This is a genomic window from Serratia sp. NCCP-200 (assembly GCF_059697885.1).
Map to the genome: position 1 here is coordinate 1 of NZ_BAAKUJ010000007.1, position 115343 is coordinate 115343.

The 115343-nt window shown below is 54.2% G+C and carries 93 protein-coding genes, 2 tRNA genes, 1 rRNA gene and 1 riboswitch (1 of these 97 running past the window's edge); of the genes, 51 read left to right on the forward strand and 45 right to left on the reverse strand.

The window, feature by feature from the left end; all coding sequences use genetic code 11:
* The 7 genes from rrf to yjfF form a co-directional block, all read left to right on the forward strand.
* Window positions 1-93, forward strand: a 5S ribosomal RNA gene (rrf, locus tag AC6HVW_RS20280); the annotation flags it as partial.
* A 94-nt stretch (window positions 94-187) separates the two neighbouring features.
* Window positions 188-264 (forward strand) — tRNA-Asp (locus tag AC6HVW_RS20285).
* Between the two features lie 53 nt (window positions 265-317).
* Window positions 318-393, forward strand: a tRNA-Trp gene (locus AC6HVW_RS20290).
* Window positions 394-690: 297 nt separating this feature from the next.
* A complete protein-coding gene (gene ytfQ, locus AC6HVW_RS20295; protein ID WP_071682890.1) occupies window positions 691-1647 on the forward strand; it encodes a galactofuranose ABC transporter, galactofuranose-binding protein YtfQ in 957 nt (318 codons plus the stop codon).
* Between the two features lie 22 nt (window positions 1648-1669).
* Window positions 1670-3184, forward strand: a complete 1515-nt coding sequence (ytfR, locus tag AC6HVW_RS20300; protein ID WP_071682889.1) for a galactofuranose ABC transporter, ATP-binding protein YtfR — start codon at window positions 1670-1672, stop codon at window positions 3182-3184.
* The gene (gene ytfT / locus AC6HVW_RS20305; protein ID WP_137751098.1) at window positions 3181-4203 is read left to right on the forward strand and encodes a galactofuranose ABC transporter, ATP-binding protein YtfT; all 1023 of its coding nucleotides are present in this window, start codon (window positions 3181-3183) and stop codon (window positions 4201-4203) included. Before ytfR ends, ytfT begins: the two co-directional genes overlap by 4 nt.
* Window positions 4200-5192 (forward strand): galactofuranose ABC transporter, permease protein YjfF, encoded by a 993-nt coding sequence (gene yjfF / locus AC6HVW_RS20310; protein WP_186486528.1) that lies wholly within the window; start codon window positions 4200-4202, stop codon window positions 5190-5192. Before ytfT ends, yjfF begins: the two co-directional genes overlap by 4 nt.
* A 4-nt stretch (window positions 5193-5196) precedes the next feature.
* On the opposite strand, the gene hdfR is transcribed toward yjfF, so the two are convergent.
* Window positions 5197-6024, reverse strand: coding sequence for an HTH-type transcriptional regulator HdfR (gene hdfR / locus AC6HVW_RS20315; RefSeq protein WP_059199403.1), 828 nt, complete (start codon window positions 6022-6024; stop codon window positions 5197-5199).
* A gap of 119 nt (window positions 6025-6143) precedes the next feature.
* On the opposite strand from hdfR, the gene AC6HVW_RS20320 reads away from it, so the two are divergent.
* On the forward strand, window positions 6144-6482 hold the full coding sequence (locus tag AC6HVW_RS20320) for a MaoP family protein (RefSeq protein WP_021181829.1): 339 nt from the start codon (window positions 6144-6146) through the stop codon (window positions 6480-6482).
* A 28-nt stretch (window positions 6483-6510) separates the two neighbouring features.
* Here AC6HVW_RS20320 and AC6HVW_RS20325 read toward each other — a convergent pair whose 3' ends face one another.
* Window positions 6511-8034: a YifB family Mg chelatase-like AAA ATPase gene (locus AC6HVW_RS20325; protein ID WP_186486527.1), complete on the reverse strand. Its 1524-nt coding sequence runs from the start codon at window positions 8032-8034 to the stop codon at window positions 6511-6513.
* A 343-nt stretch (window positions 8035-8377) separates the two neighbouring features.
* Between AC6HVW_RS20325 and AC6HVW_RS20330 the strand changes: the two genes are divergently transcribed.
* The 8 genes from AC6HVW_RS20330 to AC6HVW_RS20365 all read left to right on the forward strand — a co-directional run bounded on the left by AC6HVW_RS20330 (window position 8378) and on the right by AC6HVW_RS20365 (window position 17023).
* The gene (locus tag AC6HVW_RS20330) at window positions 8378-9610 is read left to right on the forward strand and encodes an MFS transporter (protein WP_071681480.1); all 1233 of its coding nucleotides are present in this window, start codon (window positions 8378-8380) and stop codon (window positions 9608-9610) included.
* 133 nt (window positions 9611-9743) lie between these two features.
* The gene (ilvL, locus tag AC6HVW_RS20335; protein ID WP_071681478.1) at window positions 9744-9842 is read left to right on the forward strand and encodes an ilv operon leader peptide; all 99 of its coding nucleotides are present in this window, start codon (window positions 9744-9746) and stop codon (window positions 9840-9842) included.
* 141 nt (window positions 9843-9983) lie between these two features.
* Entirely contained in the window at window positions 9984-11630 is a 1647-nt protein-coding gene (ilvG, locus tag AC6HVW_RS20340) for an acetolactate synthase 2 catalytic subunit (protein ID WP_071681476.1), read from the forward strand.
* Window positions 11627-11884, forward strand: a complete 258-nt coding sequence (gene ilvM / locus AC6HVW_RS20345) for an acetolactate synthase 2 small subunit (RefSeq protein WP_021181824.1) — start codon at window positions 11627-11629, stop codon at window positions 11882-11884. Before ilvG ends, ilvM begins: the two co-directional genes overlap by 4 nt.
* Window positions 11885-11905: 21 nt before the next feature.
* Entirely contained in the window at window positions 11906-12832 is a 927-nt protein-coding gene (gene ilvE / locus AC6HVW_RS20350; protein ID WP_021181823.1) for a branched-chain-amino-acid transaminase, read from the forward strand.
* 67 nt (window positions 12833-12899) lie between these two features.
* Window positions 12900-14750: a dihydroxy-acid dehydratase gene (gene ilvD / locus AC6HVW_RS20355; protein WP_021181822.1), complete on the forward strand. Its 1851-nt coding sequence runs from the start codon at window positions 12900-12902 to the stop codon at window positions 14748-14750.
* Between the two features lie 5 nt (window positions 14751-14755).
* Window positions 14756-16300 carry a threonine ammonia-lyase, biosynthetic gene (gene ilvA, locus AC6HVW_RS20360; protein ID WP_021181821.1) on the forward strand — a complete coding sequence of 515 codons (1545 nt, stop codon included), beginning with the start codon at window positions 14756-14758 and terminating at the stop codon, window positions 16298-16300.
* Between the two features lie 21 nt (window positions 16301-16321).
* Complete coding sequence (locus AC6HVW_RS20365) at window positions 16322-17023, forward strand: DUF2461 domain-containing protein (RefSeq protein ID WP_071681472.1); 702 nt, start codon at window positions 16322-16324, stop codon at window positions 17021-17023.
* Here AC6HVW_RS20365 and ilvY read toward each other — a convergent pair.
* On the reverse strand, window positions 17018-17902 hold the full coding sequence (ilvY, locus tag AC6HVW_RS20370; protein WP_059201933.1) for an HTH-type transcriptional activator IlvY: 885 nt from the start codon (window positions 17900-17902) through the stop codon (window positions 17018-17020). The genes AC6HVW_RS20365 and ilvY overlap by 6 nt on opposite strands.
* Window positions 17903-18070: 168 nt before the next feature.
* On the opposite strand from ilvY, the gene ilvC reads away from it, so the two are divergent.
* Entirely contained in the window at window positions 18071-19546 is a 1476-nt protein-coding gene (ilvC, locus tag AC6HVW_RS20375) for a ketol-acid reductoisomerase (protein WP_071681470.1), read from the forward strand.
* A gap of 87 nt (window positions 19547-19633) precedes the next feature.
* On the opposite strand, the gene kdgK is transcribed toward ilvC, so the two are convergent.
* On the reverse strand, window positions 19634-20566 hold the full coding sequence (kdgK, locus tag AC6HVW_RS20380; RefSeq protein WP_071681468.1) for a 2-dehydro-3-deoxygluconokinase: 933 nt from the start codon (window positions 20564-20566) through the stop codon (window positions 19634-19636).
* Window positions 20567-20719: 153 nt separating this feature from the next.
* Window positions 20720-20923, reverse strand: coding sequence for a 2-hydroxymuconate tautomerase family protein (locus AC6HVW_RS20385; RefSeq protein WP_021181815.1), 204 nt, complete (start codon window positions 20921-20923; stop codon window positions 20720-20722).
* A gap of 268 nt (window positions 20924-21191) precedes the next feature.
* Between AC6HVW_RS20385 and pdeH the strand changes: the two genes are divergently transcribed.
* Both pdeH and AC6HVW_RS20395 read left to right on the forward strand, forming a co-directional pair.
* Entirely contained in the window at window positions 21192-21992 is an 801-nt protein-coding gene (gene pdeH / locus AC6HVW_RS20390; RefSeq protein WP_071681466.1) for a cyclic-guanylate-specific phosphodiesterase, read from the forward strand.
* 103 nt (window positions 21993-22095) lie between these two features.
* The gene (locus AC6HVW_RS20395; protein WP_186486524.1) at window positions 22096-24141 is read left to right on the forward strand and encodes an AsmA family protein; all 2046 of its coding nucleotides are present in this window, start codon (window positions 22096-22098) and stop codon (window positions 24139-24141) included.
* 183 nt (window positions 24142-24324) lie between these two features.
* Here AC6HVW_RS20395 and AC6HVW_RS20400 read toward each other — a convergent pair whose 3' ends face one another.
* The 3 genes from AC6HVW_RS20400 to yhjD form a co-directional block, all read right to left on the reverse strand.
* On the reverse strand, window positions 24325-25077 hold the full coding sequence (locus AC6HVW_RS20400) for a CDP-diacylglycerol diphosphatase (RefSeq protein WP_186486523.1): 753 nt from the start codon (window positions 25075-25077) through the stop codon (window positions 24325-24327).
* A 92-nt stretch (window positions 25078-25169) separates the two neighbouring features.
* The gene (locus AC6HVW_RS20405; protein ID WP_021807376.1) at window positions 25170-26492 is read right to left on the reverse strand and encodes an MFS transporter; all 1323 of its coding nucleotides are present in this window, start codon (window positions 26490-26492) and stop codon (window positions 25170-25172) included.
* Between the two features lie 341 nt (window positions 26493-26833).
* Entirely contained in the window at window positions 26834-27829 is a 996-nt protein-coding gene (gene yhjD, locus AC6HVW_RS20410; protein WP_024527658.1) for an inner membrane protein YhjD, read from the reverse strand.
* Between the two features lie 320 nt (window positions 27830-28149).
* On the opposite strand from yhjD, the gene AC6HVW_RS20415 reads away from it, so the two are divergent.
* The gene (locus AC6HVW_RS20415; RefSeq protein ID WP_071681458.1) at window positions 28150-29016 is read left to right on the forward strand and encodes a crotonase/enoyl-CoA hydratase family protein; all 867 of its coding nucleotides are present in this window, start codon (window positions 28150-28152) and stop codon (window positions 29014-29016) included.
* Window positions 29017-29035: 19 nt separating this feature from the next.
* Here AC6HVW_RS20415 and pdeR read toward each other — a convergent pair whose 3' ends face one another.
* Window positions 29036-31027, reverse strand: coding sequence for a cyclic di-GMP phosphodiesterase (pdeR, locus tag AC6HVW_RS20420; protein WP_071681456.1), 1992 nt, complete (start codon window positions 31025-31027; stop codon window positions 29036-29038).
* A 411-nt stretch (window positions 31028-31438) separates the two neighbouring features.
* Between pdeR and spy the strand changes: the two genes are divergently transcribed.
* The gene (gene spy / locus AC6HVW_RS20425) at window positions 31439-31942 is read left to right on the forward strand and encodes an ATP-independent periplasmic protein-refolding chaperone Spy (RefSeq protein WP_071681454.1); all 504 of its coding nucleotides are present in this window, start codon (window positions 31439-31441) and stop codon (window positions 31940-31942) included.
* A 286-nt stretch (window positions 31943-32228) separates the two neighbouring features.
* Here the strand turns inward: spy and AC6HVW_RS20430 are convergent, their stop codons facing one another.
* Together AC6HVW_RS20430 and AC6HVW_RS20435 are read right to left on the reverse strand one after the other, a co-directional pair.
* Complete coding sequence (locus AC6HVW_RS20430; RefSeq protein ID WP_071681453.1) at window positions 32229-33587, reverse strand: Fic family protein; 1359 nt, start codon at window positions 33585-33587, stop codon at window positions 32229-32231.
* 180 nt (window positions 33588-33767) lie between these two features.
* Entirely contained in the window at window positions 33768-34988 is a 1221-nt protein-coding gene (locus AC6HVW_RS20435; protein ID WP_071681451.1) for a Tm-1-like ATP-binding domain-containing protein, read from the reverse strand.
* Between the two features lie 385 nt (window positions 34989-35373).
* Between AC6HVW_RS20435 and AC6HVW_RS20440 the strand changes: the two genes are divergently transcribed.
* Window positions 35374-35910: a TetR/AcrR family transcriptional regulator gene (locus AC6HVW_RS20440; protein WP_223499731.1), complete on the forward strand. Its 537-nt coding sequence runs from the start codon at window positions 35374-35376 to the stop codon at window positions 35908-35910.
* Between the two features lie 397 nt (window positions 35911-36307).
* The gene (locus AC6HVW_RS20445; RefSeq protein WP_071681449.1) at window positions 36308-37159 is read left to right on the forward strand and encodes a helix-turn-helix domain-containing protein; all 852 of its coding nucleotides are present in this window, start codon (window positions 36308-36310) and stop codon (window positions 37157-37159) included.
* Here AC6HVW_RS20445 and AC6HVW_RS20450 read toward each other — a convergent pair.
* From AC6HVW_RS20450 to AC6HVW_RS20460, 3 genes are read right to left on the reverse strand one after another with little or no spacing between them, the layout of a single operon-like run.
* On the reverse strand, window positions 37149-38936 hold the full coding sequence (locus tag AC6HVW_RS20450) for an ATP-binding response regulator (RefSeq protein WP_021807382.1): 1788 nt from the start codon (window positions 38934-38936) through the stop codon (window positions 37149-37151). The two genes, AC6HVW_RS20445 and AC6HVW_RS20450, sit on opposite strands and share 11 nt — an antisense overlap.
* The gene (locus AC6HVW_RS20455) at window positions 38933-39427 is read right to left on the reverse strand and encodes a putative pterin-binding protein (RefSeq protein WP_024527650.1); all 495 of its coding nucleotides are present in this window, start codon (window positions 39425-39427) and stop codon (window positions 38933-38935) included. The genes AC6HVW_RS20450 and AC6HVW_RS20455 overlap by 4 nt, the downstream gene beginning before the upstream one ends.
* Before the next feature lie 22 nt (window positions 39428-39449).
* Complete coding sequence (locus tag AC6HVW_RS20460) at window positions 39450-40484, reverse strand: glycosyltransferase family 9 protein (RefSeq protein WP_071681447.1); 1035 nt, start codon at window positions 40482-40484, stop codon at window positions 39450-39452.
* A 303-nt stretch (window positions 40485-40787) separates the two neighbouring features.
* Between AC6HVW_RS20460 and AC6HVW_RS20465 the strand changes: the two genes are divergently transcribed.
* From AC6HVW_RS20465 to AC6HVW_RS20475, 3 genes are read left to right on the forward strand one after another with little or no spacing between them, the layout of a single operon-like run.
* Window positions 40788-42353, forward strand: coding sequence for a PTS transporter subunit EIIC (locus AC6HVW_RS20465; RefSeq protein ID WP_059199412.1), 1566 nt, complete (start codon window positions 40788-40790; stop codon window positions 42351-42353).
* A gap of 12 nt (window positions 42354-42365) precedes the next feature.
* Entirely contained in the window at window positions 42366-43718 is a 1353-nt protein-coding gene (locus tag AC6HVW_RS20470) for a class-II fumarase/aspartase family protein (protein WP_071681445.1), read from the forward strand.
* Window positions 43711-44928: an N-acetylglucosamine-6-phosphate deacetylase gene (locus AC6HVW_RS20475; protein WP_071681443.1), complete on the forward strand. Its 1218-nt coding sequence runs from the start codon at window positions 43711-43713 to the stop codon at window positions 44926-44928. Before AC6HVW_RS20470 ends, AC6HVW_RS20475 begins: the two co-directional genes overlap by 8 nt.
* A 43-nt stretch (window positions 44929-44971) precedes the next feature.
* On the opposite strand, the gene AC6HVW_RS20480 is transcribed toward AC6HVW_RS20475, so the two are convergent.
* The 13 genes from AC6HVW_RS20480 to AC6HVW_RS20540 all read right to left on the reverse strand — a co-directional run bounded on the left by AC6HVW_RS20480 (window position 44972) and on the right by AC6HVW_RS20540 (window position 58639).
* Window positions 44972-46519: a BglG family transcription antiterminator gene (locus tag AC6HVW_RS20480; protein WP_186486522.1), complete on the reverse strand. Its 1548-nt coding sequence runs from the start codon at window positions 46517-46519 to the stop codon at window positions 44972-44974.
* Between the two features lie 297 nt (window positions 46520-46816).
* Window positions 46817-48181: a cation-efflux pump gene (locus AC6HVW_RS20485; protein ID WP_071681439.1), complete on the reverse strand. Its 1365-nt coding sequence runs from the start codon at window positions 48179-48181 to the stop codon at window positions 46817-46819.
* Between the two features lie 149 nt (window positions 48182-48330).
* The gene (locus AC6HVW_RS20490; protein ID WP_175415642.1) at window positions 48331-48498 is read right to left on the reverse strand and encodes a hypothetical protein; all 168 of its coding nucleotides are present in this window, start codon (window positions 48496-48498) and stop codon (window positions 48331-48333) included.
* The gene (gene mgtS / locus AC6HVW_RS20495) at window positions 48498-48590 is read right to left on the reverse strand and encodes a protein MgtS (protein WP_137751220.1); all 93 of its coding nucleotides are present in this window, start codon (window positions 48588-48590) and stop codon (window positions 48498-48500) included. The genes AC6HVW_RS20490 and mgtS overlap by 1 nt, the downstream gene beginning before the upstream one ends.
* Window positions 48591-48854: 264 nt before the next feature.
* Window positions 48855-49041, reverse strand: a riboswitch (M-box (ykoK) riboswitch).
* Window positions 49042-49280: 239 nt separating this feature from the next.
* Entirely contained in the window at window positions 49281-50633 is a 1353-nt protein-coding gene (gene gorA, locus AC6HVW_RS20500) for a glutathione-disulfide reductase (protein WP_021181790.1), read from the reverse strand.
* A gap of 123 nt (window positions 50634-50756) precedes the next feature.
* Window positions 50757-51545 (reverse strand): DeoR/GlpR family DNA-binding transcription regulator, encoded by a 789-nt coding sequence (locus AC6HVW_RS20505; protein ID WP_059199417.1) that lies wholly within the window; start codon window positions 51543-51545, stop codon window positions 50757-50759.
* A gap of 128 nt (window positions 51546-51673) precedes the next feature.
* Window positions 51674-52723, reverse strand: a complete 1050-nt coding sequence (gene gatD, locus AC6HVW_RS20510) for a galactitol-1-phosphate 5-dehydrogenase (RefSeq protein ID WP_071681438.1) — start codon at window positions 52721-52723, stop codon at window positions 51674-51676.
* A gap of 51 nt (window positions 52724-52774) precedes the next feature.
* Window positions 52775-54157 (reverse strand): galactitol-specific PTS transporter subunit IIC, encoded by a 1383-nt coding sequence (locus AC6HVW_RS20515; protein WP_071681436.1) that lies wholly within the window; start codon window positions 54155-54157, stop codon window positions 52775-52777.
* A 3-nt stretch (window positions 54158-54160) separates the two neighbouring features.
* Window positions 54161-54445, reverse strand: a complete 285-nt coding sequence (gene gatB / locus AC6HVW_RS20520; protein ID WP_021181786.1) for a PTS galactitol transporter subunit IIB — start codon at window positions 54443-54445, stop codon at window positions 54161-54163.
* A complete protein-coding gene (gene gatA / locus AC6HVW_RS20525; RefSeq protein ID WP_021807402.1) occupies window positions 54442-54939 on the reverse strand; it encodes a PTS galactitol transporter subunit IIA in 498 nt (165 codons plus the stop codon). Before gatA ends, gatB begins: the two co-directional genes overlap by 4 nt.
* The gene (gatZ, locus tag AC6HVW_RS20530; RefSeq protein WP_186486521.1) at window positions 54932-56233 is read right to left on the reverse strand and encodes a tagatose-bisphosphate aldolase subunit GatZ; all 1302 of its coding nucleotides are present in this window, start codon (window positions 56231-56233) and stop codon (window positions 54932-54934) included. Before gatZ ends, gatA begins: the two co-directional genes overlap by 8 nt.
* Window positions 56234-56731: 498 nt before the next feature.
* On the reverse strand, window positions 56732-57604 hold the full coding sequence (locus AC6HVW_RS20535) for a tagatose bisphosphate family class II aldolase (RefSeq protein ID WP_071681433.1): 873 nt from the start codon (window positions 57602-57604) through the stop codon (window positions 56732-56734).
* A gap of 192 nt (window positions 57605-57796) precedes the next feature.
* Complete coding sequence (locus tag AC6HVW_RS20540; RefSeq protein ID WP_071681431.1) at window positions 57797-58639, reverse strand: 23S rRNA (adenine(2030)-N(6))-methyltransferase RlmJ; 843 nt, start codon at window positions 58637-58639, stop codon at window positions 57797-57799.
* A gap of 302 nt (window positions 58640-58941) precedes the next feature.
* On the opposite strand from AC6HVW_RS20540, the gene AC6HVW_RS20545 reads away from it, so the two are divergent.
* From AC6HVW_RS20545 to AC6HVW_RS20555, 3 genes are read left to right on the forward strand one after another with little or no spacing between them, the layout of a single operon-like run.
* The gene (locus AC6HVW_RS20545) at window positions 58942-59817 is read left to right on the forward strand and encodes a hypothetical protein (RefSeq protein WP_081367014.1); all 876 of its coding nucleotides are present in this window, start codon (window positions 58942-58944) and stop codon (window positions 59815-59817) included.
* Window positions 59814-60299, forward strand: a complete 486-nt coding sequence (locus AC6HVW_RS20550; RefSeq protein ID WP_037376508.1) for a DUF1240 domain-containing protein — start codon at window positions 59814-59816, stop codon at window positions 60297-60299. Before AC6HVW_RS20545 ends, AC6HVW_RS20550 begins: the two co-directional genes overlap by 4 nt.
* A 30-nt stretch (window positions 60300-60329) precedes the next feature.
* The gene (locus AC6HVW_RS20555; protein WP_071681429.1) at window positions 60330-60701 is read left to right on the forward strand and encodes a hypothetical protein; all 372 of its coding nucleotides are present in this window, start codon (window positions 60330-60332) and stop codon (window positions 60699-60701) included.
* Window positions 60702-60837: 136 nt separating this feature from the next.
* Here AC6HVW_RS20555 and AC6HVW_RS20560 read toward each other — a convergent pair whose 3' ends face one another.
* On the reverse strand, window positions 60838-61317 hold the full coding sequence (locus tag AC6HVW_RS20560) for an Hcp family type VI secretion system effector (RefSeq protein WP_186486520.1): 480 nt from the start codon (window positions 61315-61317) through the stop codon (window positions 60838-60840).
* Between the two features lie 439 nt (window positions 61318-61756).
* Here AC6HVW_RS20560 and prlC point away from each other — a divergent pair, with 439 nt between their 5' ends.
* The 3 genes from prlC (at window position 61757) to AC6HVW_RS20575 (ending at window position 66578) form a co-directional block, all read left to right on the forward strand.
* Window positions 61757-63799 (forward strand): oligopeptidase A, encoded by a 2043-nt coding sequence (gene prlC / locus AC6HVW_RS20565; protein WP_186486519.1) that lies wholly within the window; start codon window positions 61757-61759, stop codon window positions 63797-63799.
* A gap of 8 nt (window positions 63800-63807) precedes the next feature.
* Complete coding sequence (gene rsmJ, locus AC6HVW_RS20570; RefSeq protein ID WP_071681425.1) at window positions 63808-64554, forward strand: 16S rRNA (guanine(1516)-N(2))-methyltransferase RsmJ; 747 nt, start codon at window positions 63808-63810, stop codon at window positions 64552-64554.
* A 131-nt stretch (window positions 64555-64685) separates the two neighbouring features.
* Entirely contained in the window at window positions 64686-66578 is a 1893-nt protein-coding gene (locus AC6HVW_RS20575) for a bifunctional metallophosphatase/5'-nucleotidase (RefSeq protein WP_071681486.1), read from the forward strand.
* A 68-nt stretch (window positions 66579-66646) separates the two neighbouring features.
* On the opposite strand, the gene gdhA is transcribed toward AC6HVW_RS20575, so the two are convergent.
* Entirely contained in the window at window positions 66647-67990 is a 1344-nt protein-coding gene (gene gdhA / locus AC6HVW_RS20580) for an NADP-specific glutamate dehydrogenase (protein WP_071681423.1), read from the reverse strand.
* Between the two features lie 182 nt (window positions 67991-68172).
* A complete protein-coding gene (gene uspA, locus AC6HVW_RS20585; RefSeq protein WP_021181773.1) occupies window positions 68173-68607 on the reverse strand; it encodes a universal stress protein UspA in 435 nt (144 codons plus the stop codon).
* 553 nt (window positions 68608-69160) lie between these two features.
* On the opposite strand from uspA, the gene uspB reads away from it, so the two are divergent.
* Window positions 69161-69496 (forward strand): universal stress protein UspB, encoded by a 336-nt coding sequence (uspB, locus tag AC6HVW_RS20590; protein ID WP_021181771.1) that lies wholly within the window; start codon window positions 69161-69163, stop codon window positions 69494-69496.
* A 64-nt stretch (window positions 69497-69560) separates the two neighbouring features.
* Here uspB and pitA read toward each other — a convergent pair whose 3' ends face one another.
* Window positions 69561-71066 (reverse strand): inorganic phosphate transporter PitA, encoded by a 1506-nt coding sequence (pitA, locus tag AC6HVW_RS20595; protein WP_071681422.1) that lies wholly within the window; start codon window positions 71064-71066, stop codon window positions 69561-69563.
* A gap of 304 nt (window positions 71067-71370) precedes the next feature.
* Between pitA and AC6HVW_RS20600 the strand changes: the two genes are divergently transcribed.
* From AC6HVW_RS20600 to AC6HVW_RS20610, 3 genes are all read left to right on the forward strand, one after another.
* Window positions 71371-72570: a BaiN/RdsA family NAD(P)/FAD-dependent oxidoreductase gene (locus tag AC6HVW_RS20600; protein WP_071681420.1), complete on the forward strand. Its 1200-nt coding sequence runs from the start codon at window positions 71371-71373 to the stop codon at window positions 72568-72570.
* Window positions 72571-72761: 191 nt separating this feature from the next.
* Window positions 72762-73502 carry a pseudouridine synthase family protein gene (locus AC6HVW_RS20605; RefSeq protein ID WP_071681418.1) on the forward strand — a complete coding sequence of 247 codons (741 nt, stop codon included), beginning with the start codon at window positions 72762-72764 and terminating at the stop codon, window positions 73500-73502.
* Between the two features lie 620 nt (window positions 73503-74122).
* Window positions 74123-74425: a hypothetical protein gene (locus AC6HVW_RS20610; RefSeq protein WP_071681416.1), complete on the forward strand. Its 303-nt coding sequence runs from the start codon at window positions 74123-74125 to the stop codon at window positions 74423-74425.
* A 257-nt stretch (window positions 74426-74682) separates the two neighbouring features.
* Here the strand turns inward: AC6HVW_RS20610 and AC6HVW_RS20615 are convergent, their stop codons facing one another.
* On the reverse strand, window positions 74683-75519 hold the full coding sequence (locus AC6HVW_RS20615) for a TIM barrel protein (protein ID WP_186486518.1): 837 nt from the start codon (window positions 75517-75519) through the stop codon (window positions 74683-74685).
* 27 nt (window positions 75520-75546) lie between these two features.
* Window positions 75547-76983, reverse strand: coding sequence for a sugar porter family MFS transporter (locus tag AC6HVW_RS20620; RefSeq protein ID WP_186486517.1), 1437 nt, complete (start codon window positions 76981-76983; stop codon window positions 75547-75549).
* Window positions 76984-77543: 560 nt separating this feature from the next.
* Between AC6HVW_RS20620 and AC6HVW_RS20625 the strand changes: the two genes are divergently transcribed.
* Both AC6HVW_RS20625 and iolB read left to right on the forward strand, forming a co-directional pair.
* Window positions 77544-79049: a CoA-acylating methylmalonate-semialdehyde dehydrogenase gene (locus AC6HVW_RS20625; RefSeq protein WP_186486516.1), complete on the forward strand. Its 1506-nt coding sequence runs from the start codon at window positions 77544-77546 to the stop codon at window positions 79047-79049.
* Between the two features lie 110 nt (window positions 79050-79159).
* Window positions 79160-79969 carry a 5-deoxy-glucuronate isomerase gene (gene iolB / locus AC6HVW_RS20630; RefSeq protein WP_071681405.1) on the forward strand — a complete coding sequence of 270 codons (810 nt, stop codon included), beginning with the start codon at window positions 79160-79162 and terminating at the stop codon, window positions 79967-79969.
* A gap of 47 nt (window positions 79970-80016) precedes the next feature.
* On the opposite strand, the gene AC6HVW_RS20635 is transcribed toward iolB, so the two are convergent.
* On the reverse strand, window positions 80017-80853 hold the full coding sequence (locus AC6HVW_RS20635; RefSeq protein WP_021807418.1) for a MurR/RpiR family transcriptional regulator: 837 nt from the start codon (window positions 80851-80853) through the stop codon (window positions 80017-80019).
* A 207-nt stretch (window positions 80854-81060) separates the two neighbouring features.
* Entirely contained in the window at window positions 81061-83001 is a 1941-nt protein-coding gene (locus tag AC6HVW_RS20640; protein WP_071681403.1) for a bifunctional 5-dehydro-2-deoxygluconokinase/5-dehydro-2-deoxyphosphogluconate aldolase, read from the reverse strand.
* 592 nt (window positions 83002-83593) lie between these two features.
* Here AC6HVW_RS20640 and iolD point away from each other — a divergent pair.
* The 3 genes from iolD to iolE all read left to right on the forward strand — a co-directional run bounded on the left by iolD (window position 83594) and on the right by iolE (window position 87615).
* Complete coding sequence (iolD, locus tag AC6HVW_RS20645) at window positions 83594-85534, forward strand: 3D-(3,5/4)-trihydroxycyclohexane-1,2-dione acylhydrolase (decyclizing) (protein WP_071681401.1); 1941 nt, start codon at window positions 83594-83596, stop codon at window positions 85532-85534.
* Between the two features lie 109 nt (window positions 85535-85643).
* Window positions 85644-86657, forward strand: coding sequence for a bifunctional inositol 2-dehydrogenase/D-chiro-inositol 1-dehydrogenase (gene iolG, locus AC6HVW_RS20650; RefSeq protein ID WP_059199437.1), 1014 nt, complete (start codon window positions 85644-85646; stop codon window positions 86655-86657).
* Between the two features lie 61 nt (window positions 86658-86718).
* On the forward strand, window positions 86719-87615 hold the full coding sequence (gene iolE, locus AC6HVW_RS20655; RefSeq protein ID WP_024482780.1) for a myo-inosose-2 dehydratase: 897 nt from the start codon (window positions 86719-86721) through the stop codon (window positions 87613-87615).
* 73 nt (window positions 87616-87688) lie between these two features.
* Here the strand turns inward: iolE and AC6HVW_RS20660 are convergent, their stop codons facing one another.
* The gene (locus AC6HVW_RS20660; RefSeq protein WP_071681399.1) at window positions 87689-88186 is read right to left on the reverse strand and encodes a GNAT family N-acetyltransferase; all 498 of its coding nucleotides are present in this window, start codon (window positions 88184-88186) and stop codon (window positions 87689-87691) included.
* Between the two features lie 387 nt (window positions 88187-88573).
* On the opposite strand from AC6HVW_RS20660, the gene AC6HVW_RS20665 reads away from it, so the two are divergent.
* Together AC6HVW_RS20665 and gntR are read left to right on the forward strand one after the other, a co-directional pair.
* Entirely contained in the window at window positions 88574-89269 is a 696-nt protein-coding gene (locus tag AC6HVW_RS20665; protein WP_021807425.1) for a pirin family protein, read from the forward strand.
* Between the two features lie 135 nt (window positions 89270-89404).
* Window positions 89405-90400: a gluconate operon transcriptional repressor GntR gene (gene gntR / locus AC6HVW_RS20670; protein WP_071681484.1), complete on the forward strand. Its 996-nt coding sequence runs from the start codon at window positions 89405-89407 to the stop codon at window positions 90398-90400.
* Window positions 90401-90436: 36 nt separating this feature from the next.
* Here gntR and AC6HVW_RS20675 read toward each other — a convergent pair whose 3' ends face one another.
* Window positions 90437-90943 carry a gluconokinase gene (locus AC6HVW_RS20675; RefSeq protein ID WP_021807427.1) on the reverse strand — a complete coding sequence of 169 codons (507 nt, stop codon included), beginning with the start codon at window positions 90941-90943 and terminating at the stop codon, window positions 90437-90439.
* A 305-nt stretch (window positions 90944-91248) separates the two neighbouring features.
* Here AC6HVW_RS20675 and gntT point away from each other — a divergent pair, with 305 nt between their 5' ends.
* Window positions 91249-92565, forward strand: a complete 1317-nt coding sequence (gene gntT / locus AC6HVW_RS20680) for a gluconate transporter (protein ID WP_021807428.1) — start codon at window positions 91249-91251, stop codon at window positions 92563-92565.
* Window positions 92566-92608: 43 nt separating this feature from the next.
* On the opposite strand, the gene AC6HVW_RS20685 is transcribed toward gntT, so the two are convergent.
* On the reverse strand, window positions 92609-93202 hold the full coding sequence (locus tag AC6HVW_RS20685; protein ID WP_059199441.1) for a YhgN family NAAT transporter: 594 nt from the start codon (window positions 93200-93202) through the stop codon (window positions 92609-92611).
* Window positions 93203-93404: 202 nt separating this feature from the next.
* Here AC6HVW_RS20685 and asd point away from each other — a divergent pair, with 202 nt between their 5' ends.
* On the forward strand, window positions 93405-94511 hold the full coding sequence (asd, locus tag AC6HVW_RS20690; RefSeq protein ID WP_021181748.1) for an aspartate-semialdehyde dehydrogenase: 1107 nt from the start codon (window positions 93405-93407) through the stop codon (window positions 94509-94511).
* Window positions 94512-94715: 204 nt separating this feature from the next.
* On the opposite strand, the gene AC6HVW_RS20695 is transcribed toward asd, so the two are convergent.
* A complete protein-coding gene (locus AC6HVW_RS20695; RefSeq protein ID WP_071681397.1) occupies window positions 94716-95201 on the reverse strand; it encodes a GlcG/HbpS family heme-binding protein in 486 nt (161 codons plus the stop codon).
* Window positions 95202-95827: 626 nt separating this feature from the next.
* Between AC6HVW_RS20695 and glgB the strand changes: the two genes are divergently transcribed.
* The 5 genes from glgB (at window position 95828) to glgP (ending at window position 105274) form a co-directional block, all read left to right on the forward strand.
* Window positions 95828-98011: a 1,4-alpha-glucan branching protein GlgB gene (gene glgB, locus AC6HVW_RS20700; RefSeq protein ID WP_186486514.1), complete on the forward strand. Its 2184-nt coding sequence runs from the start codon at window positions 95828-95830 to the stop codon at window positions 98009-98011.
* Window positions 98011-99996 (forward strand): glycogen debranching protein GlgX, encoded by a 1986-nt coding sequence (gene glgX, locus AC6HVW_RS20705; protein ID WP_186486513.1) that lies wholly within the window; start codon window positions 98011-98013, stop codon window positions 99994-99996. Before glgB ends, glgX begins: the two co-directional genes overlap by 1 nt.
* 12 nt (window positions 99997-100008) lie before the next feature.
* Window positions 100009-101286 carry a glucose-1-phosphate adenylyltransferase gene (glgC, locus tag AC6HVW_RS20710; RefSeq protein WP_021181744.1) on the forward strand — a complete coding sequence of 426 codons (1278 nt, stop codon included), beginning with the start codon at window positions 100009-100011 and terminating at the stop codon, window positions 101284-101286.
* Between the two features lie 82 nt (window positions 101287-101368).
* Window positions 101369-102802, forward strand: a complete 1434-nt coding sequence (gene glgA / locus AC6HVW_RS20715; protein ID WP_071681391.1) for a glycogen synthase GlgA — start codon at window positions 101369-101371, stop codon at window positions 102800-102802.
* A 24-nt stretch (window positions 102803-102826) separates the two neighbouring features.
* Window positions 102827-105274, forward strand: a complete 2448-nt coding sequence (gene glgP / locus AC6HVW_RS20720) for a glycogen phosphorylase (protein WP_071681389.1) — start codon at window positions 102827-102829, stop codon at window positions 105272-105274.
* Between the two features lie 96 nt (window positions 105275-105370).
* On the opposite strand, the gene glpD is transcribed toward glgP, so the two are convergent.
* From glpD to malT, 6 genes are all read right to left on the reverse strand, one after another.
* Window positions 105371-106879 carry a glycerol-3-phosphate dehydrogenase gene (glpD, locus tag AC6HVW_RS20725; protein ID WP_071681387.1) on the reverse strand — a complete coding sequence of 503 codons (1509 nt, stop codon included), beginning with the start codon at window positions 106877-106879 and terminating at the stop codon, window positions 105371-105373.
* Window positions 106880-107242: 363 nt separating this feature from the next.
* Window positions 107243-108001: a DeoR/GlpR family transcriptional regulator gene (locus AC6HVW_RS20730; RefSeq protein WP_021181740.1), complete on the reverse strand. Its 759-nt coding sequence runs from the start codon at window positions 107999-108001 to the stop codon at window positions 107243-107245.
* 33 nt (window positions 108002-108034) lie between these two features.
* Window positions 108035-108871 (reverse strand): rhomboid family intramembrane serine protease GlpG, encoded by an 837-nt coding sequence (glpG, locus tag AC6HVW_RS20735; RefSeq protein ID WP_071681385.1) that lies wholly within the window; start codon window positions 108869-108871, stop codon window positions 108035-108037.
* A 158-nt stretch (window positions 108872-109029) separates the two neighbouring features.
* A complete protein-coding gene (gene glpE, locus AC6HVW_RS20740; RefSeq protein ID WP_021807441.1) occupies window positions 109030-109356 on the reverse strand; it encodes a thiosulfate sulfurtransferase GlpE in 327 nt (108 codons plus the stop codon).
* A 113-nt stretch (window positions 109357-109469) separates the two neighbouring features.
* The gene (locus AC6HVW_RS20745; RefSeq protein WP_071681383.1) at window positions 109470-110459 is read right to left on the reverse strand and encodes an autotransporter family protein; all 990 of its coding nucleotides are present in this window, start codon (window positions 110457-110459) and stop codon (window positions 109470-109472) included.
* A gap of 257 nt (window positions 110460-110716) precedes the next feature.
* Entirely contained in the window at window positions 110717-113431 is a 2715-nt protein-coding gene (gene malT / locus AC6HVW_RS20750; protein ID WP_186486512.1) for an HTH-type transcriptional regulator MalT, read from the reverse strand.
* A 593-nt stretch (window positions 113432-114024) separates the two neighbouring features.
* On the opposite strand from malT, the gene malP reads away from it, so the two are divergent.
* Window positions 114025-115343, forward strand: the 5' portion of a protein-coding gene (gene malP, locus AC6HVW_RS20755) for a maltodextrin phosphorylase (protein ID WP_071681379.1). 1087 nt of this gene lie beyond the right edge of the window; the window shows 1319 of its 2406 coding nt (coding positions 1-1319); the start codon lies at window positions 114025-114027; its stop codon lies off the right edge, out of view.

The window sequence follows — 115343 nt, forward strand, 5'->3', positions numbered from 1 at the left end:
CCCACCTGACCCCATGCCGAACTCAGAAGTGAAACGCCGTAGCGCCGATGGTAGTGTGGGGTCTCCCCATGCGAGAGTAGGACACTGCCAGGCATCAAATAGACGTTATCAGTATGACACCTGGTAATGCGCGAAATCACTCAGGTGGTTTTGCCAGCATCGAAAGATGCGACGTAGAAGAATCGGTGGAGCGGTAGTTCAGTTGGTTAGAATACCTGCCTGTCACGCAGGGGGTCGCGGGTTCGAGCCCCGTCCGTTCCGCCACTTATTTAAATTATGCCTGCTAACTTTAGCAGGCATAATGTTAAGCGTAATTTAGGGGCGTAGCTCAGTTGGTAGAGCACCGGTCTCCAAAACCGGGTGTCGCGAGTTCGAGTCTCTCCGCCCCTGCCATATTAGAAACCCTTTGCGAAAGCGAAGGGTTTTTTTTGCTTTCTACTCGCCTAAAATTGCCACTCCTGCCGCTAACGCGTACAAAATTCCCGCCGAAATCGTTCCCAATTTAGACATTTCTAGCTGTATCTATGTACAAAATGGTTGTAATCCCGCGCTGTGATATCGCTCATCATTCCTGTCTGTATTTCAACTACACCTTATAAGCCCCACGAGTTTTTTGGGCACACTCGATGAAAGCGAATATACCCACAGCCATCTCTGTCTGACCGATTCAGGCAGAGCGAGGAGAAAAACATGGTTAAGCGTTTACTGTTAGCGGCCGCCGTAAGCGGCGTGTTGATGGGAGCGGCGCAGGCTGCCCCCTTGGTTGTCGGCTTTTCTCAGATTGGTTCTGAATCAGGATGGCGTTCGGCAGAAACCAAAGTGGCGAAACAGGAGGCGGAAAAACGGGGTATTACGCTGAAAATCGCCGACGCACAGCAAAAGCAGGAAAACCAGATCAAGGCGGTGAGATCCTTTATTGCTCAGGGCGTTGACGCCATCTTCATTGCGCCGGTGGTGGCCACCGGTTGGACTCCGGTATTGCAGGAAGCGAAAGAGGCCAAAATCCCGGTCTTCCTGTTGGATCGCATGATCGAAGTGAACGATCCCTCGCTGTATACCGCAGCCGTCGCCTCTGACAGCGTCCATGAAGGGAAAGTCGCAGGCGAATGGCTAGTGAAAGCCGTTGCGGGCAAGCCCTGTAACGTGGTGGAACTGCAAGGCACCGTTGGGGCCAGCGTGGCCATTAACCGCAAGAAAGGCTTTGCGGATGGTATTGTTTCTGCCGACAACGTCAAAATCATCCGTTCGCAGTCCGGTGACTTTACTCGCAGCAAGGGTAAAGAAGTGATGGAAAGCTTTATCAAGGCTGAACAGAACGGCAAGAACATCTGCGCCGTCTATGCACATAACGACGATATGGCCATTGGTGCCATCCAGGCGATCAAAGAAGCCGGCCTCAAACCGGGCTCACAGATCAAGGTTGTTTCCATCGACGGCGTGCCGGATATCTTCAAAGCGATGATGGAAGGGGAAGCCAACGCCACGGTTGAACTGACGCCAAATATGGCAGGCCCTGCGTTTGATGCCTTGATTGCATTGAAAAAAGACGGCACACAGCCACAGAAATTTATCCAGACCGAGTCGAAACTGCTGCAGCCTGAAACGGCCAGACAGGAATACGATATGAAGAAAAGCATGGGATATTGATCGTTAACAGGCGGAGCAGATAATGGCTACACCTCAGGCAGCATTATTGGCAATAAGCGGGTTATCCGTGGAGTTTCCAGGTGTAAAAGCGCTGGAGCAGGTTGATTTCACACTACAACGCGGTGAGGTGGTGGCGCTTCTTGGGGAAAACGGCGCGGGCAAGTCCACGCTGATTAAGGCATTGACCGGTGTTTACCAACGCTCCGCCGGTGAGATCTGGCTAGAAGGCACCGCGATTGCGCCACAGAATACGGCCCAGGCGCAATCGTTGGGGATTGGCACCGTCTATCAGGAAGTTAACCTGCTGCCTAATATCTCGGTGGCCGCCAATCTGTTTATCGGCCGCGAACCTACCCGCTTTGGCCTGATCGATCAAAAAACCCTGTTGCGTAATGCTCGTAAGCTGCTGGAAGGGTATGGATTACCGTTGGATGTCAGCCAGCCGCTGGGCAACTACTCTATCGCCATTCAGCAAATTGTCGCGATTGCTCGCGCCGTCGATCTCTCCGCCAAGGTGCTTATCCTGGATGAACCCACCGCCAGCCTGGATGCCAAGGAAGTCACCATGCTGCTGGATATTCTTAGCCAGCTGCGATCTCAGGGAATGGGGATGATCTTCGTCACCCATTTTCTCGAACAGGTTTACCGCATCAGCGATCGTATTACGGTGTTGCGTAACGGCAAGCTGGTCGGGACCCGTGTCACCGCCGAGCTGCCACGGCTCGAGTTGGTGCAGATGATGCTTGGCCATAGTTTTGATGAGACGTTGCTCAAACGCAGCGAACATCAGGCCGTGCAGGCTCCGCCGTTAGTGGAGTTTAGCGGTTATGGCCGACGCGGCATGATTGAGCCCTTTGATCTGGCGATCCGGCCTGGAGAAATAGTTGGTCTGGCTGGTTTATTGGGATCGGGGCGAACTGAGACGGCACAATTGATCTTCGGCATTAAGGCTCGGGATAAAGGTATAGCGAAGGTTGAGGGCAAAACGGTGGCGATCCCTACCCCCCGTAAAGCGGCCAGCCTGGGATTTGGCTATTGCCCAGAAGATCGTAAGACCGACGGTATTGTCGGTGCGGCCACGGTAAGGGAAAACATCATTCTGGCATTGCAGGCGCAGCGTGGCTGGTTACGGCCTATCCCGTTGCGTGAGCAAATCCGAATTGCGGAGGATTTCATCAAACTGCTGGGGATCCGCACGCCGGGGCCGGAGCAGCAAATCCAGTACCTTTCCGGCGGCAACCAGCAGAAGGTACTGCTTTCCCGCTGGCTGGCGACTAAACCCCGTTTCCTGATCCTGGATGAGCCAACCCGTGGTATTGACGTAGGAGCCCATGCGGAAATTATCCGCCTGATTGAACGGCTCTGTGATGAAGGGTTGGCGCTGCTGGTGATCTCCTCCGAACTGGAGGAGCTGGCGGGCTATGCCGATCGCATCGTGGTATTACGCGATAGAAAACATGTGGCGCAGCTTGAGCATGATGCCATTACGGTTCCCGCCATTATGCAGGCCATTGCCGTGCAACAGGGGGCAGCATGAACCACAGGAGTTTTTCCATGACCGGTGAGCCGCGCAAAGTAAGGTGGGTAATGCCCGCCGGAGCGACGCAACTGGGGGCGCTGGCGGTGATTTTGCTTATCGATAGCCTGGTCGCCCCCCATTTCTTTTCAATTCATATCCAGGATGGCCGCCTGTTCGGCAGCGTGATTGATATTTTTAATCGCGGTGCCCCCGTTGCGCTGCTTGCCTTGGGTATGACGCTAGTGATCGCTACCGGTGGGATCGATCTCTCCGTCGGTGCGGTGATGGCGATTGCCGGGGCGACCGCTGCCACCATGACTAGCGCTGGCTACCCATTAGCTTACATCCTGGGGGCCGCATTAGCGGTTGGGGCACTGTGTGGCCTGTGGAACGGTTTCCTGGTGGCGGTGCTGCAAATCCAGCCGATCGTCGCCACCTTGATGCTGATGGTGGCCGGGCGCGGTATCGCGCAGTTGATTACCGAAGGGCAAATCGTCACCTTTGAGAGTGAAGGATTAGCCAAGCTCGGCAGTGGTTCGCTGATGTATCTGCCGATGCCGGTGATCATTGCTGCCATCATGCTGCTGCTGATTTGGTTACTGACACGCAAAACCGCTTTGGGGCTGTTTATTGAGGCGGTCGGTATCAATTTGCGCTCGGCACGTAATGCTGGCGTCAGTACTCGCTGGGTGATTATTGCGGTGTATATCATTTGCGGCCTGTGCGCGGCGGTGGCAGGGGTTATCGTCACGGCGGATATCCGTGGTGCGGATGCCAACAATGCGGGCCTGTGGCTCGAATTGGATGCGATCCTGGCCGTGGTGATTGGTGGCGGGTCACTGCTGGGCGGGCGTTTTAATCTGTTGCTCTCGGTGGTGGGGGCGCTAATCATTCAGGGTATGAATACTGGAATTCTGCTTTCGGGCTATAAACCGGAGTTTAATCTGGTGTTGAAAGCGGTGGTGGTATTAGCCGTGTTGCTGGTGCAATCCCCCAGTGTGTCATTACAGCGGCTGTGGCGGAGACGGAAATCATGATGAAACGTAACCTTCCCCTATTGATCACTATCGCGGTTTTCCTGTTGGGCTATGCCTTTTGCCTTAGCCAATTCCCCAGCTTCGCTTCCACCCGCGTCTGGTGCGATCTGCTGACCGACAACGCCTTTCTCGGCATTGTGGCCGTGGGCATGACCTTTGTGATCCTTTCAGGGGGTATCGATCTTTCGGTGGGCTCGGTGATCGCCTTTACCGGCGTACTGCTGGCCAAACTGATTGGCACTTATGGTATTGCTCCAGGTTATGCATTTGTCATTGCCTTGCTGATGGGGGCCTCATTTGGTGCGCTGATGGGTTGGATCATTGACGTGCTGAAATTACCTGCATTTATCATCACGCTCGCGGGGATGTTCTTCGTGCGCGGCATGAGTTTTATCGTGTCAGAAGAGTCTTTGCCGATCGATCACCCGCTGTATGCCATGCTGGCAAACTATGCCTGGAAAGTCCCCGGTGGTGGCCGATTTACCTTACTGGCGTTGGTGATGCTGCTGGTTGTGGCGATTGGCATGATCCTGGCGCATCGTACCCGTTTTGGCCATAACGTCTATGCCATCGGGGGGAATCCGGTCTCTGCTGGGCTGATGGGGGTGCCGGTACGGCGTACCACCATCCAGATTTACATGCTTTCCAGTACGCTGGCAGCCCTCTCTGGCATAATTTTCTCGCTATACACTTCCGCCGGTTACGCTCTAGCTGCCAGCGGTGTCGAACTGGATGCCATTGCGGCGGTCGTCATTGGGGGAACGTTGCTGACCGGTGGTGTCGGCACCATCTTGGGTACCCTGTTTGGCGTACTGATCCAGGGCCTAATCCAGAGTTACATCACTTTTGATGGCTCGCTCAGCTCCTGGTGGACCAAAATCGTCATCGGCATCCTGCTGTTCTGCTTTATCGGCCTCCAGAAGGCGATGAGCGCCTTTTGGCAGACCAGACGGGCAAAACCCCGCCATCCACGCCTGAAGCCGTCATAGCGGCTCAGGTTGCGGTATTTAAAGGTATTTTCAGCAGTTGGCGGATTAACGGCTGCTGGTCGCTGTTTTGCAGCCAGACGGCATAAAGCGGGCGGATGATCGGCTGGACGTCTGCAACGGCGATCAACTGAGGGTACTCTTTTTCCCACTGGCTGGGGAGAAATGCACAGCCACCGGTTGTTTCCAGCAATTGACGCGTCAGATGTGCCGAAGTGGTGGTCAACACAGGCATGTTGTCGCCCTCAAGCATGCGGGCTTCCTGTTGGTGAAAATCGGCACCCCATTCCAGTTTGATGTAAGGCATGGGGGCGGATTTATCGCGTAGCGATGAGGAAAACAGGCGTAGCGAGAAGTTACCCAACAGCTGGCTGGCCAGCTCATCCATCTTTGGCGGTTCGGTGGTGATTAGCAAATCGAGCTGTCTTTCATGTAGCTGTTTCACCAAAGAATGGCGCAGAGCCACCCTGGCTTCGAGCTGCAAGGCCTCCCGCTGCTGGTAGAGAGATTGCAGCCAGGGCGTGAGGTAAGCTTCCCATAGCGACGCGGTGGCACCGATCGAAAGTTCGCTGTGCTGTAGCGATCGTACTACCTCTTTCTTTGCTAACTGCCAAGTGTTCATCAGGCTCTCGGCATAGGGCAACAGCCGCTCTCCTGCAGGTGTCAGGCGGATGTTGTTGCGGTGGCGGGTGAATAAATTCGCCCCTAATTGAGTTTCAAGCTGACGGATACGGAAACTCACCGCAGACTGCGTTAAGTACAGGGATTCCGCTGCGCGGCCAAAGTGTCGCGTTCTACTGACCTCCAAAAAGGTTTTCAGTAATTCGGTGTCCACACCAATCTCCAAAGTTTTTTATCGTTAAGATTTAAATGTTTTGTTTTACACGATGTCAAGCCTATCTAATACTCCGCGCCATAAACAGCACGGCCATGAGAGAATTAGGAGCGTGTCAGATGGCGGATAGCTTCACCACCAACAGTCGTTTTTTTGATAATAAAAACTATCCTCGCGGGTTCTCCCGTCACGGCGATTTCACCATTAAAGAAGCGCAATTGCTAGAGCGTTTCGGGTATGCGTTCAACGAGTTGGATGCCGGCAAACGCCAGCCAGCCACTGAAGAAGAGCAGTTGTTCGTTGCAGTGTGTCGCGGTGAGCGTGAACCGGTAACCGAGCAAGAAAAAGTATGGTCTAAATATCTGGCGCGCACCCGCCGCCCGAAAAAATTCCATACGTTGTCAGGTGGCAAGCCGCAGGCTGATGCGGTAGAAGACTACACTGAAAGCGACGATTGATCATCATGGGGCCATTCGGCCCCATTTTTTATTCCAGGCTGCGGTGTAGCTGCAGCAGCAGGCGATCCATACTGCGATAGCTGAGCGCTTCGCTGAGATGGCGTTTATCAATCTGTTGTTCCCCCGTCAAATCGGCCAGTGTGCGTGCCACTTTCAGGATGCGATGCCAGGCTCGAACCGATAATCCCAGTTGGCTCAGCGTTCTTTCTAAAAACTCCGCTTCCGCTGCAGGTAAATGGCAATCCCGATCCACCTCGCGGTTACTCAACAGCGCATTCACTTTACCTGCACGTGCCAGCTGCCGCTCGCGCGCCACCAGCACCCGTTGACGTACCTGTTGGCTGTTTTCCCCCGCATGGTGCTGCTTGGCCAGTACGCCCGGTGGCAGCAGTGGCACCTCAATCGATAAATCAAATCGATCGAGGAAGGGGCCAGAGAGCCTGCCGAGGTAGCGCAAAATCTGCTGCGGTGGCGTGCGGTTGTGTATGCCCTGATAGTGCCCGGTTGGGCTGGGGTTCATCGCCGCAATCAGCTGCACCCTCGCTGGGAAGCGTACCTTGGCGCTGGCGCGTGAGATGACGATTTCACCGGATTCCAGTGGCTCACGCAACGCATCTAACACTCTCCGTTCAAATTCGGGTAACTCATCCAGAAACAGCACACCGTTGTGCGCCATGGAGATTTCCCCTGGCCGTGGCAAGGAACCGCCTCCAACCAGGGCAGCCATCGAAGCGCTGTGATGCGGGGCACGAAACGGCCGCTGTCGCCAGGGCAGGGTTTCATCAGGGTGATGCAATAAGCTGGCAACGGCGACGCTTTCCAGCGCCTCCCGATCGCTTAACGGCGGCAGCAAACCGTTGAGGCGGCTGGCCAGCATGGTTTTGCCGGTGCCCGGGGGGCCAAGCAGCAATAGGTTGTGGCCCCCGGCCGCAGCAATTTCCAACGCTCGTTTTGCCTGCTCCTGGCCAATGACTTCCTGCAGGTCGGCAGTTTCCGTTGACGTGGCGGCCGCAGGGGGCGCTACGGCGATTGGCAGATCCCCCTTCCCTTGCAAAAAAGCGCAAACCTCCAGTAAATGTTCTGCGACTCGGGTCGTGCTGTTGGGAAGCAACCCTGCCTCTTTGCCGTTGGCCGTCGCCAGTATCAGCTCACGTTTGGCCTCGGCAGCTGCTATTGCCGCCGGAATGGCGCCGTGCACCGCCCTCAATGCGCCAGAAAGCGCCAATTCACCCAGGAACTCATAGTGCGCCAACTTATCTGCTGGCAACTGCTCTGAGGCCGCCAGAATGGCCAGCGCAATGGGTAAATCATAACGCCCCCCTTCCTTAGGCAGATCGGCCGGGGCCAGATTGACGGTGATGCGTTTGGCCGGAAAGGTGAAGCCGTTGTTGATCAGTGCGCTGCGCACCCGGTCACGGGCTTCTTTCACCGTGGTTTCCGGCAGGCCGACCAGCGTGAGGCCGGGTAATCCGTTGCTGATATGGACTTCAACCATGACCGATGGCGCCTGCACGCCGATCGTGGCACGGGTATAGATGACCGCCAGTGACATATTGCTCTCCTCGCTGAAGGCAACATGATGCGGGAACGGACCGATAGCTGCGCTCTATTCATCATCAACTTGCGTAGTGCTACAAAATTAAAAGTAATTTATTTCATCAGGTTAGTTCTATTTTTCGAGCTGGCACGCATTTCGCTGTAATACCCCTTAACAATTACCACAAGGTTGCAACAAATTAGCATGCTAACTAACTTGCAACAGCAGGGCTAATGGGTGTATTTAACAATTTGTTAAAATAAAAAATCACTTCATTAACAAAGCCCCGACCGCTACCGCACCCGCTGTGGCCGCCGCTAAACCTGATAACTTCATACTCTACGGTAGGGATAACACTATGTTTGGTTGGACTCCGCTGCAGCGCAATGCGGCAATTGCCAGCTTTTCAAGCTGGACGCTCGACGCTTTTGATTTCTTTGTGCTGGTCTTCCTGCTCAGCGATATTGCTCAGGCTTTTCAGGTAGGGATGGAAGAAGTCACCCTGGCGATCCTGCTGACGTTGGCGGTGCGCCCGATTGGCGCTCTGATCTTTGGCCGTGCGGCGGAAAAGTACGGCCGTAAACCGATCCTGATGTTGAATATCGTGTTTTTCTCGGTATTTGAGCTGTTTTCGGCGGCTGCTCCTTCTTTGACCGTCTTCCTGTTGCTGCGTGTGCTTTACGGCGTGGCGATGGGGGGCATCTGGGGCGTGGCCTCTTCGCTGGCGATGGAAAGCATCCCAGATCGTTCGCGCGGCCTGATGTCCGGTATCTTCCAGGCGGGCTATCCGTTTGGCTATCTGTTGGCGGCGGTGGCCTACGGCCTGCTGTTTGAAGTGGTCGGCTGGCGTGGCATGTTCGTGATCGGGGCCGCGCCAATCCTGTTGCTGCCGTTTATCTACTTCTGCGTGGAAGAGTCGCCGGTGTGGCTGGCGGCACGGGCACGTAAAGAAAGCACCGCTTTGCTGCCAGTCCTGAAGAGCCATTGGAAGCTGTGTCTCTATCTGGTGCTGCTGATGGCGGCGTTTAATTTCTTCTCTCACGGCACCCAGGATATGTATCCGGCCTTCCTGAAAATTCAGCACGGTTTCGATCCTAAAACCGTCAGTATCATCGCCATTAGCTACAATATCGCGTCCATTATCGGCGGTATTTTCTTTGGAGCCCTGTCGGAAAGAATCGGCCGTAAGAAAGCCATTATTATTGCTGCCCTATTGGCGTTACCCGTGATCCCGCTGTGGGCCTTTGCCAGCGGTTCGCTGATGCTGGGGCTGGGGGCGTTCATGATGCAATTCATGGTGCAGGGCGCGTGGGGGGTGATCCCAACCTACCTCAACGAACTGGTGCCAGCGAATACCCGTGCGGTGTTGCCGGGGTTTGTCTATCAGCTGGGTAATCTTATCGCCTCAGTGAATGCGACCTTGCAGGCCGCGATTGCGGAACATCATGGGCAAAACTACGGCCTGGCGATGGCGATGATTGCCGGGACGGTGGCGATCGTGATCGCGGTGCTGGTGTATTTTGGCAAGGATACGCGCGGCAAAGCGATTGCGGTGGAAAGTAAAGCGCCTGGTGCTGGTGTTAGCGTTTGAATTTCATGCGCTTTGTTGCAGCTTTGACCCGGCAGCGCCGAATAATAACGCAAAAAAAGTGTTGTCAGGTTACCGGCTGCTATGGTAACTCTGTAGGCATTAGTTCGAAACGAGCACAGTGAACAACCCAATTATGAAAGCCCTAGCCCAAGTGATTAGCCTAGTCGTGATTAGCGTGGTGGTGATTATTATCCCACCGTGCGGGGCTGCACTTGGACGAAGAAAGGCTTAAAAAACAAGCCGGAATCGCAAGATAACCCCCGCACCCAAAAGGTCCGGGGGTTTTTTTATGCCAAGAAAATGTGAACAAGGAGCAGAGAATGACCAACAGAATAAAATCCTGCACTTCCCGCAAAAAGGCGGGGAAATAACCATGAATGGTGCTCAGTGGGTAGTTCAAGCGTTGCGTGCGCAGGGAGTAGACAAGGTATTCGGCTATCCCGGTGGTGCGATCATGCCGGTCTACGATGCGTTGTATGACGGCGGAGTTGAACATCTGCTGTGTCGTCATGAGCAGGGTGCGGCGATTGCGGCCATTGGCTATGCTCGTTCCAGCGGCAAAGTTGGCGTCTGTATCGCCACCTCTGGCCCCGGCGCGACCAACCTGATCACCGGGTTGGCGGATGCGCTGCTGGACTCGGTGCCAGTGGTTGCGATCACCGGTCAGGTAGGCTCTGCGCTTATCGGTACCGATGCTTTTCAGGAGATCGATGTTCTTGGCCTGTCTCTGGCCTGTACCAAACACAGTTTCCTGGTGGAGTCGCTGGAAGCGCTGCCAGGGATCATGGCAGAGGCTTTTGCCATCGCCACCAGCGGCCGCCCAGGCCCGGTACTGATCGACATCCCGAAAGACATCCAACTGGCGCAGGGCGATTTGCCTCCTCATCTGATGCCGGTAGAAGACCAGTTTGAACATCCTACGGCGGAGCTGGCTATTGCCACGCAGCTGCTGGCACAGGCGCAGAAGCCGATGCTGTACGTGGGCGGTGGCGTAGGGATGGCGCAGGCAGTCCCGGCATTACGGGAATTTGTCGAGCTGACGCAAATCCCAACCGTGGCGACCTTGAAAGGCTTGGGCGCACCGGATGCCAACCATCCGTATTATCTCGGCATGTTGGGTATGCATGGCACCAAAGCTGCCAACTTCGCCGTGCAGGAGTGTGATTTATTGATAGCCGTAGGCGCGCGTTTTGACGATCGGGTGACCGGCAAGCTGAACGCCTTTGCGCCGCAGGCCAAGGTGATCCACATGGATATCGACCCGGCGGAAATGAGCAAGCTGCGTCAGGCGCATGTGGCCCTGCAAGGGGATCTGAGAACCCTGCTGCCAGCGCTGCAACAGCCGATGCAGATCGCCCCTTGGCTGCAACGGGTGGCCGAACTGAAAGAAACTCACCCTTGGCGTTACGACCACCCGGGCCAACCGATCTATGCTCCGTTGCTGCTAAAGCAACTGTCTGAACGCAAACCGGCCAATACTGTGGTGACCACCGACGTGGGCCAGCACCAGATGTGGACCGCGCAGCACATGAGCTTTGAACGCCCAGAGAACTTCATCACCTCCAGCGGGTTGGGGACGATGGGCTTCGGTATCCCCGCAGCGGTAGGTGCGCAGATGGCACGCCCGGAGGATATGGTGATCTGCGTGTCCGGGGATGGTTCCTTCATGATGAACGTGCAGGAGCTGGGCACCATCAAACGCAAACAGTTACCGCTGAAAATCGTGTTACTGGATAACCAGCGTTTAGGGATGGTTCGTCAGTGGCAGCAACTGTTCTTTGATGGCCGTTACAGCGAAACCAACCTCTCCGATAACCCCGATTTCCTGATATTGGCCAGCGCCTTCGGCATTCCCGGCCAACGTATTACCCGCAAAGACCAGGTCGCAGACGCGCTCGATACCTTGCTTAACAGCGAAGGGCCTTATCTGCTGCAGGTTTCCATTGATGAACTCGAGAACGTCTGGCCGCTGGTGCCGCCGGGCGCAGGCAACGAAACCATGTTGGAGAAAGTATCATGATGCAGCATCAACTCTCGATCCAGGCCCGCTTCCGCCCTGAAATGTTAGAGCGCGTATTGCGCGTTGTTCGTCACCGTGGCTTCCAGGTCTGTGCTATGAATATGGCTTCGGGCAGCAATAGCGACGATATAAATATTGAATTGACCGTTGCCAGCCAGCGCCCTGTGGATTTACTGTCATCTCAGTTGAGCAAACTGATGGATGTCTCCAGCGTTGAGATCCAGCAACAATCATCACAACAAATACGCGCCTGATTGCGCAAAAGGAACAGAACAATGACGAAGAAAGCCGATTATATTTGGTTCAATGGTGAGATGGTTCCTTGGGCCGATGCCAAGGTTCACGTAATGTCGCATGCGCTGCACTACGGAACGTCGGTATTTGAAGGGGTTCGCTGCTACGACTCCCATAAAGGCCCGGTGGTATTCCGCCACCGTGAACATATGCAGCGTCTGCATGACTCGGCCAAAATTTACCGTATGCCGGTAACGCAAAGCGTCGATGAACTGATGGAAGCCTGCCGTGCTACGCTGCGTAAAAACAATCTGGTCAGCGCGTATATTCGTCCTTTGGTGTTTGTTGGTGATGTTGGCATGGGCGTTAACCCACCGGCAGGCTATAAAACCGACGTGATTATCGCGGCGTTTCCTTGGGGCGCGTATCTGGGTGAAGAAGCGCTGGATCAAGGTATCGATGCGATGGTCTCTTCCTGGCACCGTGTGGCACCAAACACCATTCCTACCGCGGCGAAAGCCGGGGGCAACTACCTTTCCTCACTGCTGGTGGGCAGCGAAGCACGCCGCCACGGCTATCAGGAAGGTATCGCGCTGGACGTTCACGGCTATATCTCTGAGGGCGCAGGCGAGAACCTGTTTGAAGTGAAAGACGGCGTGCTGTTTACTCCACCGTTCACCTCCTCCGCTCTGCCGGGTATCACGCGTGACGCGATCATCAAGCTGGCAAAAGACATGGGCTTCGAAGTGCGCGAGCAAGTGCTTTCCCGTGAGTCTCTGTATCTGGCGGACGAAGTGTTTATGTCCGGCACTGCGGCGGAAATCACGCCGGTGCGCAGCGTGGATGGCATTCAGGTAGGGATCGGCAAGTGCGGCCCAATTACCAAGCAGATCCAGCAGGCGTTCTTTGGCCTGTTCAGCGGCAAAACCGAAGACAAGTACGGCTGGTTGGATCCGGTAAACCAATAACGACAGACAACACTAAACGGATGGTTCGTTCGCCATCCGTAAAATGACTATTTTTGGAGTGAAGAGCATGCCTAAGTACCGTTCCGCCACCACCACCCACGGCCGCAACATGGCGGGTGCCCGCGCATTATGGCGCGCGACCGGGATGACCGACGACGATTTCGGCAAACCGATTATTGCGGTGGTCAACTCCTTCACCCAGTTTGTGCCGGGCCATGTGCACCTGCGCGATCTGGGCAAGCTGGTTGCAGAACAGATCGAAGCCTCTGGCGGCGTTGCCAAAGAGTTCAACACCATTGCGGTGGATGATGGGATCGCCATGGGCCACGGCGGCATGCTCTATTCTCTGCCGTCGCGCGAGCTGATCGCCGACTCGGTGGAGTATATGGTGAATGCCCACTGCGCCGATGCGATGGTATGTATCTCCAACTGCGACAAGATCACCCCAGGGATGCTGATGGCGTCACTGCGCCTGAATATTCCGGTGATCTTCGTTTCCGGAGGCCCGATGGAAGCCGGTAAAACCAAGCTTTCCGACAAAATCATCAAGCTGGACCTGATCGATGCGATGATCCAGGGGGCCAACCCGAACGTCAGCGACGCAGACAGCGCGCAGATCGAGCGTTCCGCTTGCCCAACCTGCGGCTCTTGCTCCGGGATGTTTACCGCCAACTCCATGAACTGCCTCACCGAAGCGTTGGGCCTGTCCCAGCCGGGCAACGGTTCGTTGTTGGCGACCCACGCCGATCGTAAGGATCTGTTCCTGAACGCCGGTAAGCGCATCGTCGAACTGACTAAGCGTTACTACGAGCAGGACGATGAGAGTGCACTGCCACGCAGCATCGCCAACAAGGCCGCGTTCGAAAATGCGATGACTCTGGACATTGCGATGGGGGGGTCCACCAATACCGTGCTGCACCTGTTGGCGGCAGCGCAGGAAGGCGAGATAGACTTCGCCATGGCGGATATCGATCGCCTGTCCCGCAAAGTGCCACATCTGTGCAAGGTGGCGCCAAGCACTCAGAAATACCACATGGAAGACGTACATCGTGCCGGTGGCGTACTGGCCATTCTTGGCGAGCTGGATCGCGCCGGGCTGATGAACCGCGATGTGGACAATATCCTGGGGATGAAGCTGCCAGAGACCCTGGAAAAATACGACATCATGCTGACCCAGGATGAGGCCGTGAAGAAAATGTTCCGTGCAGGTCCAGCGGGCATCCGCACCACTCAGGCATTCTCTCAAGACTGCCGTTGGGACACGCTGGACAACGATCGTGCCGATGGCTGTATCCGCTCTTTGGAAAACGCCTTCAGTCTGGAAGGTGGCCTGGCGGTGCTGTATGGCAACATGGCCGAAGACGGCAGCATCGTTAAAACCGCTGGCGTGGATAAAGACAACCTGACTTTCCGTGGGCCAGCCAAAGTTTATGAGAGCCAGGATACGGCCGTTGAGGCGATTCTTGGCGGTAAAGTGGTGGCAGGCGACGTAGTGGTGATCCGTTATGAAGGGCCAAAAGGTGGGCCAGGCATGCAGGAAATGCTCTACCCAACCACCTATCTGAAATCGATGGGGCTGGGCAAGGCCTGTGCGCTGATCACCGATGGTCGCTTCTCCGGCGGCACCTCCGGTTTATCCATTGGTCACGTTTCGCCGGAAGCGGCCAGCGGCGGCCTGATTGCGCTGGTGGAAGAAGGGGACATGATCGATATCGATATCCCGAAACGCAGCATGGTGCTGGATGTGCCGGAGAGCGTACTGGCTGCACGCCGTGAGGCGGAACTGGCACGCGGTGATGCGGCCTGGACACCGAAAGCGCGTGAGCGCCAGGTATCTTATGCATTACGTGCTTACGCTACGCTGGCTACCAGTGCTGATAAAGGCGCAGTGCGGGACAAGAGCAAGCTGGGAGGCTAACCACCATGGCGGTATCACAACCCCTACCCGACGCCCCCTGTGGCGCCGAATATTTGCGAGCGGTACTCCGCTCGCCAGTTTACGAGGTGGCTCAGGTCACCCCGTTACAGACAATGGGCAAGATCTCTGCGCGCCTCGGCAATACCATTCTGGTGAAGCGCGAAGATCGCCAGCCGGTGCACAGCTTTAAGCTGCGCGGGGCTTACGCGATGATCGCCAGTCTGGATGAAGAGCAGAGGGCGCGTGGCGTGGTCACGGCCTCTGCGGGCAACCATGCGCAGGGCGTCGCTTTTTCCGGCAACCGTTTGGGGATCAAAACCCTGATCGTGATGCCGGTGTCGACGGCGGATATCAAGGTTGATGCGGTGCGCGGTTTCGGCGGTGAAGTGTTGCTGCACGGCGCCAACTTCGACGAAGCCAAGGTCAAGGCGATTGAGCTTTCGCAGCAACAGGGCATGACCTTCGTACCCCCGTTCGATCACCCGGCAGTCATTGCCGGGCAGGGCACTTTGGCGATGGAGCTATTGCAGCAGGACGCGCACCTGGACCGGGTGTTTGTGCCGGTTGGCGGTGGCGGCCTGGCGGCCGGTGTCGCGGTGCTGATCAAGCAGTTGATGCCACAAATCAAAGTGATTGGCGTGGAAGCCGAGGATTCGGCCTGTCTGCGTGCGGCGCTGGATGCCGGGCAGCCGGTCGATTTGGCGCGCGTCGGGTTGTTTGCTGAAGGCGTGGCAGTAAAGCGCATCGGTGATGAAACCTTCCGTCTGTGCCGTGAATACCTTGATGATGTGATCACCGTCGATAGCGATGCGATCTGCGCAGCGGTGAAAGACCTGTTCGAAGACGTGCGGGCCATCGCCGAACCTTCTGGCGCGCTGGCGTTGGCAGGGCTGAAAAAATACGTGCAGCAGCACAATATTCAGGGCGAGCGGCTGGCCCATGTGCTTTCCGGTGCCAACGTGAATTTCCACGGACTGCGCTACGTTTCCGAACGTTGCGAACTGGGCGAACAACGCGAAGCGCTGCTGGCGGTGACCATTCCAGAACAGAAGGGCAGCTTCCTAAAGTTCTGCCAGCTGTTGGGTGGCCGTGCGGTTACCGAGTTCAACTACCGCTATGCCGATGCTGATAATGCCTGCATCTTCGTCGGTGTCCGCCTGACCAGAGGCCATACCGAGCGGCTGGAAATCATTGATGAGCTGAACCGTGATGGCTATCAGGTAGTGGATCTGTCCGACGATGAAATGGCGAAACTGCACGTGCGTTACATGGTGGGCGGACGGCCTTCGAAACCGCTGCGTGAGCGTCTGTACAGCTTTGAGTTCCCAGAGTCACCGGGCGCTCTGCTCAAGTTCCTGCAAACGCTGGGCACGCACTGGAATATTTCGCTGTTCCACTACCGCAGCCACGGCACCGATTTTGGTCGCGTGTTGGCAGGGTTTGAGCTTTCGCAGACCGAACCAGAGTTTGAGCAACACCTGCAGGCGTTGGGTTACGACTGCCATGATGAGACCGACAACCCGGCTTTCCGATTCTTCCTGCAGGGCTAACATCGGCGACAAGGATAGCGTATGAGTAATGAGTTCACCGGGTTCAGCCAACAAGGGCTGGACTTCCTGCAACAGGTGCGGATCGAGAACGACAAGGAGTGGTTTGACGCCAATCGGGGCGTGTATGACCGTGAGTTGTTAACGCCGTTCCGTTTGCTGGTGGATGCGCTGAGTCCGGCGATGCTGATGATTGACCCGCAGTTTGAAACCCGTCCGGCCATTGGCAAAACGCTGTCGCGCATTCATCGCGACACGCGTTTTTCCCATGATAAATCACGCTACCGTAGCCGTATGTGGCTGACCTTCAAGCGGCCAAGCAAAGACTGGAAGCTGGCACCGGTGTACTTCTTTGAACTGGGGCCGGACATGTTGCGTTATGGCCTGGGTTATTACAGCGCCGACAAAGCCACCATGGATCTGTTTCGCCACACCTTGCTGCGCAGACCACAGCCGTTTTTGGAGGTGGCCGAGTGCTGCCGCGCGCCGTTCGAGCTGGTGGGGGAAAGCTATAAGCGCCCGTTAGTGAAGGATCAGGCACCGGAGATTGCTACTTGGTACAACCGCAAATCCTTCGCGGTGATGGCCACGGATAATCAGGTGGAAAAGCTGTTCAGCGCCGATCTGGTCGCTACCCTTACGCAGAGTTTCCAGCAGTTGGAGCCGCTGTACCAGTGGCTGATGCAGGTGGAAGCGATGAAGCAGATCGACCCTGCGGATTTATGAGAGCAAACGCCAGAACGCCTCAATAAGCGGTTCATTGAGGCGTTTTTTCGGCACGCAGACCCCCAGTTCGAACGGTTCGACCATCGAGATATTTTCCAACTGAGAGATGCGGTTGCGAACGGGCTCCGGGCTATTATCTACCACCACGCTGGGGATCAGCGCGATACCGCAGCCTAATGCCACCATCGAAACAATCGCCTCATGCCCGCCGACGGTGGCGTAAATCAGCGGATTGGTGATGTGCTGGCGGCGGAACCACAGCTCGATGCGTTTTCGTGACGGGCCATGCTCCGGCAGGATAAACGGCATATTGGCCCAGTCCGGCTGCTCTGCAAAAGCCTGCGTTCGAACCGCACACGGCAGAGCGGGAGCAATCAGCACCAGCGGGATCTCACCGATTTGGGTGAAGGCGACGCTAGTGGGGAGTGTTTCAGGCCGCCCGGCGATACCAAGGTCGGCCTCGTTGGACTGCACTTTGTCCACCGCATCGGCGGCATCACCGGTAGTCAATTTGATTTCAACCAGGGGATGCTGGGCACGGAAGCGGTCGAGGATCGGCGGCAGATGACTGTAAGCGGCAGTGACCGAGCAGAACAAGCGTAGCTCGCCACTCAGAGAAGGGCCGTGCTGGCCAAGCGAATGTTTCAACTGCTGATACTGCAGCAGCGTTTGTTGAGCAAACACTTTCAACTGTTCGCCAGCATCGGTCAGCTCTACGGTACGGTTATCACGCAGAAACAGCGACTGTCCAAGCGTTTCTTCCAGCCGCTGGATTTGGCGGGAAAGCGTGGAGGGGCTGACGTGCATCGCCTTGGCCGTGCGGCCAAAGTGATGGCTTTCAGCCAGGTGCAGGAACAGCTTGAGATCACGTAAGTCCATAATCAGTACGCTCGCAGCGGGGTGTTGCAGAAATTGCAACGTCACGTTCGTAATATATCAATTTAAGCAACGCAATTCCTGTTATACATTGGTTTCAACGGATCCCGCATAGACAGGGCGGGAATGAGAATAATATTGCACGACACAACATCTAACTGGAGCATCACCATGGCTAACTATTTCAACACATTGAACCTGCGTCAGCAGTTGGCGCAATTGGGTAAGTGCCGTTTCATGGCGCGTGACGAATTTGCGGATGAAGCCGGTTACCTGAAAGGGAAAAAAGTGGTGATCGTCGGCTGTGGTGCTCAGGGTCTGAATCAGGGTCTGAACATGCGTGATTCCGGCCTGGACGTGGCTTATGCGCTGCGTAAAGAAGCGATTGCCGAGAAGCGTGCCTCATGGCGCAAAGCCACCGAGAACGGCTTCAAGGTTGGCACCTACGAAGATCTGATCCCGCAGGCCGATCTGGTCGTTAACCTGACGCCAGACAAGCAGCACACCTCCGTAGTTCGTGCCGTACAGCCGCTGATGAAAGACGGTGCTGCACTGGGCTACTCCCACGGCTTCAACATCGTTGAAGTTGGTGAGCAGGTTCGTAAAGACATCACCGTAGTGATGGTTGCACCTAAGTGCCCAGGTACCGAAGTGCGTGAAGAATACAAACGTGGTTTCGGTGTACCAACGCTGATCGCGGTTCACCCGGAAAACGATCCAAAAGGCGAAGGCATGGCGATTGCCAAGGCATGGGCGGCAGCCACTGGCGGCCATCGTGCAGGCGTGCTGGAATCTTCCTTCGTTGCAGAAGTGAAATCTGACCTGATGGGCGAGCAGACCATCCTGTGCGGTATGCTGCAAGCGGGTTCTCTGCTGTGCTTCGACAAGCTGGTATCTGAAGGTACCGACCCGGCGTACGCAGAAAAACTGATCCAGTTCGGTTGGGAAACCATCACCGAAGCGCTGAAGCAGGGTGGTATCACCCTGATGATGGATCGTCTGTCCAACCCGGCGAAACTGCGTGCCTATGCGCTGTCTGAGCAGTTGAAAGGCATCATGGCTCCGCTGTTCCAGAAACACATGGATGACATCATCTCTGGCGAGTTCTCCAGTGGCATGATGGCAGACTGGGCCGCAGACGATGTGAAACTGCTGACTTGGCGTGAAGAGACTGGCAAAACTGCCTTTGAAAACGCGCCGCAGTTTGAAGGCAAAATCAGCGAGCAGGAATACTTCGACAACGGCGTACTGATGGTAGCAATGGTGAAAGCGGGCGTTGAGCTGGCCTTCGAAACCATGGTGGATTCAGGCATCATCGAAGAGTCTGCTTACTACGAATCACTGCACGAGTTGCCGCTGATTGCCAACACCATCGCGCGTAAGCGTCTGTATGAAATGAACGTGGTGATCTCCGATACCGCAGAATACGGTAACTACCTGTTCTCTTATGCGGCGGTACCGTTGCTGAAAGAGTTCATGACCACTCTGCAGGCGGGCGATCTGGGTAAATCTGTTGCTGGTACCACCGTTGACAACGCGCAACTGCGTGACGTGAACGAGGCGGTGCGCAACCACCCGATCGAATCCGTTGGCCGCAAACTGCGTGGTTATATGACCGATATGAAACGTATCGCAGTAGCCGGTTAAGCACCAAGATTGTAGAGGCCCGATTTATCGGGCCAACTAAAAAGGCCAGCATCGTTGCTGGCCTTGTGCATTTCTGGCGTTCGGGAATTATTGTGGCATCGCCTCGCGTGGGATGATGGCCCCGCGATACTGGATCACCGTGCTGGCGGTCAGGTGACCACGTTTGGCCGCGCTAACCGCATCACCGCCGGTCAGGCGTACAGCCAGATAACCCGCGCTGAAGGAATCCCCGGCTGCGGTGGTATCAATCACTTTCTCTTTTGGCAGTTTGACCGCCGGTACGTCGTGGGCTCCCCCATCGGCGCTGAACACCAGGCAGGAATCTGCGCCACGCTTAATCACAATCTCACTCACGCCAAAGTCGCGGGTACGGCTCACCACCTGCTCAACCGGCTGCTTGCCCCACAGTAAATCTTCATCATCCAGCGTCAGGAAGGCGATGTCGGTACAGGCCAGGATCTCGCGATAGGCCTGCTGAGTTTCTTGCTGGCTTTGCCACAGCCGCGGCCGATAGTTGTTATCGAAGATCACTTTGCCGCCGTTGGCCCGGCATTGGCGCAGCAGGGTCAGCAGTTTTTCCCGGCTGGCAGGGTTGAGGATCGCCACGCTGATACCGCTCAGATACAGGTAATCAAACTGCGCCAGCTGTGCACACAGGCTCTCTGCCTGCGGGCCATCCAGCCAGTAGCGTGCGGCCGCATCGTTGCGCCAGTAATAGAAGGTGCGCTCGCCGGTATCGTCGGTTTCGATCACGTACAGCCCCGGCAGCTTGTTGTCCAACTGCTGGATCAGATCGGTTTTTACCTGCTCCTGCTGCCAGGTTTGCAGCATTTCCCGGCTGAAGCTGTCGGTGCCTAGCGCGGTGACGTAATGCACATTTAGCGCCTGTTGCGGCACCTGACGGGCGATATAGACGGCAGTGTTGAGGGTGTCGCCGCCGAATCCACGGCTGAGATCGGCGCCTTTCTGCGACAGTTCGATCATGCATTCGCCGATCACGGCGAGGTTTTTGCTGTTCATGATAATCCCTGGCTTGATAATGAGTCTGGTTGCTGCGAATACGTCCAGTCTCAACGCAAGGGCGAAGCGAGTCAATAGGAATAAAACAGCGTTTTAATTAGTTTATGATCGCGATCGGGAAACGAGAAGTTTCCCGCCGCTGAGGAAGGAAAACTACTTGGCCGCCGCGCGCAGATCGGTGACACATTGACCACCAATCCCCCAGTTATCGGTTTCCACTTCATCGATAACCACCACGGTAGTGGCCGGATTTTTGCCGAGCGTATCGACCAACAGTTGAGTCACGCCTGCAATTAGCTGTTTTTTCTGCTCCGCGGTTGCGCCTTCGCGGGTAATTTTGATATTTACGTAGGGCATAAAATTTTCCTCTTGTTATATACCCGTCGTCTTTCAAGCTGCAGCGTTGTTACCTGCACTTGCCCACCCCAGTCACTTACGAAAAGTAAGCTCCTGGGGATGAGCAAGCTTGTCGCCTAGCTGCAGCTTGAAATCCATAGGGTAGAGATCTATTGCATGTAGGTAATGGCTTAATGTAGGGACCTTTTACCCAGGCTTAAAGTTTTATTGTGCGTTGCCGATAACAAGATCGACAAATTTCCGGCAACGTTATCGTTCCCATTCCCTAATGGCGATAGTACCGATGATAACCAACATGATCTCTGGTCTACTGACGCCATTGTTTGCCGCCTGGCAGCGTGCCAAGGTCTTCCGTTACTGGCGGCAGTGTCGGCGTTTGTATACTTTTCAGCCCATTTACCGCACCTGCGGCAAATTGCTGGCGGTGGAACTGCTCACGGCGGTACATCATCCTGCGTCACCGAGCAAGCCGGTATCCCCAGAGCACTACTTTGCCGCGCTGGGGTTGCGCCAGCGCCTGGCGGTGCTTCAGGAACAGCTCAATTTACTGCAGCAATGGCAGGCCATGTTTATCCACCATGCGTTGATGGTCTCCATCAATATCGACGGCAAGGCCTTACAGGCCCTGCAGCGACACCCGGCGATGCAGCGGCAAATCAGCGTCATGCCTTACCTGCGTTTTGAGCTGGTTGAGCAGGCAGACAGGGCGTTGAATGGGCCGCTGCAGCATATCCCCGGAGCGGAGCGCCTGTGGCTGGATGATTTTGGTAGCGGGTTGGCGAATTTCTCTGCGGTCAGCAGTTGGCGTTATCAGTATATCAAGGTGGCGCGCGAGCTGTTCATGTTGCTCAAGCAAAGCGACGAGGGCATCCAGCTGTTTTTTACCCTGGTGCGCCTGATGAGCCAGCATAGCGACGGAGTGATTGTCGAAGGGGTAGAAACAGAGCAGGAATGGCTGCTGGTACAGCGCTCTGGCGCGTTTGCAGCCCAAGGGTATTACCTGAGCCGCCCTGCACATTTTGACCAGCTGAAAACGCTGCCTACGCGGTTTATTGCCCCCACCCCTTGACCCATTAGTTCCCATTGCGTGAACTTAGGCTTATCCTCGACTAGGCTTTCAGTAAGGCTGCTTATCAATTTTCGCAGTCATCTATCGCCTCAAGGGAGCCGCTATGACAAGAACAGGCAAAACTTTTAGCTGGATTGGCGGCATCGTACTGCTGATTATCGTGGTTTTGGTGGTGTTCATTGCCACCTTCGATTGGAACCGCCTCAAACCCACCATCAATAGCAAAGTCTCTGCCGAGCTGCAGCGCCCGTTTGCTATTCGTGGCGATCTGGGCGTTAACTGGGAACGTCATCAGGATGAGGGAGGCTGGCGTGCCTGGGTGCCTTGGCCGCATATCTACGCCGAAGATATTATGCTGGGCAACCCTGCCAGGATCCCCGGTGATGAGATGGTCACACTGCAACGCGTCGATGCTTCGATCGCGCCATTGGCGCTGCTGGGCAAAGAGGTGCTGATCCCGCGTATCTGGTTGAAACAGCCAAATGCCACGCTACAGCGCCTGACGAACGGTGACAATAACTGGACCTTCAACCTGGCCAACAGCGCTGAAAAAGACCCCAACCAACCGCAGTCAGACTGGTCTGTCAGCATTCACGATATCGTGTTCGATCGCGGCCAGATTGATTTTAAAGACGCCACGCTCAAGGCCGATTTCCAGGCGCTGATCGACCCACTTGGCAAGCCTCTGCCCTTTAGTGAAGTTGCGGGTAAGCAGCCGGGAGATAAAGCGACGACGCCGGATTATGTCTTCGGCTGGAAGATTAAAGGAAAATACCACGGTGAAGCGCTGTCAGGCAGCGGCAAGATAGGTGGCATGCTGTCACTGCAAAGCGCTGATATTCCGTTCCCGCTGCAGGCCGATGTCCGTTCCGGCAATACCAGAGTGCAGGTCGCGGGGACGTTGTCCGATCCGCTGAACCTTGGCGGCCTGGATCTACGGCTGAAATTCTCCGGTGACAGCCTGGGAAACCTGTATGCGCTGACCGGCGTGCTGTTACCCAACACTCCACCTTATTCTACCGATGGCCATCTTATCGCCCAGTTGCATCAACCGGGCGGTGCGGTATTCGAGTATCAGGGTTTTGACGGCAAGATCGGTGACAGCGATATCCATGGGGACTTGAAGTACGTTGCGAGCCACCCTCGGCCCAAGTTGAGCGGTGAAGTGCTTTCCAAACAGCTGCGTTTTGCCGATCTTGCGCCATTGATCGGCGCGGACTCCAATCAGCAGAAAGCCAATCGCGGCGAGAAAACCCGCCAGCCGAGCGACAAAGTGCTGCCGGTTGAGAAGTTCGAAACCAAAAGCTGGGGGGTAATGGATGCCGACGTCAAATTTACCGCCAAACGTATTGAGCATGGCAGTTCGCTGCCGTTGAGCGATCTGAATACCCATCTTAAGCTGGATAACGCGGTGATCCTGATGGACCCGCTGCGTTTTGGCGTGGCCGGGGGCAACCTGAATGCCACCGTCCGTCTTGATGGTAGCAAGAGCCCGATGCAGGGCCGGGTGGATATGCATGCGCGTAAGTTCCAGCTCAAGCAGCTGCTGCCGAACGTGGAGTCGATGAAGCGCAGCTTGGGGGAATTGAACGGCGATGCCAAGCTAACGGGCAGCGGCAACTCGGTGGCCGATTTGCTGGCGACCAGCAGCGGCGATCTGCGCCTGCTGATCAATGACGGCGTGATCAGCCGCAGTCTGATGGAAATCCTGGGCCTCAACGTAGGTAACTACCTGGTAGCTCAACTGTTTGGCGATGACGAGGTGGGGATCAACTGCGCGGCGGCGGATGTCGGCATTCGCAGCGGGTTGGCGACACCACGACTGTTCGTGTTTGATACGGAAAATGCCATCATCAACATCACCGGCAACATCAATTTCGCCACCGAGCGGCTGGATCTGTCCATCGATCCGGAAAGCAAAGGGATGCGGGTGCTGACCTTGCGTTCGCCGCTGTATGTCAAAGGGACGTTTAAAAAACCGGACGCTGGCGTGAAGGCTGGGCCGTTGATTGCTCGCGGGGTGGCTGCGGTGGCATTGGGCGTTGTCGTTGCTCCGGCAGCGGCATTGCTTGCCCTGGTTTCACCGAGTGACGGTGGCGAAGAAAACCAGTGTGGCAAGATCCTGCAGCAGATGAAGAACAAGAAGTGACCCCTCACCCTAACCCTCTCCCCCAGGAGAGGGGACCGATCGAGCTGGGCTTAAAGTGTAGTGATTCTTCATGAGCACTGGCTAATTCACCTTGGTTGAAAGGGCGTAAGATGACCTTTTTACTTCCAAGCAAGCAGGGGCTATCAGCTCCCTCTCCCTTTGGGAGAGGGTTGGGGTGAGGGGTTAATGCAGTACCTGGCAGCCGTGATCCTGGATCTCTTCGGCGGAGGCCAGATTCAGCTGCCACAGGTTACGTTTCACAGCCAGCAGTAGGAAATCTCCTCCCGGTAAGGTCGTCATCGCCATGCCGTAGCTCCCCATGCTTTCACGTGCTCCCTCAACGCCCTGAGCCAGCAAACGGAATGCCCCAAGCTGCTTGAGTTCAGCAGCGCTGGCGCGGCGAGCCAAATAATCATGCTCCAGCAATCCACCAGGTAGCGGCTGCCAGCTTTCACTGAAATCCCCTTGCAGCTGTGCCAGCCGGCTTTTTACCGCCGGTTGCAGGCAAGAAATATGAATATGCAGCTGATTTTGCGTACGGCCATATTCGGAGTTGATCGCCAGAGAGATGGCGGCATCGTCGATCGGTTTACCGAGTTTATCCGCCATAAAATGCCGGGCCTGCCAGGCTAAGGCGAAGAAGTTGGCGGTATCGGGCTTCAGTACCTGCGGACTTTCAATACCGGTGATTTTGGCCGTTGGCATCAACAGGTATTGTAAAGGCCCATTGCGGTCTTTCAGCACCACGAACCCTGCCTGCTCATCTACCTGTGCGCAGGGGGCCGGATTATGGTTTTGTTGCTGATTTGGCTGGCATTGCTGGCTGACGATACGCCACAGCGCATCCGGGTGGGCCGGTTTCAGCCAGAAATAGGCGGCAATGGCGATAATTATCAGCAACGTAACAGACAAACAGAGCCAACGGCGCAATGACATGGGCGGGTTTCCTCAGCAAATGGAGGGATAGCATAGCCGGGATTTGTGACAACAGACAAACAGGCCCCCATAGGCAGGGGGCCGGGAGAGGATTACAGAGACGTGTGGCGGGTTTCTTTCATCAGCAGCAGCGCGATCAGCGTCAGGCTGGCCATGGCCGCCAGGTACATGCCAACGTAGAACAGCCCGTAGTTGTTAGCCAACCAGGTCGCAATATAAGGCGCTACCGAAGCCCCCAGGATCGAGGCCACGTTATACGAGAACGAGGCCCCGGTGTAGCGCACTTCGGTTGGGAACAGTTCAGGCAGCAGTGCACCCATCGGGCCAAAGGTCAGGCCCATAATGCTCAGCCCCAGCAGCAGGAAAGCCATCACCAACAGCTGATTGCCGGAACCCAGCATGCTCGGGAACAGGAAGGCAAAGCCGATCATCAACAGGGTGATGACAATCATGGTCTTGCGGCGGCCAAAGGCATCGGCCAGCAAACCGGCGATCGGCACCATCACGCCAAAACCAATCACCGCTACCATCAGCATCCACAGGAAGCTGTTACGTGAATATCCCAGCCCTAGCGGCTCTGCGGCCGTGCCGTAGGTCATGGAGTAAACGGTCATCAGGTAGAACAGCGTATAGGTAGCCAGCATGATGAAGGTACCCAGGATGGTGGCCTTTTTGTGCTTGCTCAGCAGTGTTCCGAGCGGGACCTTTACCTGTTTGCCCGCTTTGGCCACCTTGGCAAAAACCGGAGTCTCATGCAGCGAAATACGCACATACAGGCCCACCAGCACCAGCGCGGCAGAGAGGATAAATGGTACGCGCCAGCCCCAGGTCATGAACTGTTCGTCAGTCAGCAACCAAGAGAGTAGCAGGAAGGTGCCGTTGGCGAAGAAGAAGCCGATCGGTGCACCCAACTGCGGGAAAGAGCCGTACAGCGCACGTTTGTTGGCAGGCGCATTCTCGGTGGCCAGTAACGCGGCACCGCCCCATTCACCACCCAGACCCAGGCCTTGGCCAAAGCGTGCCAGCGCCAGCAGGATCGGTGCAAAGATGCCAATGGTTGCATAGCTTGGCAGCAGACCGATCAGCACGGTGGAAATCCCCATGGTCAGCAGTGAAGCCACCAAGGTGACCTTCCGCCCGACGCGGTCGCCGAAGTGGCCGAACAGAGCAGAGCCGATTGGCCGTGCCACAAAGGCGATGGCGAAGGTGGCCAGCGATTGTAGCGTTGCAGCTGCCGGGTCACCCTGTGGGAAGAAGATATGCGGGAATACGATCACCGCAGCGGTGGCATAAATATAGAAATCAAAGAACTCGATGGCGGTACCGACCAGAGAGGCGACGATGACTTTTCCCCGGGAGTTAACCGGTGTGGACGCGGCATCGGCGTCCAAGGGGGTTGCGATGGTGGCTTGCATAGTTATTTCTTATATTTTGACTAGGGAAAAATTCATCTTAGTCATAGCAAAATGGCTTTTCAACGGGGAGATTTTGTACTATCTGGCAAATAAACTGTTAAAAAGACTAATGTTTTAACGAGTTGACGTTCTATGGTCGTTAACGTGGTGAAGTGAGCTATACGCAGAGATAATGACTGGAAAAGGAGCAAAGAAAAGTTATAGGGTAGTTTGTTATGCTGGTTTTTGCCGGTTGTTTAGTCTTGATTTAGAGTTATTGACTGTTTTTTTAGTTGATTGTTGAAATAAAAAACCAGTCGCAACCTTGCGACTGGCATGAATACCATGCTGATGGTGGATATTCACTTGCCCTGCGGCAGGGTTTTGTCCTCTTTATACTCTGCCGTGGCAATCCAGGCGGCGCAAAACAGCGTCAGGCGGGCAAAAAAGTAGAAGAACGCCATCAGCCCGATCACCGAGCCAAAGGCGGCACCGGAAGGCGATTTGGCGACCTGCGGCAGCGTCATGGTCATCACAAACTTGATAGCTTCAAAGCCAATTGCGGCGATCAGCGTGCCGCGCAGCAGCGCTTTTTTCTTCGGCTTATGGCGTGGCAGCATCCAGAAGATCCACAGAAACAGCAGGTAGTTGGCAAAAATGGAGATCGACAGTGCGATCAGCGTCATCGCTGGCCGTAGCCATTCAATGCCATCCAGCCCCAACGCATGCACGATGGCCGCCTGGGCAGAACCCGCAATCGAGGTTAACGACAGCGTGACGATCAGTGCCACCACCAGGCCGGTTAATGAAATAAAATCGCGGGTGTAGCGAAAATAGATTTTCTCCTGATCCTGCGGATTACGTTCCCAGACGTCACGGGACTGGGCGCGGATCGCCTCACGCAGGTTACCCATCCAACTGATGCCGGAGTACAGCGCCAGCGCCAGACCGGTCAGGCCGACGGTGGTACGTTGCTGGATGGCGGTATTCACCGTGTTCTTCAAGGTACTGGCCAGCGTGGGATCGCTGATGCTGTTGACGATCTTGTTGATCAGTTCGGCCAGCAAATCCGGATTAGATGCCAGCACAAAGCCCACGGCGGCAAACGACACCATCAGGATCGGGATCAGTGAGAGAAACGAGAAGTAGGTAATGGCGGCGCCAAACTGGCTGCCGAGACGGTCGTTGAAGCGTTCGGTGGCTCGCAGCAGGTGAGCGATGGTGGGCCAGGCTTTAACGCGCTCTATCAGGCGAGCGAACCCCGAAAGGCCTTTATCCAGTTTTTGGTTGCCGGTTTTGATGGCGATCGTCGGTTTCTCAATGGCCTCAGGCTGCTCTGGAGCGGCTTTATTCTGCATTACGTCACGGTATCCTTCAGGTAAATCAATGGGCATGTGCTTGATTATAGCCAAATATGCCCTCGATTTGGCCGTTATGGACGAGATTGGGTTAATTCTGATGATGGCCTCTACCAACAGCTGCGAGCAAGAACGTTCGATTTTGTCCTATTCACCACACGTCTGTTTTTCTGCCAGATCCCTGCAATTTTATCTATCTCAGCGCCAGGAAGGCTTTTACTCATCTTATGGCGCGCGCTTTTTTATCCGGCATGCGCCTTCTGCAGCCGTAGGGGCTGGAACGGTTATTTCCTGAATCAATAGATAAAATGGAAGGTCTTATGAAATTATTCAATCATCCCACCTGTCGTCCATTTACCGAAGCGGGCAACCTGTCGCAACTTTCCGCTTATTACGAGGAAGATCGCCACATCATGTGGATGTTATTGCGTGCAGAGCCGCGTCCTTGCTTCAATCAGGCGCTGATAGAAGACATCATGACGCTGGCGCAGGCGGCGAAAGAGTCGACGTTGCAGTTCGACTTCTGGGTCACTGGCTCGCTGGTGCAAAACATGTTTAACGTCGGCGGGGATCTGAGCTTTTTTGCCGAAGCGATCAAAAACCGCAAGCGTGAGGCGATGATGGCATATGCGCGGGCCTGTATCGACTGTGTGCATGCGGCAGCACGAGGTTTTGATACCGGGGCCATCAGCATTGCCATGGTGGAGGGCAGCGCGCTAGGGGGCGGTTTTGAGGCGGCATTGGCGCACCATTTTGTTTTGGCGCAGAACAACGCACGGATGGGGTTCCCAGAAATCGCCTTCAATCTGTTTCCCGGTATGGGCGGTTATTCACTGGTAGCCCGCAAGGCAGGTATGCGCCTGGCGGAAGAACTGATCTGGAGCGGTGAGTCTCACACTGCCGAATGGTTCGAAAACTATGGGCTGGTGGATAAGCTGTTTCAACCAGGTGATGCCTATATGGCGACTCGTACCTTCATCGACACCATCAGGCCCAAGCTGAATGGTATGCGTGCCATGTTGCGCGCGCGTCAGCGGGTATTACAGTTAACCCGCTCCGAGCTGATGGACATCACCGAGGATTGGGTGCATGCGGCCTTTACCATCGAGGAGAAGGATCGTCTGTATATTGAGCGGTTGGTGATGTTGCAGGATCGGCACACGCTTAATCAGCGTCACGCTGGCTAAGCGTTAATTCCCGCCCGCATCACTTTGGTGATTGCGGGCTATAGGTTTTCAGCCACTGCTCCAACTGTTCGGGCAGCATCGGCCGGGCGAAAAGAAATCCCTGTTTTTCATCGACCCCAACGCAGTCCAGGAAGCGATTTTCACTGTCCGTCTCGACCCCTTCGGCAATCACCTTGAACTGTAGCGCTTCGGCGACCGCGACGATGGCGCGTATCAGTGACTGTGATACCGGGGCCAGATTGACGCCGCGAACAAAGCTTTGATCCAGCTTGATGGCGTCCAGCGGGATACGTGCCAACTGGGCCAGAGAGGAGTAACCGGTGCCAAAATCATCCAGGTGTACCTGGGCGCCCAAGGCCCGTAGCCGGGCGATCACCTCACGAGCCCGATTCTCATCTTCTATCAGGCTGCTCTCGGTCAGCTCAAAGTCCAGAGTGCAGGGAGAAAGCTGGTTTTCTCGCAGTACCTCAACCAGATCGTCTACCACGCTGTCATCCACCAACTGCCTGGCGGAAAGGTTAACCGCGATGCGTAAATTCAGCCCCTGCTGCTGCCAAATGGCAGCCTGTTTAGCGGCGGTTTGCAGCACCCAGCGACCAAGTGGGGCAATCAGCCCGGACTCTTCGGCATAGGAGATAAACTGCAGCGGTGGGATCAGCCCGCGCTCCGGCGAATCCCAGCGGACCAGCGCCTCTACGCTGTTCACAGCTCCGTTGAGCGTTGTGACCTTGGGTTGGTAATACACCACCAGTTGCTCCTGTTCCAGCCCCTTACGCAGGTTGGTATCCAGCCACATGTATTCGGCAACGCGGCGGTTCATGTCCGGCGAGAAGACGATAAAGGTGCGTTTGCCGTGCTCCTTGGCGACGTACATGGCGGTATCGGCGCTGCGGATCAGGCTGTCCAGATCGTGGCCATGTTGCGGGCAAAGGGCAATACCAATCGAACAGCCGGTGTAGACCTCGATCAGGCCGATGCGGAAGGGCATTTGCAAACGATCGATAATGCGCTGGGCCAGCTCTTGCAGCATAATCCGGTCGGCCTGGGTGACCATCACCAGAAATTCATCTCCCCCCAGACGGGCAAGTTTTTCGCCATGATCCAGGCAACTGAGAATGGCGTGGGACACCTCGATCAGCAAGCGATCGCCAAACATATGGCCATAGGCGTCGTTCACTTTTTTGAAGTTATCCAGATCGAGATAGACCAGCCCTACGTGGCTTTCACCGCGTTCGCTTATCGCCCGGTTAATATCATCCTGAATGGCGTTGCGGTTTGGCAGGCCGGTGATGGTATCGGTATTGGCCAATAGCCGCAGGCGTTCCTGGGCACGGCGTTCTTCGGTGATATCCGTGCCGGAACAGATCAGGAACACCTCTTTTTTGCCGCTGCCGCTGTGGACAAACTTGTTGCGGAACAGGAATAACCGCTCGCCTTTGACCGTTTTGATCCAGCGCTCCACCTCATAGGAGGCCCCGTTGCGAAAGAAGTTGGCAATATTGCGCCGAGATGCTGCGGCCTCTTCGGGGCTCATAAACATCTTGAAGACGTTTTTGCCTATCACGTCCTGTTCCTGCAGGCCGGTATACTCTTCGCTCAGGCGGTTAAAGCGCTGGACGCGGCCGTGTTGGTCAACGATGACAATGACGGAATTGGCCTCTGACACCACCTGTTCGGCAAACGATAGGCCGTGCACCAAATCACGTGCCACGGCCTCGGTATCGGTATAGGCAGAGGCGGTGCCTGCCCACTCTAATTTATTGACCCGGCGTCCGACCAAATGCAGGTGGATGGGCTGGCCGCTGAGCTGGATGGTCAGATCCAGGCTGGCGGTAACCCCGCTCAGACGGCGGATTTTCGCCGCCTGCATTTCGTCGAGAGCCACGGCAAGGTGTGTTTTGCCTTTGATTGCCGTCAACTGCAGGGCATTGCTGTCAAACGCCAGATGCCAGTAAGGGCTGCTGGTGCCAAAATGGGTGTTAAGGAGTATCGGGCCTTGGTCTGCGAACATGTTCATTCCTCAAAATGGGACAGCCGGACCCTACGCTGCAGCCTGAAAGACGATGGGGATCGCGTGAACGACGTCTGTATAGAGTGTAAAAGAGAACCGCGCAGTGTGCGAAAATCAGTTTTTGGCTTCGTTGAGCCAGAGTTGTGGCTAGGGATGCTAAATTAATCCCAAGCTGGAGGTGGACAAAAGCCACACTAATAATTACGCTTGGGTCATGTAATCTTCCAAATAACAGACGCCTTCTCCATAATTTATTCATAATTGACGAATATTGCCATTTTTGATTTTAAAAAATTTACACTCCCTCGCATTACTATATATTCATGCGCATACTATTATTTCCGACGACGAGATAGTGAGCCTGTTAACGTACAGCGCTCCTGATGAAGAATAACTTTTAAGGAAATAATTATGCGTAAACTGACTGCTTTATTTGTCGCTTCAACCTTAGCCCTGGGTTCGGCTTCTGCCGCCTTTGCTGCGGACGCAACTGCCACCCCGGCAACCGCATCGGCCACAGCCGCTGCACCGGCAAAAATGATGCATCATAAAGGCCCAGGCAAAGAAGGCCCGTTTGCCGGCCTGAACCTGACCAAAGAGCAGCGCCAGCAGATGCGCGATATCATGAAAGAGTCGCATCAAAAACGCGGCCCGGGTGCTAAAGAAGAGCGCCAGGCACTGCACAGCATGATCGCTTCGGAAAGCTTCGACGAAGCCAAGGCAAAAGCCCAGATCGATGCGATCGGTAAAGCGCAATCTGAGCACATGCTGGAACGCGCCAAAGCGGAAAACAAAATGTATAACCTGCTAACGCCAGAGCAGAAAAAACAATACAATGAGAATTATCAGAAACGCGAGCAGAAGATGATGGAGCATATGAAAAAAATGCGCGATCATGTTCCTGCTGCTGAATAATTAACATTGCTGTCAAAGTAAAAATGCCGGGTTATTTGCCCGGCTTTGTTATTAATGACAAAGTCACTGACCGTGAAGCTAAAATTTTAATCTAATAAGGTTAGTGTAAAAAATGGACTGACCGCCATGTTCAAAGAACTCTCTCTCCAGTAATACCAGTTTGAAATCATCACTCTTAATGAATTTTCCCCCGAAGACCATCTGGAATACAAAATTGAGGATGGTGTCTGTGCTGCCACGCCTACAGCCTATTTCCCGCGGATCTCGCACGGGTTGAACTGGATGACTAGGCCGGTTTCCCGTCTTTAATCCACTGTTCCGTCATACGCATCGAAAGGCGATACCGGGCGCAGTTGTGCGTGTTCAGTACCCGGAGTTCATCCTGCAGGAGAGCCCTGAACTGCTCCTTATCTTCTGCGGCAATAGTGATGGCTAGCAGGGCGGATTCGATACTCTCCCTGTCGGTGACGATATAGCGGATGGCTGTATTTAAGTCCTCCCGGTGGCGTAGCCTGAACGGGTCAGGAACACCCATTGCCTGGAGTGTCACGGCGTAGCGTTTTATTGAGCGACGGTACAGATGCTCAAACAACTCCACCGCTAGAGCCACATTACGCTTTTCATAGACCCCCATCATGGCGTATGCATAATTCGTGGCATCAGCGTCAAGGAAGGACAAAGGGGCACTGTTATACAGCATCAGCGGAATGTTGGCCGCGAGCCTGCTGGTTCTTTTGTTACCGTCCTCAAAGGGTTGCAGGTAGGCAAGATTGACCCACAGAAAAAATGCGGACTCTACCGGATTTATGATTTGCCGGGCCTTCTCAATAATTTTGTCAAACATCTCCTGCAGCAGGAAAGGTGTCTGCAGCGGAGTGTAAGTTGTTCCGCTGATATTCACTATCTTCTTCCTGATAGCCCCGAGACCTTCCGGCTCAGAAAGCAAGTCGTGCATCAATAGAGCATGCAGGTTGCTGATGACAGGGCCAGTCAGTCCGGATTCGGGGACGGCATCGACCATAAACTCAATCGCCTGCTTATGGTTCAACAGCATCACTGCATCCATATCCCCGGCTTCTGTCCCGCTTTTAAAGAGTTCCTCGGTTGCCAGCAAGGAATACCGGTTGCCTTCCAATTGCGATGAGGACCAGGATAAATCAATCAGCAACTGCTCCAGCACTTTTCGGGCATAGGTCCCGGCAGGTTGCTGCCCGGCCATCTTCCCTTCTTCCATTAGTGCCCTGGCAAGAGACTCTGACAGCAGAAAGGTCTGGTTCGGGATGTAGTCTTCCACAAAGCTTCGGTCATAACCAGTAATCTCCCTGGTAGTCAGTGGGGAGTGTAGGTAGTTGAGAAGAGCTTGCGCTTCCGTGGTGTGAGGTGCGATGCCACTGTCTGTTGTGACCGAAGACGTGGGTTGTACCGACTCTGTCTGTTGCCCTGAGAGGGTGTAACGGGTTCCTCGTCCGGTGCCGTATCGGATGATTCTGTCTTCCCTGAGCAGGACCTCAATATGACGCTTGATGGTGGAGCGACCGACCTGAAGCTGCTTCGCCAGTTCCCCAGAACTGACGGGAGTTTTCGCGGCAGCGATGGCGGTCAGGATGCCCTGCTGCAGGTTGGATAGGGTATCTGAGGATGTCATCGATGTTTGTTTCCTGCGGGCCAGTAAAAACACGGACCGTAAAATATCATATTTACGGCCCGTTTTGCCATTTATGGCCCACTGTATCAGGTTTTATGGCCCAATTTAAGTTTTATCGGCCCATTAAAGGATTTGCGGCCCATAGTAGGGCCATCGACACGATTTTAATTTCTGACAGGATTATTTAGCCGTAGCAGCAATGGCATTAAAGTGTTCGATAATAACCGCGGCGAACAGGGGATCGTTGATATGGTACGGTACCTTGAGCAACCGGCGTTTTGCGGTCTGTACCAGCGTCCGTTCCAGCGAGTGAACAAAAGCGCTCAGCGCTTGTGGATCCCAGAAGGGTTGCCCTGGCGCATCCAAGGTTGAAAAGCCACCCAGCGGTACGACAAAGCATACTTCCCCGGCGCAGGCGTTCAGCTTGTCACCAATCCAGCGCCCTAACTGGGTATTCTCCTGCGCCGTGGTGCGCATCAGCGTTACCTGGCTGTTGTGGCAATAAAATTGACGATTGGCGTAGCGGGCCGGAATGGTTTTCGGGTGACCGAAGTTGATCATATCCAGCCCTCCGCATGACATCACACCAGGGATCTCGGTGCGGGCAATGGCCCCAAAGCGATCTTCGTTGCAGGCCAACACGCCATCAAAAAGATAGTCGCACACCTCGGTGGTGGTCAGATCCAATACGGCGTTGAGCAAGCGGCTGTCGATCAGCTTCTCCATTGCCTGGCCACCACTGCCGGTAGCGTGAAACACCAGGCAATCCCAGTCGTGCTCAATGGCGCTGGTCACGGCCTTGATACAAGGCGTAGTGACGCCAAACATGGTCAGGCCGGTGGCAGGTTTGCTGTCGGCATCATCATCGATATGAAAGCGGATGGCGCCGGCTATCTGGTTGGCGGCATTGCTCAATACCTTGCGTGAAATGCGATTTAGCCCGGCGATATCGGTGACGGAATACAGCATGGCAATATCGCTGGAGCCGACATAGCCAGCGACATCACCCGCAGCCATACTCGACACCATCAGCTTTGGCAGGCCGATGGGCAACTGTTGCATGGCGGGCGTGATGATCGCGGTGCCACCAGACCCACCCAAACCGAGCAGCCCAGCAACATCACGACGTGAGAGCATGAAGCGCTCAAAAGCGATAGCCATGGCCGCAATCGCCTGCCCGCGATTAGCACAAAAAACGGCTTGTTCACCTTCCGGATGGTAACCCGCGATCTCATGCGCAGAAACGTCCGCGTGATACAGAGAAGGCTTACCGGAAGTGGAGAGATCGAGGGTGATGACGGGTAAATCGAGATTGGCGATCAGATGACGGACATATTCCAGTTCTTGTCCTTTAGTATCTGCTGTGGTAGCAATATAGACAAAACCCGGGGTGCTGCTCATCATCTGTTCCTGAAAAAGGTTCAGACAAAGGCCTGAACAAATTGATTTTAATGCTATTTTTTATAGTAGGTGGTGAACCCTGGTGTCGGACAATAAGGTACTATCGTTTATTTGTTGGTCATAATGAGACTGCCGTATCATTTTTGCAAGCATTAATTTGTTTAAAGTGAGACTTGAGTCCCGTTTTTGGCTATCTTAGCTGTAATTTTTTACGTTGCCGATGGGCCAGGATCTGTCGGTGAGGCTGTCTATCGTATTGACTCCAAGGCTGGAAGATACGAGGAAGTTCGAGGAAAACGTGCCAATATCCGCATTTCCCGCTCCACGGGATGAATCTTTGACACATACTCGTGCCAAAACCCGCAGCTTGCTGCTGGCCTGTGCGATGGAGCTCTACGATGGTGGAGTCTTCCCTTCGATTACTGAGCTAGCGGCGCATGCGCAGGTCTCTCGTGCCACCGCTTATCGCTATTTTCCCACCCAAAGTGCCCTGATCTCCGCCGTTGTGGCGAAAAGCCTGGGGCCGATCCTTGAATGGCAACCGCAGGATAACGATGCGCTCAAGCGCATTCATCAACTGTTGGCGTTTGCCTACCCGCAGATGGAGCAGCATGAAGGCGCGCTACGTGCGGCGTTACAGCTATCGCTCCAGCAATGGGCTAACGCGACGCCGGGCGAAAAGTTCGTGCGTGGCAATCGCAAGCGGCTGTTGAAGCTGGCGGTTGAGCCCTTGCAGAACAAACTCCCTGCTGAAGCCCTGCAACGCGTGATCCACGCCTTTTCGCTGATTTATGGTTCCGAGGTGTTCCTGGTGCTGAAGGACATTTGGGGTTTAGAGCTCGATGATATTCAGGATGTAACCCAGTGGATGGCCAAAGCCATCATTCGCCAGGCTGAGGAAGATGCCAGAGTTGAGGGATAATCCGCGAACGAGTGACGGGCCGGGGAGTGTTCTCCGGCCTTTTCATTGGGTTTTTGCCAAATAAAAAACCGGAACCCTTGCGGGCCCCGGCTTAACGAGGGGTGAAGCAATTAACTCTGCGGTTAAACTTGCTCAGCTTGCAACTCCCTGTTGATACTTTAATCAGGTGTTGTGGCCGGCTTATAATTTCCCTGGTGTTGGTATGGTTATTACTAACTTATCGTTCTACTATCGTTTTTATAATACATCACTTCTGATACCATGTTTGACCATAAAAGATGGTATGTCAAGCAAGCTATTAGGCTAAGATTGTATAGTATGCGAGATTTCGATAACGTTTTTGTACGGATGGGTGTCAAAGCGACTGAAAAATCAGCGAGATATATCGAAGGATAACATGTTTAACAATCATCAAAAATTCGATTCGCAGTCGATTGCAGGCAAGGTCAGGGAACTCTTTTTGCAACATGGGATCGGCAAGCGACAACATGCCAAGGAACTCAGCCGCATTTTGGATCTGAGTTTTTCCCATGCTCACCGCAAGCTGAAAGGCCAGAGCCCATGGACGCTGGAGCAAATCAACAGCGTGGCACTGGCCTTGGGAGAAACGCCGGCGTCCATCGTCGACATTCTCCCCGAAAGCGAGCCTGTAGGGTCCACTGTGGCACAGGATGCCATCTTTTCTGTGGCCGGGGTGGCGTTACCTTGCGTGGCGCACATTAGCAGCGAACTAGTGGGCAGCAAGCAGGCCGAGTTTGTTGGCTTGCAGCAGGATGGGCAGTGGATCGTTTATCGAGCCAGCGAAGCCCCACAGGGCAAGTATTTCGCTGTCGAACTGATCGAGATCCGCCCCGGCCTTAGCGAGGACGATCGCCTGAGCATTGCGGTATTGGACGATGCACATCAGGCCGCTGATGAGCTAACCAAGTATCTCAATAGCCAAGGATTCAACGCCGTGGCTTTCTATGACGTCAGCAGTTTCTGCCAGGCGCTGGCCAAAAGCCCGTTTGATGGCTATGTGGTGGATTGGTTGATAGGCCATGAGACGGCGCAGACATGCATAGAAACCATTCGCACTTCCGATCATGCGGATGCGCCGATCCTGGTGCTGACCGGCCAGTTGGGCACCGATTTGCGTGAGTCAGAGATTGCCAGAGCAATGCGTGATTATGACGTGCTCGGCCCGTATGAAAAGCCGGTGCGGCTCCATGTGATCGAAGCCGCACTGCAACGGTGCTTTAATCTGTAGCGACAAACAGCGACGTGAGTGAGGTGGATAGCGCCTCCATGCGTACCGGTTTCATCAGATAATCGTCAAACATGGCGCGTTGCTCGCTAGGGAGCAACTCCGGCGTATAGGCGCTGATACCGATAATCGGGATATTACGGTTCGGGCCACGCTGGTCACGCAGCTGTTGCGCCACTGCCACACCATCGATGCCGGGCATTTGCAGATCAAGCAGCAAGGCATCGTAAGGCCGCCGCAACAGTTTTTGCAGCGCACGTTCCGACGAGTCACACAGCTCATATTGATAGCCCAACTTATCCAGCAGGGCGATAAAGGCCATGCCTGCGGCAGGATTGTCGTCCACCACCAGGATTTGCTGCTCTTTTTTCAACAGCGTCGCTGCCGGACGTGGGCTTTGCTCCGGCAACTGTTCTTCACTGATCTCAACGGGGATGCTTACGATAAAGGTGCTGCCTTCTCCCACCTCGCTGTACACCGTGATCGTGCCGTCGAGCAATTCGACCAGGCCGTGGACGATCGCCAACCCCATGCCAACCCCGCTGTATTGGCGAGTATTTGACTGATCGAGCTGGGTAAAGGGCTCAAAAATCTGCGGTAGCAGGGCATTGTCGATACCGATGCCGGTATCCGTGACTTCAATGATTAACGAGCTTCCCGCCGGTTGGCTACGCAGGCAGCTGTGCAGCGTGATGGTACCGCTTTCGGTATATTTAAAGGCGTTGGTCAGCAGGTTAACCACGATTTGCCGAAGCCGCTGCGGGTCTGAATAGACCTGCGCATGGGTAAACTCCACTTCACGTACCAGTTTGACCCCAGGTTTATGGGTCAGCATGGCGATTTCATCCGTCGTTTCGTCGATCACCTGCTGGGCATTAAAGGGAACAATGCGCAGCTCCATCATGCCGCTGTCCAGGCGTGCATAATCGGTGAGATCCTTCATCTGGCTTTCTATCTGCTCGGCGGCAGTTTCCAGCCGGTGGAAGGTATCCTTGTGCTCATGGGATACGCGGGTATTGGTCAGCACATCAATGGCGGACATAATGCTTTGCAGCGACGTGCGCAGTTCATGGCCGATGGCACCGAGGAAGGCGTTTTTGGTGCGGATAGCCTTTTGCTCTGCGCGAATGGCCTTCGACTGCTGGCTGATGGTTTGGCGCTGCTGGCGGATGACGATCAGCGTGATGGCAATCAGCGCGATCACCGAGAACATAATGATCACCAGGCCATAAAAGATGATGTGCCTTTTCTCGATAAAATCTTCGTAAGCCCCGGTGCGCTGTTTCACTTCAGCGTGGTCCGCCAGGTTGGCCATCATAATCGCGGAAGGTTTGATCTGTTGCATGGCTTGCGAAATCAACCCCAGATCTACCTGAGGGCTGTTGACCAACTGATCCAACTGGGTAATTTCATTGCGCATCCGTTCAACGAGCTCGGGATATCCAGGCTCGTGGTACAGCGGCAGGGTCGATTCTGACGGGCGGGCGAGCACCGAATAGCGAGAATAGAGAATATCGAACCTTAGCCTCAGGTTATCGATATCCACCTGATTGGTGCTTTTTTGCTGTTCCACCAGGGTTTCAAATTCCGCCAGCTTGATGGCGAACTTGGCGATCGACCAAGAGTAGTTCTCCTGCGTACCGGCAACGGCATACAGCCCTTTTTTGGACAAGGTGGCGCTGTAGTAATACAGCGTCACCGTCGAGGCGAGCAGGAATAAGGCGGCAAAAATGGCCGGAATGGCCAACCTGCCGCTGTCTTTGAAGCGGACTAACTTCATTTAATTACTATCCTGTTGATCTGCCAGATAAAGCGCGAGTTATACAGCGGAGAGTTGAGCTCCGCGCCCCCGGCATCGCGGGGATAGATCAGAAACAGCGGCCCGAAATCGCGCACCTTTAACATTTCCCCGCCCATTTTATAGGCCAGGATCATATTGTATTTAGCCACGTCCGAGATGGGCACATCAATATAATAATCGTTCAGCGCGTAGAGCGTCATCATGGTGCCTTCGGCCCCCACTTTAGCCAAAATATCTGCCAGCAATACGCCATCGAATTTTACTCTGGGCGTCCACGAAGTGGTGGTCGTGATGCTGTGGACCGGCATGGCAAACAGCTCTTTATCGGTAAAGACATAGGTTTTGTTCTCGGCGTCGGTGGTGTTTTTAATCTTGCCGCCAACTTCCAGGGTAAAGCTGAGTGCGCTGGTTTGGGTAATGACCAAAGCCAGCAGGGCAAATGCGGTATTTCTTATTGCGGTCAACAGCATCGGTAGTTCTCCAGACCGGGGATCAGGCCCACGGCAATTCGTTTAGCATCAGGGTAGTAAAGGCTAGTTCGACCTGCTCCAGGTCATGCTTTCTGGCGCTGGCCTGCACGTTGTTCAGCTCGGGGATGGCAAAATAGACAGGCTGACATAAAGGATAGTCTCGCACCCGCAATTCGGGAGCGATTGAGGTAAAGAAGGCGGTGGTTGGCACATCGTAACCAGCGGCAATATGCACCGCAGCGGTATCCGATGTCAGAACATAGCGGGCATGCTTCACCCAGGCCAGGAAATCCGCGGTCGTGGTGGAAAACGGTTGAATATCCACATAATGCGGATGATCTACCGCGCCAAATCCTAGCACCGGGCAGGCAAATTTCTCCCACAGGGCATTCACCAGTGGCACATGGGCACTGGCCGGAATGCTGCGTAACGGCGTACTGGCGGTGGGGCAAAACAGCACGTAGGGCTTATTCTGCCAGCGTTCAGGTAATGGCGGCAGACATAGTTTTTGCATCCAGCGGTTGGCTTTCGCCGTAGCAGGAATAGCGGTAGGTTCAACGCCCAGCGCCTGCAGAAAAAAATCGATCATCGGCAACGTGGTGAAGGCTGGCCAGAACAGTTGATTACCGGCATCGATACACAGTTCTTGTTCTGGAATATGCTCTGCCTTCCACGGCAGCCAACGGAGATCCGCCACCACGCCTGCCGCCAGATGATAAAGCTGATCGACATAGTGGGGCGCGCGCCCTGGCCGGTAGATAATAGTGTGCAGGTTGGGATTAAACTCGCGCAGCGCCTCAAGCGCGGTCAGGCCAATAATGGAATCGCCCAGCGTTACGCCCATGCCGTTAATGATGTGCACGACCGATTCGTTGCAATAATCCACGCTGAAAGGGGCCGCAGCGGCATTGCGGATACCGCGGTAGCCAGCCAGGCTAAAATAATCACCGGAAAAACTCTCCTGTTGTTCAAGATCCCATGAGGCGACCATGACGCCGTCTGCTGTCAGCAAACTTCCCCGGTGATATAACACTTCATCCTTTGTTAACACTTCCATTATTTGTCCTGTCTACGAAGGCGTGGCTAAGGCTAGGAGGAATAGGCAAAAGAATGGCAGAAAACGCCGCGCTTTGCAGGTGAGAATAAGCGAAATAGCATTAAAAAGATTGGAGTTTACGCCTTATTGCTAACCGCCTGTCTGAAAACGACCTGGGCGGCGATTTGGCGTACCTGTTAATTGGCCCCAAGCCCTGATTTTTGACGGGCAAAAAATGAGCCTTGAATCAGCCAGTATTTGGCCTTGATGGTGGGAGCGCTGGCATTGTTTGATAGAGCGGTAAAGTAAACCAGGGGCCAGATAATGAAATCAAACTTTAAAAACGAAATACAGACGTTTGGGCGTTCCCTATTATTGCCTATTGCCGTGTTAGCCCCGGTGGGGATGTTAATGGGGATCTGTAGCGCGCTGGGCCAGGCGTATATGATCGATAAACTGCCGTTTCTGGGAAATGCCTACTGCAAGGCGATCCTCTCTTCGGTGGGATTAATCAGCAGCGTGGTGTTCCAGAATATCCCATTGCTGTTCGCCATGGGGGTCGCTTATGGCATGTCGAAGAAGGAAAAGGGCATTGCGGTCTTTGCTTCGGTCATCGCCTATCTAACCTTACTGATCTCCATGCATGTGCATCTGAAAGTGATGGACCAATTGGTGACGGAGAATATGGCGCTGGTCGGGCAGGGCATGGTGCTCGGTATTCACACGCTGAAAATAGAAGCGCTGGGAGGGATCATTGCCGGCTTGCTTGCCGCCAAGGTGACAGACAGGTTCTACCGGCTACAGCTGCCGTTGGCCTTTGCCTTCTTCAGCGGGAAGAAATCGGTCGCCATCCTGTCGATTGCCTTTACCATTCCGGTCGGCCTGCTGATCCCATTCGTGTGGGATGTGTTTACCTATGGGATGCGGAGCATCTCGACCGTGATGATGGCGCCGAATATCGGTGCCGGGATCTACATGACCTTGAACCGTTTGCTGATCCCGTTTGGCTTGCACCATGTCTTGAGTTCAACGGTGCGCTTCACCGAAGCGGGCGGCACCTATCTGATTGATGGGCAAACCTACGTTGGCATTCTGCCCGCCATGAACAAGATCCTGTTTGAACTGGGACCCAACCATCCAGCATGGAATGAGTTCATGCCAACGCTGTCCAGCTACCTGGCTTCGTCGCAGATGCTGACGACGTTGTTCCGCGTTCCGGCTATCGGATTAGCGATGTACCACATGGCCTATTTCAAAAACAAGAAATTCGCCAAAGGGATGATCCTGACCGTGGTGCTGACGGCGTTCCTCGGCAATATCACCGAGCCGCTTGAGTTCTCCTTCCTGTTTATTGCACCGCAGCTCTTTGTTGTCTACGCAATCTTGTGCGGCCTGTTAACCATTCCTCTGCAAATGTTGGACGTTTCGATTGGCTATATTCGCGGCACCATCTTTGACTTCGGCATCTTCGGGCTGATGTACGAAAACACCCACTGGCCGAACCTGCTGCTGTTGGGCGCGATTAACTTTGTGGTGTTCTATGGCGTGTTCCGCTATGCCATCGGCAAGTTTGATATCAAAACGCCAGGCCGCGAGAAAGAGATGGCGGACAGTGCGCTGCTCAATAACAAAGAGTACGACAAGGTAGCGGAGCTGGTCGTAGAAGGACTGGGCGGCAGGCAGAACATCAAGCGGGTAGAAAACTGCGTGTCGCGGCTGCGTATCGACCTAGGCGACCAGAAGCTGATGAACATGGAGTTGCTGAAAGAGGCCGGTTCATTGGGGACCTTTATTCCCTCCAGCAACCATATTCACGTCGTCTTCGGACCACACGTCGAGTTTGTCCGTAACGCGGTAGACGACCATCTTGCTGGCATTCAGCAACGTTAAGAGGAACACAGCATGCGCGCACTTTATGATTCCAAAAGTAAAACCATCGATCATCAGGGCATGAAAGATCTGTTCACCCACGAAGCCAGGGTGCAGTCATGGCTCGACGTGGAAGGCGCACTGGCGATGGCGCAGGCTAAGGTGGGGATGATCCCCGCCGCCGCGGCTGAAAATATCGCTGCCAACTGCCAGTTGGAGCGGATCGACCTGGCGGAGATTGACCGTTTGATGCGTCAGATTGGCCACGGGTTTGTTCCCGTTATCAAGGTGTTGGTTAAAGCTTGTGATGCGGAAAGTGGCAAGTACGTGCACTACGGCGTGACGACCCAAAACATACAGCAAACGGCCCATCTGCTGATCGTGCAGAAATTCCACCGCCATCTGATGAAGTTTGTCGATGACACGCTGGTCAATCTGGCCCACTTGGCGAAGGCACACAAAAATACCCTGATGGCGGGGCGCACTCACGGCAAACATGCCTTGCCTATCACCTATGGTTATAAGGTTTCCGTGTGGATTTATGAGCTGCTGGCAGCGGTGGAACGCATGCAGGAGGCGGAAAAGCGCGTATTCACCGTGATGATGGGCGGGGCGGTGGGCGCCTTTCACGCCACGGGGGAAGCGGGCAGAACGGTGCAGGATCTGGTCGCCGAACAGCTCGGGATGCATTCGATGCTGGTGCCTTCACGCAATGCCAGAGTGTTCCGCGCCGAGTACATCAGCAACCTGTGTTTGCTGGCAACCACTCTGCATAAAATCGCCGAAGAGGTTTATCAGACTTCCAGTGAGGAGTTTGGCGAGGTCTCCGAGGCGTTTACCAAAGGCACCGTGGGCAGCAGCACCATGCCGCAGAAGGTCAATCCCAAGCTGGCAAAGGGCATCATTGCCAACGCCCAGAAGCTGTATTCGGTGATGACGGCGGCGCTCTACGTCTGCCCAAGGCCGTTTGAGGCGGACAGCTCGGCCTACTTTATCTTTGATGCCAGCCTGCAGGAAAGCATTGAGCTGATGGCCGAGATTATCCTGCGTGCAGAGGAGCTGACGCGCACGCTGGTGATTAACCCTGAGCGGATGCACGACAACGTGATGCTGACGCACGGGCTGATCAACAGCGAGAAAATCATGATGAAGCTGGTGGATAAATTGGGTAAGGATCCGGCCCATGAGCTGGTTTACAACATGGCGATGCGTAGCACCCATGAACACCTCGAATACGGTGAAATACTAAGCCAGGATCCGGTTATGGCCGAAAACTTCACTGCGCAGGAGATTGCGGAGCTGCTGGATCCCGGAGCCTATACCGGCCTGTGTGCCGTCTTGGCCGATGAACTGGCAGACCGGGTCTTGGAGAGAAGCCATGGATGACCAGCGCTCCGGGGTTATCAAATCCAACCGGATCGTCTTCCCCGACGGTATCAAGGCCGGTTATCTATGGGTGGAACAAGGGAAAATAAGCGGGTTCGCCAGCCACTTTTCCGGTAGCTGCATCGACCATAGTCATCGGATCATCATGCCCGGCTTTGTCGATATTCATGTGCACGGCTGGGGGCGGGGTTCGTTCGGCTACAAGGGCAATAAGGAGTCGCTGAAGTGGATGAGCCACGATTTGGTCAAGGCCGGTGTCACTTCTTACCTGCCCACTTCCGGCACCATGCCAAATGATTTCCTTGAGACGTCGTTAATAGAGGCTGCCGACTATATTGCCACGGCAACGCCAGCGAACGGGGCCGAAGCCATCGGCATCCATATGGAAGGCCCCTACATCAGTGAAAAACACCTCGGCATGCAGCGAGCCGACTGTTTGCAACGGCCAAGCGTTGAGGGATTCGAACGCTTTAACCGGCTAGCGGGGCAGAACATCCGCCTGATGACGCTAGCGCCAGAGCTGGAAGGGTCGTTGGAGTTGATTCGCCATCTGCGGGGGCAGGAGATCACCGCGTCGGCAGGGCATACCGATGCCACCTTTGCTGAGGTTACGGCAGCGATAGAGGCGGGATTAAATCACTTCACCCACGCTTATAGCGGGATGCGTGGCTTCCATCACCGTGAGCTCGGGGTGGTCGGTGCGCTGATGTACTATCAGGATACCTACGCGGAAGTTGCGAAACAGAGCGGCATCACCATCAAACCGGAGGCCTTTGATCTGCTTTATCGCCTGAAACGCGATCGGCGCATGGTGCTGATGAGCGACTGTATGGGCTATGTCGATTTCCCGGAAGGCTATGAGTTTCACCATTACCTGCGCAAAGAGACCTTCCGTATCAAACAGGGGCAGTTAGAGATTACCTCAGACGGTGGCGATACGCGCCACGTTTGCCCCCGTGACTATGGTGCGGTGCAGCAGTTGGAGATGAATTTCCTCGATTCGGTGAGGAACATCGTCGATCGTCTGGATAAGGGGCTGGTGTCTGTCGCCAGCATTGCTTGCGAGAATCCGGCGTTTCTGGCAGGCGCACAGAGTCGGAAAGGATCACTGTGTCCGGGTAAAGATGCCGATATTCTGGTGTTGGATGAAGGGTTGGATCTGGTGGAAGTCTACTGCCGGGGCCTGCGTCAAACCCAGCTAAGCGCTTAGGCACGACGGGCGCAGCATACTGTGCCCATTTGTTGTCACCCTGTCAGATGAAAAAGTCCGGATACTGCCGCTCTAACAGGGTGCGCAGCTGCTGGCGATCCAATCCCTCAATTTCCTGAATAAACCCCTCTGCCGGGATCTTCTTCTTCGCTCGGGAAAGCCCATGCTGGCTGAGCAGCGAGATATCATCGCGGCTGAGATAGAAATTAACCTTGATGTAATCCCACTGATAATACTTCAGATAGCTCGAGATTTTATTGGTGAAGGTGATCAGCAAATCAAAGGGGATCCGCTCGAGCGTATGTATCTCATTGATATTAACGTAGCCGACAATCTCAATATGGAAGTGCGACTTCAATACCTCCTTGAAATAACCCACCTTACTTTCCGAAGAGTTGGTCACGATAATGACGCGTTTTTTCTCCTCGCTGTGGACTCGGTTTTGCAGCTCGTATTTCTTCAGGATCAATACTAGCGTGGACAGATGCACCGGCGAAAAGGTGGTTTGATAGTGCTGCGCGATGGGGGCGGTGGCCTGGACGACGCCCTGATAGAGCAGGGCGTGCCGGGTCTGCACCTGATGCAGTTTTTTATCGTCAAAGTAGAGATTGAACTTGTTTTGTACGATGGTCGAATAGACGAACTGGTAGATCTCGGCGAAGAAGGGCGAACGGTTGTGGATTTCTGCCCGCAGCAACGGGGTCAGGGTTTCACAAAGGCGGCCAACGAGCGTAATCAGCGTGGGATCGTAGATATCGAACGGCCGCCAGGTGTAGGTCAGGGAGGAAATCAGCAGGTCGAGAAAGCGGTTTTCGTGCTCGCCATCCAGCAACCCAAAGTCAGAAGATTGAATAAAGCTCAGGTTATCGCTGTGGGTAATGAAATGCCCGCGCCGCATGCGATGTAGCGCAATGCTCATATACACCAGGAAGTATTTTTTACTGTTATAGCCCAGCGTGATCCGCTGGCTCAGCCGCTGTTGGTACAACTCGGCGGCGGCGCTGATTTCTTGTTGGCACACCTTTAAGAACTGCGTGGCAATGGAGCGATTGATCGGCTCGCTGGCTTTGTGCGGCACCAATAGGTGATCTTCGCCGATCTCGATGGTTTTCAGGATCGTCAGGCAGATGGCGATGCGCAGCAGGATCTCGTCGCCATCCAGCCGCGATCCCTGCTTAGGAATGGCGGTAACGGTGAGATGATTGGCCTGTAAAAATGCCAACAGCGCTTGGTTATCGTTTTTCAGCGTGGTTGGGCTGACGTTAAACTTGCGGTAATACTCGCTTTTGTTCACCACGTCCTGCAGGCACAGCGCCACGCTGAGATCTTTAATGCGTTCATCGGCGGTGGTGATGTAGCGGTTAAACGGGAGCTGTTCCAGAAAGGCGATGTATTCCCTATAGCCGATCGCCGTGACGATCCACTGCCCATCAATATGCATGTGGTAATCTGGCTCCAGAAACTCGTTAATCTCCTTCATGGATCGCTTCAGCGTCGACAGGGTTTTGCCAAACCTGGAGGTGACATCCTCGATTAACACCGGGCTGTGTTCCTGAATATATTTCAACAATGACAGGTCAAAACTGTTCACTAAGGCGTCTCAACGTCGCGTCTGGAGTCGGATAGCTGAGAGTATAGAAAATCGCGGAGATTGTCTGTGACATGGGTGGTAAGGAGCGGCCAGTGACGGTCAGCCGGAAGATACTTTATGTTCAGGCACTTCCGGCCCTGGTCGTATTGATTGCACTGTGGGTTCGTTGATTTAAGGTGGTACACAGCGGTGTGTGTTTACGCACAACAGATGCGTTTTTGCTCTCAACACGTTCGTCACATCGGCAATTTCTACTGTGATGTAGCCTGCGCCCACCCTCCATTCCGCTGTGAGGGATCACAGCGGCTCAACATGCCCCACCACCCGCGATACTAAGGGAAATTGTATTCTCAATTGCCGTTCAATATGGTCCACCGCATCGTGCACCGCAGAAATCGACAAGGCCGGAAGGGCCCGACAGTGAAAATTCACAATCACGCCCTGTGGCGTTTCTCGCGCCCGGATATCATGGATGTCTTGCACCAATCCGCTGTTTTGCGCCGAAACCGTCAATGCTTGTTCAATCTTCGCCAGTTCGCCGTGTTCCACATCCTGGCTAGTCAGCCAATCCAGCATCTGGGGTTCCAGGTGGGTTTCGATCTCCGTATTTTCGCCCAACGTCTGGCGTAAGGCCTCCTCCACCTCGCTGGCAATATCATGCGCCTGTTCTACGCTGGCATTGGCCGGAACCAGCAGATCCATCCCGATCGCCACACGGTCTGCCAATTGTTGTAGTGAAAGGCTCTGCACCACGGCCCCATGGTTGGCGGCCAGCATGCGAATACGGGTTGCCAGATCTTCATCACTTCTGGCTTGAGGGATGGCAATCACCCTCACTTCCGAGTTGGCGTATTGCTGCGCAAGTTTGGCGGTAATCGCCAGCTTCAATTCCTTGATCCGCTCAAGCGGTAGCGTACGGCATACCCCAACGCTCACCTCGATAAACAGCGTGGCTCCGCCACTGCGCAGACGAATATTCTCCGTAGACAGCACCGCGGGGAAGTCATTAAGTATGGCAGCGATATCTTCCCGCGTGCCAGCAGGTGCAGTGTCAATCAGGGAATCAAAGGAGCGTTTGCCCAGCTTCAATGCGGCAGTCAGGATAAAGCAGGCGACGATCAATGCTGCCAGTGCATCTGCACGGGCAAAACCAAATAGCACAAAAACCATGCCCAACAGCACCACACCAGAAGACAACATATCGGAGAAGAAATGCAGAGCATCGGCTTCCAGAGCCGCGCTGTTGGTGGCTTTGGCCACGCGGTTCAAAGCTCGGACACGGAAGTAATCAACCACAATGGACACCAGCAGTACCGCAATCACTACCGGTGCAGCCACAATCTGGTTTGCCTCACCTATCAGGCTGCTTACTGCTTCAAAGATGATCCAACCCCCGGCCGCCAACAGGAGGAGTACCTCAAACAGTGCGGCCAGATTCTCAACCTTGCCATGACCGAAGTGATGGTCATCATCAGCAGGTTTATCGCTAACGCTCACCGCCCACCAGGTGATGCTGGTGGCTATAAAATCGGTAAATGAATGAATGCCTTCGGATATCAGGCCAATACTGCCGGTAAATATACCTGCGATAAATTTACCTAACGCCAACAATCCGCTGATAATCATCGAGTTTCTGGCGACGGCCTGTTTTTTATTTTGCATAGCACAGCTCATAGTTGAATTAAAAAAATCAGCGTTTGGTTTTTACGGAACATTGCCAGACAAAAGCGACGAGCAGTAAGCTTGCGGTAGCTGTCAGCAATAAACAGGAGAGAAATGCAGTTTGACCGGTGGAATACAAATAAATCTCATTAATACCTACCGACATCATAAAAATAGCGTACAGCAACCCAAGAATAAAAATCATCATCATTATCACGCGCGGTAAATACCGTCCGTTTATTGCGGTTATTCATCCTCCCCGCAATGATTGATGAGGCTACGGGGAGGATGATGCTAGGCGGATCTTTTTCGTTCATTAGTCATCCCATTTGGTGCTCAGATAGGCTGCAATCAGCCCCAATGAGCTGATGAAAAACAAAAATCCCATAAAAAACATCATATTTCCCATAATCTTATCCTCGGTTAACTGTAATCGATAACGACCTCTGTGGTTAAAAGTAAGTGTGCAACGTAGTCTCTGGCTTCATTCACCGTCATGGTGCCAGCGGCGGTGAAAAAGTCAGCGTTCAAAGAGTTAGCAATGCCTGACCCGCCTGTGTTGCTGGCGCGGTAGCGGTCATCGCTGAGGAGTCTGGAAGTGATTGACCCTATTGCTGTTTAAACTTCAACAGTGCTTCGTATAGGGGAGTAAACCAAAGAGGGGAGTGCAGAAAGCCTATCTCCGCGTCCAGGTTTTAGCACTATACAACGTATCTGAACAATGTATCTGAAGAACAGTTCAGAAGTTACCTTGGGCTAAACCTTAATCCGATAAAGCCTGTCTTAACCTTGGGCATCTCTCGATGTCGTCAGATCAGTAACCTGTGTTTGTATAGGAGCCTCGCCAAACGAGATACTGCATATAACTACGCGGTGATTATAGGCGTAGCGGGAGCGATTGTGCTCGAAAATCGGCATCTCGTTGAGGTTATATTTAAGAAGTTATATTTAAAAGAACGATTTATATTAATGAATGCTAATTTTGCAGTGATATAAACATTATGGCGGGGATATTCAATTGCCTTAATCAGCATTTATAAGCTGAATAAAAGCAAAAACCGACCTTTTACAGTCGGTTTTACAGTAAGGAATGCACCATTTACCGCATGGTCACGAATTCTTCCGCAGCGGTTGGGTGGATCGCCACGGTGTTGTCAAAGTCTTTCTTGGTCGCGCCCATCTTGATTGCCACGGCGAAGCCCTGCAGGATTTCATCCATGCCGAAGCCAATCCCGTGCAGACCAACAATCTTCTCTTCTTCGCCCACACACACCAGCTTCATACGGCATGGTTGGCGATGCTGAGTCACAGCGCTGTACATGGCGGTGAAGGACGATTTATAGACCTTCACTTTGTCCTCACCAAACTGCTCTTTCGCCTGCGGTTCGGTCAGGCCGATGGTGCCAATTGGCGGGTGGCTGAACACCACGGTGGCGATGTTGCTGTAGTCCAGATGCTCGTCCGGCTTGTTGTTGAACAGGCGCTCAGACAGTCGACGGCCAGCGGCAACGGCAACCGGGGTCAACTCAACCGCACCGGTGTTGTCACCTACCGCGTAGATACCTTTCACGTTGGTGTTCTGGAATTTGTCGACCTCGATGTAACCTTTGGCATTGGTTTTCACGCCGGTGACCGCCAGGTTCAGATTGTCGGTCGCTGGTTCGCGGCCGATGGCCCATACCAGGCTGTCCACGGTGAACTCTTTGCCGTTTTCCAACGCCAGCGTCAGGCTGCCGTCAGCATTTTTGACGATGGATTTTGGAATGGATTCGGTGTGCAGGGTTGGCCCTTCGGTGTTCATCACCTCAACCAGGGTTTCTACAATCATCGGATCGAAGGTACGCAGCGGGGCGTGTTTACGCACAAACAGATGCGTTTCTGCTCCCAGCGCGTTCATCACACCGGCAATTTCTACCGCGATGTAGCCAGCACCCACCACTGCCACGCGTTTTGGCATGGCATCCAGCTCAAAGAAGCCGTCGGAGTCGATGCCGTATTCGGCACCTGGGATCGAAGGATGGCTTGGGCGGCCACCGGTCGCGATCAGAATATGGTCGGCAGTGATTTTCTCGCCGTTGACCTCTACGGTATGCGCGTCAATAAAGCGGGCAAAACCTTTGATCACGTCGACCTTGTTTTTACCCAGTACGTTGTCGTAAGAGGTATGAATGCGATCGATGTAGGCGGTGCGGTTGGCGATCAGGCGTTTCCAGTCAAAGGCGTTAACGGTGGTATCGAAGCCGTAATCCGGGCCGTACTGGTGAATGGCCTCGGCGATCTGTGCCGCATGCCACATGACTTTTTTCGGGACACAACCCACGTTAACGCAGGTGCCGCCAAGCTCTTTGGCTTCAATCAGTGCGCATTTCTGACCATACATGGCTGCCCGGTTGATCGATGCGATACCGCCGCTGCCGCCGCCAATTGCTAGATAATCGTAATGTTTCGTCATCTGGGTTTTCCATGAGTTGTGTGATTCGAGAAGGGTAAGAGTTTAACGCCTGACTGGGGGTTGTCGCAAAGATTGCGTCGATGGCTGTAATAGGCAGAGGCTTGATCCTCTGCCTAGTTGATTTTACACGATAACCAGTTCGGGTTTTGCCCGATCGAGTGCTTGGCGATCGGCACTGCTGATGCCGGTATCGGTAATGATCATGTCGATCTGGCTCATCGACAGCACCAGGTTGAACCCCCGGCGGCCGAACTTGGTTGAGTCGACCACCGCGACTACGCGCTTGGCTGCCTGAGCCATCACGCCGCTGATAGAGTAGCCTTCATTAAAGGTGGTGATGCCGTTGGTGGCGTCCAACCCGTCGGCCCCGACGAACATCACGTCACCGGCAATGCCCTGTAGGGAGAGCTCCGCGATGGAACCGTGCATGGAGCGCGTCTTATGGCGCAGCGTGCCACCACACAGCACCAGCGTGATGTCTTTATTGTCGGAAAGTGCAAAGGCGGCGGGCAGGTTATTGGTGATCACCGTGATATTACCCATCTTCACCAGCTCTTCGGCGATCAGCATGGTGGTGCTGCCGCTATCCAGGATCACCGTATCGCCGGGGTTGACCATCGCTGCTGCCTTTAAGGCAATGCGCTTTTTCGGGTCTTTAGCCAGCTGGTAGCGTTCTTCCAGGATGACCTCACCGGTGGTTTTCGGCGCCTCGGCCTCCTGCTCCAACTGACTGCCCGGCCTGGCGGCACCGCCGTGGAAGCGGATCAGCAGGCCTTTTTCTTCTAGCAGGCGCAGGTCAGCGCGGATGGTAACCTCAGAAATTCCGAAGGAATTCGAAAGATCGCTGACCAAGATGCTGCCGTTCTGCTGAACCAAGTCGACAATTTTGTTTCGTCTTTCAAAAGAGTTCATCATCCTGACCTATCGAAATATTTTGCTTTTATTTTATGCGAAAGGGATATGAAAGGGGAGCATAAAGATCAAGGAGATGGGATTTGAGGCAAAATAATGGCTGCACCAGGGCAGCCATTGGCTAAATATCACTCTTCGCCGAGCTTAAGCATGATTTTTCCCTGCATCGGCATACCGGCCAGGGCCGCAACGCTGGCGGCGTATTGCTGCGGGCGATCGATGCTGGCAATCAACGGCTCCAGAGCCAGATCTGCCGATTGGAACAGCTTCATGGCCTGCTGCCACTCTTCCCCTGGCCACGGGGCCGAATAGTTCATCCAACTGCCCAGCAGCGTCAGCTCCTTGCGCAGGATCAGGCTAAAGGTGCTGTAAGACAGGTGCAGGTCCTTATGGAGAGTCCCCACCAGCGCGATTTGTGCCCGTGGCCCGGCGATATCCAGCGCCAGGCCGACCGTTTGTGGCGTGCCGGCGGTTTCTAGAATCAACTGATCAAAGCGCCTTTCCTGCAAGCGTTCGGCTATCTCTGAGGGGCTAAGCTCCGCACTGTTAAACGCGTTTTCTGCGCCGATCTGGCGTGCCAGCTTGAGCCGGTCGTCATTGATATCAATAGCCGTGACGCTGCGTGCGCCCATTGCTCTGGCACACTGGATCGCCAGTTGGCCGATGGTACCGGCACCAATGATGATCACCTCTTTATCTTTGCATCCGCCAGCCAACTGAATGGCATGCAGGCCGACGGTGATGGGCTCAATAAATGCCCCCTGCAATAAGCTGACGTTGGCAGGCAATTTCACCAGATTGGCACGTTTGACCACGATAAACTCGGCGTTGCCGCCGTGGCTACGTGAACCGACGAACTGGTAATGCTTGCAAAGCGAATAGTAATGGCGCTGGCATTCCGGGCAGTTAAAGCAAGGCAACAATGGGACGCAGGCCACGGCATCATGCTGTTGCAGATCGGTAACCCGATCGCCACAGGCCACGACCCGGCCACTGAACTCATGCCCCAGGGTAATCGGGTAGAAATGCGCGCCTTTGGCGAAGATACGGGGGATATCCGAACCGCATAGCCCGGAATACGCCACCCGAACCAACACCTCATCGGCGGCCTCAATAGCAGGGGCGGGGCGTTCTTCAACGCGCACTTCTCCCTCCGTGTGGATCACGACTGATTGCATAACTTGAACTCCGTAGAAATAGAGAGGGGGGAGATAAGCTCCCCCGAAGGATCAGGACATAGCGTTGAGGCTTTGCGCGGTCTGCTGTTTAGCAGTGGCTTCAGCTTGGGCAAATTGACGGGCACGGCGCCAGGTGAGAAACACCCCGATGGCGTAAATGACGCCGATAACCACCAGACCCACCACGTTTTGCCAGGTGAGCAGTTGGATCAGCAGGTAGGTAATCGGTGAGCCGCCTTGGTCCATCGAGGCCACTACGCCGCCCGCTTTCAGGGCACCGGCATTGGCCGCCAGTTGGGTATGCAGCCCGATGGTTTGGGTGGCGATCCACAGCGTGATGCTCATGATGATAAAACCCGAGATCAGCGTGCGGAACAGGTTGCCCTGATGTACCGCGACGGCGAGGGCCACAAAGAAGCCGATGGTTGCCAGATCGCCAAACGGCAGCACCTGGTTACCTGGGACGATCACGGCGATCAGGATGGTCAGCGGGATAAAGATCAGGCTGGCAGAGACCACGGCGGTATGGCCCAGCAGCAGCGCCGGGTCGAGGCCAATAAGGAACTCCTGGCCACCAAAGCGTGCTTGTAGGCGTTTACGAGCATGCTTGGCGATCGGCGTCAGGCCATCCATGATCGGTTTGATCACCCGTGGCATCAGCAGCATCACGGCAGCGGTTTTCACCGCTAGTTGCAGAATGCCCTTCAGATCATAACCGGCCAGCGCACCGATAATCAGCCCCATCACAAAGCCGACGGTCACCGGCTCGCCGAACGGGCCAAAGCGTTTCTGTACGTCGTCCGCGCTGAAGTGAATGCGGTTCAGACCGGGGATCTTCTCGATAATGGTGTCCACCAGTACGGCGATCGGCCCCATATAGGCGGAGGTGCCGTGCGGAATGGCAATCCCTTCCAGCCCGAAGAAGTCGCGGGTGTCTTTGGCGAACCAGTCCCCCAGCTTGTAAACGAAGGCGGCATGCACCACCACGCCCAGCATACCCAGCCAGTATGAACCGGTGGCCAGATGCACCATGGCGCCGGTAAAGGTCATGTGCCAGATGTTCCAGATATCCACGTTAACCACTCGGGTCATACGCGTCAGCAGCATCACGATGTTGACCGCAATCGCTACCGGGATGGCGATCAGGGCAATCTGCGAGGCCCAGGTCATCGGCGACGAGCCTGGCCAGCCGATATCCACCACGTGCAGGTTGATCTGAAACTGTTCGGCCATCGATTTTGCTGCGGGGCCGATCGAGTCCAGCATCAGGCCGATAACCAGCCCGATACCGACAAAGCCAATGCCGATATGAATGCCGGATTTAAATGAATCCCCAAATTTCATCCCTAAAATCAGCGAGAAGATGATGATCACGATGGGCAGCATCACCGTAGGGCCGAGATCGAGGATGTAACGCATGATGTCGGTAAACATGGGCTACTCCGTCAGAATGGTCAGTATTTTTTGTTTCAGCGCATCGATGCCGACGCCGGAAATAAATGGCATGCCGTGGACCAACGGTATATCGCCGAACTGCCGGTCGACACGGGCGGTGGTGCAGATCAAATCGGCATCGTCCATATAGGTTTCAATCTCGGTCACGCGGCACTGCACCAAATCCAGCTCGATGTTGTGCTCCGCGCACAGCTCTTTGATCTCTTCTGCGGCCATGGTCGAGGTGGCAACGGCACCGCCGCAGGCAACGATAATTTTACGTTTCACAGTGTGGCTCCTTCATATTCTGTTTTTTGTTGTGGTCGGGAGGGCGGAGTGAAAACCCGCTGGGCAAAAATTTCGCCCAACTGGTCCTCGGGGGCGGTCAGTAGCGCAGTGATAAACTCGGGGTGCTGCAACTGGCCAAACAGCGTACGCAGTAAAACCAACTGCGCAGCCGGATCGGTGACGATCAGCGCGATAATCAGCGCAACGTCGATCGTGCCGTCATCATCCGCCTGAGCGAAGGGTACGGCATGGTCTGGGCGGATCAGATAAATAGCCGGGGCACGTGCATGCTCCGCTTCACAATGGGGTATGGCGACCGCATGCTGCTCAAGGGCTATGCCGGTGGGATAAGCGCTCTCACGCACCAGCAATGCCTGCGGGTAGCTGTTGTGAACGACCCCGGCGTTGAGCATGGTGACGCCAATGTGCTCCAGCGCCTGCTGCGCGTCGGCAAAGCTGATGCCAGTGCGAACGAACAGTTGGCTATTATGCATGGGCCATCTCCTCGGCGTTTTTGGCTTGCTCTGCGGGGGCACAGCCGAAGCGATAAGCGCGCAGCACATCCTGAATTTTGTCGATCATCAGTGCGTGGGGCTGCTTCGCCAGCTTGCGTTCCATCACGCGCTGATACTGCAGCGGGAAGTATTGGCTCAGCAGGCCTGCGGGGATCTCTTGCTGGTCGAGGTTATTGAGCAGCGTCGTCATACTTTGGGCGATACGCGGGTGAGGCCAGTAGTAGCGGATACGGTCCGACAGGCTGAAATGCAGGTCGATTAGCGAGCGGCTGAACGTCGGGTGGTAATACTTTTTCCAGTAATCCGGTTCGTCGAGCATTACGGCGTCAATCACCGCCAGGATCTGGCTGCGTTTTTCCGGGGCAATCAGGGCCTGTTCGATATTGGCCATGGCAAATACCGCTTCGCGCAGGGCAAACGTCAGAGCCGGGCCAACCTTGAGAATGGCGAAGTGATCGCGCACCAGCTGCTGATAGGCCTCACGCGTTTGGTAATCGGTAGAGTGAGCCTCATAGACCAGCGGCGTGGTGGTAATAAACTGAGAGAGCTCGCGGGTCAGCTGTGGTTGGTAAGCGATCACCTGTGAGTGGTCGAACTCCACCCCTGGCTGCACTACCACGGCGATGATCCTCGGGATCGCCTTTGCCACCCCGGCTTTGCTGAACGCCTGATAGTGAGTTTCCAGCGTGGCGGCGGCATCCGTCGCGTGAGTGATATGTACGCTGCCAATGGCGGAGGATTCTCCTCCAGGAACTGGCACCTCGGTCCCAATCACATAGGTCAGCTGCTGTTTTTGCTCTGGGGTAGCGACCCGTTCGGCGACCTGACACAGGCGGGCGGCGCGTTCTGCCACCACGTGGGGATCTAACGGGATCGGATCGTCGGCGCAGGACATGGACGCATCCAGATGGATCTTGCTGAATCCGGCGGTGACGTAGTCGGCGATCAACACTTCCGCTTTCGCCATTGCGCTGGCGGCGGGTTCATTTTGCCAACAGTTTGGGCCTAGATGATCGCCCCCTAACAGCAGCCGGGAGAGCGGAAAGCCGACGGTTGCCGCAATATCGCAGACAAACTGCCGGAAATCCGCCGGTTTCATGCCGGTGTAACCGCCAAACTGATTAACCTGGTTGGATGTGGCCTCGATCAGCACCTGGCGATCGCTGTGCAGATCCAGGCGTAATGCGGCTTCAATGACTAATGGGTGTGCCGAACAGACAGAGCAGATCCCGATCGGCTCCCCTGCTTTATGTCGTGCGATTATATTTTTCATTCTACCCTCCGTTTTCTTACGAATATAATCGTAATGTTTCGAAAGGTTAGCAATGCACTTTTCTATTATTCGTGATCAAGATCGAAAACTTTACCGCTATTTTTCCGTGCCGGTGCTTTCAGTGTGAGGGGGTAAGTTAACGAGTAGGGTAGATTTAGTTATTTAAAATCAGTTAATTATAGAGGATTGATAAAGAGAGGAGTCGGCATACGCAATAAAGTGAAAGCGGTTGTTTTGCTGCGGAGATAGTTTCACTGGCCCCTCACCCCAACCCTCTCCCACAGGGAGAGGGAGCTGATCTGGTGTTGCGATTGGGAATGGAGTGTATTGTTGGGCCGCTCAATTGCCCATTTTATAGGATCTGGCCGGCGTTGTTATCAGATGGGGAGCGCTTTGGTACTGATTTTTAACTTCCCCATGCCCAGGTTAAGTGAAGAATTTGATGGTGGCACTGTCAGATCCCCTCTCCCTGTGGGAGAGGGTTAGGGTGAGGGGCCGTTACCATGCAGGCATACGTCGCAGCCTGCCTTCGCAGCCACAAACCTGAATCACTTTTTGCACCACCTGCTGCATTGCCAGTTTGGCGGGCTGCATATAGTGGCGCGGATCGTTGGCCTGCGGATGCTCCGCCAGATGCTGCTTCAGCGCGTCTGAAAAGGCGATTTTAAGCTCCGTCGCCACGTTCACCTTGCAGACACCCAGCCGAATCGCCTGCTGAATATCGGCGTCCGGCAAACCCGACGCACCATGCAGCACCAATGGCACGCTGACCCTGTCGCGGATCTGTCCAAGGCGGATGAAATCCAGCTCTGGCTTGCCCTGGTAAAGTCCATGCGCCGTACCAATCGCCACCGCCAGTGAATCGATGCCGGTGGAACGCACAAACTCCTCGGCCTGTTGCGGCGAGGTATAGCGGGCATCCTTGGCATCGACGCTGATGCCATCCTCAACGCCACCAAGCCGCCCCAACTCTGCCTCAACGCTGACATCATAACGATGGCAAAACTCGGTCACCTGCCGCACCAGCGTGACATTTTCCTCAAAGGGCAGATGCGAGCCATCAATCATGGCCGAGCGGATCCCTGCATGCACTTTGGTTTCAATATCTTGCAGGGTTTCATGGTGATCCAGATGTACCGCCAGCGGGATGCGGTATTCGGCGGCCAACTGTTTGACAATGGCGACCACGTTAGCCGTTCCCGCATAGAGATAGGTGCCAGGTGTACCTGCCAGGATCACCGGCGAGTGCATGTGCGCGGCGGTTTCAGCCACCACCTGCATGGTTTCCAGGTTATGAATGTTGAAGGCCGGTACGGCATAGCCCTGTTGTTGTGCCTTCTGCAGCATATTGTTGGTCGAAATGATGTACACCGCCTGCCTCCTGTTTTCTTTGTTTACGTTTTATTTCGATGCTCATCATCCAATCGAAAGATAAAATAAGCAAACAGTTATTTTGCGGTTGTGATGAGGATCGGCAAAAGATCGGGGAAAAATGAGGCTGAAGCAGGGGGGATGGAGACGGGAAAAGTGGATGGCCGCCCAGGCAGGCGACCATCATCGAACTTATTCTGGTACGACCCAGTTCACCAGGTGGTGACCAATACCGGACGGCACCAGTACCTTGTGCAGCCACGGCAGCACGTTGTTCATCTGCTGTTCCAGCTTCCAAGGTGGGTTAATCACGATCATGCCTGAAGCCGTCATCCCGCGTTGATCGCTGTCGGGTTTCACCGCCAGCTCAATTTGCAGGATACGGCGGATGCCGGTCGCTTCCAGCTCTTTGAGCATGCGTTTGATCTGCTGGCGCATCACCACCGGATACCACAGGGCATAGGTGCCGGTAGCAAAACGTTTGTAGCCTTCCTGAATGCCTTTCACCACGTCTTGATAATCGGTTTTCATCTCATACGGCGGGTCCATCAGGATCAGGCCACGGCGTGACGGAGGTGGCAACTGGGATTTTAACTGCTGGTAGCCATCGGCACGCTGCACTTTGGCGCGATCGTCTTTCTGGAATTCGTTACGCAGCAGCGGGAAATCACTTGGGTGCAGCTCTGTCAGATGGATTTTATCCTGCGGGCGCAGCAACTGGCGGGCGATCAGCGGTGAGCCTGGGTAGTAACGCAGGGTGCCGGAGCGGTTGAAGTTGTGCACTACGCTCATGTAGGCCGCCAGCTCTTCTGGCAGATCGTCACGTTGCCACAGCAGGCCGATGCCTTCCAGGTATTCCCCGGTGCGCTCGGCATGCTCACCGCTCAGCTGATAGCGCCCGGCACCGGAGTGGGTATCCAGGTACAGCAGCGGCTTATCTTTTTCTTTCAGCGCCTCAATGATCAGGCTCTGAACGGTGTGCTTGAGCACGTCGGCGTGGTTGCCGGCGTGAAAACTGTGGCGGTAACTTAACATGGTGTTTTGTGTTTCCTGATTTTCGAGTTATTTTCAATAAAATCAACTCATTAAATGCAAAAGAGTTCTGCGTGTTTACTGCAAACTCGTAGATCAACGAATTTAAGCTACCAAGTATAAACCGCCTTGCTGGTAAAAAGCGAAAAGCGTTGCAGCCTGGAGGGATCTACGCCGGTATAGTCAAGAATAGGTGATAGCTATGAGGAATTTGCCTTGATTGTTCTTTATACAATGCCGAATTTCAATTATATTAGTGGATGAGTAAATGGAAATACTTTCTTATAAGGCAACCGGAGGCCGCGATGAAAGATAGAATATACCCCAACTATCTCACGGGAAATAATTCCACTCTCTTCCCCACACCACCCGATCATGGCGCCTATGCCCGACGAATTGCGGAAGAAAAATTCCAGGCTTGTATGAATGCCGAACAGCGCCACATCATGCTGCTGACCAAAGAAGAAGCCTATGATGTTCTGGAGTGCTTTGGAGAGTTTGGCAGAGGCGATCGGCAGCATGATGAGGGTTTTCTAAATATCACACGTGATGAAGGGTTGGACTATCTGGGATATGCAGCAACCTATAGCGGCAACGCAAAGGATTTCTACTCTGCGGCGGACCTGGTCAGGAAGTTGGGGGGCTTTGGGATTGCCGCCATCATTTATGTCGGAAGAAACGGTGAGAAGCTCATCAAGATCACCGGCTACCCAGGTATTAGACGGATCTTAAATGGAACGCGTTATTCGTTAAATAATATGCAGGTTGTACAAATTGGGGTCGGGGTAAAAGGGCTTAATCATACTGCTATACAGGGCATGAAATGGAGTATATATGTCTCTTTGGCCTACCGTAGCCTGGAGTTTATACTAAAGGATGAAAGCACTGCGGCTAGTTTTTTAGGAAATGTAACTAGTGATATTGTCAAAGCGGTTGTCGTTACTGTTATCATGAGAGCAACATCGTCCGCGTTGTTAATAGGGGCGGCTGTTTCCTTAGGTGGTGCTATTATTGGTGTCGCCATTGTGGCGTTTTTTATTACGATGGGTCTAGAGTATTTAGACCGGGAGTATGGAATCACTAATAAAATTATAGAAAAAATAAAGGAAATGGAAGCGCAGACACCAAGAGTTTCAAGTGTGTTAGGAACAAATAGCCAAATTTTATACAATAAACCATGAAAAATAAATTAATAACCAACGTGGGCGAGACAGTTACAGTAAAAGAGCGTTTAAGTTCTTTGCTTGTCGCCGGGATTTTTTCTTTAGGTTGCATTTTTGCACCAAGTATTATTAGCAACTATATCATCAGCTTTACCTATCCTGATGTTGTTTCATTTAACAGGTTGGAAACTTTCATTTTAGCAATTATTCCTGCAAGTGCCGTATATTTCCTTATGTTTTTCCATTTGTCTATTACCGGCAAAAATTATCTAGCTAAATTCAAACCTATACTTATATACTCTTTACGCCTTACCGCTTTTTTGCTTGTTGTCGCCTTTATTTTTAATTGGCATTTTACCACAGTGTTGGATCAGCATGGCTATGGCACCTGTTGGAAAAGAAGCTTGTATTCGGAGACGCTCTATATTAAAGATGCCGAGGAATGTAAAAAAAGAGGATCAGAGGTACTTAGAAAGCCAAGACCAGCTTACCAAAAATAGAATCACCGGTTGATATGATGATAGTGAAGTATGAAAAATAAAGTTGAATTAGAAACTACCTTCATTGAGAAACTGAGTTTTCTCTTTTCCTTTTTTGTTGGATTGTTTGGTGTTTTATTTGTACCGTACATTTTAAAAAACAAGGTATTACCTTACTTATCATACCCAGATGTAGTGTCATTTTATCTAATGGCGAATTATATGGTGGCAGGTTTCTTTGGATTCGTAATGATGATGGTGATGTCAGGGTATGTCTTGGTTACAAGAAGGAAAGATTTAACAAAAATAAAGAAACTTAGCATGTTGTGTGTATATTTGACGGCCTTATTTTTTGTGCTTGTGACTGTTTTTAATTTTTATTTTACTAGCGCCCTACATCAAAAAGGTTATGGCACTTGTTGAAAAAAAAGTTTATATTCGGAGACGCTCTATATCAAAGATGCCAGCGAATGTAAAAAAAGAGGAACCCAAGTGCTTAAAAGACCCAGAGCAGTTTATAGACGTTAGGGCCTCTTGGTAAAAGAGACCCAGCTAGTCATTAATAAACTCTGTCGTCCCATACGCTATAACCTGAGGTGCCAGCGATATGGTGTTGGCAAATAATATCTTTATAACGTACGGAAATAATTTCTTCGGGTTGTGCACTAGCATGCGTTAAGCAGTGGGGATAGTTTATGTTGAAATCTACGATGGTCGCCTCTCTGAGTTCGATCGTGTAGTACAACTCTTGGGCACCATTTTGTGATGTGCGGTAAAAATCAAACTTAAGGTTAAGCAACTCGTTATTAGAAATAGTCAGCAAAAACAAAGGAGATGATTTATCCTGCGGTTTAACAAAAATCACTGGGTTATGCATCACATTTTCGCCCCGGCTGATGTTATGCGCGAGCTTAAGAACCAGTATCTGGTTTTCGTGGCCTAATTGGTGCTTGTTACCGATCGAATCCGCTGTAGAACACCCTGCCGATATCAACCCTTGTTGTTTTCCATTAATCGTTGCGTAGATATTATTTGCCATGATGAACTCCTTGTCATGTAATTCGTGGCTGGGGTTGGTTAAAAATAGACCGAACCATTTTGTATCAAAACAACCTCAATTAACATGGTTTTTAGCGCACAGGCTGATTTTTTAGCTAGGAATAATAATATTCATCAATAAATAAAAATGACTCATAAAGTATGCTGTATGTGAGCGTGTTTGAAACGTGTATTAACGCAAATGAGAGCATTTTATAGGTACTTAGCGGGGAGGTATTCTTGTCGCTTTCCTACTTAATCTACTTAATGCAATTGTGGCCTATCCTCCTCACTAAACGATCCGCGTGAGTGAAGAAACAGGTTCAATCACACGCATGACCATTGATTTTCCCGCTGGTTGGCACCATGTTAGAAAGAAGCTTATCTTTGTCTGGCCTGATGTGCGCATCGGGTCCACCACCCTAATCAGGACTGCCTCTATGACCAATGCGTTGCTGACACCGTTTGCCTTACCGCCGTTTTCTGCCATTCGCCCTGAAGATATCGTCCCTGCGGTGACATCCGCACTGGCCGACTGCCGTGCTGCGGTTGAGCGCGTCGTGGCACAACCAGGGCCGTTTACCTGGGAAAATCTGTGTCAGCCGCTGGCCGAATCTGACGATCGCCTGTCACGCATCTGGTCACCTGTTGGTCACCTAAACTCGGTGAAAAACAGCCCGGAACTGCGCGAAGCTTACGAGCAGGCGCTGCCGCTGCTTTCCGAATACGGTACTTGGGTGGGCCAGCATGAAGGGCTGTACCAGGCCTATCGTAATCTGAAAGACGGCGAAGGCTTTGCCAAACTGACCGCGCCACAGCGCAAGTCGGTAGAAAACGCGCTGCGTGATTTTGAGCTATCGGGCATTGGCCTGCCAAAGGAAAAACAAAAGCGTTACGGCGAGATCGTGGCGCGTCTGTCTGAGCTGGGTTCGACCTACAGCAACAATGTGCTCGATGCCACCATGGGCTGGAGCAAGTTGATTACTGATGTGAATGAGCTGAGCGGCCTTCCGGAAAGCGCACTGGCCCAAGCCCAGGCGATGGCACAGGCCAAAGAGCAGGAAGGCTGGTTGCTGACGCTGGACATGCCGAGCTATTTGCCGGTGATGACCTATGCCGATAACCAGGCGCTGCGTGAAGAGATGTATCGCGCCTTCACCACCCGTGCCTCCGATCAGGGGCCGAATGCTGGTAAGTGGGATAACAGCGAAGTGATGGCGGAAACGCTGGCTCTGCGCCACGAACTGGCACAGCTGCTGGGTTTTGCCAGCTATGCGGACAAATCATTGGCGACCAAGATGGCAGAAAGCCCGGAGCAAGTGCTCGGTTTTCTGAGCGATCTGGCCAAGCGCGCTCGCCCACAGGCAGAGCAAGAACTGGCACAGCTACGAGCCTTTGCCAAACAGCACTATGGTGTAGATGAGCTAGAAGCTTGGGATATCAGCTATTACGGAGAAAAACAGAAGCAACATCTGTTCTCCATCAGTGATGAGCAACTGCGCCCCTACTTCCCGGAACAGCGCGTGCTGGAAGGGCTGTTTGAAGTGGTTAACCGTATTTACGGTATCACCGCCAAAGAGCGTCAGGGTGTTGATACCTGGCATCCAGAGGTGCGTTTCTTCGATCTGTTCGATGCCAAAGGTGAACTGCGCGGCAGCTTCTATCTGGACTTGTATGCCCGTGAAAACAAGCGCGGTGGTGCATGGATGGATGATTGCGTCGGTAGCCTGCGTAAAGCCAATGGCGAATTGCAAAAGCCGGTTGCCTATCTCACCTGTAACTTTAACCGCCCGCTGGGTGACCAGCCGGCGCTGTTTACCCATAACGAAGTCACCACGCTGTTCCATGAGTTTGGCCACGGTTTGCATCATATGCTGACGCAGATCGATACCGCTGGGGTTTCTGGTATCAACGGTGTGCCTTGGGATGCGGTAGAGCTGCCAAGCCAGTTTATGGAAAACTGGTGCTGGGAGCCGGAGGCATTGGCGTTTATCTCTGGTCACTTCCAGACTGGCGAACCACTGCCGAAAGCCCTGCTGGACAAAATGCTGGAAGCGAAAAACTATCAGGCGGCACTGTTTATCCTGCGTCAGCTGGAGTTTGGCCTGTTCGATTTCCGTATGCATGCCGAATACAACCCGGAAAAAGGGGCGCAGATCCTGCCAACCCTGGCCGAGGTGAAGAAAATGGTGGCGGTGGTGCCTTCGCCAAGCTGGGGCCGTTTCCCACACGCATTCAGCCATATCTTTGCCGGTGGCTATGCGGCGGGTTACTACAGCTACCTGTGGGCGGAAGTATTGTCGGCAGACGCCTACTCGCGCTTTGAAGATGAAGGGATTTTCAACGCTGAAACCGGTCAATCCTTCCTCGATAACATCTTGTCACGCGGGGGTTCCGAAGAGCCGATGGAATTGTTCAAACGCTTCCGTGGCCGTGAACCGAAGCTGGATGCTATGCTGCGCCATTACGGTATTAAAGGGTAACCCGCCAAGTGAGCGTGTTTTTATTGTGTGAAGCAGGCGCCGATCCCGGCGCCTTGTCTATTTTGGCCGATCGTTGGCAGCTAACCAGCGACGAAGATGCGGCGATGGCGCTGGTGCTGACGCCAGAACGGTTGGAACTGCGCAAGCGCGACGAGCCAAAGCTTGGCGCTATCTACGTCGATTTTATCTCTGGCCCGATGGCCCATCGGCGGCGTTTCGGCGGCGGCCGTGGCGAAGCGGTGGCCAAAGCGGTAGGCATCAAAGGCAGCTATGTGCCTAGCGTGGTGGACGCCACCGCCGGGTTAGGGCGTGATGCGTTTGTGCTGGCATCGCTGGGTTGCCAGGTTCGCATGTTGGAGCGTGATCCGGTAGTTGCTGCGTTGCTGGAAGACGGTTTGCAACGGGGCTATCAGGACTCGGAGATCGGTCCTTGGCTACGTGAACGCATGACGTTGCTTCATGCCTCCAGCCTGACGGCGCTGAGCGATCTCGATCCACGCCCGGAAGTGGTGTACCTCGACCCAATGTATCCGCATAAGCAGAAGAGTGCGTTGGTGAAAAAAGAGATGCGGGTATTTCAGTCGCTGGTGGGCAGTGATGATGATGCCGACGGCTTGCTGGAGCCTGCCCGCAGGCTGGCGACCAAAAGGGTCGTGGTGAAACGACCGGACTATGCCCCTCCGCTGGCCGATGTTCCCGCTCATGCTGCCACGACCACCAAAAATCACCGTTTCGATATTTATATGCCGCTGTAAGATAAACGTGAGGGTGGTATTCATTGAACCCCCTCACATTTCCCATGTTCATTCTGCAATGTCACTGGTAACGCTGAGAGGTGCGTCGCATAATCCTGTTTAATTACAATCAACTATAATGAAACAACATGATGAAAAAGACGCTGCTTTCCCTGCTGCTTTGCTTGAGTACCTCTGCCATGGCCGCTGAACCGGTAAATATCACCATTCTTGGCACCTCCGATCTGCATGGCACCTTCGTGCCTTGGGATTACTCTACCGACACCGAGAACCTGGCAGGCAGCCTGAGCCAGATTGCCACACAGGTGCATAAAGTCCGTGCCCAGCAGCCGAACGTGATCTTGGTAGACGCCGGGGACACCATTCAGGGCAACTTTGTTGAAACCTTCAAGAATGACAAAACCAGCCCGATGATCCTCGGCTTTAACGCGCTGGACTATGACGTGTGGGTGATGGGCAACCACGAGTTCGATTTTGGCCTGAAGGCGCTGGCAACCCCACTCAGCCAGTTCAAAGGCACCGCGCTGGCGGGCAATATCGTCTGGGACAGCGGCAAGCCTTATCTGCCTGCCTATAAGATCGTTGAGCGCCAGGGGGTGAAGATTGGCATTATCGGCATGGATACGCCGATGACCGCTGAGTTTGCCAAGGGCACCGATCGCATCGACGGCCTGACGTTTACCGATCCGGTGCAGGCGGTGAAAAAGGTGATCCAGCAGATCCACGGCCAGGTGGACGCCATCGTGCTGGTGGCCCATATGGGGATCGATAATGAGAACCAGCGGCCGGGCACCGGCGTGGGCGATATCGCGCGGGCCAACCCAGAGCTGGCGGCGATCGTTGCCGGGCATATGCACGTCAAGGTGGATAAAGAGGTGATCAACGGCGTGATCATCACCGAGCCGGACAAATACGGCCGTGCGCTGTCGCGTATCGATCTGCAATTTGAGCAGCAAAATGGCAAATACGTGCTGATCAATAAAGACAGCTACACCTACCCGATCAAAGGCATCAGCTCTGACAAAAAGCTCGAAGAGATCTATCAGCCGTTCCATACCATCCTGCGTGCTAATGCCAACCGGCCGATTGCGCAACTGACCGGCCAGGATCTGGTGCCACCGGACGCGGTGAAAGGTATTCCACAGGTACATATTCAGGATACCGGCATCAGCGCCCTGTATCAGGAGGCTGCTCGTCACTACGCGCCTAAGGCTCAAGTGATCGCGTTGCAGATTGATAACGATAGGCCGAAGCTGAACGTGGGCACCATCACCGCCAAGGATATCGCCTTCAACTATCAATATGCCGGTGGTGAAATCACCGTTTACCAGTTGACCGGTAAAGAGCTGAAAAAGTACATGGAGTGGTCAGCGGACTACTTCAACCAGCAGCATGATGGCGATGTCACCTACAGCTTTAACCCACAGCGCCGATCGTCAAAATACTCAACCAATGACTTCTTTGATGGTGTGACCTATACCATCGATCTGCGTAAACCCGTTGGGCAGCGCATCACCGAGTTGAAGTTGAACGATGGCACCCCGGTGACCGACAGCACGCCGATCCAGTTGGGGATGAACAGTTATCGCATGGGCCACCTGACGCAAAAAGGTGGCGTACTGGAAGGTATGCAATTCCCGGTGCTGTCAGATACCAAGGCGGAATTTGGTGAGGAAGCGGGGACTATCCGTAATCTCACCATTCGCTATCTGACCGAGGTGAAGAAGGGTGAATACCAGGGCAAAGCGATGCACCGTTGGAAGCTGGTGGGGCTGGAAGGGTACGAACGTGAGCGCAAGATTGTGGACAAGTTGCTCAATGACGGCAAAATCAGCGTGCCAACCACCGATGATGGGCGCTATACCAACGTGGCCTCCATCAACGTCAAAGAATTACTGTTTAGCGATCCGCAAAAGATGAAGCAGCAGGTTGCGGCACTGCAACAACAGGCGCAAGCAGCGACCGATCCGGTCATCAAACAGCGGCTCAATGATCGGTTGGTGATTATCGAAGCCATTAATTGAGGTAATACTCCGTTAACCAGATAAAAAAATGCCGGCGAATCTGCCGGCATTTTTCATTCAGGGTAAGGTTAGAGCACGCCCTGAGCCAGCATAGCATCGGCAATCTTAACGAACCCGGCAATGTTGGCGCCGTGAACGTAATGCGTTTGCTTGCCCTCGCCGCCGTAGTCGACGCAGGACTGATGGATATCCGCCATGATGTGACGTAAACGGATATCGACTTTCTCTGCCCGCCAGTTAAGGCGCGCGGCGTTTTGCGCCATCTCCAACCCGGAAGTGGCAACACCACCGGCGTTGGCGGCTTTGCCCGGTGCGAACAGCACGCCTGCTTCCAGGAAGGCATCGGTGGCCTGGATGGTGGTTGGCATATTAGCGCCTTCTGCCACGGCTTTGACCCCGTTGCGTATCAGCACCTGTGCGGCTTCCAGATCCAGCTCGTTCTGGGTGGCACAAGGCAGGGCGATATCCACCGGCACGTTCCACGGGCTTTCACCGGCCAGATAGGTCAGGCCACGCTCGCGGGCGTAATCGGCAACTCGGCCATAGCGCTGGTTCTTGATTTCGGCCAGATGCGCCAGTTTTTCAGTGGTGAAGCCAGCTTCATCCACCACGGTACCGCCGGAATCGGAAACGGTGATCACCCGTGCGTCCAGCTCCAACGCTTTCTCAATGGTGTATTGCGCCACGTTACCGGAGCCGGAAACCGCGACTCGCATTCCTTCAAAGCCCAGGCCATGGCGCTGCAGCATTGAATCGGTGAAGTACACCAGGCCGTAACCGGTCGCTTCCGGGCGGATCAGGCTGCCGCCGAACGACAGGCCTTTGCCGGTAAATACGCAGCTGGTGTTGTTGGACAGCTTTTTCATCATGCCGGCCATAAAGCCTACTTCGCGGCCACCTACGCCGATATCCCCGGCTGGCACGTCGGTATCTGGGCCCAGGTGACGATAAAGCTCGGTCATCAGCGATTGGCAGAAGCGCATGATTTCGCCCTGGCTTTTGCCTTTGGGATCAAAGTCTGAACCACCCTTGCCGCCGCCCATAGGCAGCGTGGTCAGGGCATTCTTGAAGGTCTGTTCGAAACCGAGGAACTTCAGAATGGAGGTGTTAACCGAAGGGTGGAAACGCATCCCTCCTTTGTACGGCCCAATGGCGGAGTTGAACTGGATACGGTAGGCGCGGTTTACCCGTACTTTGCCCTGATCGTCGACCCAACTGACGCGAAACTGAATGATACGCTCAGGCTCTACCAGGCGCTCTAACAGGGCGTGGTCACGATAATGGGGGTTACGTTCGATGAATGGCCACAGAGAGGTAAAGACTTCACGCACTGCCTGCAGATATTCCGGTTGATGCGAGTTATGACGTTGTAAGGATTTTAGAAAGGATTCTAGCGATACAGCCTGTTCCATGGATAGCTCCTGTTTAGCATATTGGTTCCCCTGTTTTTATGATGTGTCTCACAGTTGGGGAGGATGTTGTGTCTACCTCGACTATATCACTGTGGGGTGGCTGATTAACAAGCAATAAATAACAGGAAACCATGAAAAACGCCCGCGCAGGGCGGGCGTTGGTCAAACAGGTTAGCGAATACTTACTTTTCTTCGTCGCGCAGCGGCACAATCAGCATATCAATGTGTACCGTATTGATTAACTGGCGTGCAGAGGACATCAATTTGCTCCAGAAATCCTGGTGGTGTCCACACAATACCAGGTCCATATCGTATTTCTTAATCGCATCAACCAGCACCTGCGCCAGATCGCCGCTGCCGCTCAGGGTTTCGGTGATGGGATAGCCCGCATTTTGCGACAGCTCGGTTAACGCATGGTGGGTTTCTTCGGAAATACGCTTTTGCATATCGCCAAGGTTGACGTCGATCAGGCCGGTATACAGATCGGAATAGTTTACATCAACGTGGATCAGAGAGACTTTGGCATTGTACGGCCGCGCCATTGATACCGCTTTCTCGACCAGGATTTTACTTTCCGGTGATAGGTCAACCGCAATCAGTATGTGTTTGTAAGCCATGAGAATACTCCTTCCATATAATGCCGATTAAAGGGGGCAGGCATTCAGTGTTCCAGCTTGGCGCTTTCGCCTTACCTGCATAGTACCATCCAGATAACACAATGATATGTTGGGGCGATCACACTGCACCGCATCAATCACCCTTGTTTATACGTTTACCCCACCCGTTTTACACCGCCGGGGCAAAAAATCCTATGACTTATACGGCTATCCGCCGTTTGAACGATTGAATTATAAGCATTGTTGCTCAAAGTATAGCTTATGACGGTTATCCGAGCGGAGAGCGGGTAGATGAAGAATTTGGCCCTGACTGTAAATTTTATGCGGCACCGGGATCTGTTTGCGTTGCATTATTCTACACTAGTGAATGTGGACCCCACTTATTTCCTCTGATCGCTGTAAGGCCTGTTCATCAAGCGGTCAGAGGTTGTGGGTAGCAACGGGTCCGTAAGGTGCTAGGGGGATGGGAGCCAAGGCTCCGGCAGCATAAGGTATGAAGTAGGGCCGTTGGCCCGGCGGGTGTCCGGGATAACAACGCCTTGAGGGGGCTATAATGATTAGTACCGTCGCGCTGTTTTGGGCATTGTGTGTGGTCTGTGTGATTAACATGGCCCGGTATTTTTCTTCTCTGCGTGCGCTGCTATTTGTTTTACGCGGCTGCGACCCGTTACTTTACCAATACGTCGATGGCGGAGGGTTCTTTACTTCGCACGGCCAGCCGAGCAAGCAGATACGGCTGGTGCGCTATATCTTTACGCAACGCTATATGGAGCACCACGACCCGGAATTCATTCGCCGCTGTCAGCGTGTCCGCAGCCAGTTTGTGCTGACTTCATCGCTGTGTGGGCTAGTGGTGATCAGCCTGGTGGCATTGGCGATCTGGTATTAACCCGGCGATAGCAAGGCAAAAAAATGGCGGCCACTTTGGCCGCCATTGTTGTATCGAGCAATCGTCAAATCACTTTCAGCGCCAGCCAATACAGGCCACCGGAAAGCAAAATCGAGACTGGCAGGGTCAGAACCCAGGCCAACAAGATGCTCTTGATGGTTTTGCTCTGCACGCCACCGCCATCCACCAGCATCGTTCCGGCAACCGCCGAAGACAGTACTTGGGTAGTGGAAACCGGCATACCGGTATAGCTGGCCACGCCAATCGACAGGGCGGCCGTCATCTGTGCCGACACCCCCTGAGCGTAGGTCATGCCTTTCTTACCGATTTTCTCACCGATAGTGGTAGCAACGCGTCGCCAGCCCACCATGGTACCGAGGGACAGCGCCAGGGCTACCGCGACGATAATCCAGGTTGGTGCATATTCAACGGTTTCCAACAGGTCTGAACGCAGATTCTTCAGGAAGCGTTGATCTTCCACTGAGGTTTCTGGCAGCTTGGCCACCTTGTCTGCAGTCTCGGTCACGCACATCAGCAGGCGGCGCAGATGGCTGCGCTGCTCTACCGTCAGCTGATCGTAGTTTTGCAGATTGTTCAGCAGGTCCAGAGAGCGCTCAACGGCGATCAGGGCACGTGAGCTATCGCAGTGGAACTCAACCGGTTGATCAGACGTTGGAGCCGCATTCTGAGGCGCAGGAACCAACGGCGTCTGTGTGGCCACGTGTGCCAGAGAATCGCCATGCTTTTGGTAGAATTGCTGCAGGTGGCTCACGGCATCGCGGGTACGGGTGATGTCATAACCGGTCGCGCTCATGTTGAGGACGAAGCCTGCAGGAGCAACACCGATCAGCACCAGCATAATCAGACCGATACCTTTCTGACCGTCATTGGCGCCGTGTGAGAAGCTCACGCCGATAGCAGATAGGATCAGAGCGATACGCGTCCAGAACGGTGGCTTACGTTTGCCATCGACCTTCTCACGTTCCGCCGGAGTCATATGAATACGCTGACGTTTTTTGGTATTGCTCCAATAGCGGCGCAGCATAAACACCATCAGCCCGGCAATGATCATCCCGATCAACGGGGAGAAGATTAACGACAGGAAGATGCTGATCATTTTTGGCACGTTCAGCGCGTCGACCACGGAGGTGTTGGTCACCAACGCATTGGTCAAGCCGACACCGATAATGGCGCCAATCAAGGTGTGGGAACTGGAGGCCGGTAGCCCAAGATACCAGGTACCGAGGTTCCAGATAATTGCCGCCAACAACATGGAGAAGACCATGGCTAACCCGTGTGCTGAACTGACGTTCAACAACAGATCGGTTGGTAGCAGGTGCACAATGGCGTAGGCAACACTCAAACCGCCGAGCATCACGCCAAGAAAGTTGAACAGGCCAGCCATAACGACCGCAAGTTGCGAGCGCATAGCACGGGTGTAAATTACAGTAGCGACCGCATTGGCCGTATCATGGAAGCCGTTAATGGCCTCATAGAACAGCACGAACAACAATGCGAGAATTAACATCAGGCCGGTATGGAAATCCAGGCCAGTGAACAAATGCAGCATAAGCGTTACGCCAGGTTTGTGGACATGAACGCCGCGCATTATCGGCGACAACCGGTGTCGGGGAAAAGGAAAATATGACGTTTTTTTGATTTCTCTGATGTACAAGGGGTTTGAACGGTGTTGAATCGATGCAATTTCAGCATGTTACTGCCGTTTATGTCCGTTACATTTTCTTACGTTGGCGTTGACCTGCCGATGCCTTTACAATCCCTCACCGCGGATTTAGCGGTATACAGGCACGTAAAAGGCGTAAAATACGCTCTTGTTGCCGCGATTGTTGTGGTTATTGCAAAGAGAGGTTTGGGTGGAACAGTTTGATGTTGTCGTCATTGGCGCGGGTGCCGCAGGGATGTTTTGTGCTGCGCAGGCAGGGCAACTGGGTTGCCGGGTGCTATTACTCGACAACGGCAAAAAACCGGGCCGCAAGATCCTGATGTCTGGCGGTGGGCGCTGTAACTTCACCAACATGTCCGTTGAACCGGCGGCCTACCTCTCGCATAACCCCCATTTCTGCAAATCGGCATTGGCACGCTATACCCAATGGGATTTTATCGATCTGATTAACCGCTACGGCATCGCCTACCACGAAAAAACCTTGGGGCAGCTGTTCTGTGATGATTCTGCACAGCAGGTCGTCGATCTGTTGGTGCAAGAGTGCGAACTGGGTCAGGTGGTAACGCGCCTGCGCAGCGAGGTTCTGAGCGTCGAAAAAATCGACCAAGGCTTTGAATTGGCACTTAACGGCGAGAGTGTGAGTGCTCGCTCACTTGTGGTGGCGAGCGGTGGGCTTTCCATGCCGGGTTTGGGGGCCACCCCCTTTGGCTATAAGCTGGCGGAACAGTTTGGCCTGAAAGTATTACCGACCCGGGCCGGTTTGGTGCCCTTTACGCTGCATAAGCCGCTGTTGGAGCAATCCCAGGCGCTGTCTGGCGTTTCGGTTCCTGCAGTGGTCACAGCGGAAGATGGTACCAGCTTTCGTGAAAGCATCTTGTTTACGCATCGGGGGCTTTCTGGTCCGGCTATCTTGCAGATCTCCAGTTACTGGCAGCCTGGTGAGTTTGTGAGCATTAACTTACTTCCAACGCTAGACCTGGTGGGCTTCCTTAACGAACAGCGCCAGGCACATCCTAACCAGAGCCTGAAAAACACCCTGGCTTTGCACTTGCCAAAGCGCCTGGTGGAATTGCTGCAAGAATTGGGGCAACTGCCGGAGGCCACGTTGAAGCAACTCACTCCAACGCAGCAGGCAGCGTTGGTTGATAGTTTGCAAGATTGGCGCGTACAACCCAATGGCACTGAGGGTTACCGCACCGCAGAGGTGACCCTGGGCGGTGTGGACACCAAAGAGCTTTCTTCCAAAACCATGGAGGCGAGTAAGGTGCCGGGCCTGTACTTTATCGGTGAGGTGGTGGACGTGACAGGATGGCTGGGGGGTTATAACTTCCAGTGGGCCTGGAGTTCCGCTTGGGCCTGCGCGCAGGCTTTGGCTGCGCAGAAATCTTAAAGAGATGGCAGGCATTTCTGGAACGGCTTGCCATGAAGAGGCGCGGCATGCTGCGCCTCTTCAGATAATAAATCGTCTATTTTAAGAACTTAAGAGATAGGAACATCGGAAGTAATTCAGAATAATGGGCTCGGCTCGTGCGTTGAGGCAAGCGCACTCTGATTCAAATAATAACAAGGAAAGTTCTGCTGATGAAAATCAAATGCGGTTTAGCATTACTGGCTTCTCTGGTGCTGGTTTCCGGCTGTAGCCAAAAGATTTCCTCTTCACGCGTGGCGGCTGATCCTGCCGCTGCACCGGCTCCAGTCGCCCAAGAACATAAACTGGGAACGGCATGGGGCGAGGACGTTTACTCCAAAGTGACCACCGTTGACGCGAAGCGTATGCATTCCTCTCCAGACAGTGTCGCCAAAGTGTTGTACAGCGCGGCAGCTTCCAATAATGGGCAGTACACCAATGAGATCGTGTTGTCTTCCGTCAGAATGCGGGTGCAGACCGAAAACAATCGGGATTTCGCGCTCAATCGTTATAAAAATGGCGAGTTTTCATTCTCTGCCAATGACGGCGAGCGCTACCAGCTGTTCTTCTATAACACCAGCCCCAGCAAAACCTATGAGGTGGTAACCGCTGTTGACGGCCTGGACGTGATTTCTGGCCGCAGTGGTTCACTGCGTAATTCCGGCTATCTGGTCTCCCCAAAAGGAACCCTGGTGATTGAGGGCTTCCGTAAAAGTGATTCGTCCGTTGCCGCATTCCGTTTTGCAAAACCGGATGACTCCTACGCTGCGAGTTCACTGGCGGGGCAAAAAGAGAATGTCGGCGTGATTGGTGTGGCGGTTTATGAAATGGTGCTGCCGAGCCTGCCTGATTGCCAACCGCAGGCGTTCCCCGGGGATGCTAAATACGCTCCTGCTCCCTGCAAGAAACCGTAATTGCGTGAACGTGGCCTCAAAATCTGAGGCCACGTTCAGGCTTTGGGCCTGTTTCCAGCTTCCTCAGACACCCTAGACATACCGGCATCTCCTGACCCTCGTAGCTGCTATCGCCTCATCGCAGGGTGAACGCTAACCTTTCGGCCAGCAAGACCTTGCTCTTGGCAGTTTTCGAGACAATAAATGGTGTGTTGGAATAATCTGGTTGGTAATAACTTTACGTTTACAACTATCGTGTTTTTTCAGAATATCCTCCTGCATCTTGCGAACGTGTTTTTCTATTGTTTTTAACGCGTAATTTACAGCAAAAGCTGGTTTTTTTTCCCAAATTTAGGTTAGGGGCAGATAGAGGTCGCAGTAGGAATTTTATCTTTTTTTAAGTAAAAAATGTGGCGTTATCGAAATCCTGCGAATTATCTTAACCATTGAGTGAATATAAAAATTTGGCGATCTTTATGCAATGTGACCTATATCAATAAACCATGGCTGGAAAAACCTATCTTGTATAGGGCCAGCTTGGTTAGGGGCATTTGTGGTTTGTTGTGAGTCGTTAATACAATCTAACGCACTGATTATTAATCATATCTTGGCAAGAAAGTCGGTCTCAGAGGAAAGTGGTTATGCCATGGAGTCATGAAATTCAACAGGCAATTGCCTTGTTACAGGCATGCCAACATCGCAATTCGGACAGCCTGCCCTGTCCGGCCAGGGGGGATGAACCTGGCGCAGTAGGCACTTGCGCAGAAAAAATCATGCCGTCAATCATCCTGCTTAATGCGTTTGCCGATGTACTTCCGCAGCATCAGGAATTACATCGTCTTGGTATGGTGCTGGAGGCCCAGGGCCGGATCAACAAATTGACACAAGGGGAGAGCTACAGTCAAAGCGCTCTGGCGTATTTACGTGCGCAGATCGAACCCTAGCAGCTACTATTATTACCTATGCCATGTGGATGACTAGTTCGAATATTTCATCGATATATTCGGGTTGTCTCTATATTTGCTGTCGTAGTTGAATTGATTAAGTGCTCATCATTGACGTATTTATTAAAATTCAATAGATACTTCGTTTACTATTCCGACGCGAATTCATAGGGCCATACGCATGCAGGGGGGCGCTATCAAACACACAGGGTTACGCTGTTAAAACAACTCCTCGCATTCTACGGGGGGTTTTACTTTTACTCTTGCAGTAATGCAATACTGTGGCGGATCTCGCGTTCGATATCGCCCTCTGTCCAGGTGTTTAGCTGTGAAGAGAACGGCTCGAAGGCATAGATCCCCCGGTAGCCCAAACGTTCCAGGTTCTGTATCTGGGCTACGCTTGCCAACCGATCTTGATCGCTCAGCATAATGCGTTGTTCATCGCTTAATGCGCCTTTGACGAGCGGATCCTCAACGCCAGAGAGATGCACCAAACCAATCTGCTCAACCCGGATCTGAGCGTCAAACTCTGGTTGTGTTACGTCGCTCAGATAGTGGTGGAACGTATCCAGCACTATCTTATAGGGTGCGCCAGAATCACGAATGATTGCCTGTGCCAGCAAGGAAGAGCGCAGTGAACTTATGCCAAACCCCAATGGTTCCACGTAGCCCTCAACGCTGTACTGTTTGAACAGCGGAGCGAGTAGCCGTAGTGCAGCCAGCGTATCTTCCCTCTTTTGTGATTCACTGCGCCGGTCGCTCGCGTTGCAATGTGGGCACATCACCACCGCCTTGCTATGGATGGCTTTTGCCTGAACCAGCAACGCTTCAGCGTTTTTCAGCAATGCTGCTTGATCTTCCAGCAGGTTGAACATTCCCAGCGCGTTGATGGTGACGATCTCAATGCCGAACTCTTCGGCCAGCGCGTTTAACTGCTCGTTGCTCAGGTTGTCGGCCACTTTGCCACCCGACATATCGTTGCGCAGTTCGACCTTGTTTAACCCACATCTTTTCACCAGGCGGAAGAAGTTCTCCAGCGTGAGGTTGGGGGCTATCTTACGGTTGATACAAAAACGTGCTAACGCAATGGCCATGTTGCATCACTCCTGGATTTGTGGGCTTTAGGCTTTGCCATCTTCTGCCGTGACGATTTCAGATAGCGGTTGGCGATAGCGTTTTGCCATCACGACGTCTTCCATTCTTTCCAGTGAAACGCCCTTGGTTTCTGGAATAAAGCGGGCAATAAACCAATAGCTGAACAGGCAGCAGGCGGCAAACACCCACATTGGGAACGCCCCGTGGAAGGTGGAGAACAGATAAGGTTGGTCATTGATCATAGGGAAGCTCTGGGCCACGACGAAGTTGGCCAGCCACATACAGCCAACGGCAATGCTCATCCCCTGTGAACGCATGCGGTTGGGGAAGATTTCGGAAACCAGCACCCAGGCACCGACGCCCCATGACATGGCGTAGAACACCATAAAGAACAGCATGCCAAACAGCGCAAAGTAGCCAGTTGCCTGGGTATACAAGGCATAAGAGGTGATCAGCAGACCAACGATGGTGCCCAGGGTGCCCCAGCGCATCAGTGGAATACGGCCCAAGCGATCCATCAGCATCGCGCCGATCACCGAACCGACCAGTTGCAATACGCCAATCCAGATGGTCTGGAACAGGGCTTCTTGCGCGTTTTCGGTCACGGTTTTCAGCACCACCGGGGCGTAATACATCATGACGTTAACCCCCGTCACCTGTTGCAGTATGGCGATCATACAGCCGACAAACAGGATGAAGCGTACGCGTACGTCGCCATAATTCAGCTTTTGCTTACGGTGCTGCTCGTCCTGGCGAAGCGACTCCTTGATTTCTCTCAAAACGCTTTTAGCATGCTCGGCATTTGAAACGCGGGTCAGCATGGCTAAAGCCTGATCGTCACGGCCTACCATTACGCTCCAGCGTGGTGATTCGGGGATGACAAAGACCAAGGCGGTGAACAGCAGGCAGGGGATTACCTCTGAGCCAATCATCCAGCGCCAGCCCATCTCAATCAGCCAGGCTTCGCTCGCATAGCTGGCAATCTTGAAGTTAACGTAAAAAATCACGATCTGACCGAACACGATGGCGAACTGCTGCATGCTGAGCGCCCGGCCCCGCATATCCTTCGGTGAGACTTCTGACATGTACATGGGGGATACCGTTGCGGCCAACCCGACAGCCAAACCCCCGATGATGCGATAGATAACAAACCAGGTGAAGGTGGTGGCCAGAGCGGCACCGACGGCAGAAACGGTAAACAGGAAGGCGGCTACCACCAGGGCCTTTTTACGGCCATAGCGCCCGGCCAGCGGCCCAGCGCCGAAAGCACCGACCACGCAGCCGATCACCACGTTGGACACGGCCCAGCCGGTTTCTGCCGGGCTGAGGTCAAAGTAGGCTTTAAGGGCTTCGATCGCACCAGAAATCACGGCGGTGTCATAACCAAACAGAATGCCGCCGAGTGCTGCAATCCCGCAGATACGCAGAATATACCCAGTATTGTGTTTACGCTGATGTGACATATGTTGCTCCGATTTTTATCCAGGCTTCTGCCTACTTAAGTGACTTGTAGGGGGTAGGGAGGCAGAAGGGTGAACCGTGCCTGTCATCAAGGCGGTGTTTTTCAGGGGGCCTTTGGCAGACGAGAACATTTATTTCATATTTAGTGAATAATGAAATATTGATTTTTAGATCCAGTTCAAAAAATTGAGCATAAATAGGGCAAATGTTCTGCCCGACTTGCATGGCAGATTGGAAAATTGACTCCTCCAGGCGGGCAAGTGTATCTGTTTAAAAAATAGAGATTACTGTGTAAGGCCACGCAGCTGGCGGATCGCGGATAGCATCGTTTGCTACCACCCGCTCTGCCTACGGGAATGGCAAATTTGCGATCGGCGGCACTAAAAACAAATTTTCTAAAAACTTTTATTTGAAACTTTTTTTTCAATAGAATAGAGTTTGATTCATCTGGTCAGGATTTAATCTGCCTGTGGGCCGTACTCTTGCAGACGGCACGATGAACGTCACGGTATGCGGCAATGCTTCAGGTCGTGGCGATAGCGGACTTAAAAGAGGGTGAAACATGAAAACCGTGGGTAACTTTATTGGTGGGCAGGTTTGCCTGAGCAGCAGTAATCAAACCGTCGACGTGCACAATCCGGCCAGCGGTCAGGTTGAACGCCATGTGACGCAGAGCACCGCCGCCGAGGTGAAACAGGCTATTGATGTCGCCCATCAGGCATTTACCGACTGGGCGCGTACCACGCCGCTGCGCCGGGCGCGTATCATGTTCAATTTCAAAGCATTGCTAGAGCAGCACCGCGAAGCGTTGGCGCAACTGATCGTCAGTGAACATGGCAAAGTCTATTCCGACGCGCTGGGTGAATTGACCCGTGGCATGGAGGTGGTGGAGTTTGCCTGCGGTATTCCGCACCTGATCAAAGGGGAATACTCACCGGATGTCGGCACCGGCGTGGACAGTTTCTCGCTGATGCAGCCGCTGGGCGTAGTGGCCGGGATCACACCGTTTAACTTCCCGGCTATGGTGCCGATGTGGATGTTCCCTATCGCGCTGGCCTGCGGCAATACCTTCGTCCTGAAGCCTCCGGCGTTGGTGCCTTCGGCCTCCGTGCGTCTGGCAGAACTGCTGAAAGAGGCGGGCCTGCCGGATGGGGTGTTCAACGTCGTGCATTGCAGCAATGAAGAGGCCTCGCAGCTATGCACCGATCCACGCATTCAGGCGGTGAGCTTCGTTGGCTCATCCACGGTGGCAGAGCATATTTACACCACCGCCAGTGCGCATGGCAAGCGTGTTCAGGCCTTTGGGGCCGCCAAAAATCAGGCTATCGTCATGCCGGATGCGGATCTGGATGCCACGGTCAATGCGCTGATGGGAGGGGCATTTGGCTCGGCCGGTGAACGTTGCATGGCGCTGCCGGTGGCCGTCGTGGTTGGTGATAGCACCGCGGATAAACTTATTGCCAAACTCAAACCGCTGATCGCCCAACTGCGGGTTGGCCCCGGCATGCAGCAAGGCGGCGAGGAAAATGAAATGGGGCCGTTGGTCTCATCCGCCCATCAGAAAAAAGTGCTGGGATACATTGATATTGGCGTTAAAGAGGGCGCAACGCTGGTGGTCGATGGCCGCGATTATCAGGTGCCGGGTTATCCAGAGGGTTACTACGTGGGGGGCACCCTGTTCGACAACGTACAGCCGGATATGCGCATCTATCGTGAAGAGATCTTTGGGCCGGTGTTGGGCATTGTGCGTGTGGCCGATTACCAAACGGCCATCGATACGGTGAACAGCCACGAGTTTGGTAACGGCAGCGCCATTTTCACCAATAACGGCCACTATGCTCGCCAGTTTGTGCATGAGGTTCAGGCGGGGATGGTGGGGGTTAACGTGCCGGTACCGGTGCCGATGGCTTTCCACAGCTTTGGCGGCTGGAAACGTTCAGTATTCGGTGCGCTTAACGTACATGGTACGGACGGCGTGCGATTCTATACCCGCATGAAGACGGCCACCGCACGTTGGCCAACCGGCCAGCAAACGGTATCCGAATACAGTATGCCAACGCTGGGCTAAACCGCAGCCAGGTATGCCGAGGCCGTTATTCCACCGGGATAGCGGCCGTTGTCGCTGGTATCAATGCATTGCAGCCACACTCACAAGCATGGGATTTAAGGAGCATTGTCATGTCATCATTACTTGCGAAATGTCAGCAACCGGATGCGCAGGGGCGTATTCAGTCCGTCACCCCGGAAAATGCCGGCTGGCGTTTTGTCGGGTTTGAGGTCTATCGGTTAGCGGCCGGGCAGTCGTTGCGGTTGGAGAGTGGCGACAAGGAGCTTTGCCTGGTGCTGGTGGCGGGTATTGCCTCTGTGGCTACGCAACGGACGGAGTATCCACACATTGGTAAGCGGATGAGCCCGTTTGAGCGCACTCCACCTTACTCCGTTTATGTACCCCATCACGACCATGCTGAAGTCCGGGCAGAAACCGATCTGGAATTGGCGGTATGCAGCGCACCGGGTAACGGACATCTGCCTTCACGCTTGATCACCCCGGCAGACGTCGGCGTGGAGCGGCGGGGTAAAGGCCGTAACCAACGGCTGGTACACAATATTCTGCCTGATAGCCAACCGGCTGACAGCCTGCTGGTGGTTGAGGTTTATACCGACGAAGGCAATACCAGCTCCTACCCAAGCCATAAGCACGACCAGGAAAACTCGCCGGACGAAACCTACCTGGAAGAAACCTATTACCACCGTCTTAACCCTGAACAAGGGTTCTGCCTGCAACGTGTCTATACCGACGATCGTTCGCTGGATGAGTGTATGCCGGTCTATAACCGCGATGTGGTGAAAGTGCCGCGCGGTTACCATCCGGTGGCAACCCTGGCCGGATATGACAATTACTATCTCAATGTGATGGCGGGGCCGGTACGCCTGTGGAAGTTCACCTGGGAAAAAGATCACGCCTGGATCAACAGCGAGAGCTATTGATACTGACAAGGTAGGGGGCCGCCGCACACTGCGGCCCTTTTCGAATATTACAGCTCTTTGGCGTTATTCAGTGCCAATGATACCGCCAGCGTCTGTGCCAGACACATGGAGGCCACCTGCGAGCGGAAACCATCTACCTGCGCTTCGCGCACTACAAAACAGACATCGCTGAAGGCGGCAAGCGGGCTGACCTGGCTGTCGGTAATGGCGATCAGCTGTGCGCCCTGCTTGGCACCCAACTCCACCAGTTCTACTGCTTCTTTGGCATAAGGCGAATAGCTTATGGCGATCACCACGTCCTTGGGCTTCACCATGCTGAGCTGTTCGGTAAACATCCCGCCTAACCCGTCGATCAGGAAGGCGCGCCTTTCCAGGTGGCGCAGGGCATAGGTGAGATATGAAGCCACGCTGAATGAGCGGCGCAGGCCGATCACGTAGATATTTTCCGCGCTATTCAGCAGCTCTACCGCCCGATCCAACTGCTCGGCACTGGTTTGCATCGCCAACTGTTGCAGCGCCTGCGAGTTGACCATCGTAAACACGTTAAGGATTTCTGCCGGCTTTTCCGGGGCAACGCTGTCGTCGGTAGAGGTTTGGCGGAACAGGCGTGCGCGCTCGGTATAGTTCACCGTTTCTTCCATCAGATGCTGGCGGAAAACCTGCTTCATTTCGTTGAAACCGCTGAAGCCAAAGGCGTTGGCGAAACGGATCAGGGTAGATGGCGGCACGCTGGCCTGTGCGGCGATGGAGGCAACGGTATCGAAAGCAATGCTGTTACTGTTATCCAGAATGTATCGTGCTACCTGTTTCAAGCGCTTGCTCAGCGTTTCATAACGGCGGCGGATCTCGTCCTGTAACAGCGAAAGTTGAGTTGGGTTAGTCATCCATTCGGCTCGCAGTATTGGCTGAGGCGTATTGGGTATACGCTGAAGATATTGTCAGGTTATTCTAACAGATGGAGTGGACATTTCATTTCTACAAAAAGCGATTTATTTCGTCGCCAGTTGCGTTACTTCACAGAAAATGGGCAAAAAAATCCCCTTAAAGCAGCGAAAATCACTTTAAGGGGCAGGTTCATTAACAACGCCAGCTTAACTCCGGCTGGTTTTACTCGCAGGCTGCGGGCGATATTGCCGCCAGAAACCGATTAGCGTCAGGTATTTCTGTTTCACCTGTTCGACCAGCCCGAGGTCATCGATCTCACCTTGCAGCCAAAGGCGTGAAGAAGTGCCAAAAATCGTGCGGCCAACCGCGAAACCTTTTACCCAGTGGGCATCTGCGGCTGCGGCGAACCCGGCTTTCAGCGTTTCCTGTGGGGAGTCTAGCCCGAGGATCAGCACCCCGCGGCAGAATGGGTCGTGAGTTTCAATCAATTCCCCCACTTTTTGCCAGTTGGCGGCACTCAGCGGCGGCAATTTCCACCAGTCTGGCAGAACGCCCAACCGGTAGAAATGTTCCATCACCTGCAGATAGTGGCTCTCGTCTTTGTCGGCATGACCTTCTGGCAAAATGACTTCCAGCAACAGCTCATGGCCCGATTTGCAACAGCCACGATACACGTCAACGATCAGCTCATCCTGCTCACGGCGCAGCGCTTCGGCATCCTGTGGATGATAAAACACCAGGCATTTGACCACGTGCTCTTGGGGCCAGTCGATCAGCTGCGAGCCAATGTTGCCGTGCTCCAACCGCAAAGGGCGGGAGCCAGGCAACTCCACCGGGCGGCCAATCCACCAGCCCTGGCCAGTAATGGCATTCAACGCCGCCTGGCCGTAGGTAGTATCTGCCAGAATACCGCTGTTGCCGTGTAACCCCGCTTCGGCAGCTGCAGCCTGTGCAGCGGCCAACAATAACGTTTTTAACTGTGGGATCCGCTCTGTACTCACTCCTGCCTCTCGCGCCATTTCTGCCAACTGCTTGCGATGATCAAAGGCAAATACGCACAGTTCCGGCCACTGCTGTTTACGTGTGGTAACGCGGTGTAAATGGTTCAGACGGGCATCCAGATCCGGGCGTTTCACCTCTTGTTCGCGTTGCAGGTAATCGTCCAGCTCCAGCTTGGTCGGCATCGCGGGGGCGCAGCCGTGGCGTGACACTACCAGCGCACCGCAGGCATTGGCGTAACGGCAGGCCTGATCCCAACCCTCATCATTAAGATAGCCACGTAGCAGGCCAGACATAAAGGCATCACCCGCGCCGAGCACGTTCAAAACGTCAACGCGAACGCCAGAATGCAGTTTGACTTGCTGCCAATCGGTGGGGATCTCCCCTTCAAATACCGAGCACCCCTGCGCCCCTCGCTTGCACACCAACGTGGCCTGGGTGACCTTACGGACGTTCTGCAGCGCGACCAGCGTATCGGTACTGCCGCCAGCGATATGGAACTCTTCTTCAGTCCCCACGATGAGATTGAAATGGTGCAGAACTTCCTGCAACTCGCGAGTCACCTTTTCCGATTCGATAAAGCGGGTCTCGCCATCGCCTAACGAGGTCAACCCCCACAGCACTGGCCGATAATCGATATCCAACGCGGTACGCAGCCCGTGGCGGTGGGCGTATTCCAACGCTTTAAGCACCGCAGCGCGCGTTTTGGGATGGGAAAGGTGGGTGCCGGTGATCGCCAGGGCCCGTGATGATGCGATGTAGTTTTCATCGATATCCTCGGGTGTCAGCGCCATGTCGGCACAGTTTTCACGGTAGAAAATCAGCGGGAAGGTTTCCTGATCCTTGATGCCCAGGATCACCAGGCCAGTCAGGCGCTGCTTATCGGTGATCAGACTCTGCGTGTCCGCGCCGACGCGCTGGAGTTCTTCACGCAGAAAGCGGCCCATGTGCTCATCCCCTACGCGAGCCAGCATGCCGGATTTTAACCCTTGGATCGCGGTGCCATAGGCCACGTTGCCGGAGGAGCCGCCAAGATATTTGGCGAATGAGCTGGCATCTTCCAGGCGTGCGCCGATTTGTTGAGCATAGAAATCGACAGCGATGCGCCCGAGGCAAATGACATCAAGCTGCTTTTGTTGTGTGGCCATACCCGTTTCCTTCTGTCATTAAGCAAAACCGATTGCGACCCGGTAAAGGAGCTAAGTAGGAAGCATGGTTGAAGTATGAGGAATAAAAATTTCAATTTCAATATGAAATGAAATTTACACCCCGTAAACGTGATGCATTTAAAAGCAGCCTATAACGGACGGCCTGCCGATCTGGCGTATTATTATTGATATAACAGTACATTGCGGAAATTTCCTGCACAAGCGAGCGCCATCTTGATGGTTGCTGGTTCGATCGGCGAGTGGGCGCATCGATCGAAAGAGAGTGATGATGAATTTATACTTAATTAATTGAATTATATAAATAACTTAAGCTTGGATGGTTTGGTAATATGCGATCTTTATCGCAAAATGAAATATTTTTTCTGTATTGATATTTTATGAAAAATATATTTGTTTATAATCAATGCACGTTTCAAACCGCTTATTGCATGAGCAGTGTGTAACAACCCAGACAAGATTATCACTGCTTTTGTGTAACGAAGTCAGCGCTACGCCACCGGCTACACCTGTCTGCTCGCACACCAACATCTGCAGCAGGCTCGGGATAACGCCAAATGAAAGGGTGAGTAAAATGGGTAAGATCAAGTTGACCATGGCACAGGCGTTGGTCAGATTTCTCGACAACCAGTACCTACTGGTAGACGGTGTCGAAACCAAATTCGTCAAGGGTATCTTCGCCATTTTCGGCCACGGTAACGTACTCGGCCTGGGGCAGGCTCTGGAGCAAGACTGTGGCGATCTGCTGGTGCATCAGGGGCGCAACGAACAGGGAATGGCGCATGCCGCTACCGGGTTTGCCAAGCAGAAGCTGCGCCAGCAGATCTACGCTTGTACCTCTTCCATCGGCCCCGGCGCGGCCAATATGATTACCGCTGCGGCCACTGCCACGGCTAACCGCATTCCTTTACTGCTGCTACCGGGCGATGTGTACGCCTCTCGCCAGCCCGATCCGGTATTGCAACAGATCGAACAATCCTACGATTTAAGCATCAGTACCAACGACGCATTTCGCGCTGTCAGTAAATATTGGGATCGCATTGTGCGCCCAGAACAGCTGATGAGCGCCTGCATTAATGCCATGCGCGTACTGACCGATCCGGCAGAAACTGGTGCCGTCACGCTATGCCTCCCGCAGGACGTTCAGGGCGAAGCCTACGATTACCCAGACTATTTCTTCCACAAACGGCTGCATCGCCTTGAGCGCCGCCCGGCCAGCCAAGAATCGCTGGCTGATGCCTTGGCGTTACTGGTGAACAAACGCAAGCCGTTGATAATCTGCGGTGGCGGGGTGAAGTATTCGCAGGCTGGGCAAGCGTTGCAGCAGTTTGCTGAACGCTTCCATATTCCGTTTGCCGAAACTCAGGCTGGTAAAGGTACGGTGCTTTCCGCTCATCCTTATAACGTGGGGGGCATCGGTGAAACCGGCTGTCTGGCGGCCAACACGCTGGCGAAGCAGGCAGACCTAGTGATCGGCATCGGCACCCGTTACAGCGATTTCACCACCTCGTCCAAATGGCTATTCCAAAATCCGGATGTGGCCTTCCTTAACATCAACGTCAGCGCGTTTGATGCTGGAAAGCTGGACGGTCTGCAAGTCTTGGCAGATGCCCGTGCGGCTCTGGCCTCTCTCAGCCCGCTGTTGGCTCAGGCGGATTATCGTGCCGATTGGCAAGACGCTATCAGCAAGGCGCTTGGCGAACAGCAGAAAGAGACCGAGCGTGTCTATCAAGTGACCTATACCGGCGAAGGCTTTGTTCCGGAAATCGACGACAGCCTCGATCGTGAACAGGTGTTTGCCGAGTTTATCGAAAAAACCGGCTCCGTATTAACCCAAAGCCGAGTGCTGGGGGTGCTGAATGAGCATTTACCTCAGGACAGCGTCATCGTTGCCGCCGCTGGCAGTTTGCCGGGCGATCTGCAGCGAGTCTGGCAAAACCGGGGTGAGCACGGCTATCACGTGGAATACGGCTACTCCTGTATGGGCTATGAGGTTAACGCCGCGTTAGGCGTCAAGCTTGCGGAGCCGCAGCGCGAAGTTTACGCCATGGTGGGGGATGGGGCGTTCATGATGCTGCATTCTGAGCTGGTCACCTCGATCCAGGAAGGCTGCAAAGTCAACGTGGTGCTGTTCGACAACATGACCAACGGCTGTATCAACAACCTGCAGATAGGGCACGGCATGGGGAGCTACGCCACCGAGTTCCGCTTCCGTAACCCGCAAGGCAACAAACTGGATGGCAAGCTCGTTCCGGTTAACTTTGCCATGTTGGCAGCAGCCTATGGTTGCAAAACCTACAGCATTACTACGGAACAACAGCTGATCGATGCGCTAGCAGATGCCCGTAAGCAACAGGTTTCCACTCTGCTCGATATCAAAGTGCTGCCAAAAACCATGGTCCACAACTATCTCAGTTGGTGGCGTGTGGGGGGGGCCCAGGTGGCTGAAAGTGAAAAAATTATTGCCGTCGCCCGCAAGCTGCAGGAAAACATCGATAAAGCCCGCGACTACTGATAACGCAATGCCTTGGCAATCGTAGGTGCGGCGGAGAACGCCGCGCATAAATAATCCGATCTACTTCAGACCTTGCGTCTGCCGTTTACAGTCCACGAGGATAACGAAAATGACATTGAACATTGGGGTTATTGGTACCGGTGCTATTGGTAGGGATCATATCCGCCGTTGCAGCCAGGTGTTGCAGGGTAGCAGAGTGGTTGCGGTGAATGACATCAATCGAGACAGTGCGGCCAAGGTGGTCAGCGAACTGAAACTGGACGCCAAGGTTTATGACAATGCTCACGATCTGATCAATTCCTCAGACGTCCAGGCGGTGTTGGTCACGTCATGGGGGCCGAGCCATGAAGAGTTTGTGCTGGCCGCCATTGCTGTGGGTAAACCCGTGTTTTGCGAGAAACCGCTGGCGGTCACGGCACAGGGTTGCAAAAACATCGTGGATGCCGAAGCCAGGCATGGCAAACGCCTGGTACAGGTGGGCTTTATGCGCCCTTACGATCAGGGCTACCGGGCGCTGAAACAGGTACTAACCAGCGGCCAGATCGGCGAACCGCTGATGCTGCATTGTGCCCACCGTAATCCAAGGGTCGGTGAAGCCTACACCACGGATATGGCCATTACCGATACGCTCATTCACGAGTTAGACGTGCTGCGTTGGCTGCTGGACGATGATTACGTCTCGGTGCAAGTAGTGTTCCCACGCAAGAGCAGCAAAGCCCTGCCGCATTTGAGAGACCCGCAGATTGTGCTGATGGAAACGGCCAAGGGCACCCGCATTGACGTCGAAATTTTTGTTAACTGCCAATACGGCTACGACATTCAGTGTGAGGTGGTGGGGGAAACCGGCATTGCCAAGCTACCAGAGCCTTCCGCGGTGCAAATGCGCAGCGGTGCCAAACTGTCCACCGAGATCCTGGTCGACTGGAAAGACCGCTTTATCGGTGCCTATGATGTTGAACTGCAAGCCTTTATCAATGACGTTCAGGCCGGCAATCTCACCGGGCCTTCTGCTTGGGATGGCTTTGCCGCTGCGGTGGCGGCGGATGCTTGTATCGCCGCGCAGACCAGCGGTGAAGTGGTGCCAGTGACCTTGCCTGCCCGTCCTGGCTTCTATGGTAAATAACTTTCTTGGCCAAGCCGGTGGGAAAGATAGCCGGTAAGTGCCAACCTGACTGAGGCTGAAAATGAACAAAGACCACGTAAAGCTGGCAATCGCCCCGATTGGTTGGACGAATGACGATATGCCTGAGTTAGGGGACGAGAACACGTTCCAGCAGTGCGTCAGCGAAATGGCGCTGGCCGGGTTCACCGGCAGCGAAGTGGGCAGCAAATACCCGCGCGATCCCAAGGTGCTGAAGCCGATGTTGGATATCCGCGGGATCCAGATCTGTAATGCCTGGTTCAGCACGTTTTTTGCCGATGGGCTGAAGGAAAAGACCATCGATGAGTTTATTAACCACATGAATTTCCTGCATGCAATGGGGGCCAAAGTGATTGGCTGCTCCGAGCAGAGCAAGAGCATTCAGGGCACCACCAAGGCGGTATTTGAAGAGAAGCCCTATTTTAGCGATGAAGAGTGGCAGCGGGTGGCGCAGGGGTATAACGAGCTGGCGAAAATTGCCGCCGGAAAGGGGATGCAGGTCTGCCTGCACCATCATATGGGCACGGGCATCCAGACCACCGAAGAGATAGACCGCTATATGAGCATGGTGAACGACGATGTTTACCTGCTGTTTGATACCGGGCATGCCTATTACTCCGAAGGCAGCCAACAGGCGATGTTGGCGATCCTGGAGAAATACCTGCCGCGCATCAACCATGTACATCTGAAAGACGTGCGTGACGAGGTGGTGGCAGAGGTTAAGGCCAAGCGCCTGAGCTTCCTGGACGGGGTGAAAAAAGGCACCTTCACCGTGCCGGGGGATGGCGTGATCGATTTCCGGCCGGTATTCAAGCTGCTGGATGAGCGTGGCTATAAGGGATGGATGGTGGTGGAGGCAGAGCAGGATCCGGCGCTGGCCAATCCTTTTGAATACGCGGTGAAAGCACGCCGCTATATTCGCGAAACGGCCGGGCTTTAGGTCAGTTATTGGTTTTGCTGTGTCTAACAGGAGGGGCGTTCATATGAGCGCCCCTCCGACATCGCCGTTCTGATTACGCGGTTTTAAACCGAGCCATATGATAAGCATCCACCAACTCGCCATCGCGCATGGCAAAGCGGCGGCTGGTGCCTTCAATCTCAAAACCGAACTTACGATACAGCGCAATGGCACCCTGATTGTCGGTGAATACCGTGAGCTCAATGCGCTCAATACCGGCCCAGTTGTCGCAGATATCGATCATCGCCTGCATCAGCGCGCTGCCAACGCCTTTGCCGTGGTAACCGGCATCCACGCTGATGCCAATAGTGGCCACATGGCGGCGGCGTACCCGCTGGTTGAGTTCCACGAACAACTGCCCCACCACGCGATCGTCAATGCAGGCCACCATGTTGTAGGTTCCGGGTTGCACGTTAGCAATACGTTGCTGCCACATGGCTTTTGACGGTAGCGGTAGTTGTAGCGTGTCACGGTAAACGGCCGGGTGGGAATATAGCTGGTGCAGGGCTTCAGCATCGTTACTTTCCACGTGACGAACTACAATCTCGCTCATTCTTTCCTCTCTTTGGCGTTTACCGTTTGAATAACCTCCCAAATTATCCGTTTACTCCCCTGAGTCAATATAATTTCCCATTGGTCAAAAAAACGCTTTACAGGTGCGAATGATAATGATTATTATTGTCATGCGTTCAGAGAGAGTATCAACCTTTGATACTGTTTGCTGAAGGCACGACATTGCTCACATTGCTTCCAGTGTTTACTTAGCCAGCTCGGGTGCTGGCTTTTTTTTTGCCCAAATTCATCGGCTAACTCATCCCACAAACCCTTTGTTTCGTGCTGGCAAACTCCACCTAATTTTTTGAACAGAGGGGTGAGATTTTTGCGCTTTCATATTCCTCCGTCAGGTCTAGACTGTAGAAAACGTTGAGGAGAGTTGAATATGATTTATTTACGTAAGGCACAAGATCGCGGTCATGCCAATCATGGTTGGCTCGACAGCTGGCACACTTTCTCATTTGCTGACTATTACGATCCCGACTTTATGGGGTTCTCGGCGCTGCGGGTGATCAACGAAGACGTGATTGATGCAGGCCAGGGGTTCGGTACTCATCCCCATAAAGACATGGAAATCCTGACCTATGTGCTGAGCGGCACGGTGGAGCATCAGGACAGCATGGGCAACAAAGAACAGATTAATGCCGGTGAGTTCCAGATCATGAGTGCAGGGACCGGTGTGCGTCACTCCGAGTACAATGCCAATAGCGATCGGCCATTGCATCTCTACCAGATCTGGATTATTCCGGATCAGGTTGGGCTGGAGCCACGTTATGAGCAACGGATGTTTGATGCACCTCAGGGCCGCCAGTTGGTGCTGTCGCCAGACGCCCGTGAAGGTTCGCTGAAGGTGTTCCAGGATATGACGTTGTCTCGCTGGGCGCTGAAGAAAGACGAGCAATCGGTTTATCCAATCCAGGCAGAACGCCGCGTTTGGATCCAGGTGGTGCATGGCAATGTCTCTATCAATGGCCACAAAGCGGGTATTAGCGATGCGTTTGCCATCTGGGATGAAACAGCACTGTCTATCCATGCCGATGAAGACAGCGAGATTTTGCTGTTCGATCTGCCACCGGTGTGATGACAAAGTAATGGCGAGGGCTTGGTGCAATGCCGGGCCCTTTTTTGTGTCTGCTGGCCGGATAACCAACAATATCGGAAAGGCGTTTTATTTGCTAAAATGGCCGCCCATTCACGGTTAGCCAGTTCAGTGATAATGAAGAAAAAACGGCCGGTGCTTCAAGATGTTGCAGATCAGGTTGGCGTCACCAAAATGACGGTGAGCCGCTATTTGCGCAATCCCGATCAGGTTTCTGCCGCTTTACAGCAAAAAATTGCGGTAGCGCTGGACGAACTTGGCTACATTCCCAATCGTGCCCCAGATATCCTTTCCAATGCGACCAGCCGGGCAATTGGCGTGTTGTTACCGTCGCTGACCAACCAGGTATTTGCCGAAGTGTTGCGGGGTATCGAAAGCGTTACCGATGCACACAACTATCAAACCATGCTGGCGCACTACGGCTATCTGCCGGAGCGTGAGGAAGAGCGTCTGACGTCGCTGTTTTCTTATAACATCGATGGGTTGATCTTGTCCGAACGCCACCATACCCCACGTACACTGAAGATGATTGAAGTTGCAGGCATTCCAGTGGTGGAGCTGATGGACTGTGTGTCACCCTGTATCGATCTGGCTGTCGGGTTCAACAACTTTGAAGCGGCCCGCCAAATGACCCAGCAGATCATCGCTCGCGGCCATCGTCATGTGGTGTACTTTGGCGCGCGTCAGGATGAACGCACCATTATCAAACAGCAGGGCTATGAACAGGCTATGCGTGAGTCTGGTCTTGAAGCCTACAGCATCATGACCTCACGTTCTTCTTCCTATTCGGCCGGTGGTGAGATGTTGCGCGAGGCGCAGCGAGATTATCCGCAGGTTGACAGTATCTTTTGTACCAACGATGACTTGGCGATCGGTGCGGCATTCGAGTGCCAGCGCCAGGGATTATCTATCCCGCAGGATATGGCGATTGCCGGTTTCCACGGCCACGATATCGGCCAGGTGATGGTACCAAAACTGGCGAGTGTGCTGACGCCGCGTGAGCATATGGGGCAGATCGCCGCTGAGCGCCTGTTGGCACGGCTGCGTGGAGAGGTTGTTTCCCCACGTATGGTGGACGTGGGCTTCACCGTGGCACCCGGTGGCAGCATCTGAACCTGGGCGCAACAGCCAGCGCCCAGCACGGCTAACTTATTGCTTTAGCGCTGCAACACAGCGGCCAACTACGCCTTCAACGTCGGTATCGATATCCACGCAAATCACATCTTTTTCGTCGGCCCCGGGCTCTTCTAATGCCTCAAACTGACTTTTTAGCAGCTCGGTAGGCATAAAATGCCCGGAGCGGGCTTGCAGACGGGCCAGGATCGTCTCGAAACTGCCTTTCAGATAGATAAACACCATATTGTCATTGTCTTTGCGTAGCAGATCGCGATAGCGGCGCTTGAGCGCCGAGCAGACAATAATCCCGCTCTCGTTCTTGTGATTCAGGCTGTACGCCGCGTCGTTGAGGCGTTGCAACCAGGGCGCGCGGTCCTCGTCATTCAGCGGCTGGCCGCTGGCCATCTTCTGGATATTGGCGCGTGGATGCAGATCGTCGCCATCGATAAATTTTGCCTTGATTTCCCGTGCTACCGCCGCGCCAATCGTGGATTTGCCGCTGCCGGAGACGCCCATCAGGATGATGCTTTTTCCCGCCATAAGTTTGATCTCTATCTCAGAATGCGAATTTTGCTGGGTTACCTGGTTCCGGATCTTATCATGTTACCGGTATCATGATACGGGTAACAAATGGAGATGTGATTGTCATCACACAGCACAGAACAGGGAACATGCCCGGCGTTTTCATGTCGCCACGTGGCGGGCTGCAATCTGCATCCATTGGCTACCACTGTACTCAGCTGCCTACTTAGACCACCAGGATAGGGTCGTACAATAAAACAAAGCACCTTCTTTCGCTGCCGTTGCGTAAAGAGGCCAAGTGATAAAAGGGTTGGAGAAAAATTATGCCACTAGTGATTGTTGCCATCGGCGTAGCCATGCTACTGCTGCTGATGATCCGCTTTAAGCTGAACGGCTTTATCTCGTTGATTCTGGTCGCTCTGGCGGTTGGTATCATGCAGGGAATGCCGGTAGACAAAGTGATTGGTTCTATCAAGGCCGGCGTGGGCGGAACGCTGGGCGGTCTGGCGCTGATCATGGGCTTTGGTGCCATGCTCGGTAAGCTGCTGGCGGACTGTGGTGGTGCGCAGCGGATTGCGACCACGCTGATCGACAAGTTCGGTAAACAGCATATCCAATGGGCCATCGTGCTGACCGGTTTTACCGTCGGTTTTGCTCTGTTCTACGAAGTGGGCTTCGTGCTGTTGCTGCCTTTGGTGTTTACCATTGCTGCCTCTGCACGTATCCCGCTGCTGTATGTCGGCGTGCCGATGGCTGCGGCGCTGTCCGTTACCCACGGTTTCCTGCCGCCACACCCAGGCCCAACAGCGATCGCTACCATTTTCCATGCGGACATGGGTAAAACCCTGTTGTATGGCACCTTGCTGGCAATCCCAACCGTGATCCTGGCAGGCCCGGTGTATGCCCGCTTCCTGAAAGGTATCGATAAGCCGGTTCCAGTCGGTCTATATAACCCCAAAACCTTTACCGAAGAAGAAATGCCTGGGTTTGGCGTCAGCGTAGCGACTGCACTGGTGCCGGTGATCCTGATGGCGTTGCGTGCCGTGGCGGAAATGGTGTTGCCAAAAGGCCACCCGATCTTGGCTTACGCCGAGTTCTTTGGTGACCCGGTAATGGCAACGCTGATCGCGGTGCTGATCGCCATCTTTACCTTCGGCCTGAACCGTGGCCGCACCATGGACGAAGTGATGGGTACCGTCAGCGACTCCATCAAAATCATCGCCATGATGCTGTTAATCATCGGCGGTGGTGGGGCGTTCAAACAGGTGCTGGTGGACAGCGGCATTGAGCAATACATTGCTGGCATCATGCATGGCAGCAATGTGTCACCGATCCTGATGGCCTGGTCAATTGCCGCAGTGCTGCGTATTGCACTGGGTTCCGCGACCGTAGCGGCAATCACCGCCGGGGGCATTGTGGCTCCGCTGATTGCTACCACCGGGGCTAGCCCGGAGCTGATGGTTATCGCCGTTGGTTCGGGCAGCGTGATTTTCTCTCACGTAAACGATCCAGGCTTCTGGTTGTTCAAGGAGTATTTCAACCTGACCATTATGGAAACCATCAGGTCCTGGTCCGTGTTGGAAACCATCATTTCAGTCTGTGGCCTGATTGGCTGCCTGCTGTTGGCGATGGTGGTTTAAGTCTTAACGGCGGGGCGCAGCAATCTCTGCTGCGCCCTGACTGCTAAAGGTTCAGATAGGCCCGAACGCCGTCCAGGAACATCTGGGTGGACAGCATCACCAGAATCAACCCCATCAGTCGTTCCAGTGCACTCACCCCTTTGCTACCCAGTAACCGCAGGAACACGTTCGACATCAGCAGGATCGCCGCCGACAATCCCCAGGCAATCAGCAAGGCCACGACCAGATGCGAAATCTGGTTGGGGTACTGGTGTGAAAGTAACATCAAGGTTGCCAGAATCGACGGCCCGGCCACTAACGGAATGGCAAGCGGCACCAGGAAAGGCTCCTCTCCTGCGGAAAGATCGCTGCCGCTGCCCTCCTGCGAAGGGAAAATCATCTTGATGGCGATCAGGAACAGGATTATCCCGCCGGAGATCGACACGGTTTCGGTGCGCAGGTTGAGGAACGCCAAAATATGTTCGCCCGCGAATAGGAAAGTCAGCATCAATACCAAGGCTATCAGCAACTCGCGGATCACCACCGCCCGGCGACGGCGCGGTTCCAGGTGTTTCAGCACCGACATGAAAATCGGCAGGTTACCCAGCGGATCCATAATTAAAAACAGCAACACCGTTGCCGCAATCATTTCTGTCATTTAAGGCCTCAAAATCAGAAAAAACGACGGATATAAGCGGCGTTACTGAGAATTGCCTGCTCATTGAATAAATTCACTTTGCGCTCGCGCCGACTTTTTGTAAGGTGGGTAGATATTGCACACAACATATAACTTAACTCTATCTCATATCCTTCCTGAAAGGGTATAGAGCATAGCCATCCTCCAAGGCAGGACAGTAAATATGAAAAACGTTGGTTTCATTGGTTGGCGTGGTATGGTCGGCTCGGTTCTCATGCAACGCATGACTGAAGAGCGCGATTTTGACGCCATTCGCCCGGTATTCTTCTCCACTTCGCAGCTCGGTGCTGCCGCCCCGGCTTTCGGTGGCCAGCAGCAAGGTACGCTGCAAGATGCGTATGATGTCGAAGCATTAAGCGCTCTCGATATTATTATTACCTGCCAGGGCGGCGATTACACCAATGAAATCTATCCAAAGCTGCGGGCTGCCGGCTGGCAGGGCTATTGGATCGATGCGGCCTCTTCTCTGCGTATGAAAGACGAGGCGATTATCATCCTCGACCCGGTCAACCATGCGGTGATCCAGGAAGGGCTGAACAAAGGCATCAAGACCTTTGTTGGCGGTAACTGCACCGTCAGCCTGATGTTGATGTCGCTGGGCGGTCTGTTTGCCAACGACTTGGTGGAGTGGGCCTCTGTTGCCACCTATCAGGCTGCCTCTGGCGGCGGTGCGCGCCATATGCGTGAGCTGTTGACCCAGATGGGCATGCTGCATGCGGATGTAGCGAAGGAGTTGCAGGACCCGGCCTCGGCGATCCTAGACATCGAACGTAAAGTCACTGAGGCCACCCGTTCCGGTAAGCTGCCAACCGATAACTTTGGCGTTCCTCTGGCAGGTAGCCTGATCCCTTGGATCGACAAGCAACTGGATAACGGCCAAAGCCGCGAAGAGTGGAAAGGCCAGGCGGAAACCAACAAGATCCTCAGCACCTCAAGCATCATCCCGGTTGATGGTTTGTGTGTGCGCGTCGGTGCGCTGCGCTGCCACAGCCAGGCATTTACTCTGAAGCTGAAGAAAGACATCCCGCTGCCGGAAATCGAGCAACTGTTGGCCACGCACAACGACTGGGTACGGGTGATCCCGAACGACCGCGAACTGACCATGCGCGAGCTGACGCCTGCTGCCGTAACCGGTACTTTGAACACGCCAGTTGGCCGTCTGCGCAAGCTGAATATGGGGCCGGAATACCTCTCCGCCTTCACCGTTGGCGATCAGCTGTTATGGGGCGCGGCCGAACCGCTGCGTCGCATGCTGCGTATCCTGTTGTAGGATATTTAGTTGCGTTGCATGAAGGATCACTAAGCTGCAAAAACCCGATAGCCCGCATAAAAGCGGGCTTTTTTATGTGGATAGCATTACTAAAACGCACATTTAGATTATCCCCAAGACCGTACTTTGGGGACAGGTCGATTGGCGGCAACGTAATGCGGGGGCCATGTTGGCGGTATATCATTGAAACCGCGGCCCATCGTGTTATTTCGCCAGCACTTTTTCTAATGCGGTAAGCGCGCATTGCTGATCAAGGTGTCCACCCGGTGCGCCGCCTACACCAATAGCACCAACGACTTCTTCACCGCTTTTCACCGGTACGCCACCGGCCAGCAATAAAAATCCAGGGATATCACGCAGATTTTCTGCCCCGGCGTTGGTCTGGGCATTTTTCATCACATTTTCGGTAGGGTTTTTGGTGGTCAGCGCGGTAAATGCTTTCATCCGGCTGGCTTCCACCGTATGAGGACCCGCGTTATCCATCTTCTTGATAACCAGAGGAATGCCGGCGCGGTCTACCACGGTAACGGCAACATTGTAGTTATTGGCGCTACAGGCCTGGATGGCACTTTGCGCCAACTTATCAGCCAATTCGAGGGAGAGATTCTTTTCGGTCAGAATGCCACTGGCTGCACTGGTGAATGACAGCATACTGCTAAATAAAATGGCGGATGAGATTATACGTTTCATCTTGGCTTGCTCCTGAATAGACCTTTGGTGTAACAAAGAGAATAGAGGGTGTCATTGAAGCAATCTATTGTCTTGATTACCTACTTGTTTAGGTGTTTTTACTGAGTAGGGCGATATGCAGCCCTGTGAAAGGGCTGAGCGTTGTTTGATCTGACGTTCGGTGAGCCCCAACACTGCACGTTACTGCGATAAACCTTGAACTTCCTTGAGGCTGATCTCTTTCAGCCCTCCAATGTGCTGTTTTCCACATTTCTGGTCTCAATTGCTGTAGCAGTAAAGGCGATGCAGGCAAGGTGACGTCACGCCTGTCGTATATCAGATGCAGCCAGCGAAGGTTGCCCGCTCCGCCGGTTTTCCGGCTAAAAATTTTCCTTGGTAATGTCACCGTGTTTTTAGCAGACATGGCTATGCTTATTAGGTGGATGAAAAGTTTTCCATCAATGGTGAAAATTCGCCTAAAAATTAAGCATAAAGAGCGAAACTGCGAGCATGAAGGCGATCGATTAATCAATAACCGACTGAAATCACGCTTTAGGTAGCAAATGAATTGCATGATAGGTGCAACGGCTGCTTTTTGTTCAGCGTAGCCTTTTAAAAGTCATGCTCTTAATCAAAGGAAGAATGCTATGCCTGTACTTCCCGAACGTGACGTGATCAATCAGCTCATCTCCGGTCACTATGCCGATCCCTTTTCCTTGCTCGGCATGCATGTAACCGAAAACGGACTACAGATTTGTGCGCTGTTGCCGGATGCGGGCACCGTGTGGCTGGTAGAGAGTAAAACCGGTAACCGTCTGGTTCAGCTCAATTGCGATGACGCTCGTGGTTTTTTCAGCGCTCTCGTACCGCGTCGTAAAACCCCTTTCCGCTATCAGCTTGAAGTCAGCTGGCGCGACCATCAACAACTTCTGGAAGACCCTTACCGTTTTGGCACCCTGCTGCAGGATATTGACAGCTGGCTGCTGGCCGAGGGCACCCATCTGCGGCCTTATGAGCGGCTGGGGGCGCATCCTGGCTCATTGGATAATGTGGATGGGGTCAGCTTTGCCGTTTGGGCACCGAATGCCCAGCGCGTGTCGGTAGTGGGAGAGTTCAACTTTTGGGATGGACGGCGTCATCCCATGCGCCTGCGTAGAGAGAACGGAATTTGGGAGCTTTTTTTACCGGGCGTGAAGGCCGGGCAGCTGTATAAATACGAGATTATCGATTGTTACGGCAACGTGCAGCTGAAAGCCGATCCTTATGCTTTCGAAGCGCAGATGCGGCCGGAAACGGCCTCGTTGATCACACCGCTGCCTGCGGTGGTGGAAAACACGCCGGAAAGGCACCGGGCCAATGACTTTGACCGTCCGATTTCCATCTACGAAGTACACCTGGGCTCCTGGCGCCGCCATACCGACAATAATTTCTGGCTCAGCTATCAAGAATTGGCCGAGCAACTGATCCCCTACGTTAAATATATGGGTTTCACCCATATTGAACTGTTGCCGATCAACGAGCATCCGTTCGACGGCAGCTGGGGCTATCAGCCGTTGGGAATGTATGCGCCAACCCGCCGTTTTGGCACGCCAGCGGAGTTCAAGGCTTTTGTCGCCGCGGCTCATGATGCCGGGATCAACGTGATCCTGGATTGGGTGCCGGGACATTTCCCCAGCGATGCCCATGGCCTGGCCAACTTCGACGGCACCGCGCTGTATGAATATGCCGATCCTCGCGAAGGATTCCATCAGGACTGGAACACGCTGATCTACAACTATGGCCGCCACGAGGTGCGTAACTACCTGGCGGGAAATGCGTTTTACTGGCTGGAGCGCTTTGGTATCGACGCCCTGCGCGTCGATGCGGTGGCGTCGATGATTTACCGTGATTACAGCCGTGCCGACGGCGAGTGGGTGCCGAACTACTATGGCGGCAATGAGAACCTGGAAGCGATCTCCTTCCTGCGTTACACCAACCAGACACTGGGCAAAGAGCGGCCAGGGGCGGTGACGCTGGCGGAAGAATCCACGGATTATCCGGGCGTTACTCTACCGCCAGATGCCAACGGCTTAGGCTTCCACTATAAGTGGGATCTCGGTTGGATGCATGACACGCTGAATTATATGAAGTGCGATCCGGTGCACCGTAAATACCATCACAACCTGATGACTTTCGGCATGCTCTACGCCTATACCGAAAACTTCGTGCTACCGATTTCGCACGACGAAGTGGTGCATGGCAAAGGCTCCGTGTTGGATCGGATGCCGGGAGATGCCTGGCAGAAATTCGCCAACCTGCGGGCCTATTACGGTTTTATGTGGGCGCACCCGGGCAAAAAACTGCTGTTTATGGGCAGCGAATTTGCTCAAGGGCGCGAGTGGAATTTCGATAACAGTCTGGACTGGCATCTGCTGGATGGATTGGACGGTTGGCACCACGGCGTGCAACGGCTGGTACGCGATCTCAACCACTGCTACCAGGAGAATGCGCCGCTGTATGAGCGCGATTATCGTCCAGATGGTTTTGAATGGCTGGTAGTCGACGATCACGACAACTCGGTATTTGCCTTCGCACGCTACGACTCGCAGGGCAATGAGCTGATTGCCATCAGCAACTTTACCCCGGTGCCGCGCCCCCATTACCGTATCGGTATTGGGCGCGCTGGCGAATATCAGGAGATCCTCAATACCGATTCACACCATTATCACGGCAGCAACGCGGGTAATCAGGGGCGGGTGATTTCGCAGCCGATCGGCAGCCACGGTCGTGAACATTCGATCAGCGTGATGGTGCCACCGCTGGCTACGGTTTATCTGCGGCGGGAGGTTTGATGGTAGAGCTGACGCCGGGTCTTGCCGCGCCTTTAGGGGCTTATTACGACGGTAATGGCATCAACTTTACCCTGTTTTCTGCGCATGCCACTCAGGTTGAGCTGTGCCTGTTCGATGCGCAATATCGTGAAACACGCCTGCCGTTGCCTGCCCGCAGCGGTGATATCTGGCATGGATATCTGCCAGGGGGCGAGTTGGGGCAACGTTATGGTTTTCGGGTGCATGGCCCATTTGAGCCGCATCTTGGGTTGCGCTTTAACGCCAACAAGCTGTTGCTCGATCCGGCGGCGCGGGCAGTCGAAGGGCCGGTTGCCGACCATGTGCATTTGCATGGGGGGTACGATCAACCGGACCCGCAAGACAGCGCCCCGTTGATGCCAAAATGCATAGTGATCGACGAAAGCTACGATTGGCAAGGCGATCGCCCGCCAGCCACCCCTTGGGGCAAAACAGTGATCTACGAAGCCCACGTCCGGGGGCTGACGTTAACGCACCCGGAGATCCCGGCCGTATTGCGTGGCAGCTTTGCCGCTCTTGGCCACCCGGCGATGATTGCCTACTTCAAGCGGTTGGGGATCACGGCGCTTGAGCTTTTGCCGGTGCAGCAGCACACCACGGAACCGCGTTTGCAGCGCCTGGGGCTGATCAATTACTGGGGATACAACGTGCTGGCTCCTTTCGCGCCAGACAACCGCTACAGCAGTTTGAGCACCGGGACGACGCCGCTGCGTGAGTTCCGCGATGCGGTGAAAGCGCTGCACCGGGCGGGGATCGAAGTGATTCTGGACGTGGTGTTCAACCACAGTGCAGAGCTGGATGTGGATGGGCCAACGCTGTCGCTGCGCGGTATCGATAACCCCAGCTACTACTGGCTAACCCCTGACGGTGGCTACGATAACCTCACCGGCTGTGGCAATACGCTGCGGTTGGATCAGCCAGCGGGTGTGGCGTGGGTGATGGATTGCCTGCGTTTTTGGGTTCGGGAGTGCCATGTCGACGGTTTCCGCTTCGATCTTGGCACCGTGTTAGGCCGTACACCGGCGTTTGACCGTGATGCACCGCTGTTTCAGGCGATGCTGGCGGACGATACGCTGGCGCGTTGCAAACTGATTGCTGAGCCCTGGGACATTGGCCCGGGGGGCTATCAGGTTGGCGCGTTTCCAGGCCGTTTTGCTGAGTGGAATGACCATTTCCGTGACGATATCCGCCGTTTCTGGCTGCGGGGCGATCTGTCACTGGGTCAGTTTGCCCAGCGTTTTGCTGCCTCCAGCGAGGTATTCAACCAACGTGGGCGCGCGCCTTATGTCAGCATCAATATGCTGACGGCCCACGACGGCTTTACCTTACAGGATGTAGTGAGTTTCAAGGAGAAACATAACCAGCCTAACGGAGAGGGAAACCGTGATGGCAGCGACCAAAACTTTAGCTGTAACCACGGGGTTGAAGGCCTGATTGCCGACGAAACCGTTTTGCAACGCCGCCAGGCCAGCCAGCGAGCACTGCTTGCCACGCTGCTTCTGGCACAGGGGACACCGATGCTGCTGGCCGGTGATGAGCACGGAAATAGCCAGCAAGGCAACAACAATGCTTACTGTCAGGATAACGCAACCACCTGGCTCGACTGGGCCAATGCGGATGAGTCACTGACCGCATACACCGCCGCGCTGATCCGCTTGCGCCAGCAAATTCCTGCTTTGCAGGCAGACCGCTGGTGGCAGGAGGGAGACGGCAGCGTGCAGTGGTTAAACGCGCAGGGGCTGCCGCTCAGTGCGCAACAGTGGGAACAGGGCGATCGCTGCTTGCAGATCCGCCTGTCGCAACGCTGGCTGATGGTGATCAACGCCACCCAGCAGACCGTTGAGATGACGTTACCCGAGGGTGATTGGCAGGTTGTCGCCCCCTTTACTCAGGAAGATTCACGGGCGGTTCTACCCGCCTGGTGCCAGGTTGCGCATTCGCTTTGCGTGCTGGTAGAGAAAAATTAAAAGGAGTCAGTTATGGTTAAGCACGAAAATAAAGACCCTCTGATGTTGGCGCGCCAACTGCCGAATAAATCCGTTGCCCTGATATTGGCGGGCGGCCGTGGCTCGCGTTTGAAAGATTTAACCTCTACCCGCGCCAAGCCAGCCGTTCACTTCGGTGGCAAGTACCGCATCATCGATTTTGCCATGTCCAACTGCCTGAACTCAGGGATCCGCCGTATGGGGGTGATCACTCAGTATCATTCCCATACGTTGGTGCAGCATATTCAGCGGGGCTGGTCGTTCCTGAACGAAGAGATGAATGAGTTTGTCGATCTGCTGCCTGCCCAGCAGCGCCTCAGCACCGAACACTGGTACAAAGGCACCGCAGATGCGGTCTATCAGAACCTCGACATCATTCGCCGCTATGAAGCGGAATATGTGGTGATCCTGGCAGGCGACCATATTTATAAAATGGACTACTCGCGGATGCTGATCGACCACGTCGAGAAGGGAGCGCAGTGTACGGTGGCCTGTATTCCGGTACCGCGCAAGGAAGCCAGCGAGTTTGGCGTGATGAAGGTGGACGATAACGACCTGATCCTCGAATTCCTGGAGAAGCCAGCCAATCCGCCGGCCATGCCTGGCAACCCTGAGATGTCACTGGCCAGCATGGGCATCTATATTTTCAACGCCAGCTACCTCTTCCAACTGCTGGAAGAGGATATGTCGACCCCTGACTCCACCCATGATTTCGGTAAGGATCTGATCCCCAAAATTACCGCGCAGGGTGCTGCCTGGGCGCATCCGTTTACTCTTTCCTGTGTGGGGTGTGGTCCCGATCTGCCGCCATATTGGCGTGATGTCGGGACCTTGGAAGCCTACTGGCGCGCCAACCTCGATTTGGCTTCGGTCACGCCTGAGCTGGATATGTATGACCGCTCCTGGCCGATCCGTACCTATATGGAGCCACTGCCACCGGCCAAATTTGTGCAAGATCGTTCCGGCAGCCATGGCATGACCATGAACTCGCTGGTGGCCGGTGGGTGCATTGTCTCCGGTTCGGTGGTGGTGCATTCAGTGCTGTTCTCGCGAGTACGGGTGAACTCCTTCTGCACTATCGACTCTTCTGTATTACTGCCCGATGTCAACGTTGGCCGCTCCTGCCGCCTGCGCCGCTGCATTATCGATCGCGCCTGCCATATTCCCGAAGGCATGGTGATTGGTGAAAACGCCGAGGAAGACAGCAAGCGCTTTTACCGTTCGGAAGAGGGCATCGTGCTGGTAACGCGCGAAATGTTGGCAAAACTGTAGCCATTCCGGCTGGGGCCTTGGGCGTGGCAAGCTGCGCCCCTTATCTCCGTAAAGACGTTTTTACCGAATTTCAGGAGTGATAATGCAGGTTTTACACGTATGTTCCGAGATGTTCCCACTGCTTAAAACCGGCGGGCTTGCAGACGTGGTTGGCGCATTACCGACGGCGCAGATTGCCGCAGGAGCTGATGTTCGGGTGCTATTACCGGCTTTTCCTGACGTGCGCAACGGTATCCCTGACACGGTACTGGTTGCCGAAATCGACTCTTTTGCCGGGCGCGTAGGCCTGCGTTATGGCACCTATCATGGCGTGGGCGTTTACCTGATCGATGCCCCCTGGCTGTATGACCGGCCGGGCAGCCCGTACCACGATCAGTCGATGTATGCCTACCCGGACAACCACCGCCGTTTTGCCTTGCTGGGCTGGATGGCCTGCGAGCTGGCGAAGGGGTTGGATCATTACTGGCGGCCAAAACTGGTCCATGCTCACGACTGGCATGCTGGCCTGGCCTGCGCTTATCTGGCTGCTAATGGCCACCCGGCACGCTCGATCTTCACCGTACACAATCTGGCCTATCAGGGGCTATTCTCCGCCCACCATATGGCGGAGCTGTGGTTGCCATCGTCTTTCTTGAATATCTATGGCCTGGAGTTTTATGGCCAGATGTCTTTCCTGAAAGCAGGCCTGTACTACGCTGACCATATCACCGCCGTCAGCCCGACCTATGCGCGTGAAATCACCCAGCCGGAGTTCGGTTACGGGATGGAAGGATTACTCCAGGAGCGGCAGCGGCAGGGAAGATTGAGCGGCATTCTCAACGGTGTTGATGACAAGATTTGGGACCCGTCACACGATGCGCGCCTGGCGGCACGCTATGACGTCAACAGTTTGAAAAACAAGGCCAAGAATAAGGTTCATCTGCAAAAAGCCATGGGGCTGCAGGTGGATGAATCGTTGCCACTGTTTGCGGTGGTCAGCCGTTTGACCAACCAGAAAGGGTTGGATCTGGTGCTGGAAGCCCTGCCAGCGTTGCTGGAACAAGGGGGGCAGTTGGTGCTGCTGGGGGCAGGGGACGCGGTATTGCAGCAGGCTTTCCTGGCCGCGGCGGCCGATTATCCGGAACAGGTCGGCGTGCAGATTGGCTACCACGATGCCTTCTCCCACCGCATTATCGGCGGAGCGGACGTGATCCTGGTGCCCAGCCGCTTTGAACCTTGCGGGTTAACACAGCTTTATGGCCTGAAATATGGCACGTTGCCGCTGGTGCGCCGCACCGGTGGGTTGGCAGATACGGTGGTGGACTGTGCGCTGGAGAACCTGGCCGACGGCACTGCCAGCGGGTTTGTGTTTGATGATTGTAATGCTGTTGCCCTGGGCAATGCCATTCGGCGTGCTCTGGTGCTGTGGAGCAGGCCGAGACATTGGCATCACGTACAACGCCACGCCATGAGTCTGGATTTTGGCTGGCAAGTCGCGGCAAAGGAATATCTGTCGCTTTATCAACGCTTGTTGTAATCACGTACTTGGGATTGAATTACTATGACTTCACCGTTTAGTTACACCTCACCCACGGTCAGTGTTGAAGCGCTGAAACATTCCATCGCCTATAAACTGATGTTTATTGTCGGTAAGGATCCGGCTATCGCCACCCAGCACGACTGGCTTAATGCCGTGTTGTTTGCGGTGCGCGACAGGATGGTGGAACGTTGGTTACGATCCAATCGCGCCCAGCTTTCGCAAGATGTCCGGCAGGTGTATTACCTGTCGATGGAGTTTCTGCTTGGCCGTACGCTGTCGAATGCGCTGTTATCGATGGGGATTTACCAGGATATTGAGGACGCACTCAATGAGATGGGCCTGAACCTGAGTGAACTGCTTGAGGAAGAGAACGATCCTGGATTGGGCAATGGCGGCCTGGGGCGCTTGGCCGCCTGTTTCCTGGATTCGTTGGCTACGCTGGCGCTGCCTGGCCGGGGTTACGGTATCCGCTATGAATATGGCATGTTCAAGCAGAACATCGTCGATGGCCAACAGATGGAGTCGCCGGATTATTGGCTGGAATACGGCAACCCGTGGGAATTCCCGCGCCACAATACCCGCTATAAAGTGCGTTTTGGTGGCCGCGTTCAGCAGGAAGGGGCGAAGGCCCGCTGGGTGGAAACCGAAGAGATTATCGCCATCGCCTACGATCAGGTGATCCCGGGTTTCGATACCGATGCCACCAACACGTTGCGTTTGTGGAGTGCTCAGGCCAGTAATGAAATCAACCTGGGTAAGTTCAACCAGGGGGATTATTTTGCCGCAGTGGAAGATAAAAACCACTCCGAGAACGTCTCGCGCGTGCTCTATCCCGATGACTCCACCTATTCCGGGCGTGAACTGCGCCTGCGGCAGGAGTATTTCCTGGTTTCAGCCACTACCCAGGACATCCTCAACCGCCATTGGACGATGCACAAAACCTTCGACAATCTGGCCGACAAGATTGCCATCCACCTCAACGATACCCACCCGGTGTTGTCGATCCCTGAGCTGATGCATCTGCTGATCGATGAGCACAAATTCCGCTGGCTGGATGCCTGGGAAGTGGTGGAAAAGGTATTCTCCTATACCAACCATACCTTGATGAGCGAAGCGCTGGAAACCTGGCCGGTTGATATGCTGGGCAAGATCCTGCCGCGCCACCTGCAACTGATCTTCGAAATCAACGACCATTTCCTCAAGCAGGTACAGCAAGTGGTGCCGGGGGATGATCAATTGCTGGCACGGGTCTCCATCATTGATGAAACCAACGGGCGTAGGGTACGAATGGCGTGGTTGGCCGTGGTCGCCAGCCATAAGGTGAATGGCGTCTCGGCACTGCACTCCGAATTGATGGTACAGTCGCTGTTTGCCGATTTTGCTCGCGTATTCCCCGATCGCTTCTGCAATAAAACCAACGGGGTCACGCCGCGCCGCTGGCTGGGGTTGGCTAATCGGCCGCTGTCCAAAGTGCTGGATGACAGCATTGGCCATCACTGGCGTACCGATCTCAGCCAGCTTGGCGAAATCAAAGCGAATGCGGATTACCCGAGCTTCTTGCAGGCCGTACAGGCTGCCAAACGGCAGAACAAAGAGCGGCTGGCGGCGTATATCGCGAAAAAGCTCAACGTGGTGGTGAACCCCGACGCGTTGTTTGACGTACAGATCAAACGGATCCACGAATATAAGCGGCAGCTGCTGAACGTATTGCATGTGATCACGCGTTATAACCGTCTGCTGCAGGATCCCGATGCCAAACGCGTACCGCGCGTGGTGATCTTTGCGGGTAAAGCGGCCTCTGCCTACTATGCCGCCAAACAGATCATCCGCTTGATCAATGACGTAGCGAAGGTGATCAACAACGATCCGCGAGTACATGATGATTTGAAGGTGGTGTTTATCCCTAACTACGGGGTGAGCCTGGCTCAGATGATCATTCCGGCGGCCGATCTCTCCGAGCAGATCTCGCTGGCGGGGACCGAGGCTTCGGGCACCAGTAACATGAAGTTTGCTCTCAACGGTGCCTTGACCATCGGCACGTTGGACGGGGCCAACGTCGAAATGCTGGAACACGTGGGTGAAGAGAACATCTTTATCTTTGGCAATACCGCCGATCAGGTGGAGGCGCTGCGCCGCGATGGGTATAACCCGCGTCAGTATTACGAGCAGGATGAAGAGTTGCATCTGGCTTTGACGCAGATTGCTACCGGTGCGTTCAGCCCCGAGGAGCCCAAGCGTTACAGCAGCCTGTTCGATTCACTGGTCAATCTTGGCGATCACTATCAACTGTTGGCCGATTATCGCAGCTATGTGGATACGCAGGATAAGGTGGATGAGGTGTATCTCAATCAGGACGACTGGACCAAACGCGCGATACTCAATATCGCCAACATGGGTTACTTCTCTTCCGACCGCACGATCCAGGAGTACGCGGACGAAATTTGGAATATCAAACCGATAAAGCTGTAATAGCCAAGGGCCGGAGTACCGGCCCTTGAATTTAACTTATTACGTACCGTATGCCAAAGGGGCGCTGCGTGCTGCGCCCGTCTACTCACATCTCAATCAAGACGCCAATGACAACGCTTTTGGTTTGGCATTGTCTGCCAGCCAGGTTTTCACCCGCGCCTGCTGCTCTTCGCTGAGCCACATCCCCAGTTTGGTACGGCGCCACAGGGCATCATCCAGTTCGACAACCCACTCTTTCTCTACCAGATAACGCAGTTCAGCCTCGTACAGGTCATGGCCAAAGTCTTCACCCAAATCGCTCAGGCTATTGGCATTGGCCAGGATCATTTCGCTGTGGCTGCCATAGGTGCGAGCGTAACGGCGAGCCAGAGACTCCGTCATCCAGCCGTGCTGACGGCGCAGTTTAGCGGCATAGCTATCGCGATCGCCGTCAATATCGCCCCCTGGCAGGGAACCGTTTTTGGTCCACGCCGGGCCACAGCCAGGATAGTAGTGAGCCAATTTCTCCATCGCATGCTCGGCCAGCTTGCGGTAGGTGGTGAGTTTGCCACCGAACACGGAAAGCAGTGGGGCTTTGCCCTGCTCGTCATGCACATCCAGCGTATAGTCGCGAGTGACGGCCTGCGGTGAATCAGATTCATCATCACACAGCGGGCGTACGCCAGAGTAGGTCCAGACGATATCGTCACGGCCCAGCTGTTTTTTGAAGTGATCGTTATACACCTTCAACAGATAGTTGATTTCGTTATCGTCGATCTTCACGTCTTTCGGATCGCCGTGGTATTCCACGTCGGTGGTGCCGATGATGGAGAACTCGTCCAGCCACGGAATGACAAACACGATACGGTGGTCTTCGTTCTGCAAGATATAAGACTGTGGCTGGTTATGCGCCCGAGGTACCACGATATGGCTGCCTTTGATCAGGCGGATACCGTAAGGAGACTTGAGCTTCAGGCCATCGTCGAAGAAATGTTTTACCCATGGGCCGGTGGCGTTTACCAGGCCTTTGGCGCGCCAGGTAAAGGTTTTGCCGCTGTCGACGTCGATGGCTTCCACCATCCACAGACCATTTTCGCGCCAGGCGCGAGTCACTTTGGTGCGGGTGCGCACTTCGCCACCGCGTTCGGCCACGGCTTGGGCATTCAGCACGACCAGGCGGGCATCATCTACCCAACAATCAGAATATTCGAAACCGCGCTTTAATTCCGGCTTCAAAACGGAGTCTGGTCCAAAGCGCAAACCTTTACTGCCTGGCAGGCTGGTGCGTTTGCCCAAATGATCGTACAGGAACAGGCCGATGCGGATCATCCAGGCCGGGCGCAGATGGGGCTGGTGCGGCAGGCGGAAACGCATTGGGAAGGCGATGTGCGGTGCCAGTTTCAGCAGCACTTCACGTTCGGCCAACGCTTCGCTGACCAGACGAAACTCGTAGTGTTCCAGGTAGCGCAGGCCACCGTGGATCAGTTTTGAACTGGCGGAAGACGTAGCACAGGCCAAGTCTTGCGCTTCAAGCAGCAGTACGGACAGCCCACGCCCGGCTGCATCGGCTGCGATGCCGGCTCCGTTGATACCGCCACCGATAACGATCAAGTCTTTGGTTTCCACGTTAACCTCCTCCTGGTGTTCGAAATAGCTCTTTTATGTTCGTTTTCGCTCATTATTGTAATCGGAAACCAACAAGCAAGCCAAGAGTTAACCAAACAAAAACATTCTTGCGTGATAGAGATAACAGTTTGGTGATAGTAGGTATACAAATAGCAGGGGTATTAGGGGCATTGGTGTTGGGGAAGCCCCTCACCCCAACCCTCTCCCACGGAGGGATCGAGAACCCCATAAGCTCTTGTTAGAGGGAGAGGGAGTCAGTCCGGTGTTGTGGGTAAGCCGGTGCTGCTGCGGAAAGTGTGGGGGAGGTTCAGCGGACTCGATCGGTTCCCTCTCCCTGTGGGAGAGGGTTAGGGTGAGGGGCGATCAGCAGAGTTCCAGTTGTACGTCGTACTGCTCGATAATCTTCATCACGCTGGGTGGCGGAGCCTGATCGGTAAACAGATAGTCGATCAGGTTCATGTTCCCCAGGTTCACCATCGCGTTACGGCCAAACTTGGAGTGGTCGGTAACCAACATTACGCAGCGGGAGTTTTCGATAATCGCGCGTTTGGTTCGCACTTCGTGATAGTCGAATTCGAGCAACGAGCCATCCATATCGATACCGCTGATGCCGAGAATGCCGAAATCAAGGCGGAACTGGGAGATAAAGTCCAGCGTGGCTTCGCCCATGATGCCGCCATCACGGGTACGGACCTCACCACCGGCCAGGATCAGGCGGAAGTCCTCTTTGGCGGTGAGCAGGGTGGCCACGTTCAGATTATTGGTGACGACCCGCAGATTTTTATGGCCCATCAAGGCGTGGGCTACCGCTTCCGGGGTGGTACCAATATCGATAAACAGTGTGGCTCCGTCCGGTATCTGGCTGGCTACGCGCTGGGCGATGCGGGCTTTCTCTTCCGACCACATCACCTTGCGATCGTGGTAAGCGGTGTTTACCGAACTGGACGGTAACGCAGCGCCACCGTGATGACGCTGTATTTTGTTCTGATCGGCCAGGTCATTCAAATCACGGCGAATGGTTTGCGGGCTGACGGCAAAGTGCTCCACCAGCTCTTCCGTACTGACATATCCCTGTAGGCGCACTAATTCGATAATTGCGTCATGACGCTGTGTTTGCTTCACGATATTCCCCTAATACACCGATGTGCCTGGTTGTTATTGTTCGTTGTGCGCGCGATGCCGCGTATCCCAGAATGCCATTAATAACCCTATCACTAAACCGGCAACGTGTGCCGCATTGGCGATCGACATTCCTAAAATATCGAAATAACCGGCCACCAGCCAGAGCGCGGAAAAGACCATCAAGCCCCTTGGCAGGTTCAAACCGCGTTCCGGTGCGCGTTCACCGCTCAGCCAGACGTAGCCCATCAGCGCGTAAACCACCCCGGAAAGCCCGCCGAACAGCGCACCGCTGAACAACGACTGCGCCCAGCCGCTGAAAAAGGCCGACACTACGGCGATTACAAACAGTTTGCCGGTGCCGAGGAGTTTTTCCACCGGACCACCAAGATACCACCACCACATCAGGTTAAAGGTAATGTGCAGCAGCGAGAAGTGCAGAAATGCATGGCTGACCCAGCGCCACAGCTGGCCATATTGCGAGCTGTTTTGCGGCCAGGAGAGCCAGAACATGACGGTATCATCACCCAGCACCTGCATCAGGATATAGACCAGAATGCACAGGCTCATCACCGTCAGCGTCAGCGGCCCGGCCTTGCTGCGGATGATTTGCAGGTAAGAAAACTGTTGATACTGTAGACCGGCATCGGTGCTGCCTGCCTGCCAACTGGCGGCCTGATAGCGGCGGTTGAACGGATCGAGCAGGAACTGTTGCAGTTCGTGTTGCACCTGCTCCAGGTGGGCCTCATCCGCCAGCCAGATTTCGGCTGCATCGCCCGTTGCACGGACTTCAAGAACAACCCCCTGCGTTGTCATGTAATCGACAAAGGCTTGCGCCAGGCGAGGGTTGGATACGGCGATCACTCGAACCATAGATTTTCCGTCTAAGTAGATGACTTTGGCCACGGGCAAAACTGCCGATGGCATTGGCGGCTGATTATACCGTTGAAATCCTGAGCGCAGGGAAGGGATCTGACAAAAACAGTGCAGAATTCAGCAATTGGCCGCCCAGAAAGGCGGCCAAAAGGGGATTAGGCGGAGGTCTCGACGTCCTGTGGGAACTGGCGGGCCCAGGCCTCAAAGCCGCCATCAATACTGTAAACCGCGTCAAACCCCTGATGCAGCAGATACTGCGCGGCGCTGCGGCTGCTGTTGCCGTGATAGCACATGACCATCACCGGGCGATCAAACTCGTTCTGCTGCATAAACGCGGACAGGGTGGCGTTGGTTAGATGAAAAGCGCCTGGCGTATGCCCAGCTTCAAAGCTTTGTGGATCGCGGATATCAACCAGCGCGGCGCTACCGTCTTTCAGGCGTTGGTGTGCTTGCACAACGTCGATCGTTTCAAACTGTTCCATAACTGCAAAATACCGGGTAATGGGGAATGCCGGTATTGTATCCAACTTTGGCTGGATTTAGACCAGAGCAACAGCAGGGACTTTATCCCCGCCGTCTTGCAGCCGTTGCGTTATTACCAGCGATAGCTCACACCCAAGGTGCCACCGTAATCCTGGTAGCTGTTGGCTCCCATGGTGATCCCGCCTTCAAACCACAGCTGCATGTTGTAAGTGCTAGGCGAATGCAGGCCTAACTTAACCTCAAACAGATCATCCAGGGAGTTGGATTCTACCCGCGTATCATTAAAGTTGACCGCGTTCTTGCCACTATTATGCCACCAGTTGGTGGCGAGATAGGCGGTAGTATAATCATCTTGATCGCTGTACCAGCGAATACCGACGCGTGAAGTAAAGTTTGGCGTATTGGTCTGATGAATATAGACGCCCGCCGGATCCTGATAATTATCGGCATCGAAGCGGTTATAAATAATCTGCAGCTGTGGCTCGATAATTAATTCGAGTGCCGAAAACGGCTGCAAGGCATAGCCGGTTTCCAGCGAGGCGCTAAAACCGGTGCTGTCATAATTCTGCTTGCCTTGGGCATAGGTCACGCTGTTGTTAAACCAGGCATATTGCAGCCAGGAATCCACATACGCCCCAGAATGCTTTTTCTTATCCTGATACCAGGTGCTGTAAGCGCCGATAGAATAGCCGTCGACTTTACCTTCGGATGAGAGGGTGGCATTGTTAGCGCTGCTCTTGGCGTGGCCGTAGCCGGTCATCAGGCCTGCCGTCCACTCTTCTTTGTTGTTATCCAAGGCCAGCAAATCCCCGCCAAGCATAAAGACCTGACGATCCATATCGACGGGCAAGCCGTTATCGCCCGCGCTCAGATCCTTACTGTGATAACCCGAAACGCGCATCCAGAATTGACTGTCCCCTGGCGCGGTCTTTCTTTGGTGCAGGGTATGAGAAAATAACGTTGATGCGGCAACCTGATTCCCCAGATAAACCCCGGCGTCGGGCCGAGAACTATAATCGATGAGGGTATCCGTGCTCGCCATGGCTTGATAGCCAATAAGATAAATCCCGGCTGTAATAAGTGATTTGCTGTTTATTGCCACAATCCCAACTCCCTATGGAAATTTGCCGCAATAGTACCCAGATGAAACGATAATGTCATGAGAAAACAGGCGGGCTTTAGATTGACCGCAGGTGATATCGCTCGACCTATTTATTTGGTGGATATATCAGGCTCTATATATTCTCCAAACTTGCAGATTTATGGTCGAACGCAGTTGTCAAATGTGACACGTTCGGTCCCCTCTCGCTGTGGGAAAGGGGGCCGTACCGGGCTTAAACTACTGATCTGATTTTAAAACTACGCGCCATAACCCATCATTTTCAGCAACTGCTGTGCCTGCTTCACCGCTTCCTGGCGATGTGCGACCCCCAGTTTCTGATACAGATTCCGGATATGGGTTTTGATGGTGGTAGCCGCCACGGCCAGTTCCCCGGCAATCTGATCGTTGCTGTAACCGGAGTAAATCAGGCCCAGCACCTGCCATTCACGCTGTGTCAGGGGGCTCGTGCGGATCAATTCTGGTACTTGCGGGTGAGTTAGCAGCTTATCGACAAAGTTCTCGTCAAAATGGGCGAACTTGTGCCGGTGATGCTGATTGATATCACGCAGAATGCGCTGGGCGCGATGCTGTTCCATTTCCGGCAGCGTATTGAGCTGGATCAGTTGACGCAGTTGCTGCGCCATGGCCTCTCCCTCGATCACAAAGTGGCTGATAAACCCGGTACGGTTGGCCAGCGAGAGCGATTCTATCAGCGCGCGCTGGGCATCCACTTTGCGGTCCATCTGCCAGTAGAGATGATTACTGAGCAGCAGGTTACGGTTGAGATCGCTCACCAACCGCAGGCGGCGGGCATTTTCGTTCAGCTCGTCCAACACCACTTCGGCTTCTTCGTACTGCCCAAGCAGGATTTGCACGCGGGCGATATTACGCCATTGCCCCTGCGTAAAGTGGTTGTTGGCCATCCCCGGTTTTTCGGTATGGCGCAGCCAATTGGCCGCTGCGGTGGTATCCCCGGTCATCTGCCAGTGGATCACCCTTGGTTTATCGGCATTGGTCAGCCAGTCCCGGTGATACTGTGAGCCATGCAGCAGGACTTCGCTGCGCAGCAGGTGAGCATTGGCATTATCCAGATCGCCACGCGCCAGCGAGCATTTCGCCAACATCGCCAGGCATTGCAACTGCTGCTGCGGCTGGTAGTTAGCCAACACCTTCAGCCCTTCACGTGCCGCTTCTTCGGCTTCGTCCAACCGTGACCACGACCAGAGCACCTGTGAGCGGATACGCAGCAGGAACTCGTGCATCGGTAACTGCTCCAGATGCTGTTCACGCACCAGTTCGAAGGCCTTATCCTGCGTTTCATAGGCGGCTTGCAGGAACCCTTGCGCGATCAGAATTTCGCTCTGCTGCAACAGCGCCCAAAGCGCATAGTGATAAGCCTGATGGCGGCGGGCCATTTGTTCGGTTTGCTGCATCATGGGCAACGCCCGTGCCAGTTCCCCCTTACAGTGGTGAACCTCACCGGTGACCGAGGTGGCCACGATGCGGCTGTAATAGCTGGATAGCGGCAGGAATTTCAGCGCCTCGGTGGCCAGCCGTTCGGCCTCTTCCGGTTTACCGGCGTTGATCGCCACCTGAGCACGCAGCGCGTCAAATTCAGCATGCAGAGTCTGGTCAATGACGATCTTTTGCTGGAGCATGGCCTGTTCGGCGCGTTCCAGTTGGGTATTCACTTCGCTGTAACGGTGTTGGCTTTGCGCCAGCCAGGCTTGCAGCAGCGCCAGTTTCGGGTTCTGGATCAGCCGTTCGTACGGCAGGGCATTCAGACACTCCTCCAGCAAGGCCAGTTCGCTGTGATGGAACAACGACCAGGCATGTTGCAACAGGATATCGCGCAACATGCTGACATCGCTGGCTGCCAACGCATGGTGAATGGCTTCCGCCGGGTACCCGAGCGCCAGCCATCCTTCTGCCGCCGCATGGTGCAGGCCTGGCAGTTCCAGCGCCAATTCCCACTGGCAACGCTGGCGCAGGAACGAGGCAAACAGCGGGTGGAAACAGAACCACTCGCCTGTGTCGTCCATACGGTGAATAAACAGGCCCTGGCGCTCAAGCTCTTCCAGGCGCTGCTGGCCGTTGTCTTCTCCGGTCAGGCGAACGATCAACGCGTCGTTCATCGAACGCAAAACCGAGCAGCGCAACAGGAACGCGCGGGCATCGGCATCAACGCGATCCAGCACCTCATCCACCAGATAATCGGACAGGTGGCTGGCGTTCAGCCCGGCCAGACGTTTGGCAGATTGCTGAGCGGAAGAGGTTGATTGGCGGGCGGAGAGCGCGATTAGCTGTAAGGCGGTTGCCCACCCCTCCACTTCGTCACACAGACGGCTGCTGTCATTGTGCTCCAGCGGGGAGGTAAGGCGGCAGTCAAAGAACTGTTTAGCCTCCTGATGATTAAAAGCCAATTGGCGCGTGCTCAGCTCTAACAGCTGATCGCGTACGCGAAGATTGGCGATCCCCAGGGGAGGCAGGGTGCGGGAAAGGATCAGCAGCGTCAGATTTTCTGGCTGGTGGCGCAGGAAGAAACGCATTGCTTCATGGATCTGGTCATTGGTGATCAGGTGGTAATCGTCGATCACCAGGTACAGTGGCTGGTGCCAGTCGGACAGTTCGATAAACAGCTGGGCAAACAGCGCCGAAAGGTTGGCGTATTGGTGTTTCTGGCTTAATGCCTCGCTTTTCACGCAGTGGCCAGTGGTGGCCTGTTGCAGCGCGGCGATCAGATAGCTGGCGAAGCGCTCCGGCTGGTTGTCGCTCTCGTCCAGGGAATACCACCCCAGCTCCGATTTGCCCGCGGCCCATTGTGCCACCAGCGTGGTCTTACCGTATCCTGCCGGGCAATTGACCAATGTCAGGCGATAGTTAGCCGCACCAGCCAGCTTCGCCAGCAGACGATCGCGTACCACGGTATTTTGCAGCCGTACCGGACGGCTCAGTTTTGATGGGATCAGCATAATATTCCAGGTGTAAAGTGCGGTTCCCGCCGCCGAAGGACTGCCCGAAGGAATTTATTTCACCGTGTTCCTGTCTCGGGACCGGGTTGAGTTAATTATTTTGTAGCTCGTAATTAATCCCCCTCTTTAACTTCGAACATCGTCAACGGTAATGCAACAAGCTTGCGCTTTGGCTTGAAGTTAAATTGCTATTGATCACACTTTTTTATGTTTGCCCCCGGTTCCGCTCTAACTGCGCTTTACATCGCGCCTGATTACCCTCAGAAATTACCTTGTTTTTCGGCTGGTAGTGGACAAGTACAAAACTTCATCAGCTATCATAACTGTGCTAACGTCCTAAGGTTTGCCGTCGATTTTATGCTCACCGGTGATATCGATGGGCTTTCTTACCGCACGCAAGGGGGCTTAAAAAGTGCCTGAGATCACAGTTTCAGCTACGCCCCAATCCTCCTCCCCAGCTAATCCCCAGGCGGGATGATGCCATTGCGGGTTCTCCCCGGCACGATAGTGAAAAAATTGGCCCATTTACTACCCAATGGAACTCAAGTTGCCGCTTGAAAGACGACGGGTACACCGGATAGAGAGTTTTACCTATGTCACAGCCTATGCTCAAAAAGGACGTTTTTCTGGCTGCACTGACTCGTCAGTGGCAGCGTTTTGGCCTCAGCTCCGCACAGCAGATGACTCAGCATCAATGGTGGGAGGCCGTAAGTGCCGCTCTCGCCGAACAGCTGGCCGCGCAGCCTGCGCCGCGTAAAAGCAGCAAGTCGTTGCGCCATGTAAACTACATCTCGATGGAATTCCTGATTGGCCGCCTGACGGCCAACAACCTGATCAACCTTGGCTGGTATGACACCGTTGAGGCGGCGTTGGCAGAGCAGGACGTCAAGCTGGCCGATCTGTTGGAGCAGGAAACCGATCCGGCGTTAGGTAACGGTGGTCTGGGGCGTTTAGCCGCCTGTTTCCTGGACTCGATGGCCACGGTGGAGCAACCGGCTACCGGCTATGGGCTGAACTATCAATACGGGCTATTCCGTCAGTCGTTCAAAGAGGGGCATCAGCAAGAGGCACCGGATAACTGGCAGCGCGAGAGCTACCCGTGGTTCCGCCATAATGCGGCGTTGGCCGTGGATGTCGGGATTGGTGGTAAGGTAGAGAAACTGGCCGATGGCCGCGAACTGTGGCACCCGGAGTTTACCCTGCGTGGGGAAGCTTGGGATCTGCCGGTGCTGGGCTTCCGTAACGGAGTCACTCAGCCGCTGCGTCTGTGGCAGGCAACGCATAGTCATCCATTCGATCTGGGGGATTTCAACGACGGCAAATTCCTGCAGGCGGAAAAGCAGGGCGTAGAAGCCGCCAAGCTGACCAAAGTGCTCTATCCGAATGACAACCATCAGGCTGGCAAACGCCTGCGCCTGATGCAGCAGTATTTCCAGTGTGCCTGCTCGGTGGCCGATATTCTGCGTAAGCACCATCTGGCCGGGCGCAAGATTGAAGAGTTGCCGAAGTACGAAGTGATCCAACTCAACGACACCCACCCAACCATCGCCATTCCAGAGCTGCTGCGTATTCTGCTCGATGAGCACCAACTGGATTGGGATGCGGCCTGGGCGATCACCAGCAAGACCTTTGCCTACACCAACCACACCCTGATGCCGGAAGCTCTGGAGTGCTGGGATGAGAAACTGGTCCGCAGCCTGCTGCCGCGCCACTTCTCTATCATCAAGCAGATCAATGCCAACTTTAAGCGGTTGGTAGACCAACACTGGCCGGGCGATGAGGCAGTGTGGGCCAAGCTGGCGGTGCACCACAACAAGCAGGTGCGCATGGCCAACCTGTGCGTGGTCAGCGGCTTTGCGGTGAACGGTGTGGCCCAGTTGCACTCGGATCTGGTGGTAAAAGATCTGTTCCC

Excerpts from the sequence above, each read along its gene's own strand:
- AC6HVW_RS20320 (WP_021181829.1), top strand. The coding sequence starts at position 6,144 with ATGGCGGATAGCTTCACCACCAACAGTCGTTTTTTTGATAATAAAAAC.
- yjfF (WP_186486528.1), top strand. The coding sequence starts at position 4,200 with ATGATGAAACGTAACCTTCCCCTATTGATCACTATCGCGGTTTTCCTG.
- gntR (WP_071681484.1), top strand. The coding sequence starts at position 89,405 with ATGAAGAAAAAACGGCCGGTGCTTCAAGATGTTGCAGATCAGGTTGGC.
- AC6HVW_RS20470 (WP_071681445.1), top strand. The coding sequence starts at position 42,366 with ATGCGCGCACTTTATGATTCCAAAAGTAAAACCATCGATCATCAGGGC.
- AC6HVW_RS20660 (WP_071681399.1), bottom strand. The coding sequence starts at position 88,186 with ATGAGCGAGATTGTAGTTCGTCACGTGGAAAGTAACGATGCTGAAGCC.
- kdgK (WP_071681468.1), bottom strand. The coding sequence starts at position 20,566 with ATGAACAGCAAAAACCTCGCCGTGATCGGCGAATGCATGATCGAACTG.
- uspA (WP_021181773.1), bottom strand. The coding sequence starts at position 68,607 with ATGGCTTACAAACACATACTGATTGCGGTTGACCTATCACCGGAAAGT.
- AC6HVW_RS20675 (WP_021807427.1), bottom strand. The coding sequence starts at position 90,943 with ATGGCGGGAAAAAGCATCATCCTGATGGGCGTCTCCGGCAGCGGCAAA.
- AC6HVW_RS20330 (WP_071681480.1), top strand. The coding sequence starts at position 8,378 with ATGTTTGGTTGGACTCCGCTGCAGCGCAATGCGGCAATTGCCAGCTTT.
- glpE (WP_021807441.1), bottom strand. The coding sequence starts at position 109,356 with ATGGAACAGTTTGAAACGATCGACGTTGTGCAAGCACACCAACGCCTG.
- gatD (WP_071681438.1), bottom strand. The coding sequence starts at position 52,723 with ATGCAATCAGTCGTGATCCACACGGAGGGAGAAGTGCGCGTTGAAGAA.
- AC6HVW_RS20385 (WP_021181815.1), bottom strand. The coding sequence starts at position 20,923 with ATGCCCTACGTAAATATCAAAATTACCCGCGAAGGCGCAACCGCGGAG.
- malT (WP_186486512.1), bottom strand. The coding sequence starts at position 113,431 with ATGCTGATCCCATCAAAACTGAGCCGTCCGGTACGGCTGCAAAATACC.
- ilvL (WP_071681478.1), top strand. The coding sequence starts at position 9,744 with ATGAAAGCCCTAGCCCAAGTGATTAGCCTAGTCGTGATTAGCGTGGTG.
- AC6HVW_RS20695 (WP_071681397.1), bottom strand. The coding sequence starts at position 95,201 with ATGAAACGTATAATCTCATCCGCCATTTTATTTAGCAGTATGCTGTCA.
- AC6HVW_RS20435 (WP_071681451.1), bottom strand. The coding sequence starts at position 34,988 with ATGAGCAGCACCCCGGGTTTTGTCTATATTGCTACCACAGCAGATACT.
- ilvA (WP_021181821.1), top strand. The coding sequence starts at position 14,756 with ATGGCGGTATCACAACCCCTACCCGACGCCCCCTGTGGCGCCGAATAT.
- glgP (WP_071681389.1), top strand. The coding sequence starts at position 102,827 with ATGACTTCACCGTTTAGTTACACCTCACCCACGGTCAGTGTTGAAGCG.
- ilvE (WP_021181823.1), top strand. The coding sequence starts at position 11,906 with ATGACGAAGAAAGCCGATTATATTTGGTTCAATGGTGAGATGGTTCCT.
- AC6HVW_RS20685 (WP_059199441.1), bottom strand. The coding sequence starts at position 93,202 with ATGACAGAAATGATTGCGGCAACGGTGTTGCTGTTTTTAATTATGGAT.
- AC6HVW_RS20635 (WP_021807418.1), bottom strand. The coding sequence starts at position 80,853 with ATGACTAACCCAACTCAACTTTCGCTGTTACAGGACGAGATCCGCCGC.
- gatZ (WP_186486521.1), bottom strand. The coding sequence starts at position 56,233 with ATGAAAAATATAATCGCACGACATAAAGCAGGGGAGCCGATCGGGATC.
- AC6HVW_RS20560 (WP_186486520.1), bottom strand. The coding sequence starts at position 61,317 with ATGGCAAATAATATCTACGCAACGATTAATGGAAAACAACAAGGGTTG.
- AC6HVW_RS20465 (WP_059199412.1), top strand. The coding sequence starts at position 40,788 with ATGAAATCAAACTTTAAAAACGAAATACAGACGTTTGGGCGTTCCCTA.
- AC6HVW_RS20545 (WP_081367014.1), top strand. The coding sequence starts at position 58,942 with ATGAAAGATAGAATATACCCCAACTATCTCACGGGAAATAATTCCACT.
- AC6HVW_RS20365 (WP_071681472.1), top strand. The coding sequence starts at position 16,322 with ATGAGTAATGAGTTCACCGGGTTCAGCCAACAAGGGCTGGACTTCCTG.
- ilvC (WP_071681470.1), top strand. The coding sequence starts at position 18,071 with ATGGCTAACTATTTCAACACATTGAACCTGCGTCAGCAGTTGGCGCAA.
- pdeH (WP_071681466.1), top strand. The coding sequence starts at position 21,192 with ATGGCGATAGTACCGATGATAACCAACATGATCTCTGGTCTACTGACG.
- AC6HVW_RS20505 (WP_059199417.1), bottom strand. The coding sequence starts at position 51,545 with ATGAACTCTTTTGAAAGACGAAACAAAATTGTCGACTTGGTTCAGCAG.
- glgA (WP_071681391.1), top strand. The coding sequence starts at position 101,369 with ATGCAGGTTTTACACGTATGTTCCGAGATGTTCCCACTGCTTAAAACC.
- pdeR (WP_071681456.1), bottom strand. The coding sequence starts at position 31,027 with ATGTTCGCAGACCAAGGCCCGATACTCCTTAACACCCATTTTGGCACC.
- gorA (WP_021181790.1), bottom strand. The coding sequence starts at position 50,633 with ATGACGAAACATTACGATTATCTAGCAATTGGCGGCGGCAGCGGCGGT.
- AC6HVW_RS20605 (WP_071681418.1), top strand. The coding sequence starts at position 72,762 with ATGAAAATCAAATGCGGTTTAGCATTACTGGCTTCTCTGGTGCTGGTT.
- AC6HVW_RS20430 (WP_071681453.1), bottom strand. The coding sequence starts at position 33,587 with ATGACATCCTCAGATACCCTATCCAACCTGCAGCAGGGCATCCTGACC.
- spy (WP_071681454.1), top strand. The coding sequence starts at position 31,439 with ATGCGTAAACTGACTGCTTTATTTGTCGCTTCAACCTTAGCCCTGGGT.
- AC6HVW_RS20550 (WP_037376508.1), top strand. The coding sequence starts at position 59,814 with ATGAAAAATAAATTAATAACCAACGTGGGCGAGACAGTTACAGTAAAA.
- prlC (WP_186486519.1), top strand. The coding sequence starts at position 61,757 with ATGACCAATGCGTTGCTGACACCGTTTGCCTTACCGCCGTTTTCTGCC.
- glgX (WP_186486513.1), top strand. The coding sequence starts at position 98,011 with ATGGTAGAGCTGACGCCGGGTCTTGCCGCGCCTTTAGGGGCTTATTAC.
- glgB (WP_186486514.1), top strand. The coding sequence starts at position 95,828 with ATGCCTGTACTTCCCGAACGTGACGTGATCAATCAGCTCATCTCCGGT.
- AC6HVW_RS20555 (WP_071681429.1), top strand. The coding sequence starts at position 60,330 with ATGAAAAATAAAGTTGAATTAGAAACTACCTTCATTGAGAAACTGAGT.
- mgtS (WP_137751220.1), bottom strand. The coding sequence starts at position 48,590 with ATGGGAAATATGATGTTTTTTATGGGATTTTTGTTTTTCATCAGCTCA.
- AC6HVW_RS20405 (WP_021807376.1), bottom strand. The coding sequence starts at position 26,492 with ATGCAAGCCACCATCGCAACCCCCTTGGACGCCGATGCCGCGTCCACA.
- AC6HVW_RS20325 (WP_186486527.1), bottom strand. The coding sequence starts at position 8,034 with ATGTCACTGGCGGTCATCTATACCCGTGCCACGATCGGCGTGCAGGCG.
- AC6HVW_RS20440 (WP_223499731.1), top strand. The coding sequence starts at position 35,374 with ATGGAGCTCTACGATGGTGGAGTCTTCCCTTCGATTACTGAGCTAGCG.
- AC6HVW_RS20665 (WP_021807425.1), top strand. The coding sequence starts at position 88,574 with ATGATTTATTTACGTAAGGCACAAGATCGCGGTCATGCCAATCATGGT.
- ytfQ (WP_071682890.1), top strand. The coding sequence starts at position 691 with ATGGTTAAGCGTTTACTGTTAGCGGCCGCCGTAAGCGGCGTGTTGATG.
- uspB (WP_021181771.1), top strand. The coding sequence starts at position 69,161 with ATGATTAGTACCGTCGCGCTGTTTTGGGCATTGTGTGTGGTCTGTGTG.
- AC6HVW_RS20615 (WP_186486518.1), bottom strand. The coding sequence starts at position 75,519 with ATGGCCATTGCGTTAGCACGTTTTTGTATCAACCGTAAGATAGCCCCC.
- AC6HVW_RS20640 (WP_071681403.1), bottom strand. The coding sequence starts at position 83,001 with ATGGCCACACAACAAAAGCAGCTTGATGTCATTTGCCTCGGGCGCATC.
- gdhA (WP_071681423.1), bottom strand. The coding sequence starts at position 67,990 with ATGGAACAGGCTGTATCGCTAGAATCCTTTCTAAAATCCTTACAACGT.
- AC6HVW_RS20610 (WP_071681416.1), top strand. The coding sequence starts at position 74,123 with ATGCCATGGAGTCATGAAATTCAACAGGCAATTGCCTTGTTACAGGCA.
- ytfR (WP_071682889.1), top strand. The coding sequence starts at position 1,670 with ATGGCTACACCTCAGGCAGCATTATTGGCAATAAGCGGGTTATCCGTG.
- asd (WP_021181748.1), top strand. The coding sequence starts at position 93,405 with ATGAAAAACGTTGGTTTCATTGGTTGGCGTGGTATGGTCGGCTCGGTT.
- AC6HVW_RS20445 (WP_071681449.1), top strand. The coding sequence starts at position 36,308 with ATGTTTAACAATCATCAAAAATTCGATTCGCAGTCGATTGCAGGCAAG.
- ilvM (WP_021181824.1), top strand. The coding sequence starts at position 11,627 with ATGATGCAGCATCAACTCTCGATCCAGGCCCGCTTCCGCCCTGAAATG.
- ilvG (WP_071681476.1), top strand. The coding sequence starts at position 9,984 with ATGAATGGTGCTCAGTGGGTAGTTCAAGCGTTGCGTGCGCAGGGAGTA.
- AC6HVW_RS20625 (WP_186486516.1), top strand. The coding sequence starts at position 77,544 with ATGAAAACCGTGGGTAACTTTATTGGTGGGCAGGTTTGCCTGAGCAGC.
- iolG (WP_059199437.1), top strand. The coding sequence starts at position 85,644 with ATGACATTGAACATTGGGGTTATTGGTACCGGTGCTATTGGTAGGGAT.
- AC6HVW_RS20620 (WP_186486517.1), bottom strand. The coding sequence starts at position 76,983 with ATGTCACATCAGCGTAAACACAATACTGGGTATATTCTGCGTATCTGC.
- AC6HVW_RS20455 (WP_024527650.1), bottom strand. The coding sequence starts at position 39,427 with ATGCTGTTGACCGCAATAAGAAATACCGCATTTGCCCTGCTGGCTTTG.
- AC6HVW_RS20575 (WP_071681486.1), top strand. The coding sequence starts at position 64,686 with ATGAAAAAGACGCTGCTTTCCCTGCTGCTTTGCTTGAGTACCTCTGCC.
- glgC (WP_021181744.1), top strand. The coding sequence starts at position 100,009 with ATGGTTAAGCACGAAAATAAAGACCCTCTGATGTTGGCGCGCCAACTG.
- AC6HVW_RS20490 (WP_175415642.1), bottom strand. The coding sequence starts at position 48,498 with ATGAACGAAAAAGATCCGCCTAGCATCATCCTCCCCGTAGCCTCATCA.
- AC6HVW_RS20540 (WP_071681431.1), bottom strand. The coding sequence starts at position 58,639 with ATGTTAAGTTACCGCCACAGTTTTCACGCCGGCAACCACGCCGACGTG.
- AC6HVW_RS20475 (WP_071681443.1), top strand. The coding sequence starts at position 43,711 with ATGGATGACCAGCGCTCCGGGGTTATCAAATCCAACCGGATCGTCTTC.
- AC6HVW_RS20450 (WP_021807382.1), bottom strand. The coding sequence starts at position 38,936 with ATGAAGTTAGTCCGCTTCAAAGACAGCGGCAGGTTGGCCATTCCGGCC.
- AC6HVW_RS20400 (WP_186486523.1), bottom strand. The coding sequence starts at position 25,077 with ATGTCATTGCGCCGTTGGCTCTGTTTGTCTGTTACGTTGCTGATAATT.
- AC6HVW_RS20395 (WP_186486524.1), top strand. The coding sequence starts at position 22,096 with ATGACAAGAACAGGCAAAACTTTTAGCTGGATTGGCGGCATCGTACTG.
- AC6HVW_RS20515 (WP_071681436.1), bottom strand. The coding sequence starts at position 54,157 with ATGTTTACCGACATCATGCGTTACATCCTCGATCTCGGCCCTACGGTG.
- ilvD (WP_021181822.1), top strand. The coding sequence starts at position 12,900 with ATGCCTAAGTACCGTTCCGCCACCACCACCCACGGCCGCAACATGGCG.
- AC6HVW_RS20415 (WP_071681458.1), top strand. The coding sequence starts at position 28,150 with ATGAAATTATTCAATCATCCCACCTGTCGTCCATTTACCGAAGCGGGC.
- pitA (WP_071681422.1), bottom strand. The coding sequence starts at position 71,066 with ATGCTGCATTTGTTCACTGGCCTGGATTTCCATACCGGCCTGATGTTA.
- yhjD (WP_024527658.1), bottom strand. The coding sequence starts at position 27,829 with ATGCAGAATAAAGCCGCTCCAGAGCAGCCTGAGGCCATTGAGAAACCG.
- iolB (WP_071681405.1), top strand. The coding sequence starts at position 79,160 with ATGTCATCATTACTTGCGAAATGTCAGCAACCGGATGCGCAGGGGCGT.
- glpG (WP_071681385.1), bottom strand. The coding sequence starts at position 108,871 with ATGGTTCGAGTGATCGCCGTATCCAACCCTCGCCTGGCGCAAGCCTTT.
- iolE (WP_024482780.1), top strand. The coding sequence starts at position 86,719 with ATGAACAAAGACCACGTAAAGCTGGCAATCGCCCCGATTGGTTGGACG.
- gatA (WP_021807402.1), bottom strand. The coding sequence starts at position 54,939 with ATGCATAATAGCCAACTGTTCGTTCGCACTGGCATCAGCTTTGCCGAC.
- ytfT (WP_137751098.1), top strand. The coding sequence starts at position 3,181 with ATGAACCACAGGAGTTTTTCCATGACCGGTGAGCCGCGCAAAGTAAGG.
- iolD (WP_071681401.1), top strand. The coding sequence starts at position 83,594 with ATGGGTAAGATCAAGTTGACCATGGCACAGGCGTTGGTCAGATTTCTC.
- gntT (WP_021807428.1), top strand. The coding sequence starts at position 91,249 with ATGCCACTAGTGATTGTTGCCATCGGCGTAGCCATGCTACTGCTGCTG.
- AC6HVW_RS20485 (WP_071681439.1), bottom strand. The coding sequence starts at position 48,181 with ATGCAAAATAAAAAACAGGCCGTCGCCAGAAACTCGATGATTATCAGC.
- ilvY (WP_059201933.1), bottom strand. The coding sequence starts at position 17,902 with ATGGACTTACGTGATCTCAAGCTGTTCCTGCACCTGGCTGAAAGCCAT.
- AC6HVW_RS20460 (WP_071681447.1), bottom strand. The coding sequence starts at position 40,484 with ATGGAAGTGTTAACAAAGGATGAAGTGTTATATCACCGGGGAAGTTTG.